This is a genomic window from Streptantibioticus ferralitis, from assembly GCF_029223525.1.
GTDB classification, from domain to species: Bacteria; Actinomycetota; Actinomycetes; order Streptomycetales; family Streptomycetaceae; genus Streptantibioticus_A; species Streptantibioticus_A ferralitis.
Genome location: NZ_JARHTQ010000012.1, coordinates 111,663 through 227,005, shown reverse-complemented (window position 1 = coordinate 227,005; position 115,343 = coordinate 111,663). Strand labels below are relative to the sequence as shown.

The 115,343-nt window shown below is 71.0% G+C and carries 98 protein-coding genes, 2 pseudogenes and 2 riboswitches (2 of these 102 cut by a window edge); of the genes and pseudogenes, 68 read left to right on the top strand and 32 right to left on the bottom strand.

Annotated features, from left to right (window positions below; genetic code table 11):
- The 3 genes in view from alr to tsaE are tightly spaced (at most 24 nt apart) and all read left to right on the top strand, a layout consistent with a single transcriptional unit that may run on beyond the window.
- A protein-coding gene (gene alr / locus P2L57_RS20330; RefSeq protein WP_275816508.1) for an alanine racemase crosses the window boundary here: on the top strand, positions 1-849 show its 3' portion. The gene continues 372 nt to the left of window position 1, outside the view; the window shows 849 of its 1,221 coding nt (coding positions 373-1,221); its start codon lies off the left edge, out of view; it ends in the stop codon at positions 847-849.
- A 6-nt stretch (positions 850-855) separates the two neighbouring features.
- Positions 856-2,067 (top strand): alpha/beta fold hydrolase, encoded by a 1,212-nt coding sequence (locus P2L57_RS20325; RefSeq protein ID WP_275816506.1) that lies wholly within the window; start codon positions 856-858, stop codon positions 2,065-2,067.
- 24 nt (positions 2,068-2,091) lie between these two features.
- Positions 2,092-2,610, top strand: a complete 519-nt coding sequence (gene tsaE, locus P2L57_RS20320; protein ID WP_275816504.1) for a tRNA (adenosine(37)-N6)-threonylcarbamoyltransferase complex ATPase subunit type 1 TsaE — start codon at positions 2,092-2,094, stop codon at positions 2,608-2,610.
- A 402-nt stretch (positions 2,611-3,012) separates the two neighbouring features.
- Here the strand turns inward: tsaE and P2L57_RS20315 are convergent, their stop codons facing one another.
- Complete coding sequence (locus tag P2L57_RS20315; protein WP_275816502.1) at positions 3,013-3,579, bottom strand: hypothetical protein; 567 nt, start codon at positions 3,577-3,579, stop codon at positions 3,013-3,015.
- Positions 3,580-3,891: 312 nt separating this feature from the next.
- Here P2L57_RS20315 and tsaB point away from each other — a divergent pair, with 312 nt between their 5' ends.
- The 5 genes from tsaB (at position 3,892) to P2L57_RS20290 (ending at position 7,211) form a co-directional block, all read left to right on the top strand.
- On the top strand, positions 3,892-4,560 hold the full coding sequence (tsaB, locus tag P2L57_RS20310; protein WP_275816500.1) for a tRNA (adenosine(37)-N6)-threonylcarbamoyltransferase complex dimerization subunit type 1 TsaB: 669 nt from the start codon (positions 3,892-3,894) through the stop codon (positions 4,558-4,560).
- Entirely contained in the window at positions 4,557-5,051 is a 495-nt protein-coding gene (gene rimI / locus P2L57_RS20305) for a ribosomal protein S18-alanine N-acetyltransferase (protein ID WP_275816499.1), read from the top strand. Before tsaB ends, rimI begins: the two co-directional genes overlap by 4 nt.
- Positions 5,044-6,102, top strand: coding sequence for a tRNA (adenosine(37)-N6)-threonylcarbamoyltransferase complex transferase subunit TsaD (gene tsaD / locus P2L57_RS20300; RefSeq protein WP_275816497.1), 1,059 nt, complete (start codon positions 5,044-5,046; stop codon positions 6,100-6,102). The genes rimI and tsaD overlap by 8 nt, the downstream gene beginning before the upstream one ends.
- On the top strand, positions 6,102-6,365 hold the full coding sequence (locus P2L57_RS20295; RefSeq protein WP_275816495.1) for a hypothetical protein: 264 nt from the start codon (positions 6,102-6,104) through the stop codon (positions 6,363-6,365). The genes tsaD and P2L57_RS20295 overlap by 1 nt, the downstream gene beginning before the upstream one ends.
- A gap of 195 nt (positions 6,366-6,560) precedes the next feature.
- Positions 6,561-7,211, top strand: a complete 651-nt coding sequence (locus tag P2L57_RS20290) for a hypothetical protein (protein WP_275816493.1) — start codon at positions 6,561-6,563, stop codon at positions 7,209-7,211.
- 5 nt (positions 7,212-7,216) lie between these two features.
- On the opposite strand, the gene P2L57_RS20285 is transcribed toward P2L57_RS20290, so the two are convergent.
- Positions 7,217-8,380, bottom strand: coding sequence for a THUMP-like domain-containing protein (locus tag P2L57_RS20285; RefSeq protein WP_275816491.1), 1,164 nt, complete (start codon positions 8,378-8,380; stop codon positions 7,217-7,219).
- A 351-nt stretch (positions 8,381-8,731) separates the two neighbouring features.
- Between P2L57_RS20285 and groES the strand changes: the two genes are divergently transcribed.
- Positions 8,732-9,040, top strand: a complete 309-nt coding sequence (gene groES / locus P2L57_RS20280) for a co-chaperone GroES (RefSeq protein WP_275816489.1) — start codon at positions 8,732-8,734, stop codon at positions 9,038-9,040.
- Positions 9,041-9,180: 140 nt separating this feature from the next.
- On the top strand, positions 9,181-10,809 hold the full coding sequence (gene groL / locus P2L57_RS20275) for a chaperonin GroEL (RefSeq protein ID WP_275816487.1): 1,629 nt from the start codon (positions 9,181-9,183) through the stop codon (positions 10,807-10,809).
- 172 nt (positions 10,810-10,981) lie between these two features.
- Here the strand turns inward: groL and P2L57_RS20270 are convergent, their stop codons facing one another.
- From P2L57_RS20270 to P2L57_RS20260, 3 genes are all read right to left on the bottom strand, one after another.
- Complete coding sequence (locus tag P2L57_RS20270; protein WP_275816485.1) at positions 10,982-11,755, bottom strand: SDR family NAD(P)-dependent oxidoreductase; 774 nt, start codon at positions 11,753-11,755, stop codon at positions 10,982-10,984.
- A 31-nt stretch (positions 11,756-11,786) separates the two neighbouring features.
- On the bottom strand, positions 11,787-12,437 hold the full coding sequence (locus P2L57_RS20265) for an MOSC domain-containing protein (protein WP_275816483.1): 651 nt from the start codon (positions 12,435-12,437) through the stop codon (positions 11,787-11,789).
- Positions 12,438-12,581: 144 nt separating this feature from the next.
- On the bottom strand, positions 12,582-13,718 hold the full coding sequence (locus P2L57_RS20260; RefSeq protein ID WP_372515799.1) for an aminotransferase class V-fold PLP-dependent enzyme: 1,137 nt from the start codon (positions 13,716-13,718) through the stop codon (positions 12,582-12,584).
- 96 nt (positions 13,719-13,814) lie between these two features.
- Here P2L57_RS20260 and P2L57_RS20255 point away from each other — a divergent pair, with 96 nt between their 5' ends.
- Positions 13,815-14,747, top strand: coding sequence for a LysR family transcriptional regulator (locus P2L57_RS20255; RefSeq protein ID WP_275816481.1), 933 nt, complete (start codon positions 13,815-13,817; stop codon positions 14,745-14,747).
- 512 nt (positions 14,748-15,259) lie between these two features.
- On the opposite strand, the gene P2L57_RS20250 is transcribed toward P2L57_RS20255, so the two are convergent.
- Positions 15,260-15,565, bottom strand: coding sequence for a WhiB family transcriptional regulator (locus P2L57_RS20250; protein WP_255932531.1), 306 nt, complete (start codon positions 15,563-15,565; stop codon positions 15,260-15,262).
- Between the two features lie 554 nt (positions 15,566-16,119).
- On the opposite strand from P2L57_RS20250, the gene P2L57_RS20245 reads away from it, so the two are divergent.
- From P2L57_RS20245 to P2L57_RS20230, 4 genes are all read left to right on the top strand, one after another.
- Positions 16,120-16,731 carry a response regulator transcription factor gene (locus P2L57_RS20245; RefSeq protein WP_003948568.1) on the top strand — a complete coding sequence of 204 codons (612 nt, stop codon included), beginning with the start codon at positions 16,120-16,122 and terminating at the stop codon, positions 16,729-16,731.
- A gap of 751 nt (positions 16,732-17,482) precedes the next feature.
- Positions 17,483-18,151 (top strand): sigma-70 family RNA polymerase sigma factor, encoded by a 669-nt coding sequence (locus tag P2L57_RS20240; RefSeq protein ID WP_275816478.1) that lies wholly within the window; start codon positions 17,483-17,485, stop codon positions 18,149-18,151.
- Between the two features lie 145 nt (positions 18,152-18,296).
- The gene (gene guaB / locus P2L57_RS20235; RefSeq protein ID WP_275816476.1) at positions 18,297-19,811 is read left to right on the top strand and encodes an IMP dehydrogenase; all 1,515 of its coding nucleotides are present in this window, start codon (positions 18,297-18,299) and stop codon (positions 19,809-19,811) included.
- Between the two features lie 110 nt (positions 19,812-19,921).
- A complete protein-coding gene (locus tag P2L57_RS20230; protein WP_275816474.1) occupies positions 19,922-21,046 on the top strand; it encodes a GuaB3 family IMP dehydrogenase-related protein in 1,125 nt (374 codons plus the stop codon).
- Between the two features lie 65 nt (positions 21,047-21,111).
- On the opposite strand, the gene P2L57_RS20225 is transcribed toward P2L57_RS20230, so the two are convergent.
- Positions 21,112-21,765 carry a hypothetical protein gene (locus P2L57_RS20225; protein WP_275816472.1) on the bottom strand — a complete coding sequence of 218 codons (654 nt, stop codon included), beginning with the start codon at positions 21,763-21,765 and terminating at the stop codon, positions 21,112-21,114.
- A gap of 152 nt (positions 21,766-21,917) precedes the next feature.
- Here P2L57_RS20225 and P2L57_RS20220 point away from each other — a divergent pair, with 152 nt between their 5' ends.
- Together P2L57_RS20220 and P2L57_RS20215 are read left to right on the top strand one after the other, a co-directional pair.
- Positions 21,918-23,168: a rod shape-determining protein gene (locus P2L57_RS20220; RefSeq protein WP_275816470.1), complete on the top strand. Its 1,251-nt coding sequence runs from the start codon at positions 21,918-21,920 to the stop codon at positions 23,166-23,168.
- A gap of 120 nt (positions 23,169-23,288) precedes the next feature.
- Positions 23,289-25,445 carry a hypothetical protein gene (locus tag P2L57_RS20215; protein ID WP_275816467.1) on the top strand — a complete coding sequence of 719 codons (2,157 nt, stop codon included), beginning with the start codon at positions 23,289-23,291 and terminating at the stop codon, positions 25,443-25,445.
- Positions 25,446-25,455: 10 nt separating this feature from the next.
- Here P2L57_RS20215 and P2L57_RS20210 read toward each other — a convergent pair whose 3' ends face one another.
- Entirely contained in the window at positions 25,456-26,715 is a 1,260-nt protein-coding gene (locus P2L57_RS20210; protein WP_275816465.1) for a nucleotide sugar dehydrogenase, read from the bottom strand.
- Positions 26,716-26,937: 222 nt separating this feature from the next.
- Here P2L57_RS20210 and P2L57_RS20205 point away from each other — a divergent pair, with 222 nt between their 5' ends.
- The 8 genes from P2L57_RS20205 (at position 26,938) to P2L57_RS20170 (ending at position 40,990) form a co-directional block, all read left to right on the top strand.
- Complete coding sequence (locus tag P2L57_RS20205) at positions 26,938-28,644, top strand: glycerol-3-phosphate dehydrogenase/oxidase (RefSeq protein WP_275816463.1); 1,707 nt, start codon at positions 26,938-26,940, stop codon at positions 28,642-28,644.
- Positions 28,645-28,701: 57 nt separating this feature from the next.
- A complete protein-coding gene (locus P2L57_RS20200; protein ID WP_275816461.1) occupies positions 28,702-30,537 on the top strand; it encodes a serine/threonine-protein kinase in 1,836 nt (611 codons plus the stop codon).
- Between the two features lie 206 nt (positions 30,538-30,743).
- Positions 30,744-32,510 (top strand): serine/threonine-protein kinase, encoded by a 1,767-nt coding sequence (locus P2L57_RS20195; protein WP_275816459.1) that lies wholly within the window; start codon positions 30,744-30,746, stop codon positions 32,508-32,510.
- A gap of 173 nt (positions 32,511-32,683) precedes the next feature.
- Complete coding sequence (locus tag P2L57_RS20190; RefSeq protein ID WP_303656475.1) at positions 32,684-34,687, top strand: serine/threonine kinase C-terminal domain-containing protein; 2,004 nt, start codon at positions 32,684-32,686, stop codon at positions 34,685-34,687.
- Between the two features lie 165 nt (positions 34,688-34,852).
- Positions 34,853-35,797 carry an alpha/beta fold hydrolase gene (locus tag P2L57_RS20185; protein WP_275816457.1) on the top strand — a complete coding sequence of 315 codons (945 nt, stop codon included), beginning with the start codon at positions 34,853-34,855 and terminating at the stop codon, positions 35,795-35,797.
- 101 nt (positions 35,798-35,898) lie between these two features.
- Positions 35,899-37,302, top strand: coding sequence for a dihydrolipoyl dehydrogenase family protein (locus P2L57_RS20180; protein ID WP_275816455.1), 1,404 nt, complete (start codon positions 35,899-35,901; stop codon positions 37,300-37,302).
- Positions 37,303-37,480: 178 nt separating this feature from the next.
- Positions 37,481-39,100 (top strand): succinic semialdehyde dehydrogenase, encoded by a 1,620-nt coding sequence (locus P2L57_RS20175; RefSeq protein ID WP_275816453.1) that lies wholly within the window; start codon positions 37,481-37,483, stop codon positions 39,098-39,100.
- Positions 39,101-39,193: 93 nt separating this feature from the next.
- A complete protein-coding gene (locus P2L57_RS20170) occupies positions 39,194-40,990 on the top strand; it encodes a GMC oxidoreductase (protein ID WP_372515797.1) in 1,797 nt (598 codons plus the stop codon).
- Positions 40,991-41,048: 58 nt separating this feature from the next.
- Here P2L57_RS20170 and P2L57_RS20165 read toward each other — a convergent pair whose 3' ends face one another.
- A complete protein-coding gene (locus P2L57_RS20165) occupies positions 41,049-42,056 on the bottom strand; it encodes an LAETG motif-containing sortase-dependent surface protein (protein ID WP_275816449.1) in 1,008 nt (335 codons plus the stop codon).
- A 671-nt stretch (positions 42,057-42,727) separates the two neighbouring features.
- Entirely contained in the window at positions 42,728-43,015 is a 288-nt protein-coding gene (locus tag P2L57_RS20160; protein ID WP_372515795.1) for a chorismate mutase, read from the bottom strand.
- Positions 43,016-43,532: 517 nt separating this feature from the next.
- Here P2L57_RS20160 and guaA point away from each other — a divergent pair.
- From guaA to P2L57_RS20140, 4 genes are all read left to right on the top strand, one after another.
- Entirely contained in the window at positions 43,533-45,122 is a 1,590-nt protein-coding gene (gene guaA, locus P2L57_RS20155) for a glutamine-hydrolyzing GMP synthase (RefSeq protein WP_275816445.1), read from the top strand.
- A 111-nt stretch (positions 45,123-45,233) separates the two neighbouring features.
- Positions 45,234-45,842, top strand: a complete 609-nt coding sequence (locus P2L57_RS20150; RefSeq protein WP_372515794.1) for a Uma2 family endonuclease — start codon at positions 45,234-45,236, stop codon at positions 45,840-45,842.
- 41 nt (positions 45,843-45,883) lie between these two features.
- Entirely contained in the window at positions 45,884-46,678 is a 795-nt protein-coding gene (locus P2L57_RS20145) for a class II aldolase/adducin family protein (RefSeq protein WP_275816443.1), read from the top strand.
- A gap of 99 nt (positions 46,679-46,777) precedes the next feature.
- A complete protein-coding gene (locus tag P2L57_RS20140) occupies positions 46,778-47,287 on the top strand; it encodes a DoxX family protein (protein WP_275816441.1) in 510 nt (169 codons plus the stop codon).
- On the opposite strand, the gene P2L57_RS20135 is transcribed toward P2L57_RS20140, so the two are convergent.
- Positions 47,250-47,474, bottom strand: coding sequence for a hypothetical protein (locus P2L57_RS20135; protein ID WP_275816439.1), 225 nt, complete (start codon positions 47,472-47,474; stop codon positions 47,250-47,252). The genes P2L57_RS20140 and P2L57_RS20135 overlap by 38 nt on opposite strands.
- Positions 47,458-48,762, bottom strand: coding sequence for a PspC domain-containing protein (locus P2L57_RS20130; protein WP_275816437.1), 1,305 nt, complete (start codon positions 48,760-48,762; stop codon positions 47,458-47,460). Before P2L57_RS20130 ends, P2L57_RS20135 begins: the two co-directional genes overlap by 17 nt.
- Before the next feature lie 150 nt (positions 48,763-48,912).
- On the opposite strand from P2L57_RS20130, the gene P2L57_RS20125 reads away from it, so the two are divergent.
- Positions 48,913-50,178 carry an ATP-binding protein gene (locus P2L57_RS20125; protein ID WP_275816435.1) on the top strand — a complete coding sequence of 422 codons (1,266 nt, stop codon included), beginning with the start codon at positions 48,913-48,915 and terminating at the stop codon, positions 50,176-50,178.
- Complete coding sequence (locus tag P2L57_RS20120; protein WP_275816433.1) at positions 50,175-50,858, top strand: LuxR C-terminal-related transcriptional regulator; 684 nt, start codon at positions 50,175-50,177, stop codon at positions 50,856-50,858. Before P2L57_RS20125 ends, P2L57_RS20120 begins: the two co-directional genes overlap by 4 nt.
- On the opposite strand, the gene P2L57_RS20115 is transcribed toward P2L57_RS20120, so the two are convergent.
- Positions 50,855-52,453: an FAD-dependent monooxygenase gene (locus P2L57_RS20115; protein WP_275816431.1), complete on the bottom strand. Its 1,599-nt coding sequence runs from the start codon at positions 52,451-52,453 to the stop codon at positions 50,855-50,857. The genes P2L57_RS20120 and P2L57_RS20115 overlap by 4 nt on opposite strands.
- Positions 52,454-52,570: 117 nt before the next feature.
- Positions 52,571-52,969, bottom strand: coding sequence for an ATP-binding protein (locus P2L57_RS20110; RefSeq protein ID WP_275816428.1), 399 nt, complete (start codon positions 52,967-52,969; stop codon positions 52,571-52,573).
- A 124-nt stretch (positions 52,970-53,093) separates the two neighbouring features.
- Here P2L57_RS20110 and P2L57_RS20105 point away from each other — a divergent pair, with 124 nt between their 5' ends.
- Both P2L57_RS20105 and P2L57_RS20100 read left to right on the top strand, forming a co-directional pair.
- On the top strand, positions 53,094-53,882 hold the full coding sequence (locus P2L57_RS20105; protein WP_275816543.1) for a helix-turn-helix domain-containing protein: 789 nt from the start codon (positions 53,094-53,096) through the stop codon (positions 53,880-53,882).
- The gene (locus tag P2L57_RS20100) at positions 53,879-54,130 is read left to right on the top strand and encodes a DUF397 domain-containing protein (RefSeq protein WP_275816426.1); all 252 of its coding nucleotides are present in this window, start codon (positions 53,879-53,881) and stop codon (positions 54,128-54,130) included. Before P2L57_RS20105 ends, P2L57_RS20100 begins: the two co-directional genes overlap by 4 nt.
- 59 nt (positions 54,131-54,189) lie before the next feature.
- On the opposite strand, the gene P2L57_RS20095 is transcribed toward P2L57_RS20100, so the two are convergent.
- Positions 54,190-55,215, bottom strand: a complete 1,026-nt coding sequence (locus tag P2L57_RS20095) for a C40 family peptidase (protein WP_275816424.1) — start codon at positions 55,213-55,215, stop codon at positions 54,190-54,192.
- A 316-nt stretch (positions 55,216-55,531) separates the two neighbouring features.
- On the opposite strand from P2L57_RS20095, the gene P2L57_RS20090 reads away from it, so the two are divergent.
- Positions 55,532-55,885, top strand: coding sequence for a hypothetical protein (locus P2L57_RS20090; protein ID WP_275816422.1), 354 nt, complete (start codon positions 55,532-55,534; stop codon positions 55,883-55,885).
- Between the two features lie 350 nt (positions 55,886-56,235).
- Here P2L57_RS20090 and P2L57_RS20085 read toward each other — a convergent pair whose 3' ends face one another.
- Positions 56,236-57,399 (bottom strand): C40 family peptidase, encoded by a 1,164-nt coding sequence (locus P2L57_RS20085; RefSeq protein WP_275816420.1) that lies wholly within the window; start codon positions 57,397-57,399, stop codon positions 56,236-56,238.
- An 8-nt stretch (positions 57,400-57,407) separates the two neighbouring features.
- Positions 57,408-57,561: riboswitch (cyclic di-AMP (ydaO/yuaA leader) on the bottom strand.
- Positions 57,562-57,761: 200 nt separating this feature from the next.
- On the opposite strand from P2L57_RS20085, the gene pcrA reads away from it, so the two are divergent.
- The gene (gene pcrA, locus P2L57_RS20080; protein ID WP_275816418.1) at positions 57,762-60,200 is read left to right on the top strand and encodes a DNA helicase PcrA; all 2,439 of its coding nucleotides are present in this window, start codon (positions 57,762-57,764) and stop codon (positions 60,198-60,200) included.
- A gap of 73 nt (positions 60,201-60,273) precedes the next feature.
- Here pcrA and P2L57_RS41135 read toward each other — a convergent pair.
- Positions 60,274-61,029: pseudogene (locus P2L57_RS41135) on the bottom strand (M23 family metallopeptidase); the annotation flags it as partial.
- A 537-nt stretch (positions 61,030-61,566) separates the two neighbouring features.
- Positions 61,567-62,406: an esterase/lipase family protein gene (locus P2L57_RS20070; protein ID WP_275816416.1), complete on the bottom strand. Its 840-nt coding sequence runs from the start codon at positions 62,404-62,406 to the stop codon at positions 61,567-61,569.
- Positions 62,407-62,820: 414 nt separating this feature from the next.
- Here P2L57_RS20070 and icmB point away from each other — a divergent pair, with 414 nt between their 5' ends.
- Entirely contained in the window at positions 62,821-63,228 is a 408-nt protein-coding gene (gene icmB / locus P2L57_RS20065; protein WP_275816414.1) for a coenzyme B12-dependent isobutyryl CoA mutase small subunit, read from the top strand.
- Positions 63,229-63,388: 160 nt separating this feature from the next.
- On the opposite strand, the gene P2L57_RS20060 is transcribed toward icmB, so the two are convergent.
- A complete protein-coding gene (locus P2L57_RS20060) occupies positions 63,389-64,993 on the bottom strand; it encodes a DUF5691 domain-containing protein (protein WP_275816412.1) in 1,605 nt (534 codons plus the stop codon).
- A 31-nt stretch (positions 64,994-65,024) separates the two neighbouring features.
- Positions 65,025-66,425, bottom strand: a complete 1,401-nt coding sequence (locus P2L57_RS20055; RefSeq protein ID WP_275816410.1) for an SWIM zinc finger family protein — start codon at positions 66,423-66,425, stop codon at positions 65,025-65,027.
- A gap of 134 nt (positions 66,426-66,559) precedes the next feature.
- On the opposite strand from P2L57_RS20055, the gene P2L57_RS20050 reads away from it, so the two are divergent.
- The 8 genes from P2L57_RS20050 (at position 66,560) to P2L57_RS20015 (ending at position 77,438) form a co-directional block, all read left to right on the top strand.
- A complete protein-coding gene (locus P2L57_RS20050) occupies positions 66,560-67,645 on the top strand; it encodes an ATP-binding protein (protein WP_275816408.1) in 1,086 nt (361 codons plus the stop codon).
- On the top strand, positions 67,642-69,990 hold the full coding sequence (locus P2L57_RS20045; protein WP_275816406.1) for a DUF5682 family protein: 2,349 nt from the start codon (positions 67,642-67,644) through the stop codon (positions 69,988-69,990). The genes P2L57_RS20050 and P2L57_RS20045 overlap by 4 nt, the downstream gene beginning before the upstream one ends.
- The gene (locus P2L57_RS20040) at positions 69,987-71,162 is read left to right on the top strand and encodes a VWA domain-containing protein (protein WP_275816404.1); all 1,176 of its coding nucleotides are present in this window, start codon (positions 69,987-69,989) and stop codon (positions 71,160-71,162) included. Before P2L57_RS20045 ends, P2L57_RS20040 begins: the two co-directional genes overlap by 4 nt.
- 99 nt (positions 71,163-71,261) lie before the next feature.
- Entirely contained in the window at positions 71,262-72,077 is an 816-nt protein-coding gene (locus P2L57_RS20035) for a hypothetical protein (protein WP_275816402.1), read from the top strand.
- 291 nt (positions 72,078-72,368) lie between these two features.
- The gene (locus tag P2L57_RS20030) at positions 72,369-73,580 is read left to right on the top strand and encodes a hypothetical protein (protein ID WP_275816400.1); all 1,212 of its coding nucleotides are present in this window, start codon (positions 72,369-72,371) and stop codon (positions 73,578-73,580) included.
- 393 nt (positions 73,581-73,973) lie between these two features.
- A complete protein-coding gene (gene sucC, locus P2L57_RS20025) occupies positions 73,974-75,146 on the top strand; it encodes an ADP-forming succinate--CoA ligase subunit beta (RefSeq protein WP_275816398.1) in 1,173 nt (390 codons plus the stop codon).
- Positions 75,147-75,166: 20 nt separating this feature from the next.
- Positions 75,167-76,051, top strand: coding sequence for a succinate--CoA ligase subunit alpha (sucD, locus tag P2L57_RS20020; RefSeq protein ID WP_275816396.1), 885 nt, complete (start codon positions 75,167-75,169; stop codon positions 76,049-76,051).
- 106 nt (positions 76,052-76,157) lie between these two features.
- Entirely contained in the window at positions 76,158-77,438 is a 1,281-nt protein-coding gene (locus P2L57_RS20015; RefSeq protein WP_275816394.1) for a cell division protein PerM, read from the top strand.
- 119 nt (positions 77,439-77,557) lie between these two features.
- Here the strand turns inward: P2L57_RS20015 and P2L57_RS20010 are convergent, their stop codons facing one another.
- A complete protein-coding gene (locus P2L57_RS20010) occupies positions 77,558-78,340 on the bottom strand; it encodes a hypothetical protein (protein ID WP_275816392.1) in 783 nt (260 codons plus the stop codon).
- A 280-nt stretch (positions 78,341-78,620) separates the two neighbouring features.
- On the opposite strand from P2L57_RS20010, the gene purN reads away from it, so the two are divergent.
- Together purN and purH are read left to right on the top strand one after the other, a co-directional pair.
- Positions 78,621-79,259 (top strand): phosphoribosylglycinamide formyltransferase, encoded by a 639-nt coding sequence (purN, locus tag P2L57_RS20005; protein ID WP_275816390.1) that lies wholly within the window; start codon positions 78,621-78,623, stop codon positions 79,257-79,259.
- On the top strand, positions 79,256-80,827 hold the full coding sequence (purH, locus tag P2L57_RS20000; RefSeq protein ID WP_275816388.1) for a bifunctional phosphoribosylaminoimidazolecarboxamide formyltransferase/IMP cyclohydrolase: 1,572 nt from the start codon (positions 79,256-79,258) through the stop codon (positions 80,825-80,827). Before purN ends, purH begins: the two co-directional genes overlap by 4 nt.
- A 59-nt stretch (positions 80,828-80,886) precedes the next feature.
- Here the strand turns inward: purH and P2L57_RS19995 are convergent, their stop codons facing one another.
- Positions 80,887-81,681: an RDD family protein gene (locus P2L57_RS19995; protein ID WP_275816386.1), complete on the bottom strand. Its 795-nt coding sequence runs from the start codon at positions 81,679-81,681 to the stop codon at positions 80,887-80,889.
- Between the two features lie 233 nt (positions 81,682-81,914).
- On the opposite strand from P2L57_RS19995, the gene P2L57_RS19990 reads away from it, so the two are divergent.
- The 6 genes from P2L57_RS19990 to P2L57_RS19965 all read left to right on the top strand — a co-directional run bounded on the left by P2L57_RS19990 (position 81,915) and on the right by P2L57_RS19965 (position 87,423).
- The gene (locus tag P2L57_RS19990; RefSeq protein ID WP_275816384.1) at positions 81,915-82,781 is read left to right on the top strand and encodes a bifunctional methylenetetrahydrofolate dehydrogenase/methenyltetrahydrofolate cyclohydrolase; all 867 of its coding nucleotides are present in this window, start codon (positions 81,915-81,917) and stop codon (positions 82,779-82,781) included.
- A 15-nt stretch (positions 82,782-82,796) separates the two neighbouring features.
- Positions 82,797-83,567 (top strand): DUF3017 domain-containing protein, encoded by a 771-nt coding sequence (locus tag P2L57_RS19985; RefSeq protein ID WP_275816382.1) that lies wholly within the window; start codon positions 82,797-82,799, stop codon positions 83,565-83,567.
- Positions 83,568-83,617: 50 nt separating this feature from the next.
- A complete protein-coding gene (locus tag P2L57_RS19980; protein WP_275816380.1) occupies positions 83,618-84,838 on the top strand; it encodes an NADP-dependent isocitrate dehydrogenase in 1,221 nt (406 codons plus the stop codon).
- Positions 84,839-84,968: 130 nt separating this feature from the next.
- Positions 84,969-85,685: a peptidoglycan-binding domain-containing protein gene (locus tag P2L57_RS19975; protein ID WP_275816378.1), complete on the top strand. Its 717-nt coding sequence runs from the start codon at positions 84,969-84,971 to the stop codon at positions 85,683-85,685.
- Entirely contained in the window at positions 85,682-86,278 is a 597-nt protein-coding gene (locus tag P2L57_RS19970; protein ID WP_275816376.1) for a DUF2690 domain-containing protein, read from the top strand. Before P2L57_RS19975 ends, P2L57_RS19970 begins: the two co-directional genes overlap by 4 nt.
- Positions 86,279-86,433: 155 nt before the next feature.
- Positions 86,434-87,423: a malate dehydrogenase gene (locus P2L57_RS19965; RefSeq protein WP_275816374.1), complete on the top strand. Its 990-nt coding sequence runs from the start codon at positions 86,434-86,436 to the stop codon at positions 87,421-87,423.
- A 57-nt stretch (positions 87,424-87,480) separates the two neighbouring features.
- Here the strand turns inward: P2L57_RS19965 and P2L57_RS19960 are convergent, their stop codons facing one another.
- Positions 87,481-88,050 (bottom strand): Uma2 family endonuclease, encoded by a 570-nt coding sequence (locus tag P2L57_RS19960; protein WP_275816539.1) that lies wholly within the window; start codon positions 88,048-88,050, stop codon positions 87,481-87,483.
- Between the two features lie 231 nt (positions 88,051-88,281).
- Between P2L57_RS19960 and P2L57_RS19955 the strand changes: the two genes are divergently transcribed.
- Positions 88,282-89,460: an FAD-dependent monooxygenase gene (locus P2L57_RS19955; RefSeq protein ID WP_275816372.1), complete on the top strand. Its 1,179-nt coding sequence runs from the start codon at positions 88,282-88,284 to the stop codon at positions 89,458-89,460.
- A gap of 46 nt (positions 89,461-89,506) precedes the next feature.
- Here the strand turns inward: P2L57_RS19955 and P2L57_RS19950 are convergent, their stop codons facing one another.
- The gene (locus P2L57_RS19950) at positions 89,507-89,761 is read right to left on the bottom strand and encodes a DUF397 domain-containing protein (protein WP_275816370.1); all 255 of its coding nucleotides are present in this window, start codon (positions 89,759-89,761) and stop codon (positions 89,507-89,509) included.
- Positions 89,758-90,657: a helix-turn-helix domain-containing protein gene (locus P2L57_RS19945; RefSeq protein ID WP_275816368.1), complete on the bottom strand. Its 900-nt coding sequence runs from the start codon at positions 90,655-90,657 to the stop codon at positions 89,758-89,760. Before P2L57_RS19945 ends, P2L57_RS19950 begins: the two co-directional genes overlap by 4 nt.
- A 138-nt stretch (positions 90,658-90,795) precedes the next feature.
- Between P2L57_RS19945 and P2L57_RS19940 the strand changes: the two genes are divergently transcribed.
- The 7 genes from P2L57_RS19940 to P2L57_RS19910 all read left to right on the top strand — a co-directional run bounded on the left by P2L57_RS19940 (position 90,796) and on the right by P2L57_RS19910 (position 98,887).
- On the top strand, positions 90,796-91,116 hold the full coding sequence (locus tag P2L57_RS19940; RefSeq protein ID WP_275816366.1) for a DUF6415 family natural product biosynthesis protein: 321 nt from the start codon (positions 90,796-90,798) through the stop codon (positions 91,114-91,116).
- Positions 91,117-91,267: 151 nt separating this feature from the next.
- The gene (locus P2L57_RS19935) at positions 91,268-91,567 is read left to right on the top strand and encodes a hypothetical protein (RefSeq protein ID WP_275816364.1); all 300 of its coding nucleotides are present in this window, start codon (positions 91,268-91,270) and stop codon (positions 91,565-91,567) included.
- Positions 91,568-91,768: 201 nt separating this feature from the next.
- Positions 91,769-93,271 (top strand): aldehyde dehydrogenase family protein, encoded by a 1,503-nt coding sequence (locus tag P2L57_RS19930; protein ID WP_275816362.1) that lies wholly within the window; start codon positions 91,769-91,771, stop codon positions 93,269-93,271.
- A 67-nt stretch (positions 93,272-93,338) separates the two neighbouring features.
- Positions 93,339-94,889: a GMC family oxidoreductase gene (locus P2L57_RS19925; RefSeq protein ID WP_275816360.1), complete on the top strand. Its 1,551-nt coding sequence runs from the start codon at positions 93,339-93,341 to the stop codon at positions 94,887-94,889.
- On the top strand, positions 94,886-95,947 hold the full coding sequence (locus tag P2L57_RS19920; RefSeq protein WP_275816358.1) for a quaternary amine ABC transporter ATP-binding protein: 1,062 nt from the start codon (positions 94,886-94,888) through the stop codon (positions 95,945-95,947). Before P2L57_RS19925 ends, P2L57_RS19920 begins: the two co-directional genes overlap by 4 nt.
- The gene (locus P2L57_RS19915; RefSeq protein ID WP_372515790.1) at positions 95,944-97,917 is read left to right on the top strand and encodes an ABC transporter permease; all 1,974 of its coding nucleotides are present in this window, start codon (positions 95,944-95,946) and stop codon (positions 97,915-97,917) included. Before P2L57_RS19920 ends, P2L57_RS19915 begins: the two co-directional genes overlap by 4 nt.
- A gap of 4 nt (positions 97,918-97,921) precedes the next feature.
- The gene (locus P2L57_RS19910; protein ID WP_275816356.1) at positions 97,922-98,887 is read left to right on the top strand and encodes an ABC transporter substrate-binding protein; all 966 of its coding nucleotides are present in this window, start codon (positions 97,922-97,924) and stop codon (positions 98,885-98,887) included.
- A gap of 82 nt (positions 98,888-98,969) precedes the next feature.
- On the opposite strand, the gene pdxR is transcribed toward P2L57_RS19910, so the two are convergent.
- Complete coding sequence (gene pdxR / locus P2L57_RS19905; RefSeq protein ID WP_275816354.1) at positions 98,970-100,346, bottom strand: MocR-like pyridoxine biosynthesis transcription factor PdxR; 1,377 nt, start codon at positions 100,344-100,346, stop codon at positions 98,970-98,972.
- Between the two features lie 155 nt (positions 100,347-100,501).
- On the opposite strand from pdxR, the gene P2L57_RS19900 reads away from it, so the two are divergent.
- Positions 100,502-100,990 (top strand): carboxymuconolactone decarboxylase family protein, encoded by a 489-nt coding sequence (locus tag P2L57_RS19900; protein ID WP_275816352.1) that lies wholly within the window; start codon positions 100,502-100,504, stop codon positions 100,988-100,990.
- Between the two features lie 71 nt (positions 100,991-101,061).
- On the opposite strand, the gene P2L57_RS19895 is transcribed toward P2L57_RS19900, so the two are convergent.
- The 3 genes from P2L57_RS19895 to P2L57_RS19885 form a co-directional block, all read right to left on the bottom strand.
- On the bottom strand, positions 101,062-101,898 hold the full coding sequence (locus P2L57_RS19895) for a hypothetical protein (protein WP_275816350.1): 837 nt from the start codon (positions 101,896-101,898) through the stop codon (positions 101,062-101,064).
- A gap of 12 nt (positions 101,899-101,910) precedes the next feature.
- Complete coding sequence (locus P2L57_RS19890) at positions 101,911-102,756, bottom strand: papain-like cysteine protease family protein (protein WP_275816348.1); 846 nt, start codon at positions 102,754-102,756, stop codon at positions 101,911-101,913.
- 319 nt (positions 102,757-103,075) lie between these two features.
- Positions 103,076-103,954: a DMT family transporter gene (locus P2L57_RS19885; protein WP_275816346.1), complete on the bottom strand. Its 879-nt coding sequence runs from the start codon at positions 103,952-103,954 to the stop codon at positions 103,076-103,078.
- Positions 103,955-104,581: 627 nt separating this feature from the next.
- Between P2L57_RS19885 and P2L57_RS19880 the strand changes: the two genes are divergently transcribed.
- Positions 104,582-106,849, top strand: coding sequence for an FUSC family protein (locus P2L57_RS19880; protein ID WP_275816343.1), 2,268 nt, complete (start codon positions 104,582-104,584; stop codon positions 106,847-106,849).
- A 269-nt stretch (positions 106,850-107,118) separates the two neighbouring features.
- Here the strand turns inward: P2L57_RS19880 and rocD are convergent, their stop codons facing one another.
- Positions 107,119-108,384 (bottom strand): ornithine--oxo-acid transaminase, encoded by a 1,266-nt coding sequence (gene rocD, locus P2L57_RS19875; protein ID WP_275816341.1) that lies wholly within the window; start codon positions 108,382-108,384, stop codon positions 107,119-107,121.
- A 169-nt stretch (positions 108,385-108,553) separates the two neighbouring features.
- Positions 108,554-108,640, top strand: a riboswitch (ZMP/ZTP riboswitch).
- A 38-nt stretch (positions 108,641-108,678) separates the two neighbouring features.
- Here rocD and P2L57_RS19870 point away from each other — a divergent pair.
- The 4 genes from P2L57_RS19870 (at position 108,679) to P2L57_RS19855 (ending at position 113,123) form a co-directional block, all read left to right on the top strand.
- Complete coding sequence (locus P2L57_RS19870) at positions 108,679-110,130, top strand: glycine hydroxymethyltransferase (protein ID WP_275816339.1); 1,452 nt, start codon at positions 108,679-108,681, stop codon at positions 110,128-110,130.
- Positions 110,131-110,253: 123 nt separating this feature from the next.
- Positions 110,254-111,264 carry a tryptophan--tRNA ligase gene (trpS, locus tag P2L57_RS19865; protein WP_275816535.1) on the top strand — a complete coding sequence of 337 codons (1,011 nt, stop codon included), beginning with the start codon at positions 110,254-110,256 and terminating at the stop codon, positions 111,262-111,264.
- Positions 111,265-111,311: 47 nt separating this feature from the next.
- Positions 111,312-111,908: a 2'-5' RNA ligase family protein gene (locus P2L57_RS19860; protein ID WP_275816337.1), complete on the top strand. Its 597-nt coding sequence runs from the start codon at positions 111,312-111,314 to the stop codon at positions 111,906-111,908.
- A gap of 204 nt (positions 111,909-112,112) precedes the next feature.
- Positions 112,113-113,123, top strand: a complete 1,011-nt coding sequence (locus P2L57_RS19855; protein WP_275816335.1) for a YihY/virulence factor BrkB family protein — start codon at positions 112,113-112,115, stop codon at positions 113,121-113,123.
- On the opposite strand, the gene P2L57_RS19850 is transcribed toward P2L57_RS19855, so the two are convergent.
- Complete coding sequence (locus P2L57_RS19850) at positions 113,035-114,288, bottom strand: D-alanyl-D-alanine carboxypeptidase family protein (protein ID WP_275816333.1); 1,254 nt, start codon at positions 114,286-114,288, stop codon at positions 113,035-113,037. The two genes, P2L57_RS19855 and P2L57_RS19850, sit on opposite strands and share 89 nt — an antisense overlap.
- 233 nt (positions 114,289-114,521) lie before the next feature.
- On the opposite strand from P2L57_RS19850, the gene P2L57_RS19845 reads away from it, so the two are divergent.
- Positions 114,522-114,779: an SCO4848 family membrane protein gene (locus P2L57_RS19845; protein WP_275816331.1), complete on the top strand. Its 258-nt coding sequence runs from the start codon at positions 114,522-114,524 to the stop codon at positions 114,777-114,779.
- Here P2L57_RS19845 and P2L57_RS19840 read toward each other — a convergent pair.
- Positions 114,685-115,018 (bottom strand): annotated as a pseudogene (locus tag P2L57_RS19840) (DUF4291 family protein); the annotation flags it as partial. The gene P2L57_RS19845 and the pseudogene P2L57_RS19840 sit on opposite strands and share 95 nt — an antisense overlap.
- Positions 115,019-115,243: 225 nt before the next feature.
- On the opposite strand from P2L57_RS19840, the gene P2L57_RS19835 reads away from it, so the two are divergent.
- Positions 115,244-115,343 carry the beginning of a DUF3592 domain-containing protein gene (locus P2L57_RS19835; RefSeq protein ID WP_275816329.1) on the top strand. It continues 302 nt past the right edge of the window, so the window shows 100 of its 402 coding nt (coding positions 1-100); it begins with the start codon at positions 115,244-115,246; the stop codon falls past the right edge of the window.

The window sequence follows — 115,343 nt, the reverse complement described above, 5'->3', positions numbered from 1 at the left end:
ACCGCCGCCGCCCGCGCCGCCGGCCGACCGGCCCGTATCCAGCTCAAGGCCGACACCGGCCTGGGGCGCAACGGCTGCCAGCCCGCCGACTGGCCGGAACTGGTCGCCGCCGCCCGCGCCGCCGAGGTGGCGGGGCTGGCCAAGGTCACCGGAATCTGGTCGCACTTCGCCTGCGCGGACGAGCCGGGCCACCCGTCGATCGCCACCCAACTCGCCCTGTTCCACGAGGCGTTGGGCGCCGCCGAGGCGGCGGGCCTTGAGCCCGAGGTACGGCACATCGCCAACTCGCCCGCGACGCTGACGCTTCCCGAGACGCATTTCGACCTGGTTCGCACCGGCCTCGCCGTCTACGGTGTCTCGCCGGTGCCGCAGGTCGGCGCTCCCGCGGACTTCGGGCTGCGCCCGGTGATGACGCTCCAGGCGACCCTGGCACAGGTCAAGCGGGTGCCCGGCGGCCATGGCGTCAGCTACGGGCACCTGTACACCACCCCGGGCGAGACCACCCTCGCGCTGGTGCCGGCCGGTTACGCGGACGGTATTCCGCGGCACGCCTCGAACGCCGGTCCGGTGCTGGTCGCGGGCAAGTGGCGCACGGTGGCCGGGCGGGTGGCGATGGACCAGTTCGTGGTGGACCTCGGCGGGGACAACGCGCTGGTGGGCGACCGGGCCGTGCTGTTCGGCCCCGGCGACCACGGCGAGCCGACCGTCGAGGACTGGGCGCGGGCGTGCGGGACCATCGCGTATGAGATCGTCACCCGGATCGGCTCCCGGGTGCCGCGCGTGTACGTCGACTCGGCCGATGCGGACGCCGGGGGCAGTGGGAGACAGGTCGGCACGGGGGGTATCTGATCCACGATGACTGACAGCAACGGTAGCGGCAGGGCGCTGAAGTCCGCGGGCAGGTCCGCGGGGTTCGTCGGCGCGGCGATCGGTGTGCTCGCGGCGGGCGCCGCCGCGGGTGTCGCGATAGAGCGGATGACGGTCGGCCGAGGCATACGCAGCAAGGCGCGGCTCACGCTGGACTCGACGGGCCCGTACGGCACGCTGCGCGGTACGCCCGGTGTGGCGTACGCCGAGGACGGCACCGCGCTGGAGTACGAGGTCGAGGAGGCCGCGCCGGACAGCCGGGGACGGCCGGGGATCTTCCGCCGCAACGGAACCGCGCCGCTCACCGTCGTGTTCAGTCACGGCTACTGCCTGAGTCAGGACGCCTGGCACTTCCAGCGGCTGGCGTTGCGCGGCAACGTACGGGCCGTCTACTGGGACCAGCGCAGCCACGGCCGCTCCGAGCGCGGCCGGGCCCAGCTCGACGGCGAGACGGCCACCATCGACCAGCTGGGCCGCGACCTCAAGGCGGTCATCGACGCGGCCGCCCCCGAGGGGCCGCTGGTGCTGGCCGGACACTCGATGGGCGGCATGACGGTCATGGCGTTCGCCGCACAGTTCCCCGAGCTGGTGCGGGAGCGGGTCGCGGGCGTCTTCCTGGTAGGGACCTCGGCGGGCAAGCTGTCCGCCGTGCCGCTCGGTCTGCCCGCGATGGGCGCCCGGGCGTTCCGCGTGCTGGCCCCCGGCGTGCTGCGGGCGCTGGGCAGCCAGGCGACGCTGGTCGAGCGGGGCAGGCGGGTCACCGCCGACCTGTTCGCCGGGGTCATCAAGCGCTACTCGTTCGGCTCGGAGGTCGATCCGGCGATCGCCCGGCTGGCCGAGCGCATGATCGAGTCAACGCCGATCGATGTGGTCGCCGAGTTCTATCCGGCCTTCACCGAGCACGACAAGGCGGAGTCGCTCGCCTTCCTGGACGGCCGTCCCGCGCTGGTGATGGCGGGCGACAAGGACCTGCTGACGCCCAGCGACCACGGTGCGGCGATCGTCGAGCGGCTGCCGAACGCGGAGCTCGTCATCGTCCCCGCCGCGGGCCATCTGGTGATGCTGGAGCATCCGGAGGTGGTCAACGCCCATCTCGCCGCGCTGCTGGCGCGCGCCGCGGACGCGGTACGGGCGCCGCTGCCGGACGCGGTACGGGCGCTGGCCTCCGGCGACGAGGTGACGGAGCCCGCGGGGGCGTAGCCGCCTTGCGTAGCATCGACAACCATGGGTACAAGGCAGGACTTGGACGTACGGGCCGTGGACGTACGGGCACGGATCACCGTCGAGACCGCTGACCGCATGCGGGAGCTGGGCCGGCGGCTCGCCGCGCTGCTTCGGCCGGGTGATCTGGTGCTGCTCAGCGGAGAGCTGGGCGCGGGGAAGACCACGCTGACCCGCGGGCTCGGCGAGGGGCTGGGCGTACGGGGTGCGGTCACCTCGCCCACGTTCGTGATCGCGCGGGTCCATCCCTCGCTGACCGGCGGCCCCGCGCTGGTGCATGTGGACGCGTACCGGCTGGGCGGCGGGCTCGACGAGATGGAGGACCTCGACCTCGATGTGTCGCTGACCGAGTCGGTGGTGGTCGTGGAGTGGGGCGAGGGCAAGGTCGAGGGGCTGTCGGACGAACGGCTGCATGTCGTCATCCACCGCGGTACCGGCGACGAGGCGCACGATGTGCGGGACGTGTCGATCACCGGGGTCGGGGCGCGGTGGGCGGATGTCTCGTTGGCGGCGCTCGGGTAGGTGGGGCGCCCGTGTGCGGCTGATGTGTCCGGGTGCTCTTTCCCGTCTGTGTGATCTTTCGCAACGGTATTCCGACAGGACGTCGGGAAGATGTTGCGCGGGGGGCGCCGGGCATGGTGTGCTTGAGGTCAGAGGTTGGTTAGGCCTGCCTAAGTTCTGGCCCGGGAGGCGACATGTCGGCCGATGGCCGTGCCAAGGACTCCCGGGAATCGCGCGATTCCCGGGATGAGACACCGATGCCGCCGATGAGTGCCCTGCTGGCAGCGGGTGCGGCGGCGGAAGCGGTCTGCACACCGCCCCGGGCGCCCCAGGAGCCCACTGCCGCGGACCCGGATGGCGCGAAGCGTAAGCGTGACGCCGCCTAGGGGTGTCGCTCGTCCGGCGTAATCGTGCGGACGGTGCTCACCGGACGACGATCACCTTCGCGCCGATCAGCGCGAACTGCCACATCGCGGCGCCGTCCGCCGTCTGCTCGCGGACGCCGCCGGTCTTCTTCCCGGTCTGCGGTGTCGACGCGGACCCGTCCACGGCGGCGGAGAACCCGATCGTCGTACCCCGCACCACGGCGAAGCGCACCACATGCTCGATCGGCACCCCGTCGGTGCCGGTAACCCGCTCCGACCGGGAGGTCACCGTGTACGTGCCCGGGCCCGGGGAGACCGATCCCGGGGTGACGTTGTAGGTGTGCTCGACCTGGTCGCTGGCGGACACCAGCCACACGCGGTGCTGCTGCAGGGAGTAGACGACGCGCTTGCCGTGACCGGAGTCGGCGGGCAGCGCGGTGGGCTCGGGGGAGGGCGCCGCCGAGGGAGCGGCACTCGGCTGGGCGGCGGCGGAAGCGCTGGGCGCGGTGTGCGACTTGCCGGTGTGATCGGGGGCGGCCGATGCCTGCCACGCCAGCACGCCGATGGCCGCTAGCGCGGCGGCGGTGAGGCCGGTGACGATCGTGCCGGAGGCAATCCTTGCCATGGGGAGACGTTAGCACCCGGTCACTACGCGTTGGCGTGCGGGTTTTTCGCCCTCCCGGCCACCCGTCGCCGTCGGCCTTCGCGTGCCGTCGCGCACGGTCGGTTGTGGGGCGGGGGCGCGCCGGGGTGTCTCCGCACTCCGCCCGCGTGGTCGACTGCGGGTGCTTCCCGGGGCCGCAGTGGGGACACCCCGGCACACCCTCTCGCGTCCTTGACTGCGAAAAGGATGGGTGGGCGAGAACCTTCCTCAGCACCGGCCACCGCGCACCGGACCCCAAAAGAGGACCGCGAAACGCGCCGTAGGCTGTATCCCGTGCTACTCGCCTTCGACACCGCCACCCCCGCCATCACCGCCGCCGTCCATGACGGCACCGCCGTCCGCGCCGAGTCGACGCAGGTCGACGCCCGCCGGCACGGCGAGCTGCTGCTGCCCACGGTGGACGAGGTGCTGCGTGAGGCGGGCGTGAAGCTGGACGCGGTGACCGGCATCGTGGTCGGCGTCGGCCCCGGGCCGTACACCGGTCTGCGGGTGGGGCTGGTGACCGCCGCCGCCTTCGGCGACGCCCTCGGCGTCCCCGTGTACGGCGTCTGCACGCTCGACGGCATCGCGTACGCGGCCGGGCAGGCGGACGATCTGGACGGCCCGTTCGTCGTGGCGACCGACGCCCGCCGCAAGGAGGTGTACTGGGCGCGATACGGCGACCCCCGCACCCGGATCACCGACCCCGCCGTCGACCGCCCGGCCGACATCGCCGACGAGGTGGCCGGGCTCCCGGCCGTCGGCGCGGGCGCCGCGCTCTACCCCGAGGTCTTCACCGGCGTCCGCCCGCAGGCCCCTGTGCACCAGTCCGCCGCCGCCCTGGCGGCCCTGGCGTCCGAACGGCTCGCGCGCGGCGAGGAGTTCCTGCCCGCGCTGCCGCTCTATCTGCGGCGTCCGGACGCCCAGGTGCCCGCCGGATACAAGCTGGTCATGCCGAAATGACCACCGCCCTGCGCGAGATGCGCTGGTGGGACCTCGAGCCGGTGATGGCGCTTGAGGAAGCGCTGTTTCCGGACGACGCGTGGTCGCGCGGCATGTTCTGGTCGGAGCTGGCCGGTGCGCGCCACCGGGAGGCCACCCGCTACTACGTGGTGGCCGAGGACGGCGGCCGGATCGTCGGCTACGCCGGACTGGCGGCGGTGGCCGGAACCGGTGACGTACAGACCATCGCGGTCGCCACCGACTACTGGGGGACCGGACTCGGCGCCCGGCTGCTCGGCGATCTGCTGCGGCAGGCCACCGCCATGGAGTGCCGCGAGGTGCTCCTGGAGGTGCGGGTGGACAACACCCGCGCCCAGCGCCTGTACGAGCGCTTCGGCTTCGAGCCGATCGGCTTCCGGCGCGGCTACTACCAGCCGGGCAACGTGGACGCCCTTGTCATGCGACTGACCGACCCTTCCTCTGTACCCCTGCAAGGATTGATCCATGGCTGACGAACCCCTCGTCCTCGGTATCGAGACCTCCTGCGACGAGACCGGCGTGGGTGTCGTCCGGGGCCACACGCTGCTGGCCGACGCGGTCGCGACGAGCGTGGACGAACACGCCAGGTTCGGCGGTGTGGTGCCGGAGGTCGCCAGCCGTGCGCATCTGGAGGCGATGGTTCCGACCATTCAGCGGGCGCTCAAGGACGCCGGGGTCTCGGCGAGCGATCTGGACGGCATCGCGGTGACCGCGGGCCCCGGGCTGGCCGGAGCACTGCTGGTCGGCGTCTCGGCGGCGAAGGCGTACGCGTACGCGCTGGGCAAGCCGCTCTACGGGGTCAACCATCTCGCCTCGCACATCTGCGTCGACCAGTTGGAGCACGGCGCGTTGCCCGAGCCGACGATGGCGCTGCTGGTGTCCGGCGGCCACTCCTCGCTGCTGCTGGCGCCGGACATCACCTCGGACGTGCGGTCGCTCGGCTCGACCATCGACGACGCGGCGGGCGAGGCGTTCGACAAGGTCGCGCGGGTGCTGGGCCTGGGCTTCCCCGGCGGCCCGGTCATCGACCGGTACGCGCGGGAGGGCGATCCCGACGCGATCCGCTTCCCGCGCGGGCTGACCGGGCCGCGCGACCCCCTGTACGACTTCTCGTTCTCCGGTCTGAAGACCTCGGTGGCGCGGTGGATCGAGGCCCGGCGCGCCGCGGGCGAGACGGTGCCGGTGGCGGATGTGGCGGCGTCGTTCCAGGAGGCGGTGACCGACGTACTGACCCGCAAGGCGATCCGCGCCTGCAAGGACCACGGCGTGGACCATCTGATGATGGGTGGCGGTGTCGCGGCCAACTCGCGGCTGCGGGCGATGGCCGAGGAACGCTGTGCGGCGGCCGGGATCGAACTGCGGGTGCCCCGCCCCAAGCTGTGCACCGACAACGGCGCGATGGTCGCCGCGCTGGGCGCCGAGATGGTGGCGCGCGGCCGTGCCGCCTCGGACTGGGAGCTGCCCGCCGACTCCTCGCTCCCGGTGACCGAGCCGCATGTCCCCGGCCGGCACCACGCCGCGTGATGCCGACCGTCGCGCTGATGTGGGAGGCGCGCGCCGTGCCGGGCCGCGGCGCGGAGCTCCTGGCGTGGGTACGGACCCAGCGGTCGGACGATGAGCGTCAGCCGCTGCGCCGAGAGGTTTTCACCGCTCCCGAGGACCGGGTGCTCGCGATCACCTGGTGGGAGGGTTCGTACGAGGCCGTAGTGCCGGAACTCCCCGATCCGCCAGAGGATCTGGTGCGCCGTGCGGTCCACCGCTGGCGGTTCGAGTCGGTCGGCGAGTGAGCCCAGCCGTTCCCATCGGGTTGACGGCGGTTCGCGGCTCCGTCGGGTAGCCGTACCCGTTTCCCGGCCGCTGAACGGGCTCGTCGCCAGGTTCCCTCGTATAGGTGGGATTGGCCGCGACCATATCCCTTGGGTGGGGTGGCGGTTCGTAGGCTGACGGGCGTCGTTGACGCCGTTGATCCGAGGGGGTGCCCGTTGGAGGAGCCGGAGAGCGGCCGCAGGAGACTGCGCCAGCGCGCGGACTCTGTTGCCGCGGCCCTCGTGGTCCTCGGTCGCAGTCCCGAGCGTGTCGATGACCCGGTGGCCGATCTCGCCTTCCAGCACGCCACGCTACTGGCCGCGGCCGTAGCCCCGTACCGTGAGACGGCCGCTGATCCGCAGCTTGTGTACGGCGGCCCGGCGGTCCTGGCGCGCGGTGTGCAGAACGTGCACGAGTATCCCGAGCACCGCCATCTCCCGGTCCACGAACACCTGATCACCCATCTCGGCCTGGCCGCGGAGTACGTCCGGGCGCTGTTCGGCGCGGAGGGGGACGGTCGTCCGCAGCACGAACTCCTGATCGCCACCCGGGAGTTCCTCACCGCCATGATCACCGCCGCCGGTCAGACGGCGTACCATCTGCGCTCCGCGCACCTCGGCCCCACCGGCCGCCCTTCCGACACCGGACTGGAAACCATCTCCTACGCCGTCAACGGCGACATCCTCGCTTCCCTCGCGGACGCGGCGGAACAGGCGGCGACGCGTATGCGCAGGGAGCTGGACCGCCTCACCGAACCCGGTGCCCGTCCCCGGCCGGGCGACCAGGGCCCACCCGGCCCGTCCGGCCAGGCCCCGTCCGGGAGTTGACGCCGTCAAGCCGGAGCGCCGATGAGCATGGTCGGTGCCCCGGCGACCCTGGTGAGCAGTACGGTCGCCGCGTTCGGTCCTTGCGGTTTGATCCGCCTGCGCAGTTCCTCCGGTTCGACGGCCGAGCCGCGCTTCTTGACGGTGAGCGTGCCGACCTCGCGTTCGCGCAGCAGTGCCTTGAGCCTCTTGAGGTTGAACGGCAGTGTGTCGGTGATCTGGTAGGCGGTGGCGTACGGGGTGGGGCGCAGCTCGTCCGCCGTGATGTAGGCGATCGTCTCGTCGATGAGACGGCCGTCGAGCCGCGCCGCGGCCTCCGCCACCAGGTGCGCGCGGATCACGGCGCCGTCCGGCTCGTACAGGTACCGCCCGACCGGGCCGACGGGCGGTACCGGCAGGCCGCCGCCGGTCAACGCGGCGCCGTCGGGCAGCAGGGTAGCGCGACGCCCGCCCGGCTGCGTTCCGAACCACAGCACGGCTTCCTTCACATCCCCCCGGTCCGAGACCCACTCCGCCTCGGCCTCCTCCGGCACCGCTTCGTGCGGGATGCCGGGCGCGACCTTGAGCGCGGCGTGCGGGGCGCGGCGGGCGGCGGCCACCGCCCAGGACAGCGGTGGCGAGTAGGCCTCGGGGTCGAAGACCCGGCCGCGTCCGCCGCGCCGGGCCGGGTCGACGAACACGGCGTCGTATCGGTCCGTCACCACCTCTGTGACGTCCGCGCACCGCACCTGGATGTGCTCGTCCAGGCCCAGCGAGCGAGCGTTCGCCTCGGCCACCGCGCAGGTCAACGGCGAGCGGTCAACGGCGAGTACATCGATCCCGGCGCGCGCCAGCGCGATCGCGTCGCCGCCGATGCCGCAGCACAGATCGGCCAGGCGCCGCACGCCCAACCCGGCGAACCGGGCGGCACGGTGCTCGGCGACGGCGGTACGGGTCGCCTGCTCCACGCCGTCCGGCGTGAAGTACATGCGGTACGCGTCCGCACCGAACTTCGCCTCCGCCCGCTGCCGCAACCGCGCCTGCCCCAGCGCCGCCGAAACCAGCGAGGCCGGGTACTGCCGCCGCAACCTGGTCGCCGTGCCTAGCTCGTCGGACGGGTCGTAGTCCCGCAGCGATGCGAGCAGCGCCTGCCCTTCACCGGTCAGGAGCGAGGAGAACGCGTCAAGATCCACCCCACCATTCTCCCAGCCCACCTGGCACCACCGACGGGCCCGCCCCGCGCGGGGTCCGGGGCACAGCCCCGAGTCGGCGGTCCGGGCCGCAACCCGTGCGGGGCCTGGGGCACAGCCCCGAGCTGGCGGTCCGGGGGCTTCGCCCCCGGAAAAACCCCTGACCCCGCGCCGGAGGCGCGCTGGCACTCCGCTTGACCGAGTGCTAACGGAGTTCTAGGCTCGGCCCTGGCACTCCGCACCGCAGAGTGCCAATAGCGACGAGGCAGGTCCGGCACCCGCGACGACGGATCTACCAGGTCGCCACCCCAAGACACACACTCCTGTGAACTCTCCGAAGGGGGAGGTCGGATCGTGACGACCGCCAGCACCAAGGTTGCCATCAAGCCGCTTGAGGACCGCATCGTGGTCCAGCCGCTCGACGCCGAGCAGACCACGGCCTCGGGCCTGGTCATCCCGGACACCGCGAAGGAGAAGCCCCAGGAGGGCGTCGTCCTCGCCGTCGGTCCGGGCCGCTTCGAGGACGGCAAGCGCGTCGAGCTTGACGTCAAGGTCGGCGACGTCGTGCTGTACAGCAAGTACGGCGGCACCGAGGTCAAGTACAACAACGAGGAGTACCTCGTCCTCTCGGCTCGCGACGTTCTCGCGATCGTCGAGAAGTAATCCGGGGCGCCCCCGCCACGCGGGGCCGTACCGACCGGCTCCACTACATGCAGCCGTGACCCGCCCCGGGTCCGCGTCCCTTTGGGCCGGGGACCCGGGGCGTGGTCTCTGACGAGGAATAGACGAGGTAGTACGTAGGTATGGCCAAGATCCTGAAGTTCGACGAGGACGCCCGTCGCGCTCTTGAGCGCGGCGTCAACAAGCTTGCCGACACCGTCAAGGTGACCATCGGCCCCAAGGGCCGCAACGTCGTCATCGACAAGAAGTTCGGCGCTCCGACCATCACCAACGACGGTGTGACCATCGCGCGCGAGGTCGAGATCGACGACCCGTACGAGAACCTGGGCGCCCAGCTCGTCAAGGAGGTGGCGACCAAGACCAACGACATCGCGGGTGACGGCACCACCACCGCCACCGTGCTGGCCCAGGCCCTGGTCCGCGAGGGTCTGCGCAACGTCGCCGCCGGAGCCTCCCCGGCCGCCCTGAAGAAGGGCATCGACGCCGCCGTCAAGGCCGTCTCCGACGAACTGCTCGCCGGTGCCCGCGCTATCGAGGGCAAGGACGACATCGCCGCCGTCGCCGCGCTGTCCGCCCAGGACAAGCAGGTCGGCGAGCTGATCGCCGAGGCCATGGACAAGGTGGGCAAGGACGGTGTCATCACCGTCGAGGAGTCCAACACCTTCGGTCTCGAACTGGACTTCACCGAGGGCATGGCCTTCGACAAGGGCTACCTCTCGCCGTACTTCGTCACCGACCAGGAGCGGATGGAAGCGGTCCTCGAGGACCCGTACATCCTGATCCACCAGGGCAAGATCTCCTCGATCCAGGACCTGCTGCCGCTGCTGGAGAAGATCATCCAGGCGGGCGCCAGCAAGCCGCTGCTGATCATCGCCGAGGACGTCGAGGGCGAGGCGCTGTCCACCCTCGTCGTCAACAAGATCCGCGGCACCTTCAACGCGGTCGCGGTCAAGGCCCCCGGCTTCGGCGACCGCCGCAAGGCGATGCTCGGCGACATGGCGGTTCTCACCGGCGCCACCGTGGTCGCCGAGGAGGTCGGCCTCAAGCTCGACCAGGTCGGCCTGGACGTGCTGGGCACCGCCCGCCGCGTGACCGTCACCAAGGACGACACCACCATCGTCGACGGCGCGGGCGACAAGGCCGAGCTGGAGGGCCGGATCAACCAGATCAAGGCCGAGATCGCCGCGACCGACTCCGACTGGGACCGCGAGAAGCTCCAGGAGCGCCTCGCCAAGCTGGCCGGTGGTGTCTGCGTGATCCGCGTCGGCGCGGCCACCGAGGTCGAGCTGAAGGAGCGCAAGCACCGTCTGGAGGACGCCATTTCCGCGACCCGCGCCGCGGTCGAGGAGGGCATCGTCTCCGGTGGTGGCTCGGCGCTGGTGCACGCCGCCAAGGTGCTCGGCGACTCGCTGGGCAAGGAGGGCGACGAGGCCACCGGTGTCGTGGTCGTGCGCCGCGCCGTGGTCGAGCCGCTGCGCTGGATCGCCGAGAACGCCGGTCTTGAGGGCTACGTGATCACCTCCAAGGTGGCCGAGCTGGACAAGGGCCACGGCTTCAACGCCGCGACCGGCGAGTACGGCGACCTGGTCAAGGCCGGTGTCATCGACCCGGTCAAGGTCACCCGCTCCGCGCTGGAGAACGCCGCGTCGATCGCCTCCCTGCTGCTCACGACCGAGACCCTGGTCGTCGAGAAGAAGGAAGAGGAGCCGGCCGAGGCCGGTCACAGCCACGGTCACGGCCACGCCCACTGACCTGTAGCCGGTCCTCGCCGGTAGCCGTACGAAACGGCCCCGGGTCCCACTGCTCAGCGGTGGGGCCCGGGGCCTTTCGCGCTGCCTTGCGGTCGCTGCGACGACTTGCGGAAACGCCGGGCGGGCGCGGTGCGGAGCCGCTCGCCGTTGCGGCGCCGCGTCCCACCAACGGTTACCGAGGACCGAAGCGTCGCCCGGCCTTGGTGGAGACCCGGGCGAACAGCGCGCTCGGGGTCAACTTCGCCAGCCCGACAACGGCCTTGTACCGGAGGTCCGGCACGCTCACCACCCGGCCGCACGCGAGATCCCGGATCGCCGCCGCGACCACCTTGTCCACATCCAGCCAGGCCCAGTCGGGGATGCCGCTGGCGTCCATACCGGCCCGCTGGTGGAACTCGGTCCGCACAAAGCCCGGGCACAACGCCATCAACCGCACCCCGCTACCGGCGAGTTCACGGGACGCGCCCTGGGTGAACCGCACCACCCACGCCTTGCTCGCCGCGTACGTGCCGCGCGGCAGGAACGCCGCCACGGACGCCACGTTGATGACGAAGCCCCGGCCGCGCTCGCGCATCGCCGCCGTCGCCGCGTAGGTGAGGCGCAGTACCGCCTCGCAGTGCACCTTGAGCATCGTGAGCTCGTCGTCGACGGGCACGTTGAGGAACGTGCCGCGATTGCCGAAGCCCGCGTTGTTCACCAGGACGTCAACCGGCTTGGCCCGGTCGGCGAGCCGTGACTCAACCGCCGCGATGCCCTCGTCGGTGGACAGGTCGGCGGTCAGCACCTGCACCTGGACGCCGTACCGCTGGCGCAACTCCTGCGCGTGCTCCTCCAGCCGTTTCGTGTCGCGCGCCACCAGGACCAGTTCGTGCCCTTCGCCCGCCAGCCGCCGCGCGAAGGCGGCACCGATACCCGCCGTCGCTCCGGTGATCACTGAAGTCGTCATGATGCGAAGGCTAGGCCACGATCACCCCACTTCAGCTCGCCCGCTTCCGGGCGACTTCCTTGATCTCCTCAGGGAGCGCGTCCGCTTCCAACAGCCTCGGCAGCAGATGGGGTTGGCTTGTCATCGCCCGAAACGTGAGGGAGACGGTCACCCCGTGCTGCGGCCGGGACTCGACCGTGATCGGATCCCCGGCCCGGATCTCGCCGGGTTCGATCACCCGGAGATACGGGCCGGGCAGTGCGGCCACCGTGAACTGCTTGATCCAGCCCGGACGGCCCAGCCAGCCTTGGAACGTCGAGCACGGAATGCGCGGGCAGGAGACTTCGAGCACGACATCCGAGCCGATCCGCCAACGCTCGCCGATCAGTGCGTTGTTGACATCAAGGCCGGTGGTGGTGAGGTTCTCCCCGAAGGCGCCGTTGGGCAGCTCTCGGCCGACTATCGTCTGCCAGTCATCCAGATCCTCCCTCGCGTAGGCGTAAACGGCCTGGTCGTCTCCGCCGTGATGTTTCACATCGTGTACCCGGTCGCCCGCCAGACCGACCGCGCCGGTGCCCTTCGGTCCGGGCGCCCGGACCTCGACCGCACCCTCGACCGGTCGCTTGTCGATCCCGGTGGCCGAGGCGTTCTTCTTCCACAGGTTGGGTCGTTCCCTACCGATGTTCACCGAGAGCAGCCGCATACCTCGACGCTACGGGCATGGGCCGCTTCGCGCGACAGCATTGCGTGGCACCGGCCCGGTCCCCGCCCCAGGAATGCACGGGTCCAAGCCCCCGCCCCAGGAACGCGCGGGTCCAAGGGGTGTGCGGGCGGCTGCTCGCGGGCCTCAGGGACGGTGTGCCGGGAGGGCGTCCAGTATTCGGTGCACGTCCTGGGCCGAGTTGTACAGATGGAAGGACGCCCGCAGGTTGCCGGCCCGCGCCGACGCCTGGATACCCGCCCGCTCCAGTTCCTCGGCCGCTCCGCCCAGCCCGGGCACGGAGACGATGGCCGAACCGCCGGTCTCCACCGGCTCGTACCCCAACGAGGCCAGCCCCGCCGCGAACCGGTCCGCCAGCGCCACGTTGTGCGCCCTGATCGTCTCGATGCCGGTCTCCTCGATCAGCGCGAGTGATTCGGCGGCCCCGATGTAGCTCAAGTAGGCCGGGGAGTGGTCGAACCGCCGTGCCGAGGCGGCGAGGTCGGCGACCGGTCCGTAGCAGGACAGCCACGGGTCTTCCCCCGCCAGCCAGCCTGCGAAGGCGGGAGGCAGTTCGGCCGCCGTCGACTCGCCTATCGCCAGGAAGCACACACCGCGCGGGGAGAGCAGCCACTTGAAGGCCGCGCACACCACATAGTCGAAGTCACCGGCGCGCAACGGCAGCCAGCCCGCCGACTGGGTGGCGTCGATCAGGACGCGCGTCCCGCACGCGGCCGCCGCCGTCCGTATCGCGTCGAGGTCGGCGATCCGGCCATCGGCCGACTGCACGGAGCTCACGGCCACCAGCGCCGTGCCCGCGCCGATTTCGTCGGCCACGTTCTCCAGCGGCACGGTGCGGAGCTTGAGGTCCGCGCGGACCGCGAACGGATTGACCAATGAGCTGAAGTCGCCCTCGGCGACCAGGACTTCGGAGCCGGCTGGCAGTCCGGCCGCGATCAGCCCGGCGTACACGGAGACCGACGAGCCCGCCGCGACCCGCTCGACGGGAACGCCCGCGATGCGGGCGAACGACGCACGGGCCGCGGTCAGCGCCAGATCGTAGGCGGAGAAGTCCCCGATGGGCCAGCCCTGTACGGCGCGCTGGATCGCAGACGCGGCCCTCGCGGGTCCAAGGCCGGCGGACGCGGTGTTCAGATACGTGGTGCGGGGCGCGAACTCATCGCCCGCCAGGCTGCCCAGGCTGCCGTCGTGGGGCGCGGGGTGCGTGCCGCCGCCGTTGGCGTTGTGGGTTGCGCTGCTGCTGCCGTTGTCTGTGCGACTCATGATGCCCTCCCTCGAACACCAGACTGCACCCACCCGACCTCAAAGTCCATGGAGAATAATTGACTTTCACCCCTAAGGATGGCTTATGGTTGGAGGGTGATCGAAGCACGCCATCTCCGGGTACTGCGCGCGGTTTCCCGAAGCGGTTCCTTCTCCGCCGCCGCCCGTGAACTCGGCTGCACACAGCCCGCGGTGAGCCAGCAGATGAAGGCGCTCGAACAGTCCGCGGGCACGCCCCTGCTCATCCGGGCGGGCCGGGAGATGCGGCTGACCGAGGCGGGTGAGGCGCTCACCCGGCACGCCGCCGGGATCCTGGCCGGGCTCACCGCCGCCGAGGAGGAGGTCGCCGCGATCGCCGGGCTGCGCGCCGGGCGGGTGCGGATGGTGTCGTTCCCGTCGGGCAGTTCGACGATCGTGCCCACCGCCGTGGCGGAGATGCGTGCCGCGCACCCCGGGACGCAGGTCTCGCTGGAAGAGGCGGAGCCGCCGCGGTCTGTCGAGATGGTGCGCGGCGGCGACTGCGAGGTGGCCCTCGCCTTCCGTTATCTCGGCATGCCCGCGGAGCCCGCCGACACCGAGTGGGACGACCTGGTGGTGCGGCCGCTGCTCACCGACCGCCTGGTCGGCCTGGTCCCGGCCGGACACCGGCTTGCCGAGGTGGCCGTCGAGGGCCGCTCGGTGGAGATCGCCGAGTTGGCCGACGAACAGTGGATCGCGGGCTGCCCGCGCTGTCGCCGTCATCTGGTGGGGGTGTGCGAGGACGCGGGCTTCACCCCGCGGATTGATTTCGCCACCGACGACTACCCGGCCGTGGCGGGTCTGGTCGGCGCTGGACTCGGCGTCGCGATGCTGCCGGAGCTCGCGCTGCAGGCCGTACGTCCCAAGGGCGTCGTGGTCGTCGAGATGGCCCCGGTGGTACGCCGTGAGGTGGTCGCACTGACGCTGCCGGACCTGGAGCACGTGCCCGCCGTGAACGCCATGCTCACCCATCTGGCGACGGCGGCCGCCCACCCTCCGGCCGGTCGCTGACCTGCCGGTCGGGCATGCGCCCGGCCCGGCCGCCGGGGATGGTGCCGGGGCGGGGCTGTAGAGGACGGTGCGGGGGCGTCGGCGTGGTGCCGTAAGGCCTGCCCGGCCGGTCTTCGGCGGATTGCGCGGCCGCAGATCCGCGCCGTAGGGCTGCTCGCCGCCCGGGGCGCCGGGATCTGTCCGCCGTCGCGGCGGTTCCGGAATCTTGGTGGCGGCTCCCCGTCCCGTCCGCCGCCCGGGGCGAGTGGTCCGGCCACTGCTCCGCAGGTGTCGTGCGGGTCCGCCGCTCGAGTGAATCGTTTCCGTCGTATGCGTTAGGCCAACCGGAGCACAATCCTCGTCCGGCTCACTCGAACGGCGTAACGCCCAATTCTCTCGCGGGTCCGCGCGGCGCGCCGCCCCGAGTGCCCGCGGTCGCCCAACGCGCCGCGTGGCGTGTGTCGTTCGGTCGCGCCCACAGGTGCCGCGCCCACGGGGGTGTCGCGCCCGCGGGGTCACGCAGAAGCGATTCTTCAGTTGCTCGGGCTGCTGATCAGCCGGTTCCGCGAACGGCCCATCATCTCCTCGCGCTCATCCTCGGTGAGTCCGCCCCAGACGCCGTACGGCTCACGCACCGCCAGTGCATGAGCCGCGCACGCCGCGCGGACCGGGCAGCGCATGCACACCTCCTTGGCGGCGGCCTCGCGGGAGCTGCGAGCCGCGCCGCGCTCGCCCTCCGGGTGGAAGAACAGGGAGCTGTCGACGCCGCGGCAGGCGGCCACCAGTTGCCAGTCCCACAGGTCGGCGTTGGGGCCAGGGAGTCGGGAGAAATCTGCCATCGCTCATCCCCTCGGAAGGTCTGCCTGCGGGACGTGCTGCCCGCGGCGGTGCACATCCGCGCACATTTGGCATGCAACTGGATGTAAATATGACTGATTGCCAATCTAGTCTCAACATCCCCACTTGGTAAAAAAAGCCGCCAAATAGTTCAAAATCGGGCGTTAGGCCCAGGTGTCGGGCTCGACGTCGGCTCCGGCGCCGTTCCGCCGTCCGAGGTGTGCGGCGCCCGGGGCGCCCGGGAGTGTCCGGTCGGTGGGCGCGGTCGGTCGAACCGGCGCCGTCGCGCTCGCCGTGCGCGCCCGTAGCGCTCCGCCGGGGGGTGTGATGCAACGGTTGGTGGAGCGGTGTAGCCGATCCGTGTTGTGGTGATCACGTAGAGTATCGACGACAGCTGCCAGACTCCGTAACTCTTTCGAGTGAGCGTCGTTGAGAGTGCGGAGGTGGTTGGGCGGCGAGGCGATCGGGCAAGTGCCTCAAGCCGTCAGCCCCACCGGTGACGATTCGTACCAGCCTGGAGGCTCAACGTGACGCGGATCAGCTACGGAGGGCGGTCATGACATCCGTCCTCGTCTGCGACGACTCCCCGCTCGCCCGAGAAGCGCTTCGCCGTGCGGTCGCGACCGTGCCCGGCGTCGAGCGCGTGACGACGGCGGCCAACGGCGAGGAAGTCCTCCGCCGCTGGGGCGCCGACCGTTCCGATCTCATCCTTATGGATGTCCGGATGCCCGGCCTCGGAGGTGTCGAAACCGTGCGGCGGCTGCTGTCCGCGGACCCCGGCGCACGCATCATCATGCTGACCGTCGCGGAGGACCTCGACGGGGTGGCGCTCGCGGTCGCCGCGGGTGCCCGCGGCTATCTGCACAAGGACGCCTCGCGCGCCGAACTGCGGGCCACCGTCACCCAGGCGCTGGCCGACCCGACGTGGCGGCTGGCGCCGCGCAGACTGCGCTCGGCCGAGATGGGCGCGGCGCCCACCCTGACCGCGCGCGAGATCCAGGTGCTGGAGGGCATGAGCCACGGCCGCTCCAACGCGGAGATCGGCCGTGAGCTGTTCCTCTCCGAGGACACGGTCAAGACGCACGCCCGCCGGCTGTTCAAGAAGCTGGGGGCGTCCGACCGGGCGCACGCGGTGGCACTCGGTTTCCGCTGGGGCCTGGTGCGCTGAGGTCCGCGCCGTGCGCCGCTGTCAACGGGGGACATCGTCCCGTCAGCCCCTGGCCTTCGGTGTGGCGGTTCCCGGCGCCGCCACCCTCGGCCGAGGCGCGGTCCGTCGTCGTGGCCGGTCGTCCCGCACGCGGCGGCGCTCGCCCGGATCAGGGCGAGCGGCCCGGTACCGGCGGTGTGCCGAGGACCGGTCGGGGCATCGACAGCGGCGTGAAGTTCCGGATGCTCGCGCGAGGACGCATCCTTGGGGTATGGACTTCCTCGGGGACCGGCGAGCGGGGCTGCGCGCAGCGCCTCCGGCAGCGCCGGTGGTGGGCGACGGACGGGCGGGGCAGTGTGGAGCGCTTCCGCCAGGGTTTGTGGTGATGGCGGCACCCTCGCCGGAGGCCAGAGGCGAGCGGGGCGGTCAGGGTTTGGCGGTTCCACCGGCGGGAACGGCGCTGGAGTCGTCGGCACTAGAGGGCAAGGGCGCGCGGGAGGGACACGGGGTGCGCGACATCACGGCAGCGAGCGCATCACCCCAGCACGTCGACGCACCGCCGCACGAGGCGGCCGCGCCGCCCCCCGGCGACAGTGCCCCGCCGCGCGCCCAGGGTGTTCCGCCTCACGTTCCGCCATCCGCCGAAGGCGGCCCTCAGGAGCGCAACTCGGCCGCGCCACCGGGCGGTTCCGGGACACCGTCCGATAACGCTTCGGCGCACGACTCCGGGCGCGGTGCCGCGAATCCTCCGGCGGCAAGGCACCATGGACCGATGCGCGACGAGGCGGCCGACGAGCACAGGGGGTCCCGGATGGCCGCGGGCCCGGGGAGTATCGGTGCTCTCGTTCGCCGTGCCGCCGAGGGTGACGAGCAGGCCACGCACGATCTGCTGGCGCATGTCCACCCCCTCGCGCTGCGCTACTGCCGTACCCGGCTGTCCCGACTTCCCGGTGATGCCCGTCACTTCGTGGACGACCTCGCCCAGGAGGTCTGCCTCGCCGTGCTGTGCGCGTTGCCGCGCTACCGCGACCAGGGCCGTCCCTTCGAGGCATTCGTCTTCGCCATCGCCTCGCACAAGGTGGCCGACCTTCAGCGGTCGGCTATGCGGGGTCCGGGTTCCACCGCCGTTCCGTCCGAGGACCTGCCGGAGACCCCGGACGACTCGCTCGGTCCCGAGGAGCGCGCCGTGCTCAGCAGCGACGCCGAGTGGGCGAAGGCGCTGCTGGCGAACCTGCCGGCCACCCAGCGCGAACTGGTGTTGCTGCGGGTCGCCGTCGGGCTGACCGCGGAGGAGACCGGGCAGATGCTCGGCATGTCACCGGGGGCGGTCCGGGTCGCCCAGCACCGTGCGCTGAGCAGATTGCGGGCGCTCGCCGAGCAGGCGGAGGCGATGCAGGCCGACGCGATGCGGGCGGACAACCCGCGAGGGCTCACGGCGTAGCGCGGTAGGCCGTTCGGGGACGTTTGCGGCGCGGCCGGTCCGGTGGGCGTTGTACCGGAAGGGGCCGAAAGGCGCCGGATGGGAAGGGTCGCAAACCCCAGTAGCATGGGATGCCACGCCGGGCAAGAGCATTGGGGAAGGTGTCATGACTGCGAACGCCGACGGAGTGGCCGAGAAGGTCGCCGAGAAATTCGGATTCCTCGGGCTCACCTACGACGACGTGCTGCTGTTGCCGGGTGCGTCCGACGTGGTCCCGAACCAGGTCAGCACCGCCTCCCGGATCACCCGGAACATCAAGGTCAACATCCCGCTGCTGTCGGCCGCCATGGACAAGGTGACCGAGGCCCGGATGGCCATCGCGATGGCCCGCCAGGGCGGCGTGGGCGTGTTGCACCGGAACCTGTCGATCGAGGACCAGGTCAACCAGGTCGACCTGGTCAAGCGCTCCGAGTCCGGCATGGTCACCGACCCGATCACGGTGCGCCCGGACGCCACCCTCGCCGAGGCGGACGCGCTGTGCGCCAAGTTCCGGATCAGCGGTGTGCCGGTCACCGACGCGGCGGGCAAGCTGCTCGGCATCGTGACCAACCGCGACATGGCCTTCGAGTCGGACCGCAGCCGTCAGGTGCGCGAGGTCATGACCCCGATGCCGCTGGTCACCGGCAAGGTCGGCATCTCCGGTGAGGACGCCATCGAGCTGCTGCGCCGCCACAAGATCGAGAAGCTGCCGCTCGTCGATGACGAGGGCCGCCTCAAGGGCCTGATCACGGTCAAGGACTTCGTCAAGGCCGAGAAGTACCCGAACGCGGCCAAGGACGCCGAGGGCCGGCTGCTCGTCGGCGCCGCGGTGGGCGTCGGCGACGAGGCGTTCGCCCGGGCTGAGGCGCTGGTGGTGGCCGGTGTCGACTTCCTGGTCATCGACAGCGCGCACGGTCACAGCCGGGGCATCCTCGACATGGTCGCCAAGGTGAAGGCCAACCTGAAGACCGAGGTGGTGGCCGGTAACGTCGCCACCCGGGACGGCGCCCAGGCGCTGATCGACGCGGGCGCCGACGGCGTCAAGGTCGGTGTCGGCCCGGGCTCGATCTGCACCACCCGGGTGGTCGCCGGTGTCGGCGCGCCGCAGGTCACCGCGATCTACGAGGCGTCGCTCGCCGCGGGCCCGGCGGGCGTCCCGCTGATCGGCGACGGCGGTCTGCAGTACTCCGGCGACATCGCCAAGGCCATCGCGGCCGGTGCCGACACGGTGATGCTCGGCAGCCTGCTGGCCGGGTGCGAGGAGTCGCCGGGCGAGCTGCTGTTCATCAACGGCAAGCAGTTCAAGTCGTACCGCGGCATGGGTTCGCTCGGCGCGATGCAGGGGCGCGGCCAGGCCAAGTCGTACTCCAAGGACCGCTACTTCCAGGACAATGTGCTCTCCGAGGACAAGCTGGTGCCCGAGGGCATCGAGGGCCAGGTGCCCTACCGCGGTCCGCTGTCGGCCGTCGCGCACCAGCTCATCGGTGGCCTGCGCTCGTCCATGGGGTACGTGGGCGCGGCGACCGTTCCGGAGCTGAAGGAGAAGGGCCGCTTCGTGCGCATCACGGCGGCGGGCCTGAAGGAAAGCCACCCGCACGACATCCAGATGACCACCGAGGCGCCGAACTACCACACGCGCTGACGCTGGACCGTCCGACGGCGGTGAGCCCGCGTCCCGCAAGGGGCGCGGGCTCACTCCTGCCGTCTCATCTCAGGGATACTGGACGGGCAGGCCACGAAGAAAGGCGAACAGTGACTGAGATCGAGATCGGGCGGGGCAAGCGCGGCCGCAGGGCCTACGCATTCGACGACATCGCCGTCGTCCCGAGCCGGCGCACCCGGGACCCCAAGGAGGTCTCGATCGCCTGGCAGATCGATGCCTACCGCTTCGAGCTGCCGTTCCTCGCCGCCCCGATGGACTCGGTGGTCTCCCCGGAGACCGCGATCCGGATCGGCAACCTCGGTGGCCTGGGCGTGCTCAACCTCGAAGGCCTGTGGACGCGGTACGAGGACCCGGAGCCGCTGCTCGCCGAGATCGCCGAGCTGGACGACAGCTCCGCGACCCGGCGGCTGCAGGAGATCTACGCGGCCCCGATCCGCGAGGACCTGATCGGCCAGCGGATCAAGGAGGTGCGCGACGCGGGCGTGGTCACCGCGGCCGCACTCTCGCCGCAGCGCACCGCGCAGTTCTCCAAGGCCGTGGTGGACGCGGGTGTGGACCTGTTCGTGATCCGCGGTACCACGGTGTCGGCCGAGCATGTGTCGGGTTCGCACGAGCCGCTCAACCTCAAGCAGTTCATCTACGAGTTGGACGTGCCGGTCATCGTCGGCGGCTGTGCCACGTACACCGCGGCGCTGCACCTGATGCGTACCGGTGCGGCGGGTGTGCTGGTCGGCTTCGGCGGCGGCGCGGCGCACACCACGCGCAACGTGCTGGGCATCCAGGTGCCGATGGCGACCGCGGTCGCCGATGTGGCGGCGGCGCGGCGCGACTACATGGACGAGTCCGGCGGCCGGTATGTGCATGTCATCGCGGACGGCGGCTTCGGCTCCAGCGGTGATCTGCCGAAGGCCATCGCCTGTGGTGCGGACGCGGTGATGATGGGTTCGCCGCTGGCGCGCGCCACCGACGCGCCGGGCCGGGGCTTCCACTGGGGCATGGAGGCGGTGCACGAGGAACTGCCGCGCGGCAAGCGGATGAACCTCGGCGCGGCCGGGACCACCGAGGAGATCCTGCTCGGTCCCTCGCACGCGCCGGACGGGTCGATGAACTTCTTCGGCGCGCTGCGCCGCGCGATGGCGACCACCGGTTACTCGGAGCTCAAGGAGTTCCAGCGGGTCGAGGTCACCGTCGCCCCGGTGGCCGGACACCGCTGACACGGTGACGAAGGGGCCCCGGACTCGTCTGAGTCCGGGGCCCCTTCGTGCGTACGGGGACGGGCTCAGCGGTTGTGGCCCACCCGGCGGGTGATGGCCCAACCCTCAAGGCCGGCTATCGCGAAGAAGAGGAAGTCCTTCGCGCCGAGGTTGTCCTTCCAGGCCTTCAGCAGATCACCGAACTGGCCGAAGAACAGGTGGGTGAACGACAGCCCCGGGGCCTCGTGGGTGGCCAGCCAGGCGATGCCGACGAGCTGGCCGAACCAGACCGCGAGCAGTGAGAAGACGATGCCGAGCACCGGCAGTACGGCATTGCGACCGCCTGCCTTGCCCATCGCGGCGCCTATGAGGAGCCCGACGGCGAGCGCCACGTACCCGATCTCATGGTTGGTGAACCGGATGATGGCGGCGTAGAGCAGCATGGTGCCCACCGCCGTGCCGAGACCGGCCAGGACGCCCGCACCCACGTTGTCCGGGCGCGGGGGTATGACGGCTACCGGCGGTGCGGACTGCGCCGGGTACGGGGCGGCGGGCGGCGGGTAGCCGCCGGGCGCGGCCTGGGCCTGAGGCTGGCTCTGCGGTGCGGCCTGCGGGTAGCCGTAGCCCTGCTGGGGGTGGGGCTGCGGTTGGGCGTACGACGGCTGCGCCTGCGGCTGCTGCCCGTACCCCGGCTGGGCGTACGGGTTGTTGGCGGATGGCTGCTGCCAGGGCTGGCTCATGTAGTTGTCCCCCGTGTGTGAGTTTTCGGCCAGAGGCTAGCAGTCGCCTCTGACAGCGCCTCAAGAGCTCGGCCGCGACAGCGCGGTGGAGGCGTTGGGCCACCTGCCGCTCAAGGGGCGGGCAAATACGACTATGGCAATACTTAGTGTTTATGGCGCAAAAGAAGACGTTCTCCGGTCGTGACATGGGTATTGACCTCGGCACCGCCAACACGTTGGTGTACGTCCGAGGACAGGGAGTCGTGCTCAACGAGCCGTCAGTGGTGGCCGTCAACGCCGTCAGTGGCGAGGTGGTCAGCGTGGGCACCGAGGCGAAGTCCACTATTGGCCGAACCCCGACGCACATCGTGGCGGTCCGTCCGCTGCGCGACGGGGTGATAGCCGATTTCGAGATGGCCGAGCGGATGCTCGCCCACTTCATCCGCAAGGTGGCGGGCAGCAGGCGCTACGCGCGCCCGCGGGTGGTGGTCTGCGTGCCGTCGGGGATCACCGGTGTGGAGCGGCGGGCGGTCGTCGAGGCCGCGACCTCCGCGGGTGCTCGCCAGGTCCATCTGATCGAGGAGCCGATGGCGGCGGCGATAGGCGCGGGCCTCCCGGTGAGCGACCCCATAGGTTCCATGGTGGTGGACATCGGCGGCGGCACCACGGAGGTCGCGGTGGTCTCGCTCGGCGGTATCGTCGCGGCCCGCTCGGTGCGTACCGCCGGTGACGCGATCGACGCCGCGATCATGTCGTACGTGCGGCGCGAGCACTCGCTGATCATCGGGGAGCGCACCGCCGAGGAGGTGAAGATGACCATCGGCTCGGCCGCCGCCGCGGGCTCCTGGCCGGTCCGGCTGGACAGGCTGGACCGGGAACTCGACCAGGAGCTGGACCCTGAGCTGGACCGGGAGCTGGACGACGCACTGGGCCAGCGGCTGGACGGCCGGCCCGTGTTCGGCGTCGGGCCGCGGGACGAGCGCGGCGACGAGCCGGACGGTGTCGGCGGCGAGGTGGAGGTCACCCAGACGCTTCCTCGTACCGAGCGCTGTCGGCTGCGCGGCCGGGACCAGGTCAGCGGGCTGCCGAAGACCCTGGAACTGGACGCCGAGCAGGTGCGGCGCGCGATCAGCGAACCGGTCGACTCGATCATCGACGCCGTACGCCACACCCTCGACCTGTGCCCGCCCGAGTTGGCCGGCGACATCATGGACCGCGGCATCGTGCTCACCGGCGGTGGTGCGCTGCTGCGCGGCCTGGACGAGCGGCTGCGTACGGAACTGCAGATGCCGGTCATCGTCGCCGACGATCCGTTGGACTGCGTGGCGATCGGTACCGGCAGGTGCGTTGAGGACTTCGGCGCGCTGAGGCGGGTGTTGGATGCCATACCGCCCTCGTACACGTACACCGTGGCGCGGGTCTGACGTCGTCGTCCGTTCGGACGCGGCGTCACCCCGCTGATGCCCGCGGCAAGTGACGCGAGTGGTCCATCGCGCGTTGAGTGGAGCAGACGACGGCAAACGCGGACGGGGGTACGTGGCCACGTGGCATACGGCGTTGGGGATGCCCCTGCCAGCGGTCAGGGGAGTGCGGGGGCGCGCGGCCATGCCCTGCGCGCCGTGGTGCTGGTGGGCCTCGCCGCCCTGCTCGGCGGACTCATCGTGGGTCCCCTGGCGATGCTCGCCCTGGGCGCCCCCGGTGCGACGGACGGCGTGGGTGCCCCGGCCGCGGCCGCGCAGGCGCCCCTGGACAGCCAGGACGGCGGCGCCACGTACCCGGTCGGCATCGTCCTCGACACGCTGTCCCCGGCCGTGCCCAAGCCCGACGCGACGGTCACCGTCACCGGACGTCTGGTCAACAACACGACCCGCCAGTTCACCGGCGCCCACCTGGGGGTGCGGGTCGACCAGGAGGGCGAGATCGCCGGGCACACCGAGGACGTCGCCTCACTTGTGCCCGGTGAGAGCCTGCCGTTCACCCTCAAGGTGCCGGTTTCCGCGCTCGGCCTGTCCGCCGCGCGGGACTACCGGCTCAGCGTCGCCCTCGCCGGCGGGGACGGCACGGTGCTGGGGCTGTTGCGCACACATCTGCCGTGGTACCCGCCGAACGCCGGTGGGCAGCCGCTGAACGTCGCCGTGCTCTGGCCGCTGTCCGACACCCCGCACATGGAGGCGGTTTCGCTCGGTACGGGCGAGAACGCCAAACCGGTGTTCCGGGACGACGCGTTGGCGGGCGCGTTCAAGAACGGCGGCAGACTGTGGCAGGTGGTCGCTGCGGGCGCGGGCCTGCCCGTCATCTGGGTGGCCGATCCGGGTCTGTTGGACGAGGCGAAGTCGATGGCGAGCGGCTACCAGGTGGCCAAGACCCCGGACAGCAGCAATCCGCAGGACAGCCGGAAGGGCACCGGCGACAAGCTGGCGGCCGCCTGGCTGACCGCCGTGCGGAGCGCGGTGCAGGGGCACACGGTGTCCGCCCTGCCGTACGCCGATCCGGATCTGGCCTCCATCGCCCACAACGGTTCCGGTGGTGACGGTTTGAGCGCCCAACTCGGGCCCGCGGTACGGCTGGGCGGCGAGGTCACCGCCGGCACGCTGGGCGCCTCGGCGCGTACCGATGTGGCGTGGCCGTACGGCGGCGCGGTGGACCGGTCGATCGTCTCGCTCACCGGGAGGCTCGGTCTGACCACCGTGGTCTCCTCCGGGAACGGGCTGTCCACCGGGACCTCGCAGCCGCGGGTGTCGCTGGGCGGCGCGACGACCGCCCTGGTGGGCGATCCGGCGTCGGACGCGGTGCTGGAGCGGGACCTGTCCGGCGAGGGCGAGGGGATGGCGGCCCGTCAGGAACTGCTCGGAGATCTGCTGGACGCCCAGCGCCGCTCGTCCGACTCCCCGGGCGGGCTGGTGGTCGTACCGCCGCGGCAGCTGACCGGGCAGGCGGCGCAGGCGCTGTCCGAGGCGTTGAAGGCGGCGAGCGCCGCGGGATGGATCCATCTGGTCGCACCCGACCAGGTCTCCGACAAGCCGCCGTCCGCGTCGGTCGGCCCGGTGAGCGACTATCCGCAGGAACTGCGGGACACCGAACTGTCGACGCAGGACATCAAGGCGGTGGACAGCATCCAGCCGGATCTGGACGCGTTGGCGCAGGTGCTGTCCGACCCGGACCGCACCACGGGCGCGGTGCACCGGGCGATGCTGCGGGCGGTCTCCACCGGCTGGCGGGCCAACACACAGGGCGCCGAGTCGTACTCCCAGGGGGCGGAGGCGTACGTGGACAACTCGATCGCCTCGGTGCACCTGCTGCCGAAGGTCGGCACGGTCACCGTGGCGGGCGGTTCGGCATCGGTGCCGGTCACGGTCGCCAACGGGCTGCAACAGAGCCTGGCCGGGCTGGAGTTGCGGGTCAGGTCCTCCATTCCCGGCCGGTTGACGGTCGACAATCCGGTGATCCCCATCTCGGCGCCCCCCGCCGCCAACCACACCGAGCAGATCAAGGTAGAGGCGCACACCAACGGCCCGGTGCAGGTCACCGCGCGGCTCTACACCAAGGCCAACGGCAGGCCGTGGGGCGATCCGCTCACCTTCCGGGTGACCGTCCGCAAGTTCTCGCTGGGCGCGGTGGCGATCATCGCGGGCGGGGTGCTGTTGGCGCTGCTCGCGGGCGCGTACAAGATGCGCCAGGCGCGCCGCGCAGGCCGACGCTGACCGGGCGGGTTCACAGCCGGGCCGCGGCGCCCGCCGGTGTCGCGCCACGGGTGTCGAGCAGCAACTGGGCCTTGACGGCCAGGCCTTGCAGGTCGTACGTGCGGTGGTGCTGGAGCAGCACCGTGAGGTCGGCGTCCGCGGCGGCCTCCCACAGCGAGTCGGCGCGGGGCACCGGCCGGTCCATGACGCGCCACTCCGGCACATAGGGATCGTGGTAGCTCAGTGCCGCGCCCAGTTCCATCAGCCGGGAGCCGATCTCCCGCGCGGGGGCGCCCTCCTGGTCGGCGAGGTCGGCCTTGTAGGTGACGCCGAGCAGCAGCACTCGGGCGCCGCGCACCGACTTGCCGTGCTCGTTGAGCAGTGTGGCGCAGCGCTGTACGACGTAGCGCGGCATGCGTCCGTTGACCTCCTGTGCGAGCTCCACCACCCGCAGTGGATATCCCAGGGTGCGGACCTTGTACGACAGGTAGTTGGGGTCGAGCGCCACACCGTGGCCGCCGACGCCGGGGCCGGGGCGGAACGCCTGGAAGCCGAACGGCTTGGTCTCCGCGCAACGGATCACGTCCCACAGGTCGATGCCCGCGTCGTGGCAGAAGACCGCCATCTCGTTGACGAGTGCGATGTTCACCTGCCGGTAGTTGGTTTCCAGCAGTTTGACGGCCTCGGCCTCGCGCAGCCCGCGGGCGCGTACCACCCGTTCGGTGATCCGGCCGTAGAAGGCGGCGGCGGCCTCGGTGCAGGCGGAGGTGAGTCCTCCGATGACCTTGGGGGTGTTGGCGATGCCGTGGGCGCGGTTGCCCGGGTCGAGGCGGTTGGGCGAGTACGCCAGGTGGAAGTCGCGTCCGGCGCGCAGTCCGGAGCCGTCTTCGAGGATGCCGCGCAGGAATTCCTCGGTGGTTCCCGGGTAGGTGGTCGATTCGAGGATGACGGTGGTGTGCGGGCGCAGGTGGGCGGCGAGCGTACGGGCGGCCTCGGCGACGGCCGACAGGTCCAGCGCGCGGTCCTCGCCCAGCGGCGTCGGTGCGCAGATCACGGCGGTACGGGCGCGGCCGAGCGCCGCCGGGTCGCTGGTGGCCCGGAATCCGGCGGCGAGCATCCTGCGCACCCCGGCGGCGGAGAGCCCGTCGATCGGGGAGCGGCCGGTGTTCAGCCCGTCGACGACGGCTTGGTCGGTGTCGTAGCCGATGACGCCGATGCCGCTCGCGGCCGCCGCTTGGGCGAGTGGGAGACCGAATTGGTGGAGGCCGAGGATGGCGAGGTCTGCGGGCACGGTGGTTCAGTCCTCTCCCGGAGGTCTGGTTGTGCCGAATGGCGCATTTAAGGTTAAGCGGACATATGACTGATATTTAGTATTGAGCGCTTTGCGTGGGGGGTGTGGCGCGGTCCGCGATCGATACCGACCAGCGCCGACCGGCTTCGGACTGGCCGACGCTTCGGATGGCGGTCACCATCGAATCCACGGGCAGTGTGACCGGCCGCAACGGGAGGCACAGTGAAGACCGCACGACTGGGGCCGCAGGAGCGGGCCCACGCATTGGCACGGATGGCCGAAGAGGAACTCGACGTGCTGGTAGTCGGCGGCGGGGTGGTGGGCTCCGGAACCGCCCTGGACGCGGCCACCCGCGGTCTGCTCACCGGTGTGGTGGAGGCACGTGACTGGGCGTCGGGGACCTCCAGCCGGTCCAGCAAGCTGATCCACGGCGGTCTGCGCTACCTGGAGATGCTGGACTTCGCGCTGGTACGCGAGGCGCTGAAGGAACGCGGTCTGCTCACCCGGCGGCTGGCGCCGCACTTGGTCAAACCGGTGCCGTTCCTCTACCCGTTGACGCATCGCGGCTGGGAGCGGCTGTACGCCGGTAGTGGTGTGGCGCTGTACGACACCATGGCGGTCACCTCGGGACACGGCCGCGGGCTGCCCGGCCACCGGCATCTGACGCGGCACAAGGCGCTGCGGGTGGCACCGTGCCTCCAGAAGGACTCGCTGGTCGGCGCGCTGCAGTACTACGACGCCCAGATGGACGACGCCCGCTACGTGGCCACGCTGGTGCGCACGGCCGCCTCCTACGGTGCGCTGGCCGCCAACCGGGCGCGGGTCGTGGGGTTCCTCCGCGAGGGTGAACGCGTTGTCGGTGCCCGGGTGCAGGATGTGGAGCAGGGCGGGGAGTACGAGGTCCGGGCTCGTCAGGTCGTCAACGCGACCGGGGTGTGGACGGACGAGACACAGGCGATGGTGGGGGAGAGGGGGCAGTTCCACGTCAGGGCGTCCAAGGGTATCCACCTGGTCGTACCGAAGGACCGGATCCATTCGACGACCGGGCTGATCCTGCGGACCGAGAAGAGCGTGCTGTTCGTGATCCCGTGGGGGAGGCACTGGATCATCGGCACCACCGACACCGACTGGGATCTGGACAAGGCGCACCCGGCCGCGTCCAGCGCCGACATCGACTACCTGCTGGCGCACGTCAACTCGGTGCTCGCGGTCCCGCTGAGCCGCGATGACGTGGAGGGCGTGTACGCCGGGCTGCGCCCGCTGCTGGCCGGGGAGTCGGAGGCGACGAGCCAGCTGTCGCGCGAACACACCGTGGCACATCCCGTGCCGGGCCTGGTGGTTGTTGCGGGCGGCAAGTACACGACGTACCGGGTGATGGCGAAGGACGCGGTGGACGCGGCGGTGCACGGTCTGGACCGCCGGGTCGCGGAGTGCTGCACTGAGCAGGTGCCGCTGACCGGCGCTGACGGCTACCACGCGTTGTGGAACGCGCGGGCGCGCATCGCCGCCGAGTCCGGGCTGCATGTCGTGCGCGTCGAGCATCTATTGAATCGTTATGGATCGTTGATTACCGAGCTGTTGGATCTGATCGCCGCGGACCCAACGCTGGGTGAGCCGCTCGCCGCGGCTGACGACTATCTCCGGGCCGAGGTGGTGTACGCCGCCTCGCACGAGGGCGCGCGTCATCTCGACGACGTGCTGACCCGCCGTACGAGGATCTCCATCGAGGCCTTCGACCGCGGGACGCTGAGTGCCCGTGAGGCGGCGGAGTTGATGGCACCGGTGCTGGGTTGGGACAAGGAACACCTGGAAAAGGAGGTGACGCACTACGAGAAGCGGGTCGAGGCCGAACGCGAATCGCAACGCCAACCCGATGATCTGACCGCGGACGCTGCTCGCTTGGGTGCGCCAGATATCGTGCCCCTCTAGAAAGACCGTGCGGCCACCGGGATCTCAGGCGTGACGGGGGAGTGAGAGGGGTGGAAAGTGTCCGATCAGGGGCGGCTGGTGGCCGGGCGGTACCGGCTGGTCGAGCTGATAGGCCGGGGCGGCATGGGCACCGTCTGGCGGTCCGAGGACGAGCTGCTGGGCCGTCAGGTCGCAGTCAAGAAGCTGCGGGTGCCACCGCAGTTGCACGATGACGAGCGCGAGACGCTCTACGAGCGCACCCGGCGGGAAGCGCGCAGCGCCGCCCGTATCACCCACCCCAACGTGGTCGTGGTGCATGACGTGGTCGAGGACGAGGGCCTGCCGTGCATCGTGATGGAGTACGTGCGGTCCCGGACTCTCGGCGACGTGTTGAAGAAGGACGGTCCGGTCACACCGCGCGAGGCCGCGCGGATCGGCCGCGGGATGGTCGCCGCGTTGCGCGCGGCGCACCGTGCCGGGGTGCTGCACCGTGATGTCAAGCCCGCCAACGTGCTGTTGAGCGCTGACGGTCCGGAGGGCGACGCCAGTTGGCCCGGCGGACGGGTGGTGCTCACCGACTTCGGCATCGCCTCCGCGACAGGAACGTCCACCCTCACCCGCACCGGCGAGTTGATCGGCTCGTTCGACTTCCTGGCGCCCGAGCGGATAACCGGCGGCACGGGCGGCCCGGCCTGCGATCTGTGGGCCCTGGGGGCGACGCTGTACCAAGCGGTGGAGGGCGTGGCGCCGTTCCACCGGGACACCCCGATCGAGACCGCGTACGCCATCGCCTCGGAGCCCGTCCCGACGCCACGCCGGGCGGGTGCGCTGGCCCCGGTCATCGAGTCGCTGCTGGAGAAGGACCCGGACAAGCGGATGTCGGCCGAGCAGGCCGAGCGACTGCTGGTCTCCTCGGTGGAGACGGTGGCGGTGACGGGTAATCTGCCGCGACGTCCGGCGCCGTCCTGGGCGCTTCGGGACGGAGTCGACGACCAACCGACCGCCGTGGTCAGGCCGCGGACCGCCGCCGCTGTCGAGCCGTCCGCGGCCGTCCCGGAGCAGCGCCAGGAGCCGGACCCGCACGGCACCCAGGACACCCAGGGCGGTTCCGGCGCCCAGGACCACCACGACACTCACAGCGTCCACGGTCCGCAGTCCGCCGAGGACGTCACCGCGCAGGTCACCGCGCCCCCGGCCGACGTGACAGCCGTCGCCGCCGCGGCCTCCGCCGCGCCCCTGACCATCGAGCCCACCCCCCGACTCGACGCGCCGGAACGGCCCGATGCCCGCCGCACCGGGCGCGGCAAGCGGGTGGCCGCCTGGTGCGGGGCCGCCGTCGTGGCGGCCGCGGCCGTGGTAGGCGGTCTGCTGCTCGCCCAGCAGGACAGCGGCGCGTCGCAGGGCGGGCAGGCGGCCGACGGCAACGCGGCACAGCGGCCTTCGGCAGCCCCCCCGACCGCGCCCCCGGGCTACCACGTGGTCGACGACCCGGCGGGCTTCACCATGGTGGTGCCCAACGGCTGGACCCGCCAGGTGGACTCGGGCGGCCGCAACATCCACTATGTGGATGTCCAGGGCAAGTGCGACCTCCTGGTCAGCGTGGAGGACTACGCCGGGCCCAGCGCGCTCCAGCACTTCCGTGATCTGGAGGTCACCTTGAAGGCCGACAACAACGGCTACAGCGTCCTTCGGATGAACTCCACCCAGGCCCAGATCAACGGCGAGCAGGTACCGGCGGCGATCTGGGAGTGGACCTGGAACGGGAAGGTGCGCAAGTACCACGCCATCGACCTGGGCTTCGGCAAGGAAGGCGGCACGGAGTACGCGGTCTACCTCTCGGCACCGGACGCCGAGTGGCAGCAGCGTCTTCCGGTCTTCAACAACGCGGCGAAATCCTTCCAGCCGCACAGCTGAGAAAGGCCCTCGCTCATCTGCGATGGCGGATACCCGTCGAAGTACCGGCGTATACCGGTCGAAGTGTGAGCACTAGGTTCCGGAACCGGGGGCAGGCGTACCGATGTCCTACCCACAGGGGATGATGTGATGGGGCAGTCGCATCGACCCCGTGTCGACCCGTGCGCCGCCCGATGCATCGTCATATCGATCTGCAGAGGACGTTGATGACCCAGGCGCAAGGCACCACCGGCCGTCTCCTCGCCGACCGCTACCGCCTCGGCGAGGTCCTTGGCAAAGGCGGTATGGGCACGGTGTGGCGGGCGGTCGACGAGACCCTGGGCCGTACCGTCGCCGTCAAGGAGCTGCGGTTCCCCGGCAATGTCGACGACGACGAGAAGCGCCGCCTGATCACGCGCACCCTGCGCGAGGCCAAGGCGACCGCGCGGATCCGCGCGAACGGCGCGGTGACCGTCTTCGACGTGGTCGAGGAGGACAAGCGGCCGTGGATCGTGATGGAGCTGGTCGAGGGCCGCTCGCTGTCCGACGCGATCCGCGCCGACGGCCCGCTGCCACCCAGACGCGCGGCCGAAGTGGGCCTCGCCGTCCTCGACGTGCTGCGTGCCGCGCACGGCGAGGGCATCCTGCACCGTGATGTGAAACCGTCCAACGTCCTGATCGCGGACGACGGCCGCGTGGTGCTCACCGACTTCGGCATCGCCCAGGTCGAGGGTGACCCGTCGGTGACCTCGACCGGCATGCTGGTGGGCGCGCCGTCCTACATATCCCCGGAGCGGGCCCGCGGCCAGAAGCCGGGTCCGCCGTCCGACCTGTGGTCGCTGGGCGCGCTGCTGTACGCGGTGGTCGAGGGCCGCCCGCCGTACGACAAGGGCTCGGCGATCGCCACGTTGACCGCCGTGATGACCGAGCCGGTAGATCCGCCCAAGATCAACGGGCCGCTCGCCGACGCGGTCCACGGCTTGCTGATCAAGGACCCGGTGAAGCGGCTGGACGAGCCGGGCGTACGGGAGTTGCTGACGGCGGCGGTGAGCGCTCCGGAGCCCCCGGACGCCGAGGAGACCCGCATGATGGCGATCCCGGCCGATCCGCAGCCCACCCCGACCGACGCGCGTCCACTCTCGTCGCAGCAGGAGAAGATGCTGGGCGCGCTGCGGTCGTTGACCAACGCGGCCACCACGAAGGCGGATCCCGAGCCGAAGTTGAAGCCGGTCGCGGTCGCCTCGTCGTTCTCTTCCGGCCGGGCGCCGCTGAGCGATGTGGTGCCGCGCCGCACGCTGGTGATCGTGGTGGCGGTGGTCGTCCTCGCCGTGCTGGGCGCGATCATCGGCACGGCCGTCGCATCCGGTAAGGACGACGGCGGCGGATCCGGCCAGCGGCAGGGCAGCTCGCACACCTCCGGCGCCCCGGCCGGCAGCGGCGCGCCGAGCGGGCGGGCGACGCCGGTCGCCGACACCGGTTCCGGCACCCCGTCGGCCGGTGCGCCGACGGCCGGTGCCGCGCAGGGCAACGGCGGCGTTCCGGCGGATTACGTCGCGCACCAGGACTCCGAGTTCCACTTCACCATGGCGCTGCCCAGCGGTTGGCGGCGGATAGCCACCTCCGGGGACCACTCCGGCGCGGTCTTCGCCGCGTCCGACGGCGGCTTCCCCCGGGTCCAGGTCGACTACAGCGCGAGCCCGGGCACCGACGCGGCCGCCGCCTGGCGCGACCTGGAGCCCGCGGTGCGGGGCAGCAGCGAGAACTACCGCGGCCTGGGCATCGGTTCGGTCGGCTACCAGGGCTTCCGCACCGCCGCCGACTGGAACTTCACCCGCACCCAGAACGGGGTGAACGTCCACGTCCTGGACCGCGGCTTCGCCAACGACCAGGCCGGCTACGCCATCATGTTCAGCTGCCCCGCGGCCGAGTGGAACTCCGCCGGGTGTCAGCAGATGCTCCAGACCTTTTTCAAGACGTTCAAAGCGGTCAACTGACCGGCCACGAGCACGTATCGTAAAGGTACCCAGACTGTCCGTCGCCGACCGAGCTTGACCGAAGACGGCTTGGCTTAAAGCCGTCTGACCTGAGCCCGGGCACACCGTGCCCTGATGCCGCCTGACCGAAAGCCGTGCGACCGCGTTCCTGTGACGCTCATGGGAGGACGCTCATGGGAGGAGCCGTGGACGAGTACGCCGGGCGGGTACTGGCCGGCCGCTACCGGCTGCCGCGGTCGCCCGCCGATGAGTTCGAGCTGGTGGAGACCCGCGCGTTCGACACGTACAGCGGACAGGAAGTGCTCGTACGGCAGTTGCTGCTGCCCGAGATCGTGCACGCCGAGGTGGTCGGCGCCGGACCCGAGCAGGATGCCGTGCCGCGCGGTGGCGGGGATGTCGCGGGCCGGGCCCTCGAAGCCGCCCGGGCCGCCGCCGCCATACCGGACCATCCGGCGCTCGTCCAGGTCTTCGACGTCCTGGTGGAGGACGGCAGCCTCTGGGTGGTCTCCGAACTCGTCCCGGCCCGCCCGATCGCCTCGCTGCTGGCCGACCGGCGGCTCAGCCCCTACCGCGCCGCCGAGGTCGCCGCCGACCTGCTCGCCGGCCTGCGAGCGTTGCACACGCACGGCTGGGCGCACCGCAACATCACCGCCCGTACCGTCCTGGTCTGCGAGGACGGCCGGGCCATGCTCGATGGCCTGGCCTTCGGCGCCGCGCAGGAGGCGCTGTGCGGCTATGACCCGGTGCCGCAGGAGGTACTGACCGCCACCGGCCCCGAAGACCCGCCGGAGCGCGGCGGCTGGGCCGGTCCCGACTCCGCGCTCGCCATGGAGCGCGCCCGCCAGGCCAGGATCACCGTCGTCGGCCCGGTCACCGAGCGCTGGTCCCCGGAACAGGCCGGTCCGGTGCACCAGAACTGGCAGCTGGCCCCGCCCGTCGGCCCGGCCGCCGACCTGTGGGCGCTCGGCGCGCTGCTGTTCCGCTGTGTGCAGGGGCATCCGCCGTTCCCCGAGGAGAGCGCGACCGAACTGGTCGACCTGGTCTGCGCGGAACCGCCCGCGTACGCCGAGGACTGCGGCCCGCTGCGCCCGGTCATAGAGTCGCTGCTGCGCCAGGACCCCACCGAGCGGCCGGAGTTCGAGGAGCTGCGTGGCTGGCTGCGTTCGCTGATCCGCTCCGCTCCCGAGCCGGACATCGGCAGCCGTATGGTCCAGGTTCCGGCCGGTCCCGGCGACCCGCACAAGCTGCCCGTCGTGCGGCGCAAGGGCGAGCTGGTCCGGCTGCGCAAGCGCCGTCGCCCGGGCGGCGACGCGATGGGCGCACCGCCGCACGGCCGCCACGCGCGTGGCCGGGGACAGCGGACGTCCCCGGGACCGGTGGACGGATCCGGTGCGCGGGGCAGACCGGAGACGTCCGGTGAGGCGGTCGAAGTGCGCCGCCGGACGGGCGAGTTGAGCCAGTCGGGGGCGGCCGCACCGCGCGGCGGGGCGCGTCGGCTGGGCGTGCTGCTGGTCGGGCTGGTCTTCCTGCTGCTGCTGGCGCTGGTGCTGTACGCGGTGCTGTTCATGCCCAAGGGCGCGGGCGGCGTCGACAGCCGTTCGCTTCCCGCGCAGGTCTCCGGGGGTGTGGACGCGGGCCGGTCGCCGACCTTGTCCATGTCGTCGCCCGCACACGACGGCCCCACCCCCACCGACCGTTCGACCCTGCAAACTCCGGCGCTGGGCTCGGATTTCACGGTGCGCGGCGATGCGGCGGGCTTCTCGGTGGCGGTGCACAACGGCTGGACCAGGACCGCGGGCCCCAACGGGGAGATCGTCTTCTCCAGCGGCGGCGATGTCCTCCAACTGGTCATCGTCCGCGGCCGGGACAGCGCGGGCACCTACGGCACCGACCCGCTCGCCTACCAGGACAGGGAACCGGAGTTGGCCCCGTTCAGGTCGAGTACCTGGTCCTCGGCCGCCGGTCTCAAGCGGCTCGACGCGGGCGGAGCGGCCGCCGCCGAGGGCGAGTTCACCTGGCGCGACCCGCAGTCCGGCAACCAGGTCTACGGCCGCAACATGGCGATAGCGCGCGGCGGCAGGTACGACGTCATCCTGCTCACCGGCCCCGACGACCAACAGTCGGTGATCTCCGACTACTTCGACAAGGCGGCACAGACCTTCCGCGCGAATGGCTGACCGGGGCGTCCCCGGGCGGCGCGCCCTCCATTGGGTGAACGTCGACGAGCGGGCCCGCCCGCAGTGATACACATCCCGGGTTCGGCGTCGGCGCGTCGGTTGGCACCGGCGGTTCGGTCGATGATCCGAAGTCGGCCGTGAATCGCGCGAGTTTGGGAGTCCCGCATGTTCACCGAAGCGACGGCACCGCTGCGCCTGCCGCCTACCCGTCCAGCGGCGCGGGCGCCACAGAGCGTGACCGAACACCGGCTCTCCTTCGACGGATTCGGCTACATCTGCCGCGTCCTGTGGCAGGACACCCCGGTCACCGAGCCCCTGGTGCTGCTCGGCGGCTCGTCGCAGGACCGGTTCTCCTGGGCGCGGCACGAGGAGCGGTGGGCCGAGGCGTGCACCGTGGTCACCATCGACCTGCCGGGGTACGGCGCCGCGGAGCCGCTGCCGACCAGGTACGGGATCGACTTCCTGGCCGCCGCCGTCCGGGACGCGCTGTACGAGCTGGGCATGGCCAAGGTCAATCTGCTGGGTGCCTGCTTCGGCGGTGCCGTCGCGCTGCGCTTCGCCCAGCACTACCCGGACGCCCTGCGGCGGCTGGTCCTCGCCGGTATGACGACGCGTGTCCCCCGGGAGTACGCGGAGGCCGTGCCGCGTTGGCTGCGGATGCTCGACGACGACCGCCGCGAGGAGATGGCCCGACAACTCGTGGCGCGTTTCATGTCGCAGCCGGGCGCCGGAGCGATCCGGCGGCACGCGGCCATCTCCCGGCTGCTCCACCAGCAGTTCATGGCGCAGACGCCGCGCCAGATCGGCATGGCGGTGGTGGACCACAACGTCCGTCTGATGAACCACGAGTGGTTCCGGCCGGAGCCGGTGCCGGCGCTCCCCGCGCTGGTCTTCACCGGCGAGTACGACTCGCTGACCACCCCGCACATGGGGCGGGAAACCGCCGCCCGGCTGCCCGGCGCCGCCTTCCTCACGGTCCGGGACGCCGACCATCTGGTGCACATGGAACGCATCGACGAGTTCACCGACCTCCTGTTGCGCTTCTGCACCGACCGCCCCATCAGCGATCTGCCGTACTGCAGCCCGGTCGAGTACCCGGCGGCACGGTAGCGAATCGACACGGTCCGCAGCGGGGCGGACGGTCACCGGCGCGCGTACCGTGGGAAGGGACTCCTGCCGTTCGCGCTCATCCGGTACGCGAGGAGGACCCCATGGCTGCGGTCCGTGCGGACACCGCCGATGTCGTCGTCGTGGGGCTCGGCCCCGGCGGGGAGGAGGCGGCCGGGCGGCTGGCCGAGGCCGGGCTCGATGTGGCGGGGGTGGAAGAGGGGCTGGTCGGCGGCGAGTGCCCGTACTACGGCTGTATTCCCTCCAAGATCATGGTGCGTTCGGCCGGTCTGCTGGCCGAAGGGCGGCGGATTGCGGGGCATGCCGGCACCGTGATGGTGCATCCGGACTGGCGGCCGGCGGCCCGTGCGGTGCGCGGGGCCACCTCCGACTGGGACGACAAGATCGCCGTGGACCGGCTGGTCGGGCGCGGCGTGCGGTTCCTGCGCGGTTCCGGGCGGCTCACCGCCCGTGACGAGGTGACCGTCGCGGACACCGACGGCAACGAGATCGCGGTGCGTGCCCGGCAGGCGATCGTGCTGGCGGTCGGCAGCGAGCCCGCCATTCCGCCCATCCCGGGACTGGCCAGGACGCCGTACTGGACGAACCGGGAAGCGATCCGCGCGGAGGAGCCGCCGCGTTCGCTGCTGGTGCTCGGCGGCGGGTCGGTCGGGCTTGAACTCGGCCAGGCCTTCTGCCGGTTCGGCACCCCGGTCACGGTGGTCGAGGGCATGCAGCGGCTGCTGCCGCGCGAGGAGCCGGAGGCGCACGAACTGCTGCTGAAGGTGCTGACGGAGGACGGCATCGAGGTGCACACCAGCGCCCGGGTCGGGTCGGTGGAATACCGGGACCGCTCCGGCTTCACCGCCTACTGCGAGCGCGGTGAACGGCTGGCCGCCGAACGGTTGCTGGTGGCGACCGGACGGCGCAGCGACCTGATCAGGCTGGGGGCGCTGGCCATCGACGTCGACGACGAGGCGGCCGCGCTGCCGGTCGACGAGCGGCTGCGGGTGGCGCCGCCCGTCGGCGGTCGGCCCGGGATCTGGGCGCTGGGCGATGTGACGGGCAAGGGCGCCTACACCCACATGTCGATGTACCAGGCGGATGTGGTGGTGCGCGGCATCCTCGGCGAGGGCGGCCCACCCGCCTCCTACCACGCGGTGCCGCGCGTGACGTTCACCGATCCGGAGATCGGCGCGGTCGGGCTGACCGAGTGGGAGGCGCGTGAGCGCGAACTGGTGGTGCGGACCGGCTACGCGGATCTGTCCGCGAGCGCCCGCGGCCGAACGCACCAGATCGGCAACGACGGCTTCGTCAAGCTGGTCGCGGACATGCTCAGCGGTGTGCTGGTCGGCGGCACCACCGCCGGGCCGTACGGCGGGGAGGTGCTGGGCGCCCTGTCGGTGGCGGTGCACGCCCGCGTTCCGCTGACGGTGCTGCGCGAGCAGATCTGGGCGTATCCGACGTTCCACCGGGCGATCGGTGACGCACTGCGACAGATCGGATAGCGGCCGGGTTGCCCGCTCCCGCCCGGCTGTAAGGCATTACGCCAGCGATTGCTGGCGGCACTGTGGCTGAGCAGTGCCGCTCACTCACGGGAGCCGGCCCCCGGCCCGCTGAGTCGAACGGCAAAATCCGGTTACCGCCGGGTACACAAAACCCCGTGTCGGCCGTAGTGTCGCCGCCATGACGGACGCGCAGGACATTTCCGCGAAGCCCCAGCAGACATCCGGTAACCCGGTCGCCCCCGCGGGAGCCCGCGGTCCCGGCGATGTGGTCACCCCCGAACTGGTCGCCCGGCTCACCCAGGGCGTCACCGGCAGCGGTCGCACCGCCAACCACACGCCCTTCACCGGCGAGCGGCTCGCCGAGCTGCCGGAGTCGAGCCCCGAGGACGTCACCGCCGCCTTCGAGGCGGCCCGAGAGGCGCAGCGCGGGTGGGCCGCCGTACCGGTACGGCAGCGCGCGGCCGTGCTGCTGCGCTTCCACGACCTCGTTCTCCAGCGCCAGTCAGAGGTGCTCGACCTCATCCAGGTGGAGACCGGCAAGACCCGGCTGCACGCCCACGAAGAGGTCCAGGCCGTCGCCGTCGCCGCCCGGCACTACGGCCGCAAGGCCCCCGCCTATCTGCGGCCCAAGGGGCACACCGGCGTCGTGCCCACCCTCACCAAGGTCACCGAACTGCGCCAGCCGCGCGGTGTGGTGGGCCAGATCGCGCCCTGGAACTACCCCTTCGAGCTGTCCGTCGGCGACGCGCTGCCCGCGTTCGTGGCGGGCAACGCCGTCGTCATGAAGCCCGACACCGAGACCGCGCTGACCGCCCTGTGGGCCCGTGAGCAGCTCATCGAGGCCGGACTGCCGCCCGCCGTATGGCAGGTGGTGATCGGTGAGGGCCCGGTCGTCGGCCCCGCCGTCGTGGACCAGGCCGACTACGTGTCCTTCACCGGTTCCACCCGCACCGGCCGCGACGTCGCCCAGCGCGCGGCGGCCCGGCTGGTCGGCTGCTCCCTCGAACTCGGTGGCAAGAACGCCATGTTGGTGCTGCACGACGCCGATCTGGACAAGGCGGCCGAGGGCGCGATCCGCGCGTGCTTCGCCTCGGCGGGGCAACTGTGCATATCCATCGAGCGGTTGTACGTGCACTCCTCGATCGCCGGGCCGTTCCTGGAGAAGTTCGCCGCGCGCACCCGTGCGCTGCGCCTCGGTAAGGGGCTGGCGTACGGGGCGGAGATGGGATCCCTGGTGGGGGAGCGGCAGTTGGAGACGGTCACCCGGCATGTCGAGGAGGCGGTCGGCAAGGGTGCCACGGTCCTCGCGGGCGGCCGTCCGCGGCCGGACATCGGCCCGCTGTTCTACGAGCCGACCATCCTGGACGGTGTGCAGCCGCCCATGGCGGTGTGCACCGAGGAGACCTTCGGCCCGGTGGTCTCCGTCTACCGCTTCGACGACGAGGACGACGCGATCGCCCGCGCCAACGCCACGCCCTACGGCCTCAACGCCAGCGTCTGGACCAAGGACGCCCGGCGTGGCCGGGCCGTCGCCGCCCGGCTGCGTTCCGGGACCGTCAATGTCAACGAGGGGTACGCGGCGGCGTACGGCAGCGTGCAGTCACCGATGGGCGGTATGAAGGACTCCGGTCTCGGCCGCAGGCACGGCTCCGAGGGCATCCTCAAGTACACCGAGCCGCAGACGGTGGCCACTCAGCGCATCCTGCCGATGGGCCCGTCCTTCGGTATGGACGACGAGAAGTACGCGGCGTTCATGAACCGCAGCTTGGCCGTGATGAAACGCCTGCGGCTGCGCTGAGGGGGAGCGGGACGCGGCTTCTCCTTCGGGGGCCTGCGGCCCCCGAACCCCCGCTGCTTTGCCTCAAATCACCATTCTGGAAGGACGGTTCGGGTGAGCGTGAGCGAGGACCCTCACTCCTACGACGTGATCGTGGTCGGATCCGGATTCGGCGGGTCCGTGGCCGCGCTGAGGCTGACCGAGAAGGGGTATCGGGTGGGCGTCCTCGAAGCGGGGCGCCGCTTCACCCGGGAGACGCTGCCGAAGACGTCCTGGTCCGTCCGTGACTACCTGTGGGCCCCGGCCCTGGGCCTCTACGGCATCCAGCGCATCCATCTGCTGGGCAGCGTGCTGGTGCTGGCGGGCGCCGGGGTCGGCGGCGGTTCGCTGAACTACGCCAACACCCTCTACGTACCGCCGGAGCCGTTCTTCGCCGACCGCCAGTGGGCCCACATCACCGACTGGCAGCAGGAGTTGGCGCCCTACTACGACCAGGCCAAGAAGATGCTGGGGGTGCGGCTGAACCCCACGCTCACCCCCTCCGACGTCCATCTGAAGGCCACCGCCGAGAAGATGGGCGTGGCGGACACCTTCCACCTGGCGCCGGTCGGGGTGTTCTTCGGGGACGGTGCGGACGCCGGGGGCATGGCGCCGGTACGGCCGGGGGAGGAGGTCTCCGATCCGTACTTCGGCGGTGCGGGGCCGTCCCGCCGGGCGTGTGTGGAGTGCGGGGAGTGCATGACCGGCTGCCGCCACGGGGCCAAGAACATGCTCACCGAGAACTATCTCCACCTGGCCGAGAAGTCCGGTGCCGTCATCCACCCGATGACCACCGTCGTCGGCCTGTCCGAGGACCCCGACCACGGCGGCTACCGGGTCGCCACCGTACCCACCGACCAGCGGCGCAACGCCGCACCGCAAGTGCTGCGGGCCCCGCAGGTCGTCCTCGCCGCCGGTACCTACGGCACACAGACCCTGCTGCACACCATGCGTGACCGCGGTGAACTGCCCCGGATATCCACCAGGTTGGGCGAGCTGACCCGCACCAACTCCGAGGCGCTGGTGGGCGCCCAGACCACCGACCGCCGGTACCGCACGGCGCACGCCGCCGAACGCGCGGACTTCACCCAGGGCGTGGCCATCACCTCCTCGATCCACCCGAACGACACCACCCACATCGAACCGGTCCGCTACGGCAAGGGATCGAACGCGATGGGCGCGCTCTCCGTGCTCCAGGTGCCGTACGGGGGCCGACTGCCGCGTTGGCTGTCCTACTTGACCAACAGCGTCAAGCATCCGACGCTGACCGTGCGTTCGCTGTCCAACCGCCGCTGGTCGGAACGGACCATCATCGGCCTGGTGATGCAGACCCACGACAACTCCCTGACGACGTACCGGAAGCGGAAGGGCCTGGGGAAGGGGCTGCTGACGGCACGGCAGGGCCATGGCACGCCCAACCCCACGTACATCCCCGAGGGCGCGCAGGCAGCCCGGGTGCTTGCCGCGGAGATCAACGGCTTCGCGGGCAGCAGCGTCGGGGAGATCATGGACACCCCGATGACCGCGCACTTCCTCGGCGGCTGCCCGATCGGCGCGGACCCGGAGCACGGCGTGATCGACGCGTACCACCGGCTGTACGGCTACCCGGGCATCCATGTGGTGGACGGCTCGGCGGTGTCCGCGAACCTCGGGGTGAACCCCTCGCTGACCATCACCGCGCAGGCCGAGCGCGCGATGTCGCTGTGGCCCAACAAGGGAGAGCCGGACCCGCGTCCGGCGCAGTGCGAGGGCTATGTGCGCCTCTCGCCGGTGGCGCCGTGCCAACCGGCCGTGCCGAAGGACGCGTTCGCGGCGCTGGTGCTGCCCGTGCTCCCGGTGCCGCAGGTGCCGCCGAAGTCCTCGAAGCCCTGAAGACGCGGCAGGACCCGCACCTCCCGGCGAGGTGCGGGTCCTGGTGTGTGACGGTCCGTCAGACGGTCGAGCCGCTCTTACGGCGCCGTACGACGAACACCGCACCCGCACCGAGCGCCACGGCGGCCGCACCGGCTCCGGCGAGCGCGGGCAGCGCGGACGACGCACCGGTGTGCGCCAGCGTGCCGCCGGTCGTGCTGTCCGTGGACGTCGCCGAGGCGGGCACCACCTGGTTGGCGCTGTCCTTCTGCGAGTTGTCCGGGGCGGTCTTCGGGGCCGGGACCGGGGCCTCGCCGCCGGTCTGCGGCTGCGGCGTGGAGCCGGTGGTGTCGGTGCCCGGCGCCACGATCTGGATCTTGTAGGCGGCGGCGCTGGTGGCCACGCAGTTGTACTGCTTGTCGAGGTAGAACCCGGCGCCGAGGGTCAGGCCCTTGCCGATCGGGGCGTTCTTCTTGACCTCGATGCGCATCGGCACGTTGAAGTGGGTGTGCGCGGGCAGCGTGCCCCAGCCGAAGTAGCCGACGGAGTGGCCGGAGCCGTCCGAGACGTCCTTCCACTGCTTGCTGCTCGGGTGGTACGCCTGCAGCTCGACCTGGCTGGTGGAGAACGCCTTGGCTTCCTTCGCGACCGGGCCGACGCCCGCGAAGAGGTTGATCCGCGCGACATCGGTCGACGACGGGTTGTCCACCTTCAGCGTGAAGGTGTGCCAGCCGCTGCCCGTCGCGATCTTGCCCGGCAGGCCGGTGATCGCGGTGTGGACGGCGGCCTGGTACTTCGGGTTCTCGACCACGCACACGCCCGGGGTCGGCGGCTTCGTGCCCTGGGTGCTCGTCGGCACGGAGCCGGAGCCGGTGCTCGGCGTCGGGACGGCCGCGGAGGGGGCGGTGGACGGCGTACCGGAGGTGGTCGCAGTGGTCGACGGCGCGGAGCTCGTCGAGGAGGCGCCAGGGGCGCTTGAGGCGGGCGCGGCGGTGTCGGCGGCGAACGCGGACGGCGCGGACATGAGCGCGGCGGGGGCGATGGCTGCGGTCGTGGCAACCGCCACCAGGGCGCGGCGAAGCTTCATGAGACCTCGTCTAGGTCAGAAAGAGATGAGAGGCCGTCGCGGTGGTGGGGGGTGGCTCGCGGTGCGGCAGGCGCTGATCGTAAGGCCGTGTGGAGGCCGTGTGGCCGGGGATTTCACAGCCGGTGCACAGCCGCTTCCGGGGTGGGGATGGCGTAAGTGATGGAATCCGGGCAGTTGCCCACACCCGTGATGCTTTTTCAGTGATCAACGTCACAGTGGGGCGCTTGCGGTAGGGTGCATCGCGTACCGCCCAGCGGAGCGTTTTTCCTGCTCCGCAGAGCGGTCGGCCCCAAGCGTCCTCGGGACCGACCGCCTGTTTTTCAGTTAGGCAACCGGGCTGCTGTCCCCTGCTGACCGGTCACCGGTACCGGGGCGAGGTCCCACGACGTACAACCCAGGTACGTCTCATCGCCCCGGTGAATCCACCCAGCTGCGCCTGGGCGGTCTCCACGCGTGGTAACTACTACTCCCGACCGCACCTGGCTGGAACGGACACCGGGTCCAACGAACCGCCCCGTGGGCGGTCACGCGCCGTACGGGTGATGTCCGAAAGGGCGCGGCGCGTCCTTTCGGCCTGGGCTTCCTGCGTGCTCCGGGTGCGCTGTTCGTGCGCGGGCGCGCCGGGGCTGTTCTCCCGCCCCCACGCCTGAGGCGCGCCCCGCGAAGGCGCGTCAGGCGCGGCCCCGGCACAGTTCCAGCACCGTCATCGCCAGTGCGGTGCCCGGCTTGCCCAGGGCGCCGCTGTAGTGGTTGATGACCTCCATCTCGCGGGACAGATGCACCCGTCGTCCGCCCGAGGCGATACGGGCCCGTTGGATCTGCTCCGACATGGTGATGCGCTCGGCCAGCAGGCCGATGATGCGGTGGTCCAGCGCGTCGATCCGCTCCCGCGCGTCGCTGATCAGCTCCGCCGCATGGTCGCTCGCGGCTCCGGTGTCCACTGTGTGCCGTGTGCTCATGTCCGTTTCGCTCCTCGGGCGAGTGCCCCGGAGTTCGGAACCGGTACGGAAACGACAGGCGCCCCGGACCGAAACCGGTCCGGGGCGCCTGTTGGTGTCTGTGATTCGCTCAGACAGCACGACCATGGCAGCCGGACCAGCCGGTGCCATAGGTAAACGCGAAGTGCGTACTGCTGTGCATAGAACCATTATGCCCGCCCCCCGCCCCCCACGCACCCGGACCGCACTCCTGCAGCGCGCACCCCCAAGCGGGCCGGGGACGCAGCCTTGAGCGGGCCGGGGTGAAGCCCTGAGGGCGCCGGGGGCGTAAGCCCCAAGGGGGCCGGGGCGAAGCCCTGAGGGGGGCCGGGCGCAGCCCCCTGAATCCCGCACCGGCGCGCAGCCCAAGGGGCGCGGCCCCCGATGGGGTGCAGGGGGGAGCCCCCTGGGGGCGTTCGTTCCCACAGCGGGAGGCGTTGCTCGTGGCGACGGTAGAATCGGAAACCGATCCCTTGTAGAAACCGCCGGAAGGCCGCCCGTGGCATCAGCTAGCCCAGCCCCTGCCGACACTGTCCTGGTAGTCGACTTCGGGGCGCAGTACGCCCAGCTCATCGCCCGACGCGTCCGCGAGGCCCGGGTCTACAGCGAGATCGTGCCCAGCACGATGCCGGTCAGCGAGATGCTGGCGAAGAAGCCGAAGGCGATCATCCTGTCCGGCGGACCGTCGTCCGTCTACGAGGAGGGCGCGCCGTCCATCGACGGCGCCCTGTTCGAGGCGGGCGTCCCGGTCTTCGGCATGTGCTACGGCTTCCAGCTGATGGCCGTCACCCTCGGCGGCACGGTCGACAACAACGGCCGCCGCGAGTACGGCGGCACCCCGCTGCACGTCAACCGGCACGGCGCCAACTCCACCCTGTTCGAGGGCACGCCCGCCGAGCAGTCGGTGTGGATGTCGCACGGCGACGCCTGCTCCGCCGCGCCGGAGGGCTTCACCGTCACCGGCTCCACCGACGGCGTCCCGGTCGCCGCCTTCGAGGACGACGAGCGCAGGCTGTACGGCGTCCAGTACCACCCCGAGGTCATGCACTCCACGCACGGCCAGCAGGTGCTTGAGCACTTCCTCTACCGCGGCGCGGGCCTGGAGCCCACCTGGACGACGCACAACGTCGTCGAGGAGCAGATCGCCACCATCCGCGAGCAGGTCGGCGACAAGCGGGTCATCTGCGGGCTGTCCGGCGGTGTGGACTCCGCGGTCGCCGCCGCCCTGGTGCAGAAGGCCGTCGGCTCCCAGCTCACCTGTGTCTTCGTCGACCACGGCCTGCTGCGCAAGGGCGAGGCCGAGCAGGTCGAGAAGGACTTCGTGGCCGCCACCGGCGTCCAGCTGAAGGTGGTCGACGCACAGGAGCGCTTCCTGATCGCGCTCGCCGGGAAGACCGACCCGGAGGAGAAGCGCAAGATCATCGGCCGGGAGTTCATCCGGGTCTTCGAGCAGGCCGCCTCCGAGGTCGTCGCCGACGCGGGCGCGCACGGCGAGGCCGTGGAGTTCCTGGTCCAGGGCACGCTCTACCCGGACGTCGTGGAGTCCGGCGGCGGCACCGGCACCGCCAACATCAAGTCGCACCACAACGTCGGCGGCCTGCCCGAGGACCTGCAGTTCCGGTTGGTCGAGCCGCTGCGCAAGCTGTTCAAGGACGAGGTCCGCAAGGTCGGCGAGGAGCTCGGCCTGCCGTCCGAGATCGTCTGGCGCCAGCCGTTCCCCGGCCCCGGCCTGGGCATCCGGATCATCGGCGAGGTCACCCGCGACCGTCTGGACCTGCTGCGCGACGCCGACGCGATCGCCCGCGAGGAGCTGACCGCCGCCGGTCTCGACCGCGACATCTGGCAGTGCCCGGTGGTCCTGCTGGCGGACGTCCGCTCCGTCGGCGTCCAGGGCGACGGCCGCACCTACGGCCACCCGGTCGTGCTGCGCCCGGTGTCCTCCGAGGACGCGATGACCGCCGACTGGTCGCGGCTGCCGTACGACGTACTGGCGAAGATCTCCACCCGGATCACCAACGAGGTACGCGATGTCAACCGCGTCGTCCTCGACGTGACCAGCAAGCCCCCGGGCACCATCGAGTGGGAGTGACCTCACCGCCCACTCGAACACGTCAACGACGCGTGCCGCCGCTCATACGTATGAGTGGCGGCACCGTCGTTTCCGCTCGGTACGCTGTCCGTACGGTGCAGGATCCCGTCCATGGGAGGAACCATGACCGCCGAACCGCTGCCCGCCACCGCCTCGTCGTGGCCTGAGCCGCCGCGTGACGGCTACACCGTGGATGACCTGTTCACTCTGCCCGACCTCCCGCCGCACACCGAGTTGATCGACGGGAGCCTGGTCTTCGTGAGCCCGCAGCGGGATTTTCATTCCCTGATGTTGACCTTGCTGGAGAATGGCCTGCGCAGGACGGTCCCTGAGCACCTGCGGGTGCGGCGGGAGATGGCCATCGTGCTGAGCAACCGCACCGCTCCCGAACCCGATGTGCTGGTGCTGAAGGCCGAAGCTGTCACTGGGCGGCGGCAGACCCGCTACGAGGCGAAGGACGTCGTGCTCGCGGTCGAGGTCGTCTCACCGGACTCGGAGGAGCGGGACCGGGACACCAAGCCGCACAAGTACGCGCAGGCGGGCATCCCGCACTTCTGGCGGGTGGAGATGACTGGCGAGAAGGACCTCCCGGTGGTCTACGTCTACGAACTGGACCCGGTTACCAGGACCTACGTCGTCACCGGCATCCACCACGACCACCTCAAGGTCGGTGTCCCCTTCACCATCGACATCGACCTCACCGAGATCGACCACCTGTAAGACCCTGGCCATGCGCTGTACCTCGCGGTAACTTCCGCCCCATGAGCGAAAAGACGCCGCCGCAGCCCATACCCACGGACCAGCTCCAGTTCGCGCTTCCGCCGACGTTCGACAACGTCGAGGACGAGCGCCAGTACCGCAAGGAGCGGCTCGCCGCCGCGCTGCGGCTCTTCGGGCGGTTCGGTTTCGAGGAAGGCGTAGCCGGTCACATCACCGCCCGGGACCCGGAGTTCACCGATCACTTCTGGGTCAACCCGTTCGCGATGTCCTTCAAGCACATCACGGTCAGCGACCTGATCCTGGTCAACCACTCCGGGCAGGTCGTCGAGGGCCGCCACCACGTCAACCAGGCCGCGTTCGCGATCCATTCGCAGGTCCACCAGGCGCGCCCGGACGTCGTCGCGGCCGCGCACAGCCACTCCACCTACGGCCGGACGCTGTCCGCGCTCGGTGAGCTGCTGGAGCCGATCACCCAGGACGTCTGCGCCTTCTTCGAGGACCACACGCTGTTCGACGACTACACGGGCGTGGTCGTTGACGAGGAGGAGGGCCGCCGGATCGCGGCGGCGCTCGGCCCGCACAAGGCGGTGATCCTGCGCAACCACGGGCTGTTGACCGTGGGCGACTCGGTGGACGCGGCCGCCTGGTGGTTCATCACCATGGAGCGCTCCTGCCAGGTGCAGCTCACCGCGAAGGCGGCGGGCAAGCCGGTGCCGATCAGCCATGAGAACGCGGTACGCACCCGCGAACAGCTCGGCAACGATCTCGTCGCCTGGATCAACTACCAGCCGCTGTACCAGCAGATCACCCGCAGCGAGCCCGATCTGTTCGGCTGAGTCCTCGACGGGCCCGCACAGGAACTCGACGCGGTGTTGAGCGCGAGCCGTCCGGCCCGCGTACCTGTGTGTGGGAACCGACGGAGAGGCGGGAAAGCGATGTCTGGTGCGGATGCGACGACGCTCGGGTCGTACGGGGCGTGGCGGGCCAATCTGGCCCGCCACGCGCTGCTACCGCTACGGGTCTTCCTGGGCGTGACCTTCATCTACGCAGGCTTCGACAAGCTCGCCCATCCGTCGTTCTTCTCCGTCGGCGGCCCCAACTCCCTGGTGACCACGCTGCACGCGGTGCGCGACAGCTCCGCGATACCGGCGCTGGTGGACCTGGCGCTGAGGAACCCGAGCGGATTCGGCCATGCCATCGCCTTCGGTGAACTCGCCGTCGGACTGGGTATGTTGTTCGGCCTGCTGGCCCGGATCGCCGCGGTGGGCGGTGCGTTGATCTCGCTGAGCCTGTGGCTGACGGTGAGCTGGTCGAGCACGCCGTACTACTACGGCAACGATCTTCCGTATCTCATGGCGTGGCTGCCGCTGGTGCTGGCCGGGGCGCCGGTGCTGTCTCTGGACGCGCTCATCGCACGGCGCCGGAACCGGCGGACCGCCTCCTGACCGATCGGGTCACCGCCCGCGTCAACCCGGTCAACAGCAGCCCGATCCCCAGCGCGGGCAGCGCCAGTACCGGCCGCGGATGCCAGGCCCCGGCCGCGTCCAGTCCGAACCCGGTCGCGATCCCGAGGCAGACCAGGCCCGCCACCAGCGTCGCCGGTTCGAAGCGCCGTTCACGATTCCGTGCCACGCAGCACCACCGCCTCTCCCACGCCGACCTTCAGGTTGAGCGTGATCTTCCCGCTCGACGTCCTGCCCGCGAGCGGGCCCAGTGTCACCGAACGGTTCATGCCGGGGTGCACGTCCACATTGTGCGGGCCGGGCTCGTCGGGGAACCGGATGTCGCCCAGTCCCACATTGGCGTGCACGTCCACCGTGGCGTCCTCGGGCACCCGTACCCGCAGCTGCCCGGCGCCGATGTCCAGCGACGTCGCGGTCGTACCGCCCTTGAGGTTGAGCCCGGTCAGGTCCAAGGTCCCCTGGCCCGCGCCGAGTTGGTAGCTGGGCCGCACCTGCGCGGCCGTCGCCGGGCGCCAGTTCTCGCGGTGCCAGTCCGTTCCGACCGACTTCGGCAGCGAGGCCGCGCCCACCAGCAGTACGCAGCTGAGCGTCGCCCAGAAGATCGTGCCGCGGCCCGGGTGCCCTCGGAAGGCGCCGATCACCAGGCAGAGGCCGAACACGCCGAGCGCGCTGACCAGACCGATCTCCATGATCGTGCCCAGTGGATGGTGCCGCCAGGACAGCGCGGTACCGGCGGTGGCCGCGAGGGCGGCGAGGCAGAACGCCCCCAGGCCGAACCCTGACCGCTCGCGCCGCTCCCCGGGTGCCCGGGACGCGCCCTTCGCCGAGGGCGCCGACCACTTCTCGTACCCCCCGTGGTCCCCGTCGTCCGGACCCCACAGATAACCGGTGGCACCGGCGGCGTAGGCCCTCGACTCACGCCACCACGACGGCGTCTGGGCGGGCGGCGGCTGCGCCGCGGGCGGGGCGTCGGACACCTGGCCGGAGGCGGCCGCGAAGGCCTCGCCGTCCGCTCCGGCCCGGGCCAGCGTCGCTCGCCGCCGGGTCGACCAGTAGACCGCCCCCACCAGCGCGGCCACCAGGCAGATGGAGAACGCCTGGCTGTCCCCGTTGTCCATGGTGGACAGGAACAACCCCGAGCCGACCAGCGCGAACAGCAGCGCGGTCAGCGCGGTCCCCTCGATCCGGCCGGAGAGCAGCCGGTGCAGCTCGGTCTCGTCCTCACCCTGCGTCGGGATCAGCAGCCACCCGATGCCGTACGCGATCAGGCCGACGCCGCCGGTCAGGGCGAGCACGGTGAACACCACCCGGAAGATCACCGGGTCCATGCGGAAGTACCGGCCGAGGCCGCCGCACACTCCGCCGATGACTTTCTGGCGGCGGCTGCGCGTCAGCCCCTTGCGCAGGCCCCGCCCGAGCGCGTCGGGCGCCTCGTCCCGCGGGTCGTCGTCTGTCATGCGCTCCATGGTGCGGGCTGCGCGGGACTGCCGGAATCCGTGACGCCCCTGGTCCGACCCTGATTCCTGACTCAGGGATGCCCAGGTCAGGGAAGACCTCGGGGGCAACCCTGATGCCGGGGGCGGCCCGGACATGTGACCATCGGATGCATGCCAGCCATGTCCGCGCCCGCCGGGTCCGCCCGCGCCGACTTCGACGACGAGCCGCCGCCCAGGCTGTACCGCAGCTCGGAGGGCCGCATGATCGGCGGTGTGGCGCGAGGGCTCGCCGGACACCTCGGACTGCCGACGCCCTGGGTGCGCATCGCCTTCGCGGTGCTGTCGACCATCGGCGGCCTCGGCATTCCGCTCTACGCCGCGTTCTGGTTCGTGGTGCCACTCGGTGTCGGCGGTGTCGACCAGGCGGCGCGGTCGACGGGCCCCCGCGGCTGGCTGACCGGCCGCAGGCCCGACCGCGGCCAGATCATCGCGATGGTCGCGATGATCGCGGGCTTCGCGGTACTGGTGAAGAACCTCAATCTCGGCGCCGCCAACCACTACATCTGGCCGGTGCTGCTGATCGCCGCGGGCGTGGCGCTGGTCTGGCGGCAGGCGGACAACGCCCGCCGGGCCCGCTGGGTCGAGATGAGCCGCGGCAAGCGGTTCCTTCCGGTGGCCCGCGGAGCGGCCGGAGTGATCCTGGTCGCCGCCGGAGTCACCGGCTTCCTTGTGCTGCGCAGCTCCGCGCGCGACCTCGGCGCCGTGCTGCAGGCCTCGCTGGCCGTGCTGGTCGGCATCGCCCTGCTCGCCGGTCCTTACGTGGTGCGGATGACCCAGGACCTGTCCACCGAGCGCATGATGCGCATCCGCGCCCAGGAGCGCGCCGAGGTCGCCGCGCACGTCCACGACTCCGTGCTGCACACCCTGACTCTCATCCAGCGGCACGCCGACGACTCCCGCGAGGTGGCCCGGCTGGCCCGCGCGCAGGAACGCGAGCTGCGCGCCTGGCTGTACCGGCCGGAGGGCACCGGCAAGGAGGACGAACCGACCACCCTCGCCGACGCCGTGCGCGCGACGGCCGCCGAGGTCGAGGACTACCACGGCGTTCCGGTGGAGGTGGTCTGCGTCGGCGACTGCCCGCTGGACGGCAACCTCGGCGCGTTGATGCAGGCCGCGCGTGAGGCAATGGTCAACGCCGCCAAGTACGGTGGCGACGAAGCGGTCCAGGTGTACGCGGAGGTCGAGGACACCCGGGTCTTCGTGTCCGTACGGGACCGCGGCCCCGGCTTCGACATCGACCAGGTGCCGGACGACCGGATGGGCGTCCGGGAATCGATCATCGGCCGGATGAAGCGCAACGGCGGCGAGGCACGGCTGCATGCCGCACCGGGCGGCGGCACCGAAGTGGAACTGGAAATGGAGAGGTCGGCGGCATGAGCGAAGAGACGTCTGCGGCACGTCAGGTACGGGTGGTGCTCGTCGACGACCACAGGATGTTCCGCACCGGCGTACAGGCCGAGATCGGCGACACCGAGCGCACCGGCGTCGACGTGGTCGGCGAGGCCGCCGACGTCGACCAGGCGGTGACGGTGGTGACCGCCACCCGCCCGGACGTCGTCCTGCTGGACGTCCACCTGCCGGGCGGCGGCGGGGTGGAGGTGCTGCGCCGCTGCGCACCGCTGATGGGCGATGTGGAGCAGCCGGTGCGCTTCCTCGCGCTGTCCGTGTCCGACGCGGCCGAGGACGTCATCGGCGTCATCCGCGGCGGCGCCCGCGGCTACGTGACGAAGACCATCACCGGTCCCGATCTGGTCAACTCCATCTTCCGGGTCGCGGACGGCGACGCGGTCTTCTCGCCACGGCTGGCCGGTTTCGTGCTGGACGCCTTCGCCTCCTCGGACGCCCCGCCGGTCGACGAGGACCTGGACCGGCTCACCCAACGCGAGCGCGAGGTGCTGCGGCTGATCGCCCGCGGCTACGCGTACAAGGAGATCGCCAAGCAGCTGTTCATCTCCGTCAAGACGGTCGAGTCCCATGTCTCGGCGGTACTGCGGAAGTTGCAGTTGTCCAACCGCCATGAACTCACCCGCTGGGCGACGGCCCGCAGGTTGGTCTAGGCCGCCGGGACGCGGTCGCGGCCCAGCGCCCGCCGGGTGGCGTCGGCCAGGGCCGCGGTGGCGTTCGCGGCACGGGTGGCACGCCAAACGACCACATGGTCCGGGCGGACCAGCAGGGCGCCACGGTCGCCGATGCCGCAGACGTCGGCGGGCCGTGCCGTTCCGGAACCGGCCTGACGGGGCAGCAGCGCCACGTCGAGGAAGGCACCTCGCGGATCCAACGCGCGCGCGGCTCGTGCCCAGGGGTGCCCTTCGGACCCGGCGAGCAGCAGGTAGCGGCCGTCGCGGACCAGGTCGAGCGTCGAGACGCCGTCCTCCGCGCCGCCCAGCGGCAGGTGCGGCAGCCGGGTGCCGGGCTCGCCGCGCCAGCGGCCCGGCTCATCGGCCTCCGGCAGACCGGGTTCGTCCCCGGTCATGCGGTAGCGGTAGCCGATCGCCACCGCCGCCTCGCTGAGCAGCGGACGGTCCTCGCTCGGCCCCCCGGCACGGTCACGCACGCGCAGCAGCGCCTGATCCACCGTCAACCCGCCCACCGCTCGGCGCTCGGGCTCGTAGTCGTCCAGCAGCCGCGGATCGGCGTCACCGCGCAGTACGGAGACCAGCTTGGCGGTGAGGTTCCAGGCGTCCTGAATCCCGGTGTTGGCGCCGAATCCACCGGTCGGCGGGGTGACGTGCACCGCGTCTCCGAGCAGGAAGACCCGGCCCGCACGGTAGGAGTCGGCCACCCAGCCGCCCATGTGCCACGGCCGGCTCCCGGTGACCGTGAAACGCGACGCGGGCAGTCCGAGCACGCGCGAGACGATCTCACGGCAGCGCTCGGCGTCGAACGCGGTCGCTGGATCGGTGGCCGCGGGGTCGTACGTCACCGACACCGCCCCATGGTCGTGTGCCGTGCCCCAGGAGATGAACGCGCGCTCGGGCAGGTCGGTCCAGGCCAGGGCGAGCCGACGGCCGTCGAGGGCCTGGCGCAGATCGGCCGCGAAGCCGATCTCCATGATGTGCGAGACGACCTCGCTGCCGCTGCGGCCGATCCCCAACGCCTCCCGTATGGCGCTGCCGTTGCCGTCCGCGGCCAGCAGGTAGTCGGCCTGCACGGTGTACGCGTCGCCGTCGGCGTCGAGCACTCGGGCGACGACGTGGTCTTCGTGCTGACGCAGTTCGACAAGGCGGTGGCCGAAACGCAGGTCGGCGCCGGCGGCGCGGGCGTGCGCGCGGACGACCTCCTCCAGGTCGGCCTGCTTGACGAAGGCGCTGGGACACGGCGAGACGTCGCTGAAGTCCGCCGCGGCCGGCAGGCGCCAGCGCCGCAGTTCCGGCCCGGCGAGCGATGTGACCACCGCGGCGTGATCGGCCGGTAAGAGGCCGTGCTGGACGGCGTAGACATCCTGGTCGGCCCCGACGGAGCGGTACGCCTCCATGGTGCGCGGGTAGAACAGCTTGGCACGCAGTCTGGTCGACACCGCTCGGTGCTTCTCGACGAGGACGGGGGTGATGCCGCGGGCCGCGAGGAACAACGCGGCCGAGGCCCCCACGATGCTGCCGCCCACGATCAGGACGGTGCTGCGCTTCGCTGGTATCTGCGGTTCGACGTTCATGGCCGCATCGTGTTCCGCCGCCCGGGGGCGGATCCATCCAGGCGCCGTACTCTGAACAGATCCGACATTATCCCGGGTACCGCGACGGAATCCGACTCCCAGGGAGCGGGCGCCGCTTTACCCGTACTTCACCGACAGCTCGAACCACACCGTTTTGCCGATCCCGTACGGGCGGGGCCGTACGTCCCAGGACGTGGCCAACTCGGCGACCAGCGCCATACCCCGGCCGGACTCGTCCTCCGCCGACGCGCTGGTGAGCTTCGGCCACTCGCTGCTGGCGTCCGAGACCTCGACGCGGAGCGCGCCCTCGTGCAGCGCGCAGCGGGCACCGATCTGCCGCCCCGGCGAGACGTGCGCGTGGCGGCAGGCGTTCGTCATCAGCTCGCTCAGAAGTAGGACGGCGGTCTCCGCGGTCTCATCCGGAATCCGCCACGAACTGACCTGCTCCCGCAGCCATGTTCGGGCCCTCCCCACGCTGCGCGGATGGCGCGGAAAGCGCCGTTCAATGTCGTTCACGGGTCATACCGTGCTGCGCGGGGAATAGCGTTTGGAGTGACGGTACGGGTACGGAGCGCTGCTGTACCCGTCACGTGACAGGGGAGGCGGGACGGTGACGAACGGGACGGCGGCTCAGCCGCCGATGGCCTGGCGCTACTGCGGCAACCAGGTCAAGCTGTGGCGCATTCGCGCGGGCGTGAGCCGCGAGAGCCTCGGCGAGACGGCGGGCTACGAGTACGAGAGCGTCAAGTCCATGGAACAGGGTCGTCGGAGGCCCAGCCTCCGACTCCTGGAGGTCGCCGACGAGATGTGCGGGGCACAGGGGCTTCTGCTCGCGGCACGGGAGTATTTGAAGCCGGAGCGGTTTCCTGCGCGGACGCTGGCCTTCATGCAACTGGAGAGCGAAGCGATCGCCTTTTACTCGTTCGAACCCTTGTTGATCCCGGGCCTGTTGCAGACAGAGGAGTACGCCCGGGAGCTGATGAGTGACAGTTGCCCGCCGCTGGATGACGAGACCCTCGCGGAACGTGTGGCAGCCCGGATGCAGCGCCAGGAGAAGCTGCGAGACAAGCCCAAGATGGCATTCGGATTCGTGATTTACGAGGCCGCGCTCCGCACGTTGGTGGGCGGTCCGGAGGTAATGAGGCGGCAGTTGAACCGGCTGCTGGAAGTCGGCGAGTTGCGCAACGTCTCCATCCAGGTGCTGCCTGTCGGCCGAGGCGCCTACGCCGGGCTCAGCGGTTCGCTGGTGCTGCTGGAGACCGTCGAACACGACCGCTACGCGTTGGTGGAAGGACAGGAGACGAGCATGCTGCACGCTGACCCGGAGCGGATCAGTGCACTAGCTCAGCGGCATGGCATGATCCGCATGCAGGCGCTCAGCGCTGAGGAGTCGGCGCGGTTCATCGAGAAGGCGGCGGAGGAGCTATGAGCACCGAGCTGGCATGGTTCAAGTCCAGCTACAGCGACGACCAAGGCGCGAACTGCGTCGAAGTCGCCATCTCCTGGCACAAGTCCAGCTACAGCGATTCGGAGGGTGGCAACTGCGTCGAGGTCGCCGCCTGCCTCCAAGACACCGTCCATGTCCGGGACTCGAAGGACAAGACCGGACCCCAACTGTCCTTCACGGCCGCCGCCTGGGCGGAGTTCATATCCTTCGCGGCAGCGCAACCCACCTGACCCCAGGCGTCGGAGTGCGCCCCGCACCCCGCAGAGAGCCGCCCGGCAATTCGTTGTACTCAGGCGGGGCGCGTCGCCCCGGCGAACGGCATCTCGGCGACCGGGGAGATGCGGACGGGTGCGCCCGGGTGCGGGGCGTGGATCATCTGCCCGTCACCGATGTAGAGGCCGACATGGCTGACGCTTGAGTAGAAGAACACGAGGTCGCCAGGCTGGAGTTGACTCGCCGGAACGCGGGCGCCGGAGTTGATCTGGCTGTAGGTGGTCCGGGGGAGGGAGACTCCGGCGGCGGACCAGGCGGCCTGGGTGAGGCCTGAGCAGTCGTAGGAGTTGGGCCCGGTCGCGCCCCACACGTACGGCTTGCCGAGTTGCGCGTGGGCGAAGGAGACCGCTTGGGCGGCCCGGGAGTTGGGGGCCTGGACCTGCGGGTGGGCGGTGCCGGGGGCTGGTGCGGGGGCGTGCGGCGCGGTGTCCTGGCTCCCGGTGAGTTGGCCGAGGAGATCGCGGGCATGGTCGAGCTCGGATGTCACCGCCTCCTTGGCGGTGGCGAGTTCACGCTCGCTGGCCTCAAGTAGCGTGAGCCTGCGGCCCGCTTGGTCGCGGAGTGCCTGCGCCTGCCGTTCCTGGGTGGTGAGGCCGCCGAGGGTAGCCGCCTGGTTGGTGCCCACCTGCTGCAGCATGCTGGCCCGTTCGAGGTACTGGTCGGGCCGGGAGGAGAGCATCAGCCGCATGGCGGGGTCGGGCTCGCCGGAGCGGTACTGGGCGGCGGCGACCGAGCCGAGACGGTCCCGCGACTTGTTGATCTCCTGGGTGCGGCGGGCCAGTTGGTCCTGCAACGACGTGAGCTGGGTGCGCGCGGAGTCGGCCAGCGCCTTGACGGCGTCGTACTTCTGGGTGGCCTGCTCGGCCTGCTGGTAGAGCGCGTCCACTTGCGACTTGACCTGGTCCGGGGCGGGTTTCGGGTCCGCGTGGCCGGTGTCGGTGAAGGCGGTGGCCGATGCCGCTCCCGCGATCACGAACGTCGCGGCGGTGCGGGCGGTGGCTCCGGTGAGGGCGCGCTGCTTGGGTTTTCGGTGCGAGGCCACGGGGCAAACTTCTCCGTCTCCGCGAGGGCGCACTCGTTGAGAGGGCGCACTTGTCCCCTCGTCTCCCAGGGCATGTCCCGGCGGTTCACGAACGAGTGGCCGAGGGAGCGCTTCGGTTCTGCTGAGGGACGCTAGACCGGGTGGTTACGGAGATGCGGCGCATGGATCGGGACTGGCGTCAAACGATCATGCGTTGATCGAAGGCGATCACCGCCTTTATGCGTGCGACATGCTTCGCGGGCGGCGGCGATCGATGCGGTGATTGGGGCGCCCCCGGGTGAGTGCGGGTGCTATGGCCGAGATTAGGCTCACGGCCATGGACGTGCTGATTCATCTCTTCGTCGGCCTGCACATCATCGGCATCGCCGCGCTGCTCGGCGGCTTCCTGACCCAGATGAAGGCGATGGGCCGTGGCGAGGCGCGGATGGTCCCCGCGATGCTGCACGGTGCGCTGACCATGCTCGTCACCGGCATCGTGCTGGTGGGCCTCAACGAGGCCCAGCACCACCACGTGAACACCATCAAGATCGGCATCAAGCTGGCGCTGCTGGTGGTGATCCTCGGCTTGGTCTACGTCAAGCGCGACGAGGAGAAGGTGGAAAAGAGCCTCGTCACCACGGTCGGCGCCCTGACCACGGCCAACATCTTCATCGCCGTCCTGTGGACGTAACCCCACAGGGGAGGCGAGGACGCGAGCCCTTCCGAGGGACGTAGCCCCCGGAAGAGGGATCAGGGGGCCCAGCCCCAGGGGCGCCGGGCCCCCGAACCCGCAGCATTGCTGCGGCGCGAACCCCGCAATGGGGGCCAGGAGGCGCAGCCCCCGAACGGGGGCCAGGGGGCGGAGCCCCCAGAAGCGGCGGGGCCCTCGAACCAGCCCGTCAGGCTGCAGGACGTGAAGCCCCCGAGAAGTGGCCGGGGCGCAGCCCCCCCGAACAGGTGCCGGGGGGCGCAGCCCCCGAAACGGGGGGGCGCAGCCCCCAGAGGGGTCCGGGGGCGGGGCCCCGGACAAACCCCCCCTCACTATGCGGGGCGCGTAGCCCCGTAAATGGGCATTTCGGTAACGGGCTGAATGTCGATGACGGCTCCCGTGTGCGGAGCCTGGATCATCTGGCCGTTGCCGATGTACATCGCGACATGGCTGATGTCGCTGTAGTAGAAGACCAGATCGCCGGGCTGAAGATCGGAGATCGAGACGCGCTGCCCGGCGTTGACCTGGTCCCAGGTGGTCCGGGGGAGGGAGACCCCGGCGGCGGACCAGGCGGCCTGGGTGAGGCCGGAGCAGTCGTAGGAGTTGGGCCCGGTCGCCCCCCACACGTACGGCTTGCCGAGCTGCGCCTTGGCGAACGCGATCGCCTGCGCCGCCTTGGCCGCGTACGACCCGCCGCTGGACGACCCCGAACCGCTCGATGAACCCGAGCCGCTGGACGACCCCGAGCCCTGCGCCTGTTGTTGCTGCTGTTGCTTCTGCCGCTGGGCGGCGGCGAGCCGCTCCGCCTCCTGGCGCGCCTGCTCTTCCTTCTGCTTCTGCAGCGCCGCCAGCCGCGCCTTCTGCTGGGCGTTGAGGCTGTTGAGCAGGTTCTGAGCCTGGGTGAGCTTCTTCTGGACGGTTTCCTTGTCGGCCGCCAACTGCTGCTGCGAGTCGGTGAGCGACTGCAGGGTCTTCGCCGCCGTTCCGCGCTGCTTGGCGGCCTGCGCCTGCTGGGTCTCGTAATCCGCCAGTACCTGCTGCTCCTTGCCGGAAGCGCGGTTCATCAGGTGCGACTGGTCGAAGTACTGCTGCGGGTCGGTGGCCAGGAAGAACTGCGCGGTCTTGCCGAGTCCGCCGGTGCGGTACTGGGCCGCGGCGTACTGCCCGAGGGTGCGCCGGGTCTCGTTGAGCTTGCTGGCCCCGCTCGCGAGTTGGGCGAGCAGCGCGTCCGCCTTCTTGCGCTGCGCTTCCGTGTTCTGCTGCGCCTGGTCGTACTTCATGGTGGCGACCTCGGCGTCGTGGTTGAGCTGGTCCACCTGCCGCTGCACGTCGGCGATCGACGGCTGTGCGGCGGGCTGCGCGGGGGCGGCCGAGGCCGTTTCGCTCAGCAGGGTGACGGTGGCGAGCGCGGCCGAGGTCAGACCTATGGCCGAACGCGTGCCCGGTGTCGCCAGGGCAAGGGTCAGCGGTTTGCGGGGCTTGCGATGCGACGCCAACGCGGGGCGCTCCTTCCGTGGACCGCTTACCGGGTTAGCTGTCGGGTTCGGGCGGTCGGAAGGTTGCCCTACGGCATGTGCACGTACGCACGCGCCGATTCACCCCAGTTGGTGCGGGTGGGTCCCCGGTTCCGGCCAGGCCGGACTCAGCGGAGGCGTACGTTTCGGCACGGTCGCCGAGCTGGGGGACGGACGCCTGGTCGAGCACGCTAGCGAACGTGTGTGGCTGGTGTGAAGCCCGTGGCGAGTTTTGTCCGCAACCATTCCGTGATCCTGTGGGCGACCTCACTTCCGGCGCGCCGCGGGTGCGTTCGGCGGACCCGGCCCGGGCTGTCAGTGCGGCGGCCTAGACTCGGTGGACGATGAGCAGCCTCTTCGATGACAGTTTCCTGGCCGACATGGGCTCCACGGAGCCGAGCGAGGAACACCCTCCGCCGCCGGACGAGCACGGACCGGAAGACCTGCCGGACGATCTGTTCGGCGGCCGGTTCGACGCGCCGCCGCACGCCCTCGGCACGCTGCGCGACACGCACTACCGGGATGGTGCCGCGCGGCCCGTCGTCGACCCCGCGGCTCTGCTGGAGGGGCTGAACGAGCAGCAGCGCGCCGCCGTCGTCCACTCCGGCTCCCCCTTGCTCATCGTCGCCGGTGCGGGCTCGGGCAAGACCCGAGTACTGACCCACCGCATCGCGCACCTGCTCGCGGCGCGCAATGTCCACCCCGGCCAGATCCTCGCGATCACGTTCACCAACAAGGCCGCGGGCGAGATGAAGGAGCGGGTGGAGCAGCTGGTGGGACCGCGGTCCGCCGCGATGTGGGTCTCCACCTTCCACAGCGCGTGTGTGCGCATCCTGCGCCGCGAGTCCAAGAAGCTCGGCTTCACCTCCAGCTTCTCGATCTACGACGCCGCCGACTCCAAGCGCCTGATGGCGCTGGTGTGCCGCGATCTCGACCTGGACCCCAAGCAGTTCCCGCCGAAGTCGTTCAGCGCCAAGGTCTCGAACCTGAAGAACGAGCTGATCGACGAGGAGGGGTTCGCCGCCCAGGCGGAGAACCCCTTCGAGAAGAAGCTGGCCGAGGCCTACGCGCTCTACCAGGCGCGGCTGCGCGAGGCCAACGCGCTGGACTTCGACGACATCATCATGACCACCGTCCACCTGCTCCAGGCGTTCCCTGACGTCTCCGAGCACTACCGGCGGCGCTTCCGGCACGTGCTGGTGGACGAGTACCAGGACACCAACCACGCGCAGTACACGCTGGTGCGCGAGCTGGTCGGCACCGGCGAGGACACCGCCGAGCTGTGCGTCGTGGGTGACGCGGACCAGTCGATCTACGCGTTCCGGGGTGCGACGATCCGCAACATCCTCCAGTTCGAGGAGGACTACCCGACGGCGACCACGATCCTGCTGGAGCAGAACTACCGCTCCACGCAGACCATCCTGACCGCCGCCAACGCCGTCATCGAGCGCAACACCAGCCGTCGCCCGAAGAACCTGTGGACCGAGGCGGGCGCCGGACCGGTGATCACCGGCTATGTCGCCGACACCGAGCACGACGAGGCGCAGTTCGTCGCCGAGGAGATAGACCGCCTCAGCGACGCGGGCGATGCCAAACCCTCCGATGTGGCGGTTTTCTACCGGACCAACGCCCAATCCCGTGTCTTCGAAGAGATCTTCATCCGGGTCGGCCTGCCGTACAAGGTCGTCGGCGGTGTGCGCTTCTACGAGCGCAAGGAGGTCCGGGACGTACTGGCGTACCTGCGGGTCCTGGCCAATCCGGAGGACAGCGTTCCGCTGCGCCGGATCCTCAACGTGCCCAAGCGCGGCATCGGCGAGCGCGCGGAGGCGATGATCGACGCGCTGGCGCTGCGCGAGAAGATCACGTTCCCGCAGGCGCTGCGCCGGGTCGACGACGCGTACGGCATGGCGGCCCGCTCCGCCAACGCCGTCCGGCGGTTCAACGAGCTGATGGAGGAGCTGCGGACGATCGTGGAGTCCGGTGCCGGACCCGCGACCGTACTGGAGGCCGTGCTGGAGCAGACCGGCTATCTCGCCGAGTTGCAGGCCTCGTCCGATCCGCAGGACGAGACCCGGATCGAGAACCTCCAGGAACTCGCCGCGGTGGCCCTGGAGTTCGAGCAGGAGCAGCCGGAGGGTGTGCTCTCGGACTTCCTCGAGCAGGTCGCGCTGGTCGCCGACTCGGACCAGATCCCGGACGAGGAGGACAACGGCGGCGTGATCACGCTGATGACGCTGCACACCGCCAAGGGGCTGGAATTCCCGGTGGTGTTCCTGACCGGCATGGAGGACGGCGTCTTCCCGCACATGCGCGCGCTCGGCCAGACCAAGGAGCTGGAGGAGGAGCGGCGGCTGGCGTACGTCGGCATCACCCGTGCCCGCGAGCGGCTGTATGTGACGCGGTCCGCGATGCGCAGCGCCTGGGGCCAGCCGTCGTACAACCCGCCGTCGCGGTTCCTGGAGGAGATCCCGGACAAGCTCATCGAGTGGAAGCGGACGGGTGGTTCGGCGCCGTCGGTGTCCGCCGCCTCCGCGGCCCTGGGCGCCGGCCGCGGTGGTGGGCTGGGGGCCAAGGCAGGTCCCTCCGGCTTCGCCACCCGGCGGGCGAAGGAACGGCAGGTCGTCGCGCTGACGGTCGGTGACCGGGTCACGCATGACTCGTTCGGGCTCGGCACGGTGGTCGCCGTCAAGGGCAGCGGGGACAACGCCGAGGCCACGGTCGACTTCGGCGAGGAGAAGCCGAAGCGGCTGCTGCTGCGGTACGCGCCGGTCGAGAAGCTCTAGGCATACCTCGGGACTTCGCTCCCGGACCCCCACTGGGGCCCCGCCTGGGCTGCGCCTGCGCCCTTGGGGCCGTTCAGCGGGGGTCCAGACCGTGCTCGGTGAGCCAGGGCAGCGGGTCGATGGGCTCGCCGCCCTGCGGCCGTACCTCGAAGTGCAGGTGCGGCCCGGTGGTGTTGCCGGTGTTGCCCGAGTACGCGATGACGGTGCCCGCCTGTACGGCTCCCGCCCGTACCTTGGTGCTGCTCAGATGGCAGTACCAGGTCTCGGTGCCGTCGGGTGCGGTGACTATGGCCATGTTGCCGTAGGACGGGTTCCACAGGGTGCGGACCGTGCCGTCGGTGGCCGCCATGACCGGGGTGCCCTCGCTCACCGGGAAGTCGATACCCGTGTGCACCGACATCCAGTTGATGCCCGCCTGGCCGAAGTAGGCGCTCAACCCCCGCTGGGAGACCGGCAGTACGAATTTCGGCCGCATCGCCTCCTTGCGGGCGACCTGGGCCTGCTTGCGCTTGGCCTCCTCGGCCTGCCGCTTCTTGAGGTCGAGGCGTTGCTGGGCGCGGCCGGCCCGGTCCGCGAAGTCATCGGCGTTGCGGCTGACATCGGACAGCTGCTGGTCGAGCTTGGTGGGCCGGGCCTGCGTCGGGGTGGGCCCCGCCTGGGTGGTCGCGCCGTCATGGTGCCCGGCGGCGACACTGCTCACGGCAGCGGCGGTCACACCCATGACGGCCATCGACGGCACGCCGACGGTGAGCATCGTGGACCGCCTGGAGCGCCGGACGGTCCGCCGCCGACGGCCGGACCGGGTGGACTGCCGTACGACGGCGTCCGGTTGGGGGCCCGAGGTGACGTCCTCGCCCCGGTCCTCGATCGCCTCGTCGACCCCTGCCACGAGGCATTCCGCGGCTTCGCAGGCGGCTTCCGGGGCATCTGACGCCACCGGCACGGTCGCGTAGACGCCGGTGTCCTGGGCGCCGAGGACATACGTTCCGGTCTCATAGGTTCCGGTGTCGTATGTGTGGAAAACGGGGTAGCCGCCGGTGTCGTACCCGGCGTGCATGTCGTACCCGGCGGGCATGTCGTAGGCACCGTAGGCCTGCTGGGCGTTGTGGGACTGGGTTTCGTACGCGTCGTATGCGATGCCCGGGGCATATGCGACAGTTGTGCTGTCGAAGTTCACATGGGTGCCGGTTTCGTACGCCCCGGTGGAATACCCGTCGTAGCCGTACGTGCCGTACTCGTCCACCGCCAACTTCGCTTTCGCCTCAGCATCGGAAGAATTAGCGGCGACTGTATCCCGCCCTGCCGGATGACGACAATCTCCGCGCGGATTCGGGCATGCGCACGAAGAACATTCGCCCGCCGGGCGTCATGCGGCGTCCACCGCGCCGCCCAACTCCTCCTCGTCGGTGAGCGTCTGCCGAATCGCTACCGCCACGGCGCCGTTGACCGGGAACGTCAGATGGCCGATGCCGGGTACCCCGACATTGCGGACGGCCAAATCCGGATGGTCGAGCCGGGCGGTTTCGGCTGGCACCATGAATTCGTCGAGGTCGCTCCAGAAGGCGACGAAGTGCGTGGTGCAGCCGATTGCCGGTTTCCCGAGTTCGCGCAGGAGTTCGGAATTCGGTCGCATTTGCCGGATGAGCGGGTGCGGATTGGCAAACCGTATGGCGCGGGTTCCGGAGTGCGGCGTACCGAGGGTGATGAGCGTGCGCACCCGTGCGTCGCCACCCAGCCGCTGCACGTAGTAGCGGGCGATCAGGCCGCCCAGGCTGTGCCCGACGATGTCGACCCGCTGGTGACCGCTTTGCTCGCAGGCCCGCTCCACGTGCTGGCCCAGTAACGCCGCCGCGTCCCGCACGTCGCAGGTCAGCAGTGAGTAGTTGAGCGACTGCACGCACCGCCAACCGTTCCGCCGCAGGTTCCGGGCCAGCAGTGCGAAGACCGACCGGTTGTCCACGAAGCCGTGCAGCAGCAGCACCGGTGGGGACCCGCAGGGCGCCGCGGATATCCGGCGCTCCGCGAGCGCGCCACCGGCACCGCCCCTGGCGGCGGCGTCCGGCCCGGCGCCGAGCTCCTGGAAGACGCCGGTGGGGTAGAGGAGAAGGTGCCCGGCCAGGACCGCGAGCTCCACACCGGTGGCCCGGATCAGCGTCATCGAGCGCAGCAGCCTGCGCCAGCCGCTGGTGAAGGACAGATCAACCATGGCCCTACCTCCCCGTTTCGGCGCAGGGAAGACAGGCCTGGCCCCCCGCGGCCCTTGCGGGTCGCCGGATGACGCCTGTGGTCCGCCCGCGTGGACGGTGTCGGCGGGCAAAGCCGTACCGCCGCGCCGTGCGGCTGACGGCGCGGGGGTACGGCGACCTGGCTGCGGCTACCCAGGTATGCGAGCGGCCCGCCTGCCACCACCCGGTCGCTACGGGTGGCGCGCTACGGACGAGGCGCTACGGACGACGAGGGCGCAGATGCGGGCCGATCGCGGTGCGAACGTGTCCCACGTGTGATTTCCCCCTCCCTCCGCACCGCGAAACTGCGGTGTGCGCAATGCTGTAGATAACGTTCGTTCACGCTGGGGCCGAATGGCGCTCGATGGCAGCGATGGCATGGCATGGAGGCAGTGATGGGTGTGTCCGGTCCGATCCGCGTGGTGGTGGCCAAGCCGGGTCTCGACGGCCACGACCGCGGGGCCAAGGTCATCGCGCGGGCGCTGCGCGACGCGGGCATGGAGGTCATCTACACCGGTCTGCACCAGACCCCGGAGCAGATCGTGGACACCGCGATCCAGGAGGACGCCGACGCGATCGGCCTGTCCATCCTCTCGGGCGCGCACATGACACTCTTCGCCAAGGTGATCGAGCTGCTCGGCGAGCGGGACGCGAGCGACATCAAGGTCTTCGGGGGCGGGATCATCCCCGAGGCGGATATCGCTCCGCTCAAGGAGCTGGGGGTCTCGGCGATCTTCACGCCTGGTACGCCCACGGGTGACGTCGTCAGCTGGGTGCGGGGGAACGTGCGGGTAGCAGCGTAGGCGCTCGCGCTGGGCGGTTCCGGGTAGGGGCTGCTCCGCTGTCTTCGTCCGCTGCCGGTGCGCTTGCGTTGGCGTTTTGGGGTGATTGCCCTCCCTCCAGCCCGTTTGCCGTGGTCCGCATCTTGTCGTTGCGCACGGGCGCCTGCGGGGCGGGGGTGGGCTATTGCTGTAGTTCGGTCCGCATCGTTGCTCTCAGGCGGAGGGTGGTGATGAGGCGTTGGAATGCCTCGGACCAGTAGCTTCCGGCGCCGGGGGACGCGTCACCTGGGTCTTCCTGGGTGGTGGTGAGAGGTTCCAGGCGGTCTGCGAGGGCCGGGTCCAGGCAGCGTTCGGCCAGGCCCATCACGCCGCTGAAGCTCCAGGGGTAGCTGCCCGCCTCGCGGGCGATGTCGAGCGCGTCCACCACCGCTCGGCCGAGCGGCTCGGCCCACGGCACGGCGCAGGCGCCGAGCAACTGGAACGCCTCGGACAGGCCGTGCCCGGCGATGAACTCGGCCACCCAGACGGCCCGTTCGCCCTCGGGCAGTACGGAGAGCAGTTTCGCCGGGTCCCCGGCGGTCGTGACCGCCCCGGCCGGTACCGGCGGCGGCCCCAGCAGGGCGCGTGCCCATTCGGCGTCCCGCTGCCGCACCGCCGCGCGGCACCACGCTGCGTGCAGGTCCGGCTGCCAGTCGTCGGCCACGGGTAGCGCCACTATCTGCCCCGGGGTACGGCCGCCGAACTGGGCAGGCCAGACCCCGAGCGGTGAGCTGTCCGCCAACTGGCCCAGCCACCAGGCCCGTTCACCGCGACCCGGTGGCGGGCTGGCGGCGACCCCGTCCCGTTCCATCGCCGGGTCGCAGGCGTACGGTGCCTCGACTGCTATGCGTGGACCGACCCCCGTGCGGTCCAACGAGACGCAGGACAAGGCCCGTTCCGCCATGCGGTGGGCGAGTGCCGAGCCGGGCAGCGCGGAGAGCAGTTCGGCGGCGGTGGCACGCACGTTGCGGCTGCGGTCGGTCAGCGACCGTTCGAGGAACGGTTCGTCGTCCCGGCCCAGGCCGGTGCGCAGCGCGTCCAGGAACAGCAGCCGGTCCTCGGCCCGCTCCTGTGCCCAACTGCTGCCGAGCAGTGCGAGCCCGGCCGCCGGATCGCGCTCCCGCACACTGGTGAGCAGCGCGACGCGCTCGGCGAACAGGCCCTCCTCCCACAGCCGCCGGGCCGCCTCCGGATCGGCGGCGGCATCTCCCGCCGCGCCGCGGTTGCCCGAGCGGAGGGCGAACTTCCAGTCCGGGTTCAACTCGGCGAGCCACAAAGCCCGCGGCCCGGCCAGGGTGAGCGCGTCCGGCCGTAGGTCGGTGCGCGCTCTGGCGGCGTCGAGGAGGTCCGGAAGAGCCGCGTCCGGGGCGCGGTAGCCGTGCTGCCCGGCCGCCGCCAGCCACTGCGGCAGCAACTCCCCTAGGCTGGGCGTCGATCCGCGTCGCCCGCCGGCCGAAGCGCCGTTGCCCGTACGGTCGTTGAGCAGTGCCCGCAGCCTGGCCTGGGCGGCCGGTGGTGGCAGTGGGCGGGGGTCGTCGGGTGCCGGGGCGGGGCGCGGCGCGCTGCGGGCCGGTAGCAGTCCGGCGCGGCGGCGCACGGTGGCGACCGCGGCCGCGTCCAGCAGCGCGAACGCCGCGTCATCGTGTTCATGGCCGACTCCGACCGGCGGTCTGCGCCTGGTGGTACCCAGCAGCGCGGCGGAGACCAGTTCCTCCCAGGCCGGTGCCGTGTGTTCGGTGATGGTCACGGTTCCCCTCCCGTTCGTTCCTCTCCTCCTGTCACAGCGCCACTGCCTCTCCCGCCCGGCCGTCGCCTGCCGGCCAGGTGGTCAGCGGGGTGAAGCCGCGGTGGCCCACGGTGCCGAAGACGGTGACCGGGTGGCCGCCGGAGACCGCGGCGAGACGCCACAGGCCAGGCCGCCCCAGCCGCCGCGGATCCACCGGCAGCGCCGAATCCGTGTCGACGTCGGCCAGTTGCCAGCCGCCCGGATCCGGTATCGGCACCACCCCGGACAGCACCACCGGCCACTCGTCCAGCCAGGGGTCGGCGCGCAGCGCCTCCCCGTACCCGGACAGCGCCTCCCCGACCGGCACGCCGGGCGGTAGGTGTCCGGGGGTCGGCGAGCCGTGCTGTGGGCCCAGTGCGGCCCGCAGCGGCACCGCGCCGGGGTGGTAGGCCAGCTCCGCGTCGAGGGACCGGCCGACCGGCAGTGACACCTCGGGGGCCCGGCCCGCCGCACCGAACGAGAGCAGCAGGGCCGGGCGACCGCTGCGCGCACCGCGCAGCCAGATGCGGCGGGTGGTCATCGTCCCCTCGGTGCTGTCCTGCTGGGCGAGGACGAGCCAGCTGTCCCGCAGGGTCGGACCGGCCAGCAACTCCGCGGCGGCGGTGGTGTAGCCGACCCGGGAGCGGACCGTGTCGGACAGGGCGCCGGGCAGTGCGTCGGGCCCGGCGTCGAGGGCGAGGCAGCCGCGGGCGAGGAGGTGCAGCATCCCGTACTCCTCCAGCAGCCGGGAGGGCCAGTCGCCCCCGGATCCCGGTATCCCGCCCAACTCCCTGACCCGCGCGGCGAGTCCGGGCGCCTGGGCGTCGATCATGCGGGCGGCCACTGTGTCCCAGACGCGTTGGTCCTCCCGGCCCGCGGCGAGCCCGGTGCGCAACTGGTCGGTCAGCCGCTGCTCCAGCTCGGCCGCGCCCGCCGCCACCCGCTGGGCGCGCCGCTCGGCGCGTCTGCGGGCGGCCTGCGGATCGGCCGCACCCGCACCGCCACCGGCCGGGGACTTCTCGCGCGCGGCCGTGCGCTTGGCCTGCCACTGGGCGACCCAGTCCGGCGGCTCCGCCGGGCCGATGCCCGTCCCCGAGTCCGCGTCCGTCGCCGCATCGCCCCGAGCCCAGAGCAGCAGCAGCCCCACGGCGTGCTTGCACGGGAATTTGCGGCTCGGGCAGGTGCAGTTGAACGCGGGACCCGTGAGGTCGACGGCCGTGCGGTACGGCCTGCTGCCGCTGCCCGCGCACAGCCCCCACACCACCGCTCCGCCGCCGTCCTCCGACGCGCCCGCCGTGCCCGTGCCGGACCACGGGCCGGGCACGGCGAGCCGGGTACCGGCCTTTTGTGACGCGGCGTCAGGAGCAAGCGCGAGGACCTGCTCCGCCGACCACCGCTGCTCGGTGTCCTCCATGCCCACGACGGTACGAGCGACCACTGACAATTCGCCCTGACCTGGGGTTTCCCATGTGTCGTGAGGGATTGTCAGTGGCCTGGTGCAGTGTGGGATCCGCAAGCTTCTTGCACGGACTCATCGTTGGGGGAGCCATGACCGAACAGGCCCTGCGGCCACACGCCGAGGACGCCTTCGCCGAGGAGCTGGCGGCGCTGGCGGCCGCCGACGACCGCCCGCGCCCTGCCCGTTGGAACCTCTCGCCGTGGGCCGTGGCGACGTACCTGCTGGGCGGCACGCTGCCGGACGGCACGGTGATCAGCCCGAAGTACGTCGGCCCGCGGCGGATCGTCGAGGTCGCCGTCTCCACCCTCGCCACCGACCGCGCCCTGCTGCTGCTCGGCGTGCCGGGCACCGCCAAGACCTGGGTGTCCGAGCACCTGGCGGCGGCCGTCAGCGGTGACTCCACGCTGCTGGTCCAGGGCACGGCGGGCACGCCGGAGGAGGCGATCCGCTACGGCTGGAACTACTCCCAGCTGCTCGCGCACGGCCCCAGCCGCGATGCGCTGGTGCCCGGTCCGGTCATGCGCGCCATGTCCGGTGGCCGCGTCGCCCGGGTCGAGGAACTGACCCGCATCCCGGCCGACGTCCAGGACACCCTCATCACCATCCTGTCCGAGAAGACCCTGCCGATACCGGAGTTGGGCGAGGAGGTCATGGCCGTACGCGGCTTCAACCTCATCGCCACCGCCAACGACCGCGACCGGGGGGTCAACGACCTGTCCAGCGCGCTGCGCCGCCGCTTCAACACGGTCGTGCTGCCGCTGCCCGCCACCGTCGAGGACGAGGTCGACATCGTCGCGCGGCGCGTGGACCAGATCGGCAGCGGCATCGACCTGCCGTCGGTGCCCGAGGGCACCGACGAGATCCGCCGCGTCGTCACCGTCTTCCGCGAACTGCGCGACGGCATCACGGCCGATGGCCGTACCAAGGTGAAGTCCCCGTCCGGCACGCTCTCCACCGCGGAGGCGATCTCCGTGGTCACCGGTGGCCTGGCGCTGTCCGCCCACTTCGGCGACGGTGTGCTGCGCCCCAGCGACGTCGCCGCCGGAATCCTGGGCGCGGTGGTACGCGACCCCGCCGCGGACCGCGTCATCTGGCAGGAGTACCTGGAGTCCGTGGTGCGCGAACGCGACGGCTGGAAGGACTTCTACCGCGCCTGCCGGGAGGTGACCGTATGAGCACCGCGCTGCGCGCGGACCGCACGGCTTCGGCGGAGCCTGGGCCCGTGCGGGGCTCGGGCTCCTGCCCGGAGCGGCTTCAGCTGCTCGGGGTGCGGCACCACGGGCCCGGGTCGGCGCGGGCGGTGCGGGGTGCGCTGGAGTGGTACGAGCCGCAGGTGGTGCTGGTCGAGGGACCGCCCGAGGCCGACGCGGTGGTGGGGATCGCGGCGCAGGAGGGGCTGCGGCCGCCGGTGGCGTTGCTGGCGCACGCGGTCGACGATCCGGCGCGGGCCGCGTTCTGGCCCTTCGCGGAGTTCTCGCCGGAGTGGGTGGCGATCCGCTGGGCCGTCTCGCGAGGCGTACCGGTGCGCTTCGTCGACCTGCCCGCCGCGCACAGCCTGGCCCTGCGCGACCAGGCTGCCGAGGAGGGCGACGCCCGGATCGATCCACTGGCCGCGCTTGCCGGGGCCGCCGGATACGACGATCCGGAGCGCTGGTGGGAGGACGCCGTCGAGCACCGCACGGACACCGGCGCGGGCGGCGGCGCGCTGGCCCCGTTCGCCGTGCTCGCCGAGGCCATGGGCGCGCTGCGCGAGGCGTACGCGGACGGCGGGCACCGCGACGACCCGGTACGGGAAGCGCACATGCGGCTGCGGATCCGCGAGGCCACCCGCGAGTACGACCGCACCGCCGTGGTCTGCGGCGCCTGGCACGTACCGGCGTTGGCCTGTGCCGCCACCGCGACCGCCGACCGCCAGGCGCTCAAGGGCCTGCCCAGGGTGAAGGCCGAGATCACCTGGGTTCCGTGGACGCACCGCAGGCTGAGCCGACGCAGCGGCTACGGCGCCGGAATCGACTCGCCCGGTTGGTACCGGCATCTGTTCACCGCCCCGGACCGCCCCCTGGTGCGCTGGATGACCACGGTCGCCGGACTGCTCAGGGACGAGGACCGCCCGGTCTCGTCGGCCCATGTCATCGAGGCGGTCCGGCTCGCCGAGACGCTGGCCGCGATGCGCGGCCGACCGCTGGCCGGGCTGGGCGAGACCATGGACGCGGTGCGGGCCGTGCTGTGCGACGGCTCCGATGTGCCGCTCGCGCTCATCCATGACCGCCTTGTGGTGGGCGACGAACTCGGCGAGGTCCCCGACACCGCCCCCGCCGTACCGCTCGCCCGGGACCTGGCCCGCCAGCAGCGTTCGCTGCGCCTCAAACCCGAGGCGGCCGAGCGGGAGTTGGACCTCGACCTGCGCAGGGACACCGACGCCGGACGCAGCCGACTGCTGCACCGGCTGGCCCTGCTCGGCGTCCACTGGGGCGAGCCGACGCGCTCCCGTACCGCCAACGCCGGTACGTTCCGGGAGAGTTGGCGACTGCGCTGGGAGCCGGAGCTGGCGGTACGGGTGGCCGAAGCAGGCGTGTGGGGCACGACGGTGGAGTCGGCCGCCACGGCGAAGGCCGAGGACACCGCCATGGGCGCCGCCCAGCTCGCCGAGGTCACCACGCTCGCCGAGCGCTGTCTGCTGGCGGCGTTGCCCGGCGCCCTGCCCACCGTGATGCGGGTACTGGCCGACAGAGCCGCCCTCGACGCCGACGTCGGCCATCTCGCGCAGGCGCTGCCCGCGCTGGTGCGGTCCGTGCGGTACGGCGACGTACGCGGTACCGACGCGGGTGCGCTGCGCGAGGTCGCCGAGGGCGTCGCGCTACGCGTCTGCGTCGGTCTGCCGCCCGCCTGCGCACACCTGGACGACGCGGGTGCCGTGGAGATGCGCGGCCATCTCGACGCGGTGCACACGGCGATCGGGCTGCTGGCGGCCGAACCGCCACGGGAGCGCTGGACCGCCGTACTGACCTCGCTCGCGACCCGGGACAGCGCGGTCCCGGGGGCGATACGCGGCCGCGCCGCCCGGCTGCTGCTGGACGACGGGCAGTTGGACGCGGCGCGGGCCGAGTGGCTGATGGGGCTCGCCCTGTCACCCGGCACCGCGCCCCGGGACGCCGCCGGATGGATCGACGGCTTCCTGTCCGGCGGCGGGATGCTGCTCATCCACGACGAGCGGCTGCTGGCGCTGGTCGACGGCTGGCTGTCGGCGGTGCCGGACGAGGCGTTCACCGACGTACTGCCGTTGGTGCGGCGCACGTTCGCCGAGTTCGAGCCCGGTGTGCGGCGCACGCTCGGGGAGTTGGTGCGGCGCGGGCCGCAGGCGGCCGGACGGCAGGCCGCCGCCGCGGGCGCGGCCGGCTTCGGCGAAGGACTGGACGCCGCCCGCGCCGACGCCGTACTGCCCACGCTCCGGCTGCTGTTGGGGCCGCACGGGCACGGCGATCAGGCGGCAGGGGGCCACACGGAGGGGAGCAGCGCATGACGACGGATGACGAACGGCTGCGCCGCTGGCGGCTGGTGCTGGGTGGCGAGGCCGACGGCAGCTGCCGGACGCCGGCCGGGCAGGACGCGAAGATGGACGCCGCCCTGGCCGCGCTCTACGGCGGCGGCATCGGCGGCCATTCCGGCTCCGGCCGGACGGCGGGGCTCGGCGGCTCGGCGCCGCGGGTGGCCCGCTGGCTGGGGGACATCCGCAGGTACTTCCCCACCTCGGTGGTGCAGGTGATGCAGCGCGACGCCATCGACCGGCTCGGCCTGTCCGCGCTGCTGCTGGAGCCCGAGATGCTGGAGGCCGTCGAGGCCGATGTGCATCTGGTCGGCACCCTGCTCTCGCTGCACCAGGCGATGCCGGAGACCACCAAGGAGACGGCGCGGACCGTGGTGCGCAAGGTGGTGGCGGACCTGGAGGCGCGCCTGGCGACCCGCACCCGGGCGACCCTGACCGGTGCCCTGGACCGGTCCGCCCGCGTGCAACGGCCGCGGCACCGCGACATCGACTGGAACCGCACGATCCGCGGCAACCTCAAGAACTACCTTCCCGAACACCGCACGGTCGTCCCCGAGCGGCTGGTCGGCTATGGGCGCGCCGCGCGGGGCGTGCGCAAGGACGTGGTGCTCTGCGTCGACCAGTCCGGGTCGATGGCGGCCTCCGTCGTCTACGCCTCCGTCTTCGGCGCCGTACTGGCCTCGATGCGGTCCATCGCCACCAAGCTCGTCGTGTTCGACACCTCCGTGGTCGATCTGACCGACCAACTCGACGACCCCGTCGACGTGTTGTTCGGCACCCAGCTCGGCGGCGGCACGGACATCAACCGGGCGCTCGCCTACTGCCAGTCGCTGATCACCCGGCCGAGCGAGACCGTCGTCGTGCTGATCAGCGACCTGTACGAGGGCGGCATACGCCACGAGATGCTCAAGCGGGTGGCGGCGATGAAGGCGTCGGGCGTGCAGTTCGTGGCGCTGCTCGCGCTGTCCGACGAGGGAGCGCCGTCGTACGACCGGGATCACGCGGCCGGGCTCGCCGCGCTCGGCGCACCCGCCTTCGCCTGCACCCCGGACCTGTTCCCGGAGGTGATGGCGGCCGCGATCGAGAAGCGACCGCTGCCCATGCCGGACGACGCACCGCCCATAACGGACATGATGCCGCATCAGTAGCAAGCGGGAGACACAGCTTGCGCACACCCCCGTACACCGTGCAAGGATCAGCGCGTCACCCGGAACGTGTGTCATTCCGTACGGGAAGGTTCCCCCGCTTTGCTGTCTGCTCCGCTTGCCCTGCCTGCTGCCGTTGTGCGTCCGCGCGCCACGGCTGCTCGGCGTGCGCTGCAGGTGGCACTGCTGCTCGGGGGATTCCTGGCGCTCGCCTTCATCCTGAGCGGGCAGGCGCACGCGGACTCACCTGAGGCTGTGTCCATGCCGTCCGCGCGGGCACCCCTGGGTGCCGCTGACGCGGCTCCGCGACCGACGCTGGTCGGGGATGCCGCGCAGAGCGCCGCACGGCAGTTCACGGCCGGTGCGCAGCAGTTCGAGGCTGGCGCGCAGCAGGCTGACCGGGGCGTCAAGGACACGGTGGCGGCGGCCACCAGGACCGTACGGCCGGTTGTCGGCCTGCTCGGTTCCGTCCAAGACGCGGCTGGACAGGCCACGTCGCCCATCGTCGGCGCCACCGGCGCTGGGCACGGCGGCCTCGGCAGCCCGGTCACGAGCGCGCCAACTCCGGTAGGACACCAGGCCGGCCGCCCGCACTCCAGCAGTGCGGCCACATCCGCCACGCGGGTCAGCGGACCCCGGGCGGACCGCTTCCCGGCGGCGGCACACGGCGCCGCACCGCAGCTCGCGCACCTCGCGCAGCAGCGGCAGGTACAGCAGGGCCCGGCCCAACTGCCGGTCCCGGCAGGCCACTGTGGCCAACCCTGCGAGGGTGACGGTCCCACCCACCACACGGGTGACGCGCACGCCGCGCTGTTCGCGGCCGGCGCGCAGTTCCACCTCAGCGCGGGCGTGATGCGTCCCGCGAACGGTTCGTCGCCGACGCGTCGGTCGACGAGCGTCTCCGTCCAGCCGGACTAGGCGGTCCCGGCACCACCCGGTGCGTTGGCACGGGTGGTCGCGCCCCTGTGACGGACCGCCGCCGGTCGATCTTCACCGGTCTCGGATCCCGTACGGGCGCCCCGCCCTTCGCTCCCAACGCATCGCGTGGTCGAGCCATCTCGTGAATCCCCTGGCGAGTCCGCTCGCCGAAGTCCGGCTTACCCGCGGGCCGTCCCGTCCTCTCGCGAGTGACGTCCCGTCAATTTCCTTCGCTCATCGCCGACTTGATCGGCAATGCGCAGATCCATGATCCGCAAGGAGCAGTTCCCCATGCGTACGAGCATCCGTCGTGCCGTCATCGTCGCCGCCGCCGCTTCCGGCATCTGGGCGCTGGGCAACGTCGCCGCCAACGCGGCCGTGCTGCCCGCCGTTCCCGGCACCGGCAACCCGGTAGGCGCCGTCACCGGCACCCTTGGCTCGGTGACCGGCCAGCTGCCCGCCACCGGTTCCCTGACCGGCACCGCCACCGGCGCCGTCAGCTCGGTGACCGGCCAGCTGCCCGCCACCGGCTCGGTGACCGGCACCGTCACCGGTACCGCGCAGTCCGTCGAGGGCCTCACCGGCTCCGGCCACACCGTGCACGCACTGCAGGCGCAGCAGGCCGCCAAGGGCAAGGGCAAGGGCCTCGGCCAGGTCAAGGGCCTGCCGGTCGGCATTCCGGCCGCCCCCACCGGCGCCGTCAGCACGCTGACGCACGCCGCGCACGGCGTGACCGGCAAGGGCCTGCCGACCGGTGCCGCCACCGGTGTGCTGAAGCACGCCGGTCGGCTCCCGTCGGTGCCGTCGCTGCCCGCGCTGCCGAACCCGGGCCAGGCCACCGACCTGTCGAACGGCGTCCTGGCCATGGGTTCCCGGCTGGACGCCCTGGCCAAGCTGGCCAAGGCCGCCAAGCTCCCGTCCGGCCTGCCCGCCGTGCCGAGCGTGCCGTCGGGCCTGCCGACCGGTTTGCCGACCGCGGGCCTGCCCGCCGTGCCCGCCGTGCCGTCCGTGCCCGCCGTCCCGGGCGCCGTCCAGGCCGCCACCACCGAGGTGACCCCCACCGTGGCGCAGGTGACCGCCGACGTGCTGCCGCCGCTGGCGCAGCGCGCGGTGACGCACGTGCTGCCGATCGCCCAGGGCGCCGTCACCGGTGTCGGCACGCTGGCGCAGACCGAGGCCACCGAGGTGCCGCCGTTCGCGAACGGTGTGGTCAACCAGGTGAAGCCGTTCGCGACCGGCGTGGCGGGTGACACCGTTCCGTTCGCCGGGCACGTGGTCGCGCGGGTGAACCCGCTGGCCCAGGGCGTCGCCGGTCAGGCGGCCCCGTTCGCGCAGAACACCGTCCGCAACGTCACCAGCCATGTCACCGTGATCGGCGCCGGCGCCGTCTACAACGTCAAGCTGGTCGTCGCCTCGCTTCCCGGGGGCGCCGCCGCCTCCGGTCTGACCGGCCCGGCCGCCATCCCCGGTCTGCCGGCCGTTCCGGCGCTGCCCGCCGTCTGACGCGGACGGCGACCCGCAGGCTGATCCCGGCGGCACGCTGACCGCCACCCGACTGGGCGGCCCCGGACGAGTAGCTCCCCTTACTCGTCCGGGGTCGCCCGGCCTGCGTTTTTACGCCCTTTAGCCCCCTGCGCCTTTCTTCTGTGGCTTGGTACAGCAGTTCGGACGCTGAGTCTGTGACCGTTCTCACCGCTGTGGTGTGGTCTGGAATTTAGACCGTTGCCACAGGCAGGGATAATCTGCGAGGCGGACATGCCGCGTACCTTGGTCGACGTGAGCGCCCTGAAAACAGATCGCGTAGTCACGCTGCCCGTCACGTCACGGCACGCCCACGCAGACAACTAACCCGCGATCACCAGACTGCGATTTAGAGAAGCAAAGGGACGGACGCGCGTGGACCTGTTCGAGTACCAAGCGAGGGATCTCTTCGCCAAGCACGGTGTACCGGTGCTGGAAGGTGAAGTCATTGACACCCCTGAGGCCGCGCGCGAGGTGACCGAGCGTCTCGGTGGCCGCGTGGTCGTCAAGGCCCAGGTCAAGACCGGTGGCCGGGGCAAGGCCGGCGGCGTGAAGCTGGCCGACGACCCGGCGGACGCCGTGGAGAAGGCCGGCGCCATCCTGGGCATGGACATCAAGGGCCACACGGTCCACAAGGTGATGCTGGCCCAGACCGCGAGCATCGCGGAGGAGTACTACGTCTCCTTCCTGCTGGACCGCACCAACCGGACCTTCCTCGCCATGGCCTCCGTCGAGGGCGGCATGGAGATCGAAGAGGTCGCGGCCACCAAGCCCGAGGCGCTCGCCAAGGTCCCGGTCGACGCCAACGAGGGTGTCACCGACGCCAAGGCCCGCGAGATCATCGAGGCCGCCAACTTCCCGGCCGAGCTGCACGACCAGCTCGTCGAGGTCCTCAAGAGCCTGTGGACCGTCTTCATCAAGGAAGACGCCCTGCTCGTCGAGGTCAACCCGCTGGCCAAGACCCCCGAGGGCAAGGTTCTGGCGATCGACGGCAAGGTCTCGCTGGACGAGAACGCCCGCTTCCGTCAGCCGGAGCACGAGGCGCTTGAGGACAAGGCGTCCGCCAACCCGCTGGAGGCCGCCGCCAAGGCCAAGGGCCTCAACTACGTCAAGCTCGACGGCCAGGTCGGCATCATCGGCAACGGCGCGGGCCTCGTGATGAGCACCCTCGACGTGGTCGCCTACGCCGGTGAGCGGCACGGCAACGTCAAGCCCGCCAACTTCCTCGACATCGGCGGTGGCGCTTCCGCCGAGGTGATGGCGAACGGCCTGGAGATCATCCTCGGCGACCCGGACGTCAAGTCCGTCTTCGTCAACGTCTTCGGTGGCATCACCGCGTGCGACGCGGTCGCCAACGGCATCGTTCAGGCCCTGGAGCTGCTGAAGTCCAAGGGCGAGAACGTCAACAAGCCGCTGGTCGTCCGTCTCGACGGCAACAACGCCGAGCTGGGTCGCAAGATCCTGACCGACGCTAACCACCCGCTTGTTCAGCAGGTGGACACCATGGACGGCGCCGCGGAGCGGGCCGCCGAGCTGGCTGCGAAGTAAGGGACGAGGTCACCAACACCATGGCTATCTTCCTCACCAAGGAATCCAAGGTCATCGTCCAGGGCATGACCGGCTCCGAGGGTCAGAAGCACACCCGCCGGATGCTCGCCTCTGGCACCAACATCGTCGGCGGTGTGAACCCGCGCAAGGCCGGCCAGAAGGTCGACTTCGACGGCCAGGAGATCCCGGTCTTCGGTAGCGTCAAGGAGGCCATCGAGGCCACCGGCGCCGACGTCACCGTCATCTTCGTCCCGGAGAAGTTCACCAAGGACGCGGTCATCGAGGCGATCGACGCCGAGATCCCGCTCGCCGTCGTGATCACCGAGGGCATCGCGGTGCACGACACCGCCTCCTTCTGGGCGCACGCGGGTGCCAAGGGCAACAAGACCCGGATCATCGGCCCGAACTGCCCCGGCCTGATCACCCCCGGCCAGTCCAACGCGGGCATCATCCCGTCGGACATCACCAAGCCGGGCCGCATCGGCCTGGTCTCGAAGTCCGGCACGCTGACCTACCAGATGATGTACGAGCTGCGGGACATCGGCTTCTCGTCGGCGGTCGGCATCGGCGGTGACCCGATCATCGGCACCACCCACATCGACTGCCTCAAGGCGTTCCAGGACGACCCCGACACCGACCTGATCGTGATGATCGGTGAGATCGGCGGCGACGCCGAGGAGCGTGCCGCGGCCTACATCAAGGAGCACGTGACCAAGCCGGTCGTCGGCTACGTCGCGGGCTTCACCGCCCCCGAGGGCAAGACGATGGGCCACGCGGGCGCCATCGTCTCCGGTTCGTCCGGCACCGCCCAGGCGAAGAAGGAGGCCCTGGAGGCCGCCGGTGTCAAGGTCGGCAAGACGCCGTCCGAGACCGCGCGCCTCGCGCGGGCCGCTCTCACCGCGTGACCGCTGCCTGAACAAAAGAGTGGGCCCGCCCCCGAAAGGGGGGCGGGCCCGGTCTTTTTCGTGCCGTGCGGCGCGCATTCACGGGTTATTGGCAGCATTGGGCGATGTGATCCAATTGCTGCACCGCATCCGGTTGTTGTCCCGGTATGACCACGCCCTTCGTTGCTCTCCCAAGGCCATCACGGCGCTGCTCGGTGGGGCGATCGCCGCCGGACTGGGGATCGCGGCGCTGGCGGTGCTCGTGCTGTTCCTGTGGACGATCTCGCCGTACTCGGGCGGTGGACCCGGCACCGCCCTGCACATCGCCGCCGCGCTCTGGCTGCTCGCCCACGGCGCCGAGCTGTCTCGCAGTGACGGGCTCACCGGCGGGACCGTGCCGATCGGGGTCACGCCCCTGCTGCTGACCGCGCTGCCCGTCTGGCTGCTGCACCGGATCGCCGCACAGGCGCTCGCCCCGGACGACGCGGCCGCCGAAGGCCCGGGCGGCACACCGGTGTTGGGACCGGTCGCCGCGACCGGGTGCCTCGTCGGCGGCTATCTGTCGGTCGCCATGGCCGCCGCGCTCTACACCGCCGACGGCCCGCTGCGCAGCGCACCCCTCACCGCACTGCTGTACGTCCCGCTGGTGGCCGCACCGGTGGCCGCCGGCGGAGCATGGACCGCGTACGGCCGACCGACGTCCGCACTGCCCAACTGGGCGCCGCCCCAGCTGACCCGGTTGCTGCCGCGCAGCGGCCCGAGCGTGGCGCTGCAGGCCGCCGCCGTCGGGTTCGGGGCGGTGACCGCGGGCGGTGCGCTGCTCGGCGGCGGCGCGCTGGCATGGCACGCGGGGGCGGTGGGCGATGACTTCCACCAGCTCACCGGCTCGCTCTCCGGAGGGTTCGCGGTACTGCTGCTGATCGTGGCGCTGGTGCCCAACGTCGCGCTGTGGGGCGCCGCTTACGCGCTCGGGCCGGGCTTCGCGCTGGGGGTCGGCGGTGCGGTGTCGCCTGCGGGCGCCTACGGCTACCCGCGGGTGCTGCCGCACTTCCCGCTGCTGGCCGCGCTGCCCGCGCCGACCGGACGCGGCGGCGGTTCGCCGTTCCTGTGGCTGGTGTTGGCGGTTCCGGTGGCCGCGGGCGCCGCGCTGAGCTGGTACGTCAGCCGGTCCGCGGTGCGGCACGGCTGGTCGGTGCCGGGCACGGCGGCGGTGGTGGTGCTCGCGGCGCTGTGCTGCGGTGTGGCGTTGGCGTTGGCCGCGGTGCTGGTGGCCGGGCCGATGGGGACCGGCACGCTGTCGCGGTTCGGCCCGGTCGGCTGGCGGACCGGGGGCGCGGCGCTCGGCTGGATGCTGGCGGTCGGCCTGCCGGGAACGCTCGGCGCGCGCTGGTGGCTGCTGCGCGGGTAGCGCCGTTCCGGCGGCTCTTGGCTTCGGGGGGTGCGGTTCGCTTATGACCACCAGCCGGACCGCCGGTCAGGAGCGAGCCGCAACCCCCCAGCCGCACCACGACGCGCCCGGAACCGGCGCTAGTTCTGAGCGCCCAGCATGGGCCGCAGTTGCTGGGGCAGCAGGTTGCTGCACGCCTGGCGGGCGGGCTGGGTCAGCGCGTCGTTGACGCACGAGTAGTAGTCCCGGTAGGCGAGTTGGAACGCGAACGTCGCGCCGACGATCGCCAGCGCGACCGTGCCCGCGATGATCCCGCTCAACGCCGCGGTGAACTGCGGCTTTTGCTGTACGCGCAGATACGGTGAATCGACCGGCGGCGTCGGCTGCGGCGCGGCGGCCGGGTCCGTCGCGGCCTTCGGCTTCGGCTTGGCGCGCAGCGAGCTGACACCCCAGTACAGCGCGAGCACGCCGAGTAGCAGCGCCACCTGCTCCATGCTGAACAGCCCGAAGAACAACCCCCACATACCCGCCAGCAGCGCGTAGCGGGCCCGCCGCTGCGCCGGGTCGGTGACGTCGAAGCGCGGCCCCTGAGACCGGCCCGGACCGCCGGGACCCTGCCCGGGACGGCCGCCCGGCGGGGTACCGAACGGGCCGCTGGACGGATCGTGCCGCTCCGGCTGCCGGCTGCTCCAGCGGTCGCCCTGGTCGCCGCCCTGCCCGCCGCCGTTGCCGTCGGAGTCGTGCGGCGGACGGCGGGGCTGCCACGGCCGGTCGGGCGCGCCCTTGGGGGGCGGGGCGAACGGATCGTGCTCCTGCTCGTCCGACGGCGCTCGTCGCTCACGCAGCGCGGGGCTCGCGAACGGGGTGGACCCCAGGTCGCGATAGGTGGTGATGCGGACGCTGCTCATGGTTGGTTGCGCCATCCCCTTGCCGTCGACTCCTTGTACGTCGCCGCACGTCAGTCGCGCTTGATAGGCCGTGTGCACGGCCGTCGGACTACTGCTGTTGGTGGCCGGCCGCATGGTATTCAGCCGGTGATACTCAGACGCTACCCGTCCGCGGTGCCACCGTCCCCGTGGGGGCCGCTCGCCGTGCCGGTATCGTTGCTGACGGTCGGCGCCTTCGTAGGGTTCCCTGGATCTTGAGGCCCCTTCGGTTTGTACGACCACACAAACGAACGGTCCCACGAGAAAGAACCCCGCCGTGGCCCCCGCCGAGTCTCCGCAGCCCGCCCGCCCCTGCCGCCTGGTCGTCCTTGTCTCCGGCTCCGGGACGAACCTTCAGGCGCTGCTCGACGCCATCGCCGCCGACCCCGGGTTCGGGGCGAGCATCGTGGCGGTGGGCGCCGACCGGGACGGCATCGCCGGGCTGGAGCGGGCCGAGCGCGCCGGGCTGCCCACCTTCGTCTGCCGGGTCAAGGACCACGAGGACCGCGCCGCGTGGGACCTCGCGCTGGCCGAGGCGGTGACCGGATACCAGCCGGACCTGGTCGTCTCGGCGGGCTTCATGAAGATCCTGGGCAAGGAGTTCCTGACCCGCTTCGGGGGCCGCGTCATCAACACCCACCCGGCACTGCTGCCCAGTTTCCCCGGCACCCACGGTGTCCGGGACGCTCTCGCGTACGGCGCCAAGGTCACCGGCTGCACCGTCCACTTCGTCGACGACGGCGTCGACACCGGCCCGATCATCGCCCAGAGCGTGGTCGAGGTCCGGAACGAGGACGACGAGAACGCGCTGCACGAGCGCATCAAGGAAGTCGAGCGACGGCTGCTCGTCGAGGTCGTGGGCCGGCTCGCCCGAGACGGCTACCGCATTGAGGGAAGAAAGGTCATCGTCCCGTGAGCACCAGTACCGAAGGTACGAAGCGCCCCATCCGGCGGGCCCTGGTCAGCGTCTACGACAAGACCGGTCTTGAGGAGCTCGCCCGCGCTCTGCACGCGGCCGGGGTCGAGCTGGTCTCCACCGGATCGACCGCCAAGAAGATCGCCGACGCCGGGGTGCCGGTCACCCCGGTCCAGGAGCTGACCGGCTTCCCCGAGTGCCTGGACGGCCGGGTCAAGACGCTGCACCCGAAGATCCACGCGGGCATCCTGGCCGACCAGCGGCTGGAGTCGCACCGCGAGCAGCTCACCGAGCTGGGCGTGGCCCCGTTCGACCTCGTGGTGGTCAACCTGTACCCGTTCCGGGAGACCGTCGCCTCCGGCGCCTCGGAGGACGAGTGCGTGGAGCAGATCGACATCGGCGGCCCGTCGATGGTCCGAGCCGCCGCCAAGAACCACCCTTCGGTCGCGGTGGTCGTCAACCCGCGGCGCTACGAGGACGTGCTGAAGGCCCTCGCGGACGGCGGGTTCGACCTTGAGCAGCGCAAGCGGCTGGCCGCCGAGGCGTTCCAGCACACCGCCGCGTACGACGTCGCGGTCGCCAACTGGTTCGCGAACAACGGCTATGCGCCCACCGACGAGAACGGCTTCCCGGACGCCTTCGTCGCCGCCGTGGAGCGCAGGAGCACGCTGCGCTACGGCGAGAACCCGCACCAGGCCGCCGCGTTCTACAGCGACGGCGACTGGGGCCTGGGCGCCGCCGACCAGTTGCACGGCAAGGAGATGTCGTACAACAACTACGTCGACACCGAGGCCGCGCGCCGTGCCGCCTACGACCACGACGAGCCGTGCGTCGCGATCATCAAGCACGCCAACCCGTGCGGTATCGCGGTCGGTTCGGATGTGGCCGAGGCCCACCGCAAGGCGCACGCCTGCGACCCGGTGTCCGCGTACGGCGGTGTCATCGCGGTCAACCGGCCGGTGAGCCTGGCCATGGCCGAGCAGGTCGCGGACATCTTCACCGAGGTCATCGTCGCCCCGGACTTCGAGGACGGCGCGGTCGAGGTGCTGAGCCGCAAGAAGAACATCCGCGTGCTGCGCTGCCCGGGCGAGCCGTGCGAGAAGCGGGAGTTCCGCCGTATCGAGGGCGGCATGCTGGTGCAGATCAAGGACCGGCTGCAGGCCGACGGCGACAACCCCGCCAACTGGACGCTGGCCACCGGTGAGCCGCTGGACGAGGCGGGTCTGCGGGAGCTGGCGTTCGCCTGGCGGGCCTGCCGCTCGGTGAAGTCCAACGCGATCCTGCTGGGCAAGGACGGCGCGACGGTCGGCGTCGGCATGGGCCAGGTCAACCGGGTCGACTCGGCGCGGCTCGCCGTCCAGCGGGCGGGCGCGGAGCGTGCGACGGGCTCCTACGCGGCCTCCGACGCGTTCTTCCCGTTCCCCGACGGCCTTGAGGTGCTGACCGAGGCGGGCGTCAAGGCCGTTGTGCAGCCTGGCGGTTCGGTGCGCGACGACGTGGTGATCGAGGCGGCGCGCGAGGCGGGCGTCACGATGTACCTGACCGGGACGCGGCACTTCTTCCACTGACGGAACGCGAAAGGGGCGGCCCGCAACTGCGGGCCGCCCCTTGGCGTTCGTACGCGCTGTTACTTCTTGATGACCACGGTGCCGGCCGCGCGGTCGTGCCAGCCCTGCAGCTTCCCGGAGTTGTCGAAGAACGGGGACAGGTAGACCAGCAACGCGCCGATGTAGCACAGGAAGACACCGACGATCGGGATGATGTAGCGGATGAAACCACCACCGAGGCCCGGCGCCTGGCCGTTGCTCTCCCTGACCACCTTCAGGCCCATCGCCATCTTGCCCAGCGTCGCGCCGAAGAACGAGATCATCAGCCACTCGTAGAGCAGCGCGAACAGCGCGAACGTGCCCATGAAGCCCAGCATGACCACGGCGATGTTGGAGCTCGCGTGGGCCTGGTCGTTGAGGCACTGCGAGTACGCGGAGGACCCGTAGTCGTAGCCGGAGCAGTCCTTGACGTTGTTGCTGATGCCCACCGCGCCCGCGAGACCCGCGGCCATGGCGATGCCCATCACGATGCCGGCGACCACGCCGTCGATCAGCCGCGCCAGGAAGCGCTGGCCCATCGTGGCGACCTGGACCGTGCCCAGGTAGGCGATGTTGATGTAGCCGTTGTTGGCCTGGATGGTGCCCGGCGCCTGCTGCGGGTAGCCGTACGGGGCCGCGTTCGGGTCGTATCCCGGCTGCTGCGGATAGCCGTACTGCGGCTGTCCCTGCGGCGGCTGCTGCGGATAGCCGTACTGCGGCTGACCCTGCGGCGGCTGCTGCGGGTAGCCGGACTGCGGCTGACCCGGCTGCTGCGGGTAGCCATACGGCTGCTGCTGCTGGCCGTACGGGTCCTGGGGTCCGGGCGGGTAGCTCACGTAACAGTCCTTAGAGCGAGAAGCGGGGACGAATCGGACCATGAAAGATCCAGGCATCGTTGAGCACCCTGTATCCCCCGTTGGTCCAGCGACTCCCCATGGTTCTAGCACCCCATGGGCCGTGTCCAGACAGCGCCCGTCGGACCAGCCGGTATAGGGGGAAATGTGGCGAATGAGCGGACAGAACTCGTCCGGATTGGTTCACGGCGGGCCACATCCGCGAGGATGGGAGCATGACCGCCCAGATTCTCGATGGCAAGGCCACTGCGGCCGAGATCAAGTCCGAGCTCGCCGAGCGCGTCAAGGCGCTCAAGGCCAAGGGCGTCACGCCCGGCCTCGGCACCCTGCTGGTCGGTGACGACCCGGGCAGCCACATCTACGTCGCGGGCAAGCACCGCGACTGCGCGGAGGTCGGCATCGCCTCCATCCAGCGCGAGCTGCCCGCGAGCGCCACCCAGGAGGAGATCGAGGCGGTCGTACGGGAGCTCAACGAGGACCCCGCCTGCACCGGCTACATCGTCCAACTCCCGCTCCCCAAGGGCATCGACACCAACCGAGTCCTGGAGCTGATGGACCCGGCCAAGGACGCGGACGGCCTGCACCCGACGAACCTCGGCCGCCTGGTGCTCAACCAGACGGCGCCGCTGCCGTGCACCCCCAACGGCATCGTCGAGCTGCTGCGCCGCCACGGCGTGGAGATCAACGGGGCACATGTGGTCGTGGTCGGCCGTGGCATCACCGTCGGCCGTTCCATCGGCCTGCTGCTGACCCGTCGCTCGGAGAACGCCACCGTCACCCAGTGCCACACCGGCACCCGGGATCTGCCGGGCCTGCTGCGCCAGGCGGACATCATCGTGGCGGCGGCGGGCGTGCCGCACCTGGTCAAGCCGGAGGACGTCAAGCCGGGCGCCGCCGTTCTGGACGTCGGCGTCAGCCGGGACGAGAACGGCAAGATCGTCGGCGATGTGCACCCGGGCGTACGGGAGGTGGCGGCCTGGCTGTCGCCGAACCCGGGCGGCGTGGGCCCGATGACCCGCGCCCTGCTGGTACAGAACGTCGTAGAGGCCGCCGAGCGCGCGGCGGCTGCCGCCACCGGCTGACGGAGAGGGCGCCTCATGGCCGCTGACACCACAGGAGACCGCCGGGGCCCGGCCGCGGACGGCGGGCCGAGCGCCCGAACCAACGGCGCGGCCCCGGCCGCGAACGGCGCCGCACAGGCCAAGGCGAACGGCGCCGCGCCCGGGAAGCCGGGCGGGGCCGCCCCCACCGCCAAGCCGAGCACCACCACCGCGAAGGCGAACGGCAGCGCAGCCCAGCCCCACGGCACCGCCGCCGCGAAGGCGAACGGCAGCGCCGCCGCGAAGGCGAACGGCTCGGTCGCCGAGCCCAACGGCGCCACCGCCGCGAAGGCGAAGGGCAGCGCAGCCCAGCCCAACGGCGCCACCGCCGCGAAGGCGAACGGCGCCGCGCCCGGGGCGAACGGGACGGCTCCCGTCGCCCCGCGCAGCCGTAGGTTCCCCGAGGTCACCCAGGACACCGCGCGGCCGGAAGGCGGTGGCCGGGCCGCCGGTGGGGCGGCTCCGGCGCCCGCCCGGCAGTGGCCGCTGCTGACCGTGCTGGCCGGGGTCGCCCTTGGCCTCGCCATCACGGCGGGGGGCGGCTTCCGGGCCGGGCTGATCGTGGTGGGCGGCTGCCTGCTGCTGGGCGCGGTGCTGCGCTGGCTGCTGCCCTCGGTGGGCATGCTCGCCGTCCGCAGCCGCTTCACCGACCTGATCACCTACGGCGCACTGGGCACGGCCATCGTGCTGCTGGCGTTGATGATCCAGCCGAAACCGATCCTGCACCTGCCGTTCCTGGACGACATCGTGCACTTCGCGGTGCGCTGACGTTCCATGGACGGTGAAGCAGTCGGTCCGTGTGAAGGGTCGAACCGTCCATGGCCAAGATCAAGGTAGCCAACCCGGTCGTCGAGCTCGACGGCGACGAGATGACCCGCATCATCTGGCGGTTCATCAAGGACAGGTTGATCCTGCCGTATCTCGACATCGAGCTGAAGTACTTCGACCTGGGCATCGAGAACCGCGACGCCACCAGCGACCAGGTCACCATCGACGCCGCCAACGCCATCAAGAAGTACGGCGTCGGCGTCAAGTGCGCCACGATCACCCCGGACGAGGCCCGCGTCGAGGAGTTCGGCCTGAAGGAGATGTACCGGTCTCCCAACGGCACCATCCGCAACATCATCGGCGGGGTGATCTTCCGCGAGCCGATCATCATCACGAACGTGCCCCGGCTGGTCCCCGGCTGGACCAAGCCGATCGTCGTCGGCCGTCACGCCTTCGGCGACCAGTACCGTGCCACCGACCTCAAGATCCCGGGCGAGGGCACCCTCACCATGACCTTCACCCCGAAGGACGGCTCCGAGCCGATCGAGGTGGAGGTCTACGACTTCCCGGGCCCCGGTGTCGCGCTGTCCATGTACAACCTGGACTCCTCGATCCGCGACTTCGCCCGCGCGTCGTTCCGGTACGGCCTGGACCGCGGCTACCCGGTCTACATGTCCACGAAGAACACGATCCTGAAGAAGTACGACGGGCGGTTCAAGGACATCTTCCAGCAGGTCTTCGACACCGAGTTCCGGGCGGACTTCGAGAAGGCCGGGCTCACCTACGAGCACCGCCTGATCGACGACATGGTCGCGGCGGCCCTGAAGTGGCCGGGCGGCTACGTCTGGGCCTGCAAGAACTACGACGGCGACGTGCAGTCCGACATCGTCGCGCAGGGCTTCGGCTCGCTCGGTCTGATGACCTCCGTGCTGATGACCCCGGACGGCAGGACCGTCGAGGCCGAGGCCGCACACGGCACCGTCACCCGGCACTACCGCCAGCACCAGCGGGGCAAGCCGACCTCCACCAACCCGATCGCCTCGGTCTTCGCGTGGACCCGAGGCCTCGCCCATCGCGGCCATCTGGACGACACCCCCGAGGTCAGCGACTTCGCCCACACCCTGGAGCGGGTCTGCGTCGAGACCGTCGAGGGCGGCCAGATGACCAAGGACCTGGCGCTGCTGATCTCCAAGGACCAGCCGTGGCTGACCACCGAGGAGTTCCTCACCGCGGTCGACGAGAACCTGAAGAGGAAGCTCGACGCCGCCTGATTGGCCGGAATGCTGCGGCTGACGGAACGCGACGCAACGGACTGCTGCCTGAGAGGCATGGCTTGGGGTAATCACCGTGTGGGGTGATTCCCACCGGGGGACGCGTTGCATAGATGGGCGGGGGAGAGACATGGCACGTTGGCAGCCGTTGCCGGACGGGCTGGAGGCCCAGTTACGCGAACTGGTACTGCACACCCGCCGCAGCAAGGAGCGTGCTGACCGGCCGCCGCGCCAAGTGGCCGCGCGGCAGGGCGCGTTGGCCGGCGGCGACGCGCTGCGACTGGTCGAGCTGTGGGAGACCGCGGCGCACGGACGGCACCCGGCACGGGACACCCCGCCGGACGTCGTGAGCGGGGACGCCGGGCCGCCGACGAATCGGGTGCGGGCCGGAGGCGAGCACCTCGTCGGTTTCGAGGACTTCACCGCACCGCTGATCTCGGAGCGCCGGTCGCGCCAGCGGCGCGCGGTGCTCGCCGGGGCGGTGGCGATCGTGGTGCTCGGCGGCGGCCTGGCGAGCGGTTACGAACTGCTGCCGGTCGCCCATCGCGACACCGGACCGGGAGCGGCGGGCGCCCTGCCCGGCTTCCCGTGCCACGACAAGGTCCAGGACGGCCGCCACTACGCCGGATACGTCCAGACCAGTACCGATGTCGTCGGCGAGGGCGCCAACGGCCCCCAAGTCACCGAAATACAGTGCCTGTTGGAGCGGCAGCGGGTTGACGCCGGTACGGTCGACGGCCACTTCGGGCGGCGCACCGCGGCGGCCGTCAGGGCCTACCAGCGTGCCCACCGCCTTCCGGCGGACGGTGTGGTGGGCAGGGACACCTGGCAGTGGTTGCGCACATGAGCCGCCTGGCCAACAACCCCGCCGATTCGGGCGCCCATACGGGATATCACCCGTGTGGGCGACATGGATCCGGTCAGCCCGCCCCGGAGCCGCTCTCCGAGGCGCCCTGGCCGCTGCCCGTCCGTACCGGGGTCGAGGTGGCGCTGTGGTCGGCCGTGGGCGCGGGCGTGCTGGCGCTGGCCGTCGGGGCGGTGCTGCTGCTGATCGGCGCGGTGCCGGGATCCAGCGCCACCGAGGTCGCACCGCCGTTCTGCCAGGGGCGGACCTGCGATGGCTTCGCCCCCGATGTGACGCTGTGCGCCGACGACGCCGTGACCACGGCCTCCGCCCAGCTCGCCGGACGCGAGGTCGAGTTGCGGATCAGCGCCCGCTGCCGGGCGGCCTGGGCACTGCTCCCCGCACCCCGTGCGGGTGACACCATCGAAGTGCGCGGCCCGCACGACCGCGTACAACCGCAGAGCGCCCCGTACAACGGGGTCCGGGTGTTCACCCCGATGATCCCGGCCGCCCGCGGCGAAGCGGTCGAGGCCTGCCTCACCGCGCGGGAAGGCCGGGTCTGCGCCAGGCCCGCCACGCCGAAGGGCAGGCGGTGACCCGAGCCACACCATCCCGACGGATCGATGTGCCCGGGGTCCGATAGCCTGACGGCGGATCTCTCGGCGTCGAGACATCGGCAGTCACCGGCGTCGGGTCATCCCGAAACAACAGGGGCCGGGGACGCCCAAAAAACACAGCGCAGGAGATCGCAATGACCCGCACTCCCGTCAACGTCACTGTCACCGGTGCGGCTGGCCAGATCGGCTACGCACTGCTTTTCCGCATCGCCTCCGGGCACCTCCTCGGCGCCGACGTCCCGGTCAAGCTGCGCCTGCTGGAGATCACGCCCGCCCTGAAGGCCGCCGAGGGCACCGCCATGGAGCTCGACGACTGCGCCTTCCCGCTGCTCCAGGGCATCGACATCTCCGATGACCCGAACGTGGCCTTCGACGGTGCCAACGTGGCCCTGCTGGTCGGCGCCCGCCCGCGCACCAAGGGCATGGAGCGCGGCGACCTGCTGGAGGCCAACGGCGGCATCTTCAAGCCGCAGGGCAAGGCGATCAACGACCACGCCGCGGACGACATCAAGGTCCTGGTGGTCGGCAACCCGGCCAACACCAACGCCCTGATCGCCCAGGCCGCCGCCCCCGACGTACCGGCCGAGCGCTTCACCGCGATGACCCGGCTGGACCACAACCGCGCGGTCACCCAGCTCGCCCAGAAGCTGAACGCCTCCGTCGAGGACGTCAAGAAGCTGACGATCTGGGGCAACCACTCCGCCACCCAGTACCCGGACATCTTCCACGCCGAGGTCGCCGGGCGTAACGCCGCCGAGGCCGTCAACGACGAGAAGTGGCTGGCCGAGGAGTTCATCCCGACCGTCGCCAAGCGCGGCGCCGCCATCATCGAGGCCCGCGGCGCGTCCTCGGCCGCCTCCGCCGCCAACGCCGCCATCGACCACGTGCACACCTGGGTCAACGGCACCGCTGAGGGCAACTGGACCTCCATGGGCATCGTCTCCGACGGCTCCTACGGCGTCCCGGAGGGCCTGATCTCCTCCTTCCCGGTCACCACCAAGGACGGCAAGTTCGAGATCGTCCAGGGCCTGGAGATCAACGAGTTCTCGCGGACCCGCATCGACGCATCCGTCAACGAGCTCAAGGAAGAGCGCGAGGCCGTTCGCGCCCTCGGCCTGATCTGAGCCGCAGCCACCAACTGAGCCCCGCCGCTGGCACGTTGCCGGTGGCGGGGCTCCTTTTCAGTCGCGGGGGAACTTGTCGGTGGCGAGGGTCAGTCCGACGACGGTGTCGGTGAGGTCGATGGGTTCACCGAAGGGTGTGGTGGTCTCCGTTCGGTAAGTGCCGTCCTTGGGGTTGGTGAACAGGTGGCACTCGCCCGTGTACGGGTCGACGATGAGGCAGACAGGGACGCCAGCCGTCGCATAGGCGGCCTTCTTCGGCCCGTAGTCGTTGCTGGCGGTGTCCTTGGAGATCACCTCGGCGACGAACTCGACGTCCTGGTACCGCCAGCGGCCCTGCTCCTTCTTGGCATCATCCGCGAGCTTGGCCACGTCGGGTGCGAAGCCGTTCCTGTACCCGAAGTCGATGCGCACGTCCGACTTCACCAGGGTTTCCATGCCGAACCGGTCCTCCACCGCCCGCACGATCCTGCGGATGATCTCCCAGTGCGCGTCCCGCTGCGGCGACATGTGAACGGCCCCCTCGACGATCTCGACCTTGTAGCCCTCGGGGACTGGCATGTGTTCCAGCCGCTCGAACAGTTCGTCCAAGCTCGGCCCGTCGCTGTCGGCCATCTCGGTCCTGTCCATCAGGTCGGCGGTCACGTTGAGCTCCTCCCCGCTGCCGCTTATCGCATGCAGCCGCACACTTCAACGATACGCACGGCGGCCAGGACACGAGGCCCTTTGTCAGCGGGCTGACAGCCGGGGTGGTGGCTTGTCAGCGGCTTGTCAGGTGGGACGCCCAGGATCGATGGCAACGCCAGGCGGTACGCCTCGCGTCGAACAGGACAGATCCCACCTGATGTCGAGGAGCCACAGATGGAGAACGTCAATGTCCTTATCTCCGGAGCCAGCATCGGCGGCCCCGCCCTGGCGTACTTCCTGAACCGCCACGGCTTCAACGTCACCGTCGTCGAGCGCGCGCCCCACCTACGTCCCGGCGGCCAGGCGATCGACGTGCGCGCCGCGGCGCTCGACGTGGTCGAGCAGACAGGCATCCTGGACGAGGTGCGCCGTCTCAAGACCGACCTGCGCGGCATGTCCATCGTGGACAGCACCGGCAAGGAGCTGTTCCGCACCACCGAACACACCTTCACCGGCGGTCCGATCGCCAACTCCGACGTCGAGATCCTCCGCGACGACCTGTGCCGTCTGATCTACGAGGCGACCGGCGACGGCGTCGAGTACCTCTTCGACGACTCGATCACCAGCATCACCCAGGACGCGCACACCGCCCACGTCACCTTCGAGAACAGCGCCCCGCGCGACTTCGACATCGTCGTCGGCGCGGACGGACTGCACTCCAACGTCCGCAAGCTGGTCTTCGGCCCCGAGTCCCAGTTCATCCGCCACCTCGGCTCCTACCTGGCAGTGTTCACCGCCCCCAACTTCCCTGACCTGGACCACTGGCAGGTCTACTACCGACCCGGCGGCATCATGATGAGCCTCCGCGACAACAGCGAACTCCGCGTCTACACGGGCTTCGAGGCCAAGGAACCCATCGACTACGACTTCCGCGACCTCACCGCGCAGAAGCGGCTGGTCGCCGAGAAGATGGCCAACGTCGGCTGGGAGTTCCCCAACGCGCTCAAGTACATGTGGGACGCCCCCGACTTCCACTTCGACTCCATGAGCCAGATCCGCATGGACAGTTGGTCGCACGGCCGGGTCGTACTGCTCGGCGACGCCGGGTACTGCGGCTCGCCCATGTCGGGTCAGGGCACGAGCATGGCGCTGATCGGCGCGTACGTCCTCGCGGGCGAACTCAAGGCGGCGGGCGGCGACCACGTCGCGGCGTTCGGCGCGTACGAGGACGAGCTACGGGGCTTCGTGGAGCGGAACCAGAGCATCGCCCTGGCCAACGCCGAACAGCGGGGCGCGGCGGAGGAGGCCTTCGCCGGTATGTCCGAGGAGGAGATAGCCCAAGCGATTGGCCAGAACGCGGACCACGAGGAGTTCCGCGACGTGGTGACGTCGTACTCCCTGAAGTCGTACTGACGGGAAGTGGCCGCCCCCTTGCGGTGCTGGCGGCCACTTCACCGCGTCAGAGGGTGCCGGTGCCTTGCGCGGCGGCGAACTCCACGAACGCCGACCACTGTTCGGGGGTGAAGTCCAGGACGGGACCGGTCTTGTCCTTGGAGTCCCGGACGTGGACGGCGGTGGGGTGGGCGGCGACCTCTACGCAGTCCTGGCCGCCTCCGCCGCTGTGGGTGGACTTCCGCCAGTTGTAGGCGACTTCGACGCATTGGCCGCCTCCGCCGCCGCTGTAACTGGACTTGAACCAAACGAGCTCGTTCATGTCGCTCCCGTTGCCAACTGCTTGATGAAGCTGACCGATTCATCGGGTGTAAGGGCCTGGCTCCGCAGGATCGCATACCGTTGGGCGATCTTGCTGACGGTTGGACGGTCCGTGATCAGGCGGCCAATGTTCTGGACCTCTAGGTACGCGCACAACTCTTTCTCAGGCGGTTCGACCACGGTCAGTGGACCTTCGAGCCCGGCGTGGCCTGGGCGCTCGGTCGGCATCACTTGGATTTCGACGTGCCGCATCTGTGCTACGTCCAACAGGCGCTCCAGTTGCTCGCGCATGACCTCCCGGCCACCGACGGAGCGGCGTAGCAGGACCTCTTCGAAAATGAAGCTCAGGGATGCGGCTGGTACGCGCGTGAGCAGCTTCTGTCGGGCTAGTCGAGCGTCGACTCGGAGTTCGATCTCCTGGTCGTCCAAGGCTGGGCGGTGCTCGATGTGTACGGCGCGTGCGTACGCCTCGGTCTGCAGCAGGCCGTTGACGAGTTGGTTGTCGTACGCGGACAGCCCGACCGCTTCCGCCTCCAACACCGCGAACGGCTGGAACCACGACGGGTGCGGTTCCTTCAGCAGCTCATCCGCTACCGACGTGAAGACCCCCGGCACCTTGAACAACTCCTCGAACCGAACGAGAAGGTCGGGCTTAGGGGTCCTTCTTCCCGCTTCGATGCTGCGGATCTGGGACTCCGAGTACCCGACTTTCTTGCCGAGTTCTGCCTGCGTCAGTCCGGCCCGCTGCCTCAGGGCCTTGACCTGCGCGCCAATGAGCCGCAGGCTGACCGGTGCTTCGCTCACGTCGATTCTCCCCTCACCGATGAGCACGAAGCGCGCACTGCGCAACGACAGCGCAACCACCGCACAGAACCAGCGCACACCGCGCCAGCGCACCCGTACCCCGCGTCAGTCTCGAAACGCTAGCCCTGACCAGGGCACTGTCGGGGCATGAACGCTGAAAGCCCACCCGATCGAATGCCGGTTCCCGTAAGGCGAGTTGGCGGAGAGCGGACGTTCACAGACGCGGCGCCCGTGGACGTGCAGACGATCGCCGAGACCGTCGATGCGGTCCTCGGCGAACGCGCCGTCTACCCCCGGTACGAGGAGATCGAGGACCTGGTCCTCTGCCTGCGCGGCCACATCATGCTGCTGATCCCGGAGGTCGAGACGTTGGCCTGCGCCCAGCCGAAGGACGACCTCGTACGCGCCCTCGCGCTCGCCGGAATCGGTGAGGCGCGCAGGAAACTGCGCGGCGATGCGGGTACGGGGCTGGCCTCGGCCGTCGTACACGCGGAGCAACTGGCGTGCGCCTGCCGCGCGTTGCTGCTGCACCACAAACGGCTGACGGCCTGAGGGTCGAAAAAAATCATGGTTGCCGGTGTCATACGGCGGCGGTCCCCCGGACGTGTACCTGGTGAACATCACAGCAGCACCCAGACCATGACAAACAAGACCGCGACAAACAAGACCGAGGCAAACCAGCCCACGACAAATGGGGAGAAAGATGACATCTCCGTTCATCACGAAGGCCGCCGTGCTGGCGGCGGCCCTGGCCGCCGCGGCGGGCATCGGCTTCATGGCACCGGCCGCCCAGGCCGCACCGCAGCACCACGCCGTGGCCGCGCACCACGCCGTGGCGACGCACCACGCGGACCAGGCGCCCGCGGGGTGGATCGACCGCGGCAAGTACTGGACGTTCGACGGCTGCAACAGCGACGGGCAGCAGGGCGTCCAGCGCGGCGCCTGGGACCAGTACCAGTGCGCCAACGGAACCGTCTTCTGGAACCTGTGGACCAACCGCTGAGCCACCCGCCCAGAGGGGCGGCCGGAGACGTCGTGTCCGGCTCCGGCCGCCCCGGCTCAGGCAAGGCGCCGCGCAATGGCCGAAAGGTGACTAGCGTCACTCTTTTTAATCAAACACGCATACCCATACGTCTTCCGGTTAGGGGTCCCTGCCGCTGGTGAGCCAGCCAGGGCGAATCGGAAATCGGAAGGCAGAACAGACGTGTCGGCAGTCGAGACCATTCATGTGGACGGGGTGTGGCGCGCTGCCGCGTCCAACGCGCAGCGGGAGGTCCTCGACCCCGCCGACGCCAAGACGCTGGCCGTGGTGGCCGAGGGCGGCGTGGCCGACACGGACGCGGCGGTGGCCGCCGCCCGTCGTGCGTTCGACGCCGGGTCCTGGCCGCGTACGCCGGTCGCCGAGCGGGCCGCGCTGCTGCGGCGCGTCGCCGACCTGCTGCAGCGCGACCGCGAGGCGATCGCGCTGATCGAGAGCCGGGACACCGGAAAGACCCTCGAAGAGGGCCGCGTCGACGTGGACGACGTGACCAACGCCTTCCGCTACTTCGCCGACCTCGCGCTGAACGAGGGCGGCGGCCGGGTCGTCGACGCGGGATCGCCGGAGATCCACAGCGTCGTCGTCCATGAGCCGGTCGGCGTGTGCGCGCTGATCACTCCCTGGAACTACCCCCTCCTGCAGGCCAGCTGGAAGATCGCTCCGGCGCTGGTGGCGGGCAACACCTTCGTGATCAAGCCCAGCGAGATCACCCCGCTGTCCACCGTCCACCTGATGAAGCTGCTGGTCGAGGCCGGTCTGCCGACCGGGGTCGGCAATGTGGTCACCGGCACGGGCGACCCGGTGGGCGCACGGCTCGCCGAGCACCCGGACGTGGACCTGGTCTCCTTCACCGGTGGACTGGCCAGCGGCACCAAGGTCATGCAGGCCGCCGCGCCCACCGTCAAGAAGGTGGCCCTGGAACTGGGCGGCAAGAACCCGAACGTGGTCTTCGCCGACGCCTGCGCCACCGACGAGGGCTTCGACACCGCCGTCGACCAGGCGCTCAACGCGGCCTTCATCCACAGCGGCCAGGTCTGCTCGGCCGGTGCGCGGCTGATCATCGAGGAGCCGGTGCGCGACCGCTTCGTGGCCGAACTCGCCCGCCGCGCCGAGCGGATCAAGCTCGGCCGGGGCACCGAGCCCGGTGTGGAGTGCGGACCGCTGGTCTCCGCCGCGCAACTCGCCAAGACCGAAGCGTATGTGGCCTCCGCGCTCGCCGAGGGCGCCGTCCTGCGCTGCGGCGGCGCACGCCCCGAGCCCAGCGAAACCCGCCCGGCGACCGGCTACTTCTACTCGCCCACCGTCCTCGACCTGTGCCACGGCGAGATGCGGGTGGTCCGCGAGGAGACCTTCGGGCCGATCCTCACCGTGGAGACCTTCCACACCGAGGACGAGGCGGTGGCGCTCGCCAACGACACCGAGTACGGCCTGGCGGGCGCGGTATGGACCGCCGACGCGGGCCGCGCCCGGCGGGTCGCCGGACGGATGCGGCACGGCACGGTGTGGATCAACGACTACCACCCGTACCTCCCGCAGGCCGAGTGGGGCGGCTTCGGCAAGTCCGGCATCGGCCGCGAGCTTGGGCCCTCCGGGCTGGACGAGTACCGCGAGGCCAAGCACGTCTACCAGAACCTGGCGCCACGCCCGGTGCGGTGGTTCAAGGGCTGATTTCTCTTCTGGGGGAGACCCCCAGGCCCCCGCACCAGAGGACATGCACCAAAGGAGCAGCACCCCCATGCCCGTAAATGACTACGTCTACGACTATGTCGTGATCGGCGGCGGCACCGCAGGATCCGTCATCGCCTCCCGGCTCACCGAGGACCCGGCCGTCCGTGTCGCCGTGATCGAGGGCGGCCCGTCCGACATCGACCGCCCGGACGTGCTCACCCTGCGCCGCTGGCTGGGACTGCTCGGCGGTGACCTGGACTACGACTACCCGACCACCGAGCAGCCGCGCGGCAACTCGCACATCCGGCACAGCCGCGCCAGGGTGCTCGGCGGCTGCTCCTCGCACAACACGCTGATCAGCTTCAGGCCGCTGCCGTCCGACTGGGACGAGTGGGCCGCGGCCGGTGCCGAGGGCTGGGACGCGGCGGCCATGGACCCGTACTTCGACCGGCTGCGCAACAACATCGTGGCGGTCGACGAGAAGGACCGGAACGCCATCGCCCGCGACTTCGTCGACGCCGCTCAGACGGCGATCGGCGTGCCGCGGGTGGAGGGCTTCAACGCCAAGCCGTTCCACGAGGGCGTGGGCTTCTTCGACCTGGCGTACCACCCGGAGAACAACAAGCGGTCCTCCGCCTCCGTCGCGTACCTGCACCCCTTCCTGGACCGTCCCAACCTCCATCTGATGCTGGAGACCTGGGCGTACAAGCTGGAACTCGACGCCGACAAGCGCGCCACCGGCGTCCGGGTGCGCACCAAGGACGGTGTGGAGATCCTGGTCGAGGCGTCCCGCGAGGTCCTGGTCTGCGCGGGCGCGGTGGACACCCCGCGGCTGCTGCTGCACTCCGGCGTCGGCCCGAAGCAGGACCTGGAGGCGCTGGGCATACCCGTGGTGCACGACCTGCCGGGAGTGGGGGAGAACCTGCTCGACCACCCCGAGTCGGTGATCGTCTGGGAGACCGACGGACCGATCCCGGACAACTCCGCGATGGACTCCGACGCCGGGCTGTTCGTCCGCCGCGACCCGCACTCCGCGGGCCCCGACCTGATGTTCCACTTCTACCAGATCCCGTTCACCGACAACCCTGAGCGCCTCGGCTACGAAAAGCCCCCGCACGGCGTGTCGATGACACCCAACATCCCCAAGCCGCGCAGCCGTGGCCGCCTCTACCTGACCAGCGCCGATCCGGCCGTCAAGCCCGCCCTGGACTTCCGGTACTTCACCGATCCGGAGGACTACGACGGCCGCACCCTGGTCGACGGCATCCGCATCGCCCGCGAGATCGCCAAGACCCAGCCGCTGGCCAGCTGGCTCAAGCGCGAGGTCTGCCCGGGCCCGGAGGTCACCTCGGACGAGGACCTCTCCGAGTACGCCCGCAAGGTCGCGCACACCGTCTACCACCCGGCCGGAACCTGCCGGATGGGCGCCGCCGATGACGAACAGGCCGTGGTGGACCCGCAGTTGCGGATCCGCGGGCTGAACGGCGTCCGCATCGCCGACGCGTCCGTCTTCCCGACGATGCCCGCCGTGAACCCGATGATCGGCGTCCTGATGGTGGGGGAGAAGGCCGCCGAACTGCTTGCCGCGGCCCCGACACAAGGCGGTGATGTGCGATGACCAACGCCGACTCCACGACCAGTGCCCCCGTGTTCTCCGTCCGCAACCTGTGGAAGGTCTTCGGCCCGAAGGCCGACCGCATCCCCGGCTCGCCGGAGGCCGACCTCAGTGCGGAGGAACTGCGCGCACGCACCGGCTGCACCGTCGCCGTACGGGACGTCTCGTTCGACGTCCGCAAGGGCGAGGTCTTCGTCGTCATGGGCCTGTCCGGCTCCGGCAAGTCCACCCTGGTCCGCTGTCTGACCCGGCTCATCGAGCCGACCGCGGGCGAGATCGCCATCGAGGGCGAGGACGTGCGCGGCATGGACCGCGCCCAGCTGCGCGATCTGCGCCGCCACCGCGCCGCCATGGTCTTCCAGCACTTCGGCCTGCTGCCGCACCGCACCGTGCTGGACAACGTCGCCTACGGCCTTGAGATCCAGGGCACCGGCAAGGCCGAACGGCGGGCCAGGGCCGCCGAGATGGTGGAGAAGGTGGGCCTGGCCGGACTGGAGGGCCGCCGCCCGGGACAGCTGTCCGGAGGCCAGCAGCAGCGCGTGGGGCTCGCCCGGGCGCTCGCCGTCGACCCCGAAGTGCTGCTGTTCGACGAGCCGTTCAGCGCCCTCGACCCGCTGATCCGCCGCGACATGCAGGAAGAGGTCATCCGCCTGCACCGTGAAGAGGGCCGCACCATGGTCTTCATCACCCACGACCTGTCCGAGGCGCTGCGGCTCGGTGACCGGATCGCGCTGATGCGCGACGGCCGGATCGTGCAGTGCGGCAGCCCGGAGGAGATCGTCGGCTCCCCGGCCGACGAGTACGTACGCGACTTCGTCCGGGACGTGCCGCGCGAGCAGGTGCTCACCGTGCGCCGCGCGATGCGTCCGGCCGTGGCCGGGGAGGCCCAGGGCGGCCCCGCGCTGTCCCCCGCGACGCTGGTCAGCGAGGCGATCGAGGCGGTCGCCCGGTCCGGCGGCCCGGCCAGGGTGGTCGAAGGCGGCCGCTGCCTGGGCGTGGTGGACCACCAGCGGCTGCTGGCGGTCGTCGCCGGTATCGAGACCGAGAAGGTCGCAGCGTGAGTGCCGTGACCACGGCGGTGGCCAAGCCGGACGCCGGCGCCGTACACACCGCACGCCAACTGCTGGTGCGCCATCGCGGCCTGGCCAAGCTCGTGCTGCTCGCCGTCGTCGCGGCTGTCGTGGTGCCGATGGTCAACTCCCGCTGGGGAAGCGGCAGCTGGCCGCACGCGCTCACCGTCGACCCGTCGGGCTCGCTGGGCAAGGCCAGCAACTGGATCATCGACAACCGGGACAGCAGCCCGGTCTTCCTCTACTTCTTCGGCTACGTCAGCTACGGCGTCGGCTACGCGGTCCGCGCCGTCTACCTGGTGCTGCTGGCCCTCGGCTGGACCGGGGTGACCGCCGCGGCGACGCTGCTGGCCTGGCGGTTCGCCGGGCTGCGGGTGGCCGTCACCGCACTGGTGTCGCTGGCGCTCTGCGGGGCGCTCGGCATGTGGGTGCCGACGATGCAGACGCTGGCGCTGATGGTCGTCGCGGTGCTCGCCTCGGTCGTCGTCGGCGCGCTGCTCGGGCTGGCGGGCGGGCTGTCCGACCGGATGTTCCGGGCGCTGCGGCCGGTGCTGGACACCATGCAGGTGCTGCCCGCCTTCGCCTATCTGCTGCCGTTCGTGTGGATCTTCGGCATCGGGGTGCCGCCCGCGGTGCTGGCCACCGTCGTCTACGCGGCTCCGCCGATGGCCCGGCTCACCGCGCTCGGGCTGCGCGGCGCCGACGCCGGTGTGCTGGAGGCGGTCACCTCGCTCGGCGCCACCGGCCGCCAGCGGCTGCTGACCGCCCGCCTGCCGCTGGCCCGCAAGCAACTGCTGCTCGGCGTCAACCAGACGATCATGATGGCGCTCTCGATGGCCGTCATCGCCTCGGTGATCGGCGCGGGCGGCCTCGGCGACCGCGTCTACCAGGCGCTGTCCACCGTGGACGTCGGCAACGCGCTCGCCGCGGGCATCCCGATCGTGCTGCTCGCCGTCGTACTGGACCGTACGACGGCGGCGGCCGGGGCGCGGCTCGGCTCCGCCACGGTGGAACGGTCCGGTCGCGGATGGCCCGTGTGGGCCGGGATCGCGGCCCTGACCGCCGCCCTCGCGCTGATCGGCCGGCTGCTGAACTCGGCCTCCTGGCCCGGGGGCTGGACGGTCAGCATCGCCGCTCCCGTCAACAGCGTGGTGGGCTGGATCACCGGCCACCTCAACTCCGGTGTCCCGGTGATCGGCGGTACCGCGGACTGGGCGGCCGGATTCACCACCTGGGTCCTCGACCCGCTGCGCGGCGGCCTGCAGGGCCTGCCGTGGTGGTCCGTGCTGCTCATCGTCGGCGCGCTGGCCTGGCTGATCAGCACCTGGCGTACGGCGCTCACCGCCGTGCTGGCGATGGCCGCGATCGGGGTGCTCGGGGTGTGGAGCGTGTCGCTGGACACCCTCTCCCAGGTGCTGGCCGCGCTGGCGGTGACCCTGGTCGTCGGCATCGCGGTCGGCATCGTGGCGGCACGCAGCCGCCGGGTCGAGGCGCTGCTGCGACCGGTGCTGGACGTCTTCCAGACCATGCCGCAGTTCGTGTACCTGATCCCGGTCGTCGCGCTGTTCGGCGCGGGCCGCGCGGCCGGAGCGGCGGCAGCCGTGGCGTACGCGGTGCCCGCCGTCGTACGTATCACCACCCAGGGCCTGCAGCAGGTCGACCCCGGCGCGATGGAGGCGGCGCGCTCGCTCGGCGCGACCGGCCGCCAGCAGCTGCGTCAGGTCCAACTTCCGCTCGCCCGACCGGCGTTGCTGCTCGCGGTCAACCAGGGCGTGGTCCTGGTGCTGGCGGTCGTCGTCATCGCGGGCATGATCGGCGGCGGCGCCCTCGGCTACAACGTGGTCTTCGGCCTGGCACAGGGCGATCTGGCGACCGGCCTCATCGGCGGTACGGCCATCGTCTGCCTCGGCCTGATGCTGGACCGCGTGACGCAGCCCGCCGCCGCCACCAAGGAGCGCTGAACCCATGGCTCGTAGAAAATTGCTCGGCGCCCTGCTCGCCGCTGGTGTGCTGCTCACCGCCACCGGTTGCGGCGCGGCCGACATGACCAAGCAGACGTCGCCGTACGCGAACGTGTCCGGCGCGAAGACGGTCACCCTGTCCGTGCAGTCGTGGGTGGGCGCCGAGTCCAATGTGGCCGTCGCGCAGTACCTGTTGGAGCACGAGCTCGGGTACCGGGTGGACACCGTCCAGGTCGACGAGGTCCCCGCGTGGGACGCGCTCAGCCAGGACCGCGTCGACGCGATCCTGGAGGACTGGGGTCACCCGGACCAGGAGAAGCGGTACGTCCACGACAAGAAGACCATCGTCTCCGCCGGGGACGAGGGCGTCACCGGCCACATCGGCTGGTGGGTGCCCAAGTATCTGGCCGATGAGCACCCGGACATCCTGGACTGGCACAACCTCAACAAGTACGCGAGCCTCTTCCGCACGGCGGAAAGCGGCAGCAAGGGCCAGCTGCTGGACGGCTCGCCGTCCTATGTCACCAACGACAAGGCGCTGGTGAACAATCTGCACCTGGACTACCAGCCGGTGTTCGCGGGTTCCGAGGCCGCGCAGATCACCCAGATCAAGCAGTTCGCGCAGCAGAAGAAGCCGTTCCTGACCTACTGGTACATGCCTCAGTGGCTGTTCAACGAGGTACCGATGGTCGAGGTCAAGCTCCCGCCGTACACGGACGCGTGCGCTGCCAAGGCGCCCGCGGACATCGACTGTGCGTACCCCACCACGGCGCTGCAGAAGTATCTGAACGCCGACTTCGCCAAGCACGGTGGGAAGGCCGCGCAGTTCCTGCGGAACTTCCACTGGACGAAGGACCAGCAGAACGAGGTGTCGCAGATGATCGCCGAGGAGAAGTTGTCGCCGGAGGCGGCGGCGAAGAAGTGGGTTTCGGAGCATCCGGAAGTCTGGCGGAGCTGGTTGCCCAAGTAGGTTTTTTGCCCACCCGCCACACCCCCTGCGGCGGTTCGCTGCGCTGCAGAAGGGTGGGCGGGCGGGAAAGAACCCTGGTCGCCTAAGCGGCCAGCGTGGCGCACAGCGCACGCAACGCCCCCGCGAAGGAATGCTCCGGCGGCGTGCCGTACCCCACAACGAGGGCGGGGCGCTCCGCGCCCGAGCCGCCGTACATCTCCATGCCGGTTACGGCGAGGCCGAGCCCAGCCGCCCGTTTGACCAACTCGGCCTCCGACGGCGAGCCGTCGGGCAGTTCGATCACCGCGTGCAGTCCGGCCGCGATGCCGGACACCCGGACGTCCGGCGCCCCAGCCGCCAGCGCCGTGACGAGGCGGTCCCGGCGCTGCCGGTACCGCAGCCGCATCCGCCGCACATGGCGGTCGTACGCCCCGCCCGCGATCAGCTCCGCAAGCGTCAACTGGTCGATAACCGGCGACTGCCGGTCGGCGAGCCGCTTCTGCCGCACCACGGGTTCCATCAGCCGCTCAGGCACCACCAGCCACGCCAGTCGTACGCCCGGAGCCAGGCTCTTGCTGGCGGTGCCCGCGTACACGACATTGGCCGGATCAAGACCCTGGAGCGCCCCGACCGGCTGCCGGTCGTAGCGGAACTCGCCGTCGTAGTCGTCCTCGATCACCACGCCACCCGTCGCATGCGCCCAGGCCACGGCGGCCGTACGGCGCTCCGGCGAGAGCGCCACCCCGGAGGGGAACTGGTGCGCGGGCGTCAGCAGGACCGCGTCCGCCGGCTGACCGGCCAGCGCGCCGATGTCGGCGCCGTACTCGTCCACCGGCAGCGGGGTGGTGGCCAGGCTGGAGGCGCGCAGCACGGTAAGGGTGTCGGGAAAGCCCAGCGCCTCCACGGCGATCCGCTGGCCGCCCAGTTCCACCAGTGCCTTCCCCAGCAGCCCTATGGCCTGCACGTATCCCGTACAGACCATGATCAGGTCCGGATCGGCCCGGACCCCGCGCACCCGTGACAGGTACTCGGCGAGCGCCTGGCGCAGTTCCTCCCGGCCGCGCGGATCGGTGTAGCCGAAGGCGTCGTGCGGTGCCTTGGCCATCGCCTGCCGGGTGGCGGCGACCCATGCGGTGCGCGGGAACGACGACAGGTCCGGCGAACCCGGCCGCAGGTCGTACGGCAGATGGTCACCGGCCGCCAGTCCGGGGAACGCCAGCGCCACCGACCTCGACACCGGCGTCTGCGGCCGGGCGCCCGGCGCCACACGTGTCCCGGATCCCTGACGGGCCGTCAACCACCCCTCGGCGACCAGCTGTCCGTACGCGTCGGCGACCGTGTTGCGGGCCAGGCCGAGGTCCTGGGCGAGCGCTCTGGACGACGGCAGCCGGGTGCCCGGCGCCAGTCTCCCGTCGCGTACCGCGCTACGTAGCGCCGCCTCCAGGCCGCTGCGCAACCCGCCGCCGGAGCGGAGTTCCAAATGCAGGTCAAGTCCATGACTGGAGGGGTCCGAATGGGGCCTTCCCCTGTCATGCTGCCTGCCACGCCGGTCAGTACCGTCCGGTCGATTGGCCCGTTCACACACACCGCAAGTGGACCATGCGCGCAGACCAGCGCGCACCTACGGTGGATGTCATGACGACAACCGTGAACCCCGCAGAAGCCCTGGTCCCCGCCCCCGCCCCGCGGATCGCGCTGGGGAAGCTGGTCCCCGACTTCTACAAGGCGATGGTCGCCCTCGACCGCGCCGCGTCGGACGGCCTCGACCCGGACGTCCGGGAGCTCATCAAGATCCGCGCCTCGCAGCTCAACGGCTGCGCGTACTGCCTCGACATGCACACCCGGGACGCGCGCAGCCAGGGAATGTCGGAGCAGAAGGTGATCGGCGTCGCGGTCTGGCGGGACACCCCGTTCTTCACCGCCCGCGAGCGCGCCGCCCTCGCCCTCACCGAGGCCGTCACCCGGCTCGGCGAGCACGGCGTTCCGGACGAGGTCTACGACGAGGCCGCCGGCCTCTTCGACGAGCGGGAGCTGAGCCGGGTGCTGGCGATGGCCATCACCATCAACGCCTGGAACCGCATCGGCGTGGCGACCCGTCTCACCCCGGCCCACCGGCACGCGTAAGCAGCCCGGCACGGGGGTCGGGCGCCATGCCCCGCCGCGCCGCGGCGGGGCGGGGCACGGCATGCAGGGCGTCAACCGGACTGTGCCCGCCGGCGTACGGCGAGGGTGCCGCCGGTCAGTACGAGGGCGAGGGCCGCGCCCGAACCGCCGAGCAGCAGCGGGGTCGAGGACGACGCGGGCTGGTGCGCCGGGGCGGCGAGGCCGTACCCCCCTGCGAGGCCCTTCCGGTCGTATCCGGAACCCGGCAGCTTGTCGGCGTAACGGCCGTGCACCAGCTTCTGATACGCGCTGAGCGACATCGTCCGCTTGCCGCCGAAGGCAGAGACCGCCTCCTGGTTGAGCGGTTCGACGTTGCCGCCCTTGAGGCGGTACCAGGCGTGGATCTGCGGCTCGCTGAACACCGTCGAGCTGGGGGTGGACTGGTCGGCGTAGCCGACGTCGCTGCCGCCGTCGCGTACTCCGGCCAGATGCCAGGCGTTGCCCTTCGGGCCGGTGGAGAGCAGGACGGTGGCCTGGTGACCGTTGGCGCCGTGCACCAGGGACGCCAGATAGGACAGCCGTACCGCGCTGCCCGGTGTGGGCTGGGTCTTGCCGTTGACGAAGTCCGGCGTGATCTCGTACAGCGCGACCGGGTCGTTGAGGCTGAACGACTGCCGGGCGTCGCGCGCCCCGGCGCTCATCGGCGCCTCCGGCTGGCCGCCGTCGGTGCCGACGTTCGCCGTGGTACCGAGGAACCGGGACACGGTGTCATGGACCTGAGCCGACTGCAGCACCTGGCGCGCGCCCTGGTAGTCAGGGACGCCCGAGGGCCCGTCGGCAGCCTGGGCCTGGGGGCATACGGCGAGCAGGATCGCCGACACACTGAGTGACAGACCGCAGGCCAGGCCTGGAATTCTTTTGCTGCGCATTTGCCGCCCGCCTTAGCTGTAGATCCCGATACGGGAATGGGTCCACTGGAACGACGAGTTGCTGACGTAGTCGTTGTAGTTCCACCAGGTGTAGGTCTGGGTGGACGGCCAGGGATCGCCGACCGCGATCGTTCCGGACGACGGGTCGTACCCGTAGATGACATTCATATGGCCACCGCCGGAACGCCACCCGATGCGCACCGCGAACGGCCGCCCGCCGCTTATCTCGTTGCGGACTTCGGAGAAGTAGGCATTGCGGTACAGGTCGTAGCCGGAGTTTGAAAAGCCCATGTTGGACAGGGCGTTGGCCATGTCGTCGAGGGTCGCGGGTTGGTCGTTGCAGCTGAGTGAGCTGTTCTGGGCGGCCAGTTGGCAGAAGTCGTTCTGGCTGTACTGGGTGTAGCCCCAGTAATTCGCGATCGTCAGGCCCGAGGCGTCCCAGCACCATTCGTCCTGGACCTGCTTCTGCATGGAGATGCCGAGCGCGACCCGCCCGCTGGGCTGCGACGAGCAGGACGGCAGGCTGTTGGTGTTCTCGACGATGAACGCGTCGGCTATGTAGAAGGACCCTGGTCCCGACCAGATCCAGCGGGAGTCGTTCTCCACGGTGTCGCCCTGCACCTGGCAGGTCATGGTGACGGTGCTGCCGACGGTGGCCCGACCGACGATTGACGCGGAAAGGCGGGGCGCCTGACGTTCGTTGACGGTGCGGTAGTTGCCCTGGCCACCGGTGACGGTACCGGTCAGGGAATCGGCTTGGGCATGGCCGCCGAGACTGAGCAGAAGTCCGGCGGCGACCGCGGCTGTCGCGACCGCCGCCAATGCTCTCCGCACTACGGAGACGCGGGAAGCGTGCATGAGTTGGCTCTTTCGAACGTGGGGGAAAACGCGGGCACGCCAAAGACAGGGCATTGGTATGGACCGCGAACCTGCTGCAGCGCGCGTAGACGGGCCCTGCGGCAGGAATTACTACAGCACCCGCGACCGCCAGGGCAATGACTCTCCGTCAATATCCTTGAAATGAAGGGGAGTAGTCGCTGCCAGTAACGAACGAAGCCGCGGCCCCGAACCTCAGGTCAATGAGGTTCGGGGCCGCGGCTGTCGGTGTCATCCGGGTTCTGGCGCCGGTTACTCGGGGTAGCGCCTGCCGGTTGCGGTCGCGCGGTTCGCCGCCGTCTCAGCGGTCCGCCGTCACCTTCGGCGCCGATGGGTCGGCCGCCGGTTCCGCGCCGCCCTCGCCGAAGCGGGCCAGTGCCAGCGCGCCGAGTACCGCCAGGGCGTAGCCCGCGATGGCCAGGCCGCCGAGGCCCTCGCGCGTACGGTCGCCCAGGGCCAGCACGCCGACCAGCGCCGGGCCGATCGTTTCGCCGATCACCATGCCCGCCGTCGCCACCGTCACCGAGCCGCGCTGCAGCGCGGTCGTCAGCAGCAGGAACGCCGAGGCCCCGCCGACCAGCACCGCGTAGGTCGCCGGGTTGGTGGCCATGTCCCCGATGGCGAAGTCCGGAACCAGCCGCACCGCCACCGTCACCACACCGAAGCCGAGGCCCGCACCGAGCCCGAGCGCGGCCGCCCGGACGCGCTTCGGCAGCCGACCCGCGGCGAGGCCCGCCAGCAGGACCAGCACCGCCGCGCCCAGTACGCCCCAGCGCAGCTCCGGGCCGCCCGAGCTGTGGCCCTCCGCGCCGGAGGCCGCCGCCAGCAAGCCCAGCCCCAGGCAGACCGTGCCGACCGCCCCCCACTCCGCCTTGCCGAGGCTCGTCTTGAGCAGCCATGAGGCGACCACCGCCGTCACCGCCAGGCTCGCCGCCAGCGCCGCGCCGACCGCGTAGATCGGCACCGAGCGCAGCGCCACCAACTCCAGCGCGAAGCCCGCGCCGTCCAGCCCGAGCCCGAGCACGTACCACCACTGGCGCAGCGCGCGCACCAGCAGCCGTGGGTCGACTCCCGCCGAGTCGTCAGCGGAGGCGGCCCGGCGGGCCGCGACGGCCTGGAAGACCGAGGCCGTACCGAAGCAGATGGCGGAACCGAGGGCGCAGAGCAATCCAAGAAGCACGCAGTGGACTCTACGTCCACCCGCGCCCCTTCCCCGACCCCCGGCCCCCGGGCCCGCGCCCGACCCGAGCACGGCGGCGGTATCCCGCTGGGGCGACGGCGGAGGGTCTTCACCACTGCGGCGCTGCTCGCTCCGGGTCCCCCGGACCCACCCCGGCCCCCGCCGCCAGGCGCACCGGCCCCCGCTGCCCAGCGCACCGCTGCCCGCCGCCAGGCGTCAGGCCCCCCGGGCCCCCGGACCCACCCCGGCCCCCGCCGCTAGACGTACCGGCCCCTGCCGCCAGACACATACCGGCCCCCGCTGCCCAGCGCACCGCTGCCCGCCGCCAGGCGTCAGGCCCCCGGACCCAGCCCGTCGCGCGCCGCCAGACGTACCGGCCCCTGCCGCCAGACACATACCGGCACCCGCCGCCAGGCGCCGGCCCCCGCTGCCCAGCGCACCGCTGCCCGCCGCCAGGCGTCAGGCCCCCGGACCCACCCCGTCGCGCGCCGCCAGGCGTACCGTCGCCCGCCGCCAGGCGCTCCGTTCGTGCGATCCTTTAGGCGGCGGATCATGGCTGGTGGGCGTCCACGCGCGGTGGGCCGCCGCGCGGGACGGTGGACGGACGGGCAGGGGTGCGGCAGCGGAATGACACAAGCACGTCAACGAGCGCGGCAGGCGTGGACCGCTGTATGGGATCGCTTCGTCGCGTCCGACCCGGGGCTGATCCGGCTGATGGCCGGACTCCGTACGGTCGCGTCGATCGTGCTGACCCTCGCGGTGCTCGCGGCATTCCAGATCCCGGTGAACCTCCTGGTCGCGGGGGCGATGGCGGCCATGGTGGCGACCTTCGCGATCAGTGAGCCGCTGCCCAGGGACCAGGCGATCACCCTCGCGTGGGGGCTGCCCACCGGGTTCGCCGCGATGTCGCTCGGCGCCCTGCTGAATCGTTACGTCATCCTCGGCGACCTGTTCTTCGTCGCGTTGATCTTCGCTGCCGTCTACGTGCGCCGGTTCGGCGAGCGCGGAACCGCGCTCGGCCTGGTGGGCTTCCAGATCTACTTCGTCTCGCTCTTCGTGCGCGCCAGCCTTTCCGGCCTGCCCGAGCTGTACGGGACGCTGTTCGCCGCGTTCTGCTGCGCGGCGGTGGCCCGGTTCGCACTGGTACCGGCCACCCCCGAGCACACGCTGCAGCGGCTGCGCCGTGCGTTCCGGGCCCGGCTGGCCCAGGTGGTGGACGCGCAACTGGCGCTGGTGGGGGAGGCGTCACCGGACAAGGTGGACAAGGCCGTTGACGAGCTGCGGCGGCAGAACGCCCGGCTGCACGAGTGCGCGCTGATGATCCAGGGGCGGCTGGAGGACGGCACCCGCGACGCCGCCACCGCCGCGCTGCTGCAACGCCGCATCGCCGACGCCGAGATCGCCGCCGAACGCCTTGGCGTACTGCTGCTCAAGGCGCGGCACTCCGAAAGCGCCGACACCCTCACCCTGCACCTGCCGGACCCGCCCGCCCTCGACGCCCCCGCCGCAGGGTCGGTCGAGGACGAGATGACCCGGCGGCTACGCCGCGACCTGTCCGGTCTGCATCTGCTCATCACCCGGCTCGCCCCGGCGGACCGCGGCACCGGCCTCGCGGTCGTCCGCAACCGCCTGCTGGACTACCGCGACGAGGAGAACCTGCCGCGCGCCTCGCTCGCCGTGCAGGACACGTTCCGCGGCATCGGCGAGACGGCCCGCGCGGTCCTCGGCCTGCGCCTGGCGCTCGACGGGCCGCAGGACGACTCCGACGACAGCCCCGAAGCGACCCGTTCCCGCGAGGAGTTCGACGCCGAGGACGTCTCGATTGCCCGTGAGGAGGAGCCGGAGGACGAGCAGGGCGGACTGCAGCGGCCCACCACCCGGGCGGCGTTCCAGGTGGGGGTCGGCTCGGCGCTGGCCATCGTCGGCGGCGAACTGCTGTCCAGCCAGCGCTGGTACTGGGCGGTGCTGACCTGCTGGGTCGTCTTCCTCAACACCTCCTCGACCGGCGAGATCCTGGTCAAGGGCTACCGGCGACTGCTGGGTACGGTGATCGGCGTGATCGCCGGTGTGGTGCTCGCCGGGCTGGTCGGCCACCACACCTGGACCGCGTTCACGCTCGTACTGCTCTGCGTCTTCGGCGCGTTCTTCACCGCGCCGCTGTCGTACGTGCTGATGTCGTTCTTCCTCACCGCGATGCTCGGCCTGCTCTACACCCTGCTGAGCACCTACAACATCGCCGTGCTGGAACTGCGGATCGAGGAGACCGCGCTGGGCGCCGCGTGCGGGATCATCGCCGCCGTGCTCGTGCTGCCGGTACGCACCCACCAACACACCGACCAGCAGTTGCGGGAAGTGCTCAGCAAGCTCGGCGAGGTCAGTTCGGCCGCGGTCGAGCAGCTCAGCGGCGGCCCGGCGGCCGATCTGCTGGACCTGGCACGGGAGTTGGACACCGCTCTGGACGATCTGCGGCGCTCCACCCGGCCGTTGACGCATCCGATCACCCCGCTGCGGGTCCGCCGCCGCACCGCACGCTATCTGGTGGCGCTGCTGGAGACCTGCGCGTACCACGCACGCAGCCTGGCCGCCACCGCCGAACTCGTACCCAGCAGTACCCGGATCGCCGCCGACCCGCGGCTTGAGCGGGCCGGGCACCGGATCCGCCGCAACCTCGACGTCCTCATAGAGCATCTGGACGACGAGGACGCCAGCAGCGAGGTCGAGTCCGGCGCGAGCGTCGCCTCGATGCTGGAGGGACCGGAGGCGATCGTCTCCAGGCCCGGTTCCGTGACCTTCCGGGTGCTGCGGCACCTGCAACGGCTCGACGAGGGCGTGGTGGGCCTTTCCCGGCCACTAGGCGTGAAGCCCGCCGAAACCCGCCCCACCCGAGCCGCGTAGCGGGCACTGCGCGGGCCAATCCCCCCGCAGCCGCAGCGCGGAAGACGGCGCAAGGGAGTGTGGCGGGGTGTCCCCGCAGCGACCCCGGGAAGCACCGCGACCGTGCGGCGATGCCTGGAGTGAGGAGGCACCCCGCCGCACCCCCGCCCCACAGCCGACCGTGCGCGACGGCGCGATGCGGACCAGGGCAACGGGTGGGCGGGTGGGCAAAGACCCCAACGCGCACCCCAACGCACCCGCAGGGACCCGCAGGGACCCGCAGGGACCCGCTAGGCCCCCAGAACCTCACGCAACTGCGCCAACCCCCAGTCCAGATCCTCCCGCGAGATCACCAACGGCGGCGCGATCCGGATCGTGGCCCCGTGCGTGTCCTTCACCAGCACCCCGCGCTCCATCAGCGCCTCCGACACCTCGCGGCCCGTGCCGTGCCCCGGCGCGATGTCCACCCCGGCCCACAGCCCGCGACCGCGTACCTCGGTCACCGCGCCGCCGCCGACGAGCGCGCCCAGCTCGCTGTGCAGATGAGCGCCCAACTCCTCGGCGCGCCGCTGGAATTCACCGGTCCGCAGCATCGCGATGACCTCCAGCGCGACCGCGCAGGCCAGCGGATTCCCGCCGAACGTCGAACCGTGCTCGCCCGGCCGGTACACCCCGAGTACGGCGTTCGACGACACCACGGCGGACACCGGCACCACGCCGCCGCCGAGCGCCTTGCCCAGGACGTACATGTCCGGGACGACGCCTTCGTGTTCGCACGCGAAGGTCTTGCCTGTCCGGCCCAGACCCGACTGGATCTCGTCGGCGATGAACAGCACCCCGCGCTCCGCGGTGATCCGCCGCACCCCCGCCAGATAGCCGGGCGGCGGCACCAGCACCCCGGCCTCGCCCTGGATCGGCTCCAGCAGAACGGCCACCGTCCGCTCGTCCACCGCCGCTTCGAGCGCCGCCAGATCGCCGTACGGCACGATCTCGAAGCCGGGCGTGTACGGACCGAAGTCCCGGCGCGCCTCCTCGTCGGTGGAGAAGCTGATGATCGTCGTGGTACGGCCGTGGAAGTTGTCGGCGGCCACCACGATCTTGGCCTGGCCGTCCGGTACGCCCTTGACCCGGTAGCCCCACTTGCGGGCGGTCTTGACCGCGGTCTCCACCGCCTCGGCGCCGGTGTTCATCGGAAGGACCGACTCCATACCGCACAGCTCCGCCAACTCCGTACAGAACGCGGCGAAGCGGTCGTGGTGGAAGGCCCGCGAGGTGAGCGTGACGCGGTCCAGCTGGGCCTTGGCGACCTCGATCAACCGCTGGTTGCGATGGCCGAAGTTGAGCGCCGAGTACCCGGCCAGCAGGTCGAGATAGCGGCGGCCCTCGACGTCCGTCATCCACGCGCCCTCCGCGGTCGCGACGACGACGGGCAGCGGATGGTAGTTGTGCGCGCTGTGCGCGTCGGCTTCCCTGATCAGCTCGGCGGAATCGACGGTGCGACGCGCAGCGTCCCCACCAGGGGCGGTGGTGGGAGACGTACGGGCATGCATGGTCATGGGGACTCCGTTTCGTCGTGCGTCGGGAGGCGCCGCCCAGGGCGCGGGCGGGTGGCGGCCCCTTTCTATCGTCGCCCCATGTAAGGCGCCGATAAGCAGACGCCGATCAACACTCGTGCGGGTGGTGCGGCGGTGCCCTCGGCGGGCGGGCGCCCCCGTTGCTAGGCTCAAGCTGAGCCGTGACTGGCGCGCTGGGATGGGATCGACCATCGGGGAGCGGCTCGCGCAAGTGGTGCCGTGCGCCTGGGCCGACCGACCGTAGGCAGCAGTCCGCATGACCCGCCGGAGGACCTCATGGCCGAAGAGCCGACCGCCCGTACCACCGAGTCCATCGCCTTCCGCAGCGCGCTTGACGTCATCCGCGGGGTCGAACCGCGGGTGGCCGACGCCATCGGCGCCGAGCTCGCCGACCAGCGCGAATCCCTCAAGCTCATCGCGAGCGAGAACTACGCCTCCCCCGCCGTACTGCTGGCCATGGGCAACTGGTTCAGCGACAAGTACGCGGAGGGCACCGTCGGCCGCCGCTTCTACGCGGGCTGCCGCAACGTCGACACCGTGGAGGCGCTCGCCGCCGAGCACGCCCGGGAGATCTTCGGCGCCGCGCACGCCTACGTACAGCCGCACTCCGGTATCGACGCCAACCTGGTCGCCTTCTGGGCCGTGCTCTCCCAGCGGGTGGAGAGCCCCGCGCTGCACAAGGCCGGGGTCCGGCAGGTCAACGATCTGACCGAAGCCGACTGGTCCGCGCTGCGCCGCGAACTCGGCAACCAGCGGATGCTCGGCATGTCGCTGGACGCGGGCGGCCACCTCACGCACGGCTTCCGCCCCAACATCTCCGGCAAGATGTTCGACCAGCGCTCCTACGGCACCGACCCGGCCACCGGCCTGGTCGACTACGACGCGCTGCGCGAGTCCGCCCGCGAGTTCCGCCCGCTGATCATCATCGCTGGGTACTCCGCGTACCCGCGGCTGGTGAACTTCCGCATCATGCGCGAGATCGCCGACGAGGTCGGGGCGACGCTGATGGTCGACATGGCGCACTTCGCGGGCCTGGTCGCGGGCAAGGTGCTCACCGGCGACTTCGACCCCGTACCGCACGCGCAGATCGTCACCACGACCACCCACAAGTCGCTGCGCGGCCCGCGCGGCGGCATGGTGCTGTGCGACTCCGAGCTCGCCGAGCACGTGGACCGCGGCTGCCCGATGGTGCTCGGCGGCCCGCTGCCGCATGTGATGGCGGCCAAGGCGGTCGCGCTCGCCGAGGCCCGGCAGCCCGGCTTCCACGACTACGCGCGACGGATCGTCGACAACTCCCAGGCGCTGGCCGAGGGCCTGCTCAAGCGCGGCGCCCGGCTGGTCACCGGCGGCACCGACAACCACATCGTGCTGCTGGACGTCTCCGGCTACGGGCTCACCGGCCGCCAGGCCGAGGCCGCGCTGCTGGACAGCGGGATCGTGACCAACCGCAACTCCGTCCCGCAGGACCCCAACGGCGCCTGGTACACCTCCGGCATCCGGCTGGGCACGCCCGCGCTGACCACCCGCGGGCTCGGCACGGCCGAGATGGACGAGATCGCCGCGCTGATCGACACCGTGCTGGCCGCCACGGCACCGGGCACCGGCGCCGACGGCAAGCCGTCCAAGGCGAAGTACGCGCTGGACGCGGCGGTCGCCCAGCAGGTCGCCGGCCGGGCCACCGATCTGCTCGCCGGGTTCCCGCTCTACCCGGGGATCGACCTGAGCTGACCGCGGTGCGCGGTACGCCGGAGGGCGCGCGCGGGGTGTCTGGCCGGTCCGCCGACCTGAGACAATGAGGGCATGGCCTTCGACCGCCCGTCCGTCACCCACCCTCAGGGGAATGGCTCCGCCATGCAGCGCCGCCCTCGTGTGCTCTCCGGCATCCAGCCCACCGCAGGCTCGTTCCACCTCGGCAACTACCTCGGCGCCGTGCGCCAGTGGGTGGCGCTGCAGGAGAGCCATGACGCGTTCTACATGGTCGTGGACCTGCACGCGATCACCGTGCCGCAGGACCCCGAGGAGCTGCGCGCCAACACCCGGTTCGCCGCCGCCCAACTGCTCGCGGCGGGGCTCGACCCGGAGCGCTGCACCCTGTTCGTGCAGAGCCATGTGCCCGAGCACGCCCAGCTGGCCTGGGTGATGAACTGCCTCACCGGCTTCGGCGAGGCCTCCCGGATGACGCAGTTCAAGGACAAGTCCGCCAAGCAGGGCGCCGACCGCACCACCGTCGGCCTGTTCACGTACCCGATCCTGCAGGTCGCCGACATCCTGCTGTACCAGGCCAACGCGGTGCCGGTCGGTGAGGACCAGCGCCAGCACATCGAGCTGACCCGCGATCTGGCCGAGCGGTTCAACACGCGCTACGCCCCGACCTTCACCGTCCCCGAGCCGTACATCGTCAAGGAGACGGCGAAGATCTACGACCTGCAGGACCCGACGAGCAAGATGAGCAAGTCGGCCTCCTCGCCCAAGGGCCTGGTCAACCTGCTGGACGAGCCGAAGGCCTCGGCCAAGAAGTTCAAGAGCGCGGTGACCGACACCGACACGGTGATCCGTTACGACGCCGAGCAGAAGCCGGGCGTCAGCAATCTGCTGACCATCTACTCCACCCTCACCGGCACCTCGATCCCGGAGCTGGAAGAGCGCTACGAGGGCAAGGGCTACGGCGCGCTGAAGACCGACCTCGCGGAGATTTTCGTGGAATGGGTCACACCGTTCCGCACCCGTACCGAGGAATACTTGGACGATCCGGAGACGTTGGACTCCGTTCTCGCCAAGGGCGCCGAGAAGGCGCGCGCGGTGGCGGCGGAGACCCTGGCCACCGTCTACGACCGGATCGGATTCGTTCCGGCCAAGCACTAGGCGACGCGCGCCTTCCACAGATCCGACGGTTCGAAAGGGGAGTGCGCATGGAGACCAGCACGATCGGTGTGTCCATCGCGGTCCCGGAGCCCTACGGCAGCCTGCTCCAGCAGCGCCGCGCGGGCTTCGGGGACCTGGCAGCCCATGCCATTCCCACCCACATCACGCTGCTGCCGCCCACCGAGGTGGAAACCGCCACGCTGCCGGACGTCCGCCGGCATCTGTCGGACGTCGCCGAGGCGAGCCGGTCCTTTCCGCTGCGGCTGGACGGCACGGACTCGTTCCGGCCGCTGTCGCCGGTGGTGTTCGTACGGCTCGCCGAAGGCGCCGGGGACTGCTCGCAGTTGCAGGAGCGGGTGCGTTCCGGGCCGGTGGCGCGGGAGCTGCAGTTCCCGTACCACCCGCATGTGACGGTGGCGCACGGCATCGCCGACGAGGCGATGGACCGGGCGCAGAGCGAGCTCGCGGGATTCCGCGCGCACTGGACGGTCACCGGCTTCTCGCTGTACGAGCAGGGCGAGGACGGTGTGTGGCGGACGATGGGCGACTACCCTTTTGGCCACCCGAGCACGGCCACGGCCGTGCCGCAGCAGACGGCGCGCCCGGGCGCGGTGGCGTCACCGGGGGACCCCTTGCACGCCTAGGACGACTGCTCGTCCGGGCGCTTTATCACATGGTCTGGAGAGAAGCCGGTATTTGCAGAAACGTGGCGCCACGCCGCGCCCGGCGCGATTTGGCGCGGATGGCCTACCGCCCTCCGGCCAACCGACGGACCTTGCCGTTCCGGTAGGCCCTCGTCGTTTGGGCGGACCAGGAGTGCGCGCGGTCACCGAGGGTAGGCGTCGATCATGGACTGGCTGACCCGGCTGCCCCTCATCGGACCGTTGATCGCGCGGGCCATGCGGACACACGCCTGGTGCGCCTTCGAGCACGCACAGCGGGCGCAGTGGTCCCGGCTGGCGGCTGCCATCACCTTCACCAGCTTCATCGCGCTGTTCCCGCTGCTCACGGTCGGTGCGGCGGTGGGTGCCGCGGTCCTGAGCAGCAGCCAACTGCACACGCTGGAGCAGAAGCTGAGCCAGCAGGTGCCGGGGCTGTCGCAGCAGATCGACATCGGCGCGCTGGCCGCCAACGCGGGCACCGTCGGCCTGGTCGCCGGCGTCGTCCTGCTACTGGCCGGCGTCAGCTGGATCGGCCAGCTCCGCGGCTGCCTACGGGCCATCTGGGGCCAGGACGAAGACCGGGAGAACCCGTTCCTGCGCAAGGTCAAGGACGCCGGGGTGCTGGTCGGACTGGCCGCCGTGGGCCTGTTCTCACTGGCCGGGTCGACCCTGGCGACCGGTGCCGTCGGCTGGGCGGCCCGGCACCTCGGCTTGGCGCACAACGGCGCGGGCGGCGGGCTGCTGACCGTCGCCGGATTCTGCATCGCCGTACTCGCCGACTTCCTGCTGCTGGTCTACCTGCTGACCTGGCTGCCCGGTGTCAGGCCCAGCCGGCATTCGGTCGTCGTCGCGGCACTGCTCGGCGCGTTCGGCCTGGAGATCCTGAAGATCCTGCTCAGCGGCTATCTGCAGGGCGTGGCCGCCAGGAGCATGTACGGCGCGTTCGGCACCCCGGTCGCCCTGCTGCTGTGGATCAACTTCATGGCGAAGCTGCTGCTGTACTGCGCCGCCTGGACCGCCACGCCCGCCGCGGAGGCGGCCACCGCGCGGTCCGGCGGCGAGCCGGACGGTTCCGGGAAGGCCCCCGATGCCTCCCCGGAACCGTCGGCTAGGACTGGTCGCGACGCTTCGGCAGGGGCCAGCGCTTCCGTACCACCATCGTCACCCCGCCCAGTACCACCAGGACACCGGCGGTGATCCCGGCCGCCATCGCCAGGCCGCCCGTGCCCGAGCCCGGACCGGCGGTCGCGGCGGCGGAGGTGTTGCCCTTGGGCGCGCCGGTACGGCCCCCGGCGGGCTGGACGCTCTTGGGCGCGACCAGCGTGCCGACCGGCTTGACCTTGCCCGCCACCTGGAAGCCCCAGTCGAGCAGCGCCGCGGTCTCCTTGTAGACCTCGTTGTCGCCCGGCTCCGGGTGCATCACGGTGACCAGCAGCTTCACACCGTCGTGGTCCGCGACGCCGGTGAAGGTGTTGCCCGCGTTGGTGGTGAAGCCGTTCTTCACGCCCGCCAGGCCCGGGTAGGGCTTCACCCCGTCGATCCCGCTGAGCAGCCGGTCGGTGTTCTGGATCCCGAACGACTCCCGCTCCTTCGAGCCCTTCTTGAAGTCACCGGGGAACTGGGCGTTCGCCGTCGAGCAGTACTCCCGGAAGTCCGCGTTCTGCAGACCGGCCCGGGCGAACAGCGACAGGTCGTACGCCGATGACACCTGACGCGGCATGTCATAGCCGTCAGGGCTGAGTACATGCGTGTCGTTGGCCTGCAGGTCCGCGGCGCGCTCCTGCATCTCACGCACCGTCTTGTCCACGCCGCCGTTCATCGAGGACAGCACGTGCACCGCGTCGTTGCCGGAGCGGAGGAAGACCCCGCGCCACAGGTCCTGCACGGTGTACGGCAGGTTCTCCTTGATGCCGACCATGCTGCTGCCATCGCCTATCCCCGCCATGTCCTGCGGGGTGACGGTATGTGCCTGGTTCCTGGGGAACTTGCCGATCAGGGTGTCCGCGAACAGCATCTTCAGCGTGCTCGCGGGAGCCATCGGCCAGTGTGCGTTGTGCGAGGCCAGCACCTCGCCCGTCTCCGCGTCAGAGACGATCCACGCACGGGCCGTGGTCCTCGGTAGTGGGGGAACACCTGACTTGGGGTCAACCTGGGTGCCCGCCTGGGCAAGCCGTTCGCCACCGACAGTTGACATGTTCTCGGGCGGCCGCGGCTCCTCCGGCTGCTGGGGCGTCTTGGCCGGTTGTCCCGGGCGGGGCACGGCGGACGCGGCAGTGGCGGCCGGAAACAGCGCGGTGCCCGCCAAGGCGGCAGCACACACGGTCAGCGCGGGGCGGCGCAGCGCCGGACGAATCGAGAGCACCAGGTGAACGTACAGGGCGATAGCGGATATGCGGATATCGCAGAGTTGACCCGGAGGGGTGAGGAGTGACACGGCTGGTCTATGCAACCGTCAGGTGGCCGTCGGTCGTCTTCACTTCGAAACGCCTCCCGGCGGACTGACTCATTCCGGATCCGCGACGGCTGCCGAATGTCGCCCGCCGGATCGTGGGCCCTGCCATCCGTCTCGCTTTCGCCCCGTCTCATACTGGCGGTATGAAGCTCAGCCGCCGCGTCTCCTGGTTCCTCACCGCCTTCGGTGTCTGGAGCTGGTGCATCTGGATCACCTTCGTCAAGAATCTGTGGGCCGACGCCAGCGGCCTGGCGTTCCACAACGGCAACCCGACCGCGTACTTCTGGGTGCACCTGCTGCTCGCCATCACCTCGTTCCTGCTCGGCACCGCCGTGGGCGTGCTGGGCCTGCGGAGCCTGCGCGCCCTGCGCGCCGAGGCGGCCGGGGCTCAACGGGCGTAGGGCTGCCACGAGTACGGCCACTCCGGCGGCGGCAGCGCCTCGGCCGCCGCCAGCTCGCCCGCGCGTACGTGGGCGTGCACCCGCCGCGCGAGGGGTGTGACGTCCGTGATCGACACCGTCCACTCGTCCGCGTAGCGGCGGGACGCCGCACCGGACAGACCGAGCTGCAGCGCGCGGAAGGGAAGTGCCCGCAGCTGCGGATCCCGTTCCGGATCCCACTGCACGCGCGCCGGGGAGGTGACTCGTTGAGTGGCTCGACTCGGCGAGGGCATAACAGGAGCAGCAGTCGTGTGCCTGACGGCGAAGGCGGTTACCGGCCCTTCATGGGTACACCTCCGCCATGACCACTTGAGTCCGGGGATCCGGTGTGCCCGCGCGCCTTGGAGAACCATCGGGTCGGGTGCCGCGTCGTTCTGGTGCGGGGCCGTGCCGGGTGGCGCTGCGCGAGGGAGAGCAGGGGACGGATGACGGGTGAAGTGATCAGTGCCGGGGTTTGCGTGTTTGCGGGCCTGCTGTGCCTGTGGGGTGGTGTGCGGGAGGTGCGGCTGCAAGCGCGGCTGCGTC

Bases quoted from the DNA above. Each gene is read 5' to 3' on its own strand.
- P2L57_RS20325 (WP_275816506.1), top strand. From the start codon at position 856: ATGACTGACAGCAACGGTAGCGGCAGGGCGCTGAAGTCCGCGGGCAGG.
- tsaE (WP_275816504.1), top strand. From the start codon at position 2,092: ATGGGTACAAGGCAGGACTTGGACGTACGGGCCGTGGACGTACGGGCA.
- P2L57_RS20315 (WP_275816502.1), bottom strand. From the start codon at position 3,579: ATGGCAAGGATTGCCTCCGGCACGATCGTCACCGGCCTCACCGCCGCC.
- rimI (WP_275816499.1), top strand. From the start codon at position 4,557: ATGACCACCGCCCTGCGCGAGATGCGCTGGTGGGACCTCGAGCCGGTG.
- tsaD (WP_275816497.1), top strand. From the start codon at position 5,044: ATGGCTGACGAACCCCTCGTCCTCGGTATCGAGACCTCCTGCGACGAG.
- P2L57_RS20295 (WP_275816495.1), top strand. From the start codon at position 6,102: ATGCCGACCGTCGCGCTGATGTGGGAGGCGCGCGCCGTGCCGGGCCGC.
- groL (WP_275816487.1), top strand. From the start codon at position 9,181: ATGGCCAAGATCCTGAAGTTCGACGAGGACGCCCGTCGCGCTCTTGAG.
- P2L57_RS20270 (WP_275816485.1), bottom strand. From the start codon at position 11,755: ATGACGACTTCAGTGATCACCGGAGCGACGGCGGGTATCGGTGCCGCC.
- P2L57_RS20265 (WP_275816483.1), bottom strand. From the start codon at position 12,437: ATGCGGCTGCTCTCGGTGAACATCGGTAGGGAACGACCCAACCTGTGG.
- P2L57_RS20260 (WP_372515799.1), bottom strand. From the start codon at position 13,718: ATGAGTCGCACAGACAACGGCAGCAGCAGCGCAACCCACAACGCCAAC.
- P2L57_RS20250 (WP_255932531.1), bottom strand. From the start codon at position 15,565: ATGGCAGATTTCTCCCGACTCCCTGGCCCCAACGCCGACCTGTGGGAC.
- P2L57_RS20245 (WP_003948568.1), top strand. From the start codon at position 16,120: ATGACATCCGTCCTCGTCTGCGACGACTCCCCGCTCGCCCGAGAAGCG.
- P2L57_RS20240 (WP_275816478.1), top strand. From the start codon at position 17,483: ATGCGCGACGAGGCGGCCGACGAGCACAGGGGGTCCCGGATGGCCGCG.
- guaB (WP_275816476.1), top strand. From the start codon at position 18,297: ATGACTGCGAACGCCGACGGAGTGGCCGAGAAGGTCGCCGAGAAATTC.
- P2L57_RS20225 (WP_275816472.1), bottom strand. From the start codon at position 21,765: ATGAGCCAGCCCTGGCAGCAGCCATCCGCCAACAACCCGTACGCCCAG.
- P2L57_RS20220 (WP_275816470.1), top strand. From the start codon at position 21,918: ATGGCGCAAAAGAAGACGTTCTCCGGTCGTGACATGGGTATTGACCTC.
- P2L57_RS20195 (WP_275816459.1), top strand. From the start codon at position 30,744: ATGACCCAGGCGCAAGGCACCACCGGCCGTCTCCTCGCCGACCGCTAC.
- P2L57_RS20190 (WP_303656475.1), top strand. From the start codon at position 32,684: ATGGGAGGAGCCGTGGACGAGTACGCCGGGCGGGTACTGGCCGGCCGC.
- P2L57_RS20185 (WP_275816457.1), top strand. From the start codon at position 34,853: ATGTTCACCGAAGCGACGGCACCGCTGCGCCTGCCGCCTACCCGTCCA.
- P2L57_RS20180 (WP_275816455.1), top strand. From the start codon at position 35,899: ATGGCTGCGGTCCGTGCGGACACCGCCGATGTCGTCGTCGTGGGGCTC.
- P2L57_RS20175 (WP_275816453.1), top strand. From the start codon at position 37,481: ATGACGGACGCGCAGGACATTTCCGCGAAGCCCCAGCAGACATCCGGT.
- P2L57_RS20165 (WP_275816449.1), bottom strand. From the start codon at position 42,056: ATGAAGCTTCGCCGCGCCCTGGTGGCGGTTGCCACGACCGCAGCCATC.
- P2L57_RS20160 (WP_372515795.1), bottom strand. From the start codon at position 43,015: ATGAGCACACGGCACACAGTGGACACCGGAGCCGCGAGCGACCATGCG.
- P2L57_RS20150 (WP_372515794.1), top strand. From the start codon at position 45,234: ATGGGAGGAACCATGACCGCCGAACCGCTGCCCGCCACCGCCTCGTCG.
- P2L57_RS20145 (WP_275816443.1), top strand. From the start codon at position 45,884: ATGAGCGAAAAGACGCCGCCGCAGCCCATACCCACGGACCAGCTCCAG.
- P2L57_RS20140 (WP_275816441.1), top strand. From the start codon at position 46,778: ATGTCTGGTGCGGATGCGACGACGCTCGGGTCGTACGGGGCGTGGCGG.
- P2L57_RS20130 (WP_275816437.1), bottom strand. From the start codon at position 48,762: ATGACAGACGACGACCCGCGGGACGAGGCGCCCGACGCGCTCGGGCGG.
- P2L57_RS20125 (WP_275816435.1), top strand. From the start codon at position 48,913: ATGCCAGCCATGTCCGCGCCCGCCGGGTCCGCCCGCGCCGACTTCGAC.
- P2L57_RS20120 (WP_275816433.1), top strand. From the start codon at position 50,175: ATGAGCGAAGAGACGTCTGCGGCACGTCAGGTACGGGTGGTGCTCGTC.
- P2L57_RS20115 (WP_275816431.1), bottom strand. From the start codon at position 52,453: ATGAACGTCGAACCGCAGATACCAGCGAAGCGCAGCACCGTCCTGATC.
- P2L57_RS20105 (WP_275816543.1), top strand. From the start codon at position 53,094: ATGGCCTGGCGCTACTGCGGCAACCAGGTCAAGCTGTGGCGCATTCGC.
- P2L57_RS20100 (WP_275816426.1), top strand. From the start codon at position 53,879: ATGAGCACCGAGCTGGCATGGTTCAAGTCCAGCTACAGCGACGACCAA.
- P2L57_RS20090 (WP_275816422.1), top strand. From the start codon at position 55,532: ATGGACGTGCTGATTCATCTCTTCGTCGGCCTGCACATCATCGGCATC.
- pcrA (WP_275816418.1), top strand. From the start codon at position 57,762: ATGAGCAGCCTCTTCGATGACAGTTTCCTGGCCGACATGGGCTCCACG.
- P2L57_RS20070 (WP_275816416.1), bottom strand. From the start codon at position 62,406: ATGGTTGATCTGTCCTTCACCAGCGGCTGGCGCAGGCTGCTGCGCTCG.
- icmB (WP_275816414.1), top strand. From the start codon at position 62,821: ATGGGTGTGTCCGGTCCGATCCGCGTGGTGGTGGCCAAGCCGGGTCTC.
- P2L57_RS20055 (WP_275816410.1), bottom strand. From the start codon at position 66,425: ATGGAGGACACCGAGCAGCGGTGGTCGGCGGAGCAGGTCCTCGCGCTT.
- P2L57_RS20050 (WP_275816408.1), top strand. From the start codon at position 66,560: ATGACCGAACAGGCCCTGCGGCCACACGCCGAGGACGCCTTCGCCGAG.
- P2L57_RS20045 (WP_275816406.1), top strand. From the start codon at position 67,642: ATGAGCACCGCGCTGCGCGCGGACCGCACGGCTTCGGCGGAGCCTGGG.
- P2L57_RS20040 (WP_275816404.1), top strand. From the start codon at position 69,987: ATGACGACGGATGACGAACGGCTGCGCCGCTGGCGGCTGGTGCTGGGT.
- P2L57_RS20030 (WP_275816400.1), top strand. From the start codon at position 72,369: ATGCGTACGAGCATCCGTCGTGCCGTCATCGTCGCCGCCGCCGCTTCC.
- sucD (WP_275816396.1), top strand. From the start codon at position 75,167: ATGGCTATCTTCCTCACCAAGGAATCCAAGGTCATCGTCCAGGGCATG.
- P2L57_RS20010 (WP_275816392.1), bottom strand. From the start codon at position 78,340: ATGGCGCAACCAACCATGAGCAGCGTCCGCATCACCACCTATCGCGAC.
- P2L57_RS19990 (WP_275816384.1), top strand. From the start codon at position 81,915: ATGACCGCCCAGATTCTCGATGGCAAGGCCACTGCGGCCGAGATCAAG.
- P2L57_RS19985 (WP_275816382.1), top strand. From the start codon at position 82,797: ATGGCCGCTGACACCACAGGAGACCGCCGGGGCCCGGCCGCGGACGGC.
- P2L57_RS19980 (WP_275816380.1), top strand. From the start codon at position 83,618: ATGGCCAAGATCAAGGTAGCCAACCCGGTCGTCGAGCTCGACGGCGAC.
- P2L57_RS19975 (WP_275816378.1), top strand. From the start codon at position 84,969: ATGGCACGTTGGCAGCCGTTGCCGGACGGGCTGGAGGCCCAGTTACGC.
- P2L57_RS19970 (WP_275816376.1), top strand. From the start codon at position 85,682: ATGAGCCGCCTGGCCAACAACCCCGCCGATTCGGGCGCCCATACGGGA.
- P2L57_RS19965 (WP_275816374.1), top strand. From the start codon at position 86,434: ATGACCCGCACTCCCGTCAACGTCACTGTCACCGGTGCGGCTGGCCAG.
- P2L57_RS19960 (WP_275816539.1), bottom strand. From the start codon at position 88,050: ATGGACAGGACCGAGATGGCCGACAGCGACGGGCCGAGCTTGGACGAA.
- P2L57_RS19955 (WP_275816372.1), top strand. From the start codon at position 88,282: ATGGAGAACGTCAATGTCCTTATCTCCGGAGCCAGCATCGGCGGCCCC.
- P2L57_RS19950 (WP_275816370.1), bottom strand. From the start codon at position 89,761: ATGAACGAGCTCGTTTGGTTCAAGTCCAGTTACAGCGGCGGCGGAGGC.
- P2L57_RS19935 (WP_275816364.1), top strand. From the start codon at position 91,268: ATGACATCTCCGTTCATCACGAAGGCCGCCGTGCTGGCGGCGGCCCTG.
- P2L57_RS19925 (WP_275816360.1), top strand. From the start codon at position 93,339: ATGCCCGTAAATGACTACGTCTACGACTATGTCGTGATCGGCGGCGGC.
- P2L57_RS19920 (WP_275816358.1), top strand. From the start codon at position 94,886: ATGACCAACGCCGACTCCACGACCAGTGCCCCCGTGTTCTCCGTCCGC.
- P2L57_RS19910 (WP_275816356.1), top strand. From the start codon at position 97,922: ATGGCTCGTAGAAAATTGCTCGGCGCCCTGCTCGCCGCTGGTGTGCTG.
- P2L57_RS19900 (WP_275816352.1), top strand. From the start codon at position 100,502: ATGACGACAACCGTGAACCCCGCAGAAGCCCTGGTCCCCGCCCCCGCC.
- P2L57_RS19895 (WP_275816350.1), bottom strand. From the start codon at position 101,898: ATGCGCAGCAAAAGAATTCCAGGCCTGGCCTGCGGTCTGTCACTCAGT.
- P2L57_RS19890 (WP_275816348.1), bottom strand. From the start codon at position 102,756: ATGCACGCTTCCCGCGTCTCCGTAGTGCGGAGAGCATTGGCGGCGGTC.
- P2L57_RS19880 (WP_275816343.1), top strand. From the start codon at position 104,582: ATGACACAAGCACGTCAACGAGCGCGGCAGGCGTGGACCGCTGTATGG.
- rocD (WP_275816341.1), bottom strand. From the start codon at position 108,384: ATGACCATGCATGCCCGTACGTCTCCCACCACCGCCCCTGGTGGGGAC.
- P2L57_RS19870 (WP_275816339.1), top strand. From the start codon at position 108,679: ATGGCCGAAGAGCCGACCGCCCGTACCACCGAGTCCATCGCCTTCCGC.
- trpS (WP_275816535.1), top strand. From the start codon at position 110,254: ATGCAGCGCCGCCCTCGTGTGCTCTCCGGCATCCAGCCCACCGCAGGC.
- P2L57_RS19860 (WP_275816337.1), top strand. From the start codon at position 111,312: ATGGAGACCAGCACGATCGGTGTGTCCATCGCGGTCCCGGAGCCCTAC.
- P2L57_RS19855 (WP_275816335.1), top strand. From the start codon at position 112,113: ATGGACTGGCTGACCCGGCTGCCCCTCATCGGACCGTTGATCGCGCGG.
- P2L57_RS19845 (WP_275816331.1), top strand. From the start codon at position 114,522: ATGAAGCTCAGCCGCCGCGTCTCCTGGTTCCTCACCGCCTTCGGTGTC.